This window comes from Nocardia sp. JCM 38205, assembly GCF_058222935.1.
The window spans coordinates 454486-567108 of record NZ_JBYHFL010000004.1 but is presented as its reverse complement, the minus strand read 5'-3'; the positions used below and the strand labels follow the sequence as shown (position 1 = coordinate 567108).

The window sequence follows — 112623 nt, the reverse complement described above, 5'->3', positions numbered from 1 at the left end:
ATGGTCGCGCCGAGCACCCCGGCCACGATCGGAATGGTCGGGCGGATCAGCCGGTCCACGATCAAGAAGGTGAGCCCGGCCGATTCCAGGCCGCCGATGACGAACATCGACGCCATCACCGCCAGATCGTCCTGCTCGGTCACCCTGGCCAGCACGATCGCGGCGATGATCACCCCTGGCAGCCACAGCGCCAGGGCGCGGGTGGTGATGGCGATCGGCAGCCGCAGCAGCCGCCTGGCCTCGTCCGGCGTGGGTTTGCGGGTCTGGTCGAGCCAGGCGAAATAGACGGTGCGGTCGCGGATGGCCAAGGCGATGCCGACCAGGAAACCGATGGCCGGGTAGATCGCGACGACGGCGAGCGCGCGCAGGATGTCGGGTCCGAGCCGGTCGAAGAACCCGCCAAGCCACAGCTGGGTGACGATGACGGCGAGACCACTGAGATTGCAGGTGATCACCACCGCGGCCAAGCCCCAGCGCGCCCGGAGCGCCCAGACCACCAGACGGGCGATCATGGCGTGCGCTCGGGCTGCGCGATGCTCATTGCGGCAGCGACTGACACGAACGAGCAGCATAGAACGCCGGAGGCGGTCAGCGCAGCAGCACCAGCCAAACCGCAACGTAGTGCGCAAGGGCCGCGAGCACCGTCGCGGCGTGGAAGAACTCGTGGTGACCGAACACCTCCGGCCACGGATTCGGCCATTTGGTGGCGTAGAGGATGGCGCCGCCGCTGTAGATGAGGCCACCGATCAGCAGCAGGATCAGCGGGGCGAGGCCGACATTGTCGTAGAGCTCGCCCGCCACTGGCACGATCGCCCAGCCGAGCAGCAGATACAGCGGAACGCCGACCCAGCGCGGCGCGGTCGGCCACAGCAGTTTCAACGCGACGCCGGCCAGCGCGCCGGCCCACACCACGATCAGCAGCGTACGGCCGGTGGCGCCGGGCAGGCCGAGCAGCGCGAACGGGGTGTAGCTGCCGGCGATGAACAGGAAGATCATCGAATGGTCGGCGCGTTTCATGCGGATGCGGGCGCGCACCGTCTGCCAGGTGACGCGGTGATACACCGCGCTGACGCCGAACAACAGGCACACGGTGAGGCCGTAGACCAGTGTCGACCACACCGCCGTCGCCGACACCGTGCTCGCCGCTCCGACCAGGGCGATGACCGCGATCGCCGCGATCCCCACGGCCCAGGTGTGGATCCAGCCGCGCATGCTCGGTTTGACCAGTGCGGCGAGCGCCTCGGCGGGATTGATGGCGTCGTCGGCGGCGTCGTCGGCCGCGGTGCTGTCGTGCAGGCGGGGCGTGCCGGTGGCATCGACCGGGTCGGTCACGAACTACCTCCTGAGTTAACTCGCGAGTAACCTACGGAACCGTAGGTTGCCGGTCCGATCGTCACTGTACCGGGAAACGCGGCCGATGCCGCCGACAACGTGACGAGGCGTACTGTTGGACGCCGTGGAGTTTCCGAGTCGGGTGCGTGGCTTTCCGTATCGCGTCTACGAGGCCCGGCTGGCCAAGCAGCTGGCAGGCAAGCAGCATCCCCGCCACGTTGCGGTGATGTGCGACGGCAATCGGCGCTGGGCCAGGGAAAACGGCTTCACCGACGTCAGCCACGGGCACCGGGTGGGTGCGCTCAAGATCGCCGAACTGGTGGGCTGGTGCGAGGCCGCGGGCATCGAGATGGTCACCGTCTACCTGCTGTCCACCGAGAACCTGCGCCGCGATCCCGAAGAGCTGGAGACGCTGTTCGAAGTGATCACCGACGTGGTCGAGGAACTGTCGGCGCCGGACCAGAACTGGAGTGTGCGACTGGTCGGCTCGCTCGACGGATTCCCCGAGCTGATCGCCAAGCGCTTGCGCACCGCCGCCGAACGCACCAGCGGGCGTAACGGGGTGCACGTCAACGTGGCCGTCGGCTACGGCGGCAGGCAGGAGATCACCGACGCGGTGCGCTCGCTGGTCCGCCAGGAGATCGCGGCCGGGGAGACCGGCGAGGATCTGGTGCAGTCGATCACCGTCAACGCCATCGGCCAGCACCTCTACACCTCCGGCCAGCCCGACCCCGATCTCGTCATCCGCACCTCCGGTGAGCAACGGTTGTCCGGGTTTCTGCTGTGGCAGAGCGCGTATTCGGAGATCTGGTTCACCGAGGCGTACTGGCCGGAGTTCCGGCGGGTGGATTTCCTGCGGGCACTGCGTGATTTCGCGGCGCGGCACCGGCGATTCGGAGTCTGAGCAGCGCCGGTTCCGCGCTGCGGCACCGCTCACAATTTCCGCAACCGCAGCCGATTGATCGTGTGGTCGGAGTCTTTGCGTAACACCAGCGTCGCCCGCGGGCGGGTGGGCAGGATGTTCTCCACCAGATTCGGCCGGTTGGTCGAGTTCCAGATGTCCTTGGCCGCCGCCGTCGCCTCCTCGTCGGTGAAGCGTGCGTAATGGTGGAAATGCGCCTTCGGATCGGCGAACCCGGTCTTGCGCAGGCTGAGAAACCTTTGCACATACCAGTTCTCGATGTCCTCGATGCGGGCGTCGACATAGATGGAGAAGTCGAACAGATCCGACACCATCAACCGCGGCCCGGTCTGCAGGACATTGAGGCCCTCGACGATGAGGATGTCGGGTTGACGCACGCAATGGAACTCGCCGGGCACGATGTCGTAGGAGATATGCGAATACATCGGCGCGCACACTTCCGGCGCACCGGATTTCACCTCGGTGACGAAACGCAGCAGTTTGCGGCGGTCGTAGCTCTCCGGGAATCCCTTGCGATGCATGATGCCGCGGCGGGTGAGTTCGGCAGTGGGGTAGAGGAACCCGTCGGTTGTGACCAAATCCACTCGCGGATGGTGATCCCAGCGCGCCAGCAAGGCCTGCAGCACGCGCGCGGTGGTGGATTTACCCACCGCGACACTGCCAGCCACACCGATCACGAATGGCACCTGCTGGTCCGGATGCTTTTCCCCGAGGAAGGTCGCGGTGGCCGCGAACAGCCGCTGACGTGCGGCGACCTGCAAATGAATGAGCCGGGCGAGCGGAAGATAGACCTCGGCGACCTCTTCCAGATCGATCTGTTCACCGAGACCGCGCAGGCCGCGTAGTTCTTCCTCGGTGAGCACCAGTGGAGTCGATTTCCGCAGTGTGCGCCACTGTTTCCGATCGAATTCCACATAGGGGCTCGGCTCGCTCATCCGTGCCACTTACCCGACGCTCCATTCCGGCAAACACGCACACATATCGCACCGGCGCTGTGAGATTCGGACTATCTGTGGCCGCATGGCTGAATTCTGCGCCTCGCCGCCGCACACCGGGAAAAGGGGGTCGCCTACCGGCCGGTAACTCTCGGCGTCGCGCTGGTGGACCGGCTATCGTCGGCTGCCATGGAAGCGCATCCGCTCGTGACCGATTACCTGCGGCTCGGCCTGGCCTTCGACCGGCTCGAAGCGGGTTTCGTCGACGCGTTCACCGGCGATCCCGCACTGCGCCGGGAGGTCGAGAACGGGCCCGCGCCGCAGCCGCGCGAACTCGCGCGACGAGCCGCGGCCCTGCGCGCCGAACTGCCGGGGGCGGGGCTGGCGCCCGAACGTACCGAGTTTCTCGATGTGCACCTGCGCGCACTGGAATGCTCGGCGCGCAAGTTCGCCGGTGACGACATCGGTTTCATCGACGAGGTACGCGCCTACTTCGATGTCGACATCGCGCCCGGCGATGAGGCCGACTACCGCGACGCACACCGCAAGATGGACGAGGTGCTGGCCGGCGACGGACCGCTGGCCGAACGCGTCGCCGCGCACCGCCAAGCCGACGAGATCCCGCCGGAGCGGCTGGCCGCCTGCGTGGAGGCGTTCTCCAGCGCGCTGCGCGAGCTGGTGCGTGAGCGCTATCCGCTGCCCGACCATGAGCACGTCACCTACGAGATCGTCGGCGACAAGCCGTGGTCCGGCTTCAACTACTACCTCGGCAATTTCCACTCCACGGTCGCGATCAACTCCGACCTGCGTCAGCACATGGCCAACCTGCCGCGGCTCATCGCGCACGAGGCCTACCCGGGCCATCACACCGAGCACTGCCGCAAGGAGGCCGGGCTGGTGGCCGCCGGGCAGGCCGAGCAGACGCTGTTCCTGGTCAACACCCCGCAGTGCCTGATGGCCGAGGGCCTGGCGGATCTGGCGCTGGAGGCCATCGTCGGGCCGGGCTGGGGCCGCTGGGCGCAGGAGATCTACGCCGATCTCGGCCTGCGCTTCGATGGCGAACGCGCCGAACGGCTGTCGCAGGCTTCGGCGCAGCTGCTCGGGGTGCGCCAGGACGCGGCGCTGCTGCTGCACGATCGCGGCCGCGACGCCGACGAGGTGGCCGAGTTCCTGCAACGCTGGAACCTGACGACGCCGGAACGGGCTCGCCAGTCACTGCGCTTCCTGTCCTCGCCGCTGTGGCGGGCCTACATCAGCACCTACGTCGAGGGCTACCGGCTGCTCGGCGGCTGGCTGGACGGCGCAGCGGGCGCCGATGAGCGCGCCGACCGGTTCCGCCGGTTGCTCGACGAACCGCTCACGCCGGGGGCGGTGCGGGCGATGCAGCCGGCCTGAACTGCCGGAGTTGCGCGCCCACGGCCGGGCATGCGGGGATCTGCCGAACCACCGAGCGCACGTCGCTGGGTCCGCCTGATCCGGCCAGGCGCCATCAGATCGAACGCGGCCGGGCGGAGTTCGGATGAAACCGGTCCCGATGTTCCGCGGCGGAATCGGCGCGGAAGGGCGCGCGATGTGCTATCAGACCCCGTGCCCGTCCGGGCCGCGGGAGCCAATAGACTGTCCGGGTGACGCAGACGACCGCTTCTGTCAATACCCAGTCTCTCGGTGAACTCGATCCCGAGGTCGCTGCCGCGATGGCAGGAGAGCTCGCCCGCGAGCGCGACACCCTCGAGATGATCGCCTCGGAGAACTTCGTGCCGCGCGCGGTTCTGCAGGCGCAGGGCAGCGTGCTCACCAACAAGTACGCCGAGGGCTACCCGGGCCGTCGCTACTACGGCGGCTGCGAGCACGTCGACGTCGTGGAGAACCTGGCCCGCGAACGCGCCAAGGAACTGTTCGGCGCCGAGTTCGCCAACGTCCAGCCGCATTCGGGCGCCCAGGCCAATGCCGCGGTGCTGATGTCGCTGATGAACCCCGGCGAGAAGCTGCTCGGGCTGGACCTGGCCCACGGCGGCCATCTCACCCACGGCATGCGGCTGAACTTCTCCGGCAAGCTGTACGAGGTCCACTCCTACGGCGTCAGCAAGGAAGATCACCGCGTCGACATGGACGAGGTGCGCAAGATCGCCCTGGAGGCGCGGCCGAAGGTGATCGTCGCGGGCTGGTCGGCCTACCCGCGGCATCAGGATTTCGCCGCCTTCCGGGAGATCGCCGACGAGGTCGGCGCCTACCTGTGGGTCGATATGGCGCACTTCGCCGGTCTGGTCGCGGCCGGGCTGCACCCCTCGCCGGTGCCCTACGCCGACGTGGTCTCCTCCACCGTGCACAAGACCCTCGGCGGCCCGCGCTCCGGCCTGATCCTGGCCAAGCAGGAGTTCGCCAAGAAGCTCAACAGCTCGGTGTTCCCAGGCCAGCAGGGCGGGCCGCTGATGCATGCCATCGCCGCCAAGGCCGTCGCGTTCAAGATCGCGGCCACCGCCGAGTTCGCCGAGCGGCAGCAGCGCACCCTGTCCGGCGCCAAGATCCTGGCCGAGCGCCTGAGTGCCGCCGACGTCGCGGGCAAGGGCATCAGCGTGCTCACCGGCGGCACCGACGTGCACCTGGTGCTGGTGGACCTGCGCAACTCCCAGCTCGACGGTCAGCAGGGCGAGGATCTGCTGCACGAGATCGGTATCACGGTCAACCGCAACGCCGTTCCGTTCGATCCGCGCCCGCCGATGGTCACCTCCGGTCTGCGCATCGGCACCGCCGCCCTGGCCACCCGTGGCTTCGGCGATACCGAGTTCACGGAGGTCGCCGACATCATCGGCACCGCACTGGCCGGTGGTTCGGATGTCGAGACGCTGCGCGGCCGGGTCCGCAAGCTGGCCAACGACCTGCCGCTGTACCAGGGTCTCGAGGACTGGCGCCTGCTGGGCTGAGATCCCGCCACGTTTTCCGGACGCCGCGCCCGCGATCGGCACCTGCCGAATCGTGGGCGCGGCGCCGTTTCCGGGCGGCGATGTGCCCACGGGGTCCTGCGCCCGCGCGGACCATCGGGTGCTCATCCCGCTCGTGGCCCGGTCGCGTCCGATCGACCGCATCCGCACTACCGCTCGGCCGAATCCGCACCGGCGGCGACCAGGGCCGGGTAATCGCGCAGTTCGATATCGTTGGCGCCCTTGTCGCCGAGCTTCACCATCAGCCCGAACAGCGGCGAGTTCAGGAACCAGTCGCGCGCCCGGGTGCCGAAGGCGGTCTTGGGGGCCAGGAAGCGGCCAGGATTGCTGGAACCCGCGATCTTGTTGTAGCGCCGCATGATCTCGTCGTAGCGCGGGAAGGCCGCGGTGTGATCGCCGCCGGCGACGGCGAGTTCGCCCGCGAGCACATAGGCGCCGACGACGGCGAGCCCGGTCCCGAACCCCGCGAGGGTGTTGCCGTAGCCGGCGTCACCGACCAGCGCGACCCGCCCGCGCACACACGAGGTCATCTCGACCACGCTCAGCGAATCCAGGTAGACGTTCGCCGCCTCGTCCAGTTCGGCGAGCATCCGCGGCACCTCCCAGCCGACGCCGGCGAAGGCCTGCTTCAGGATCCGGCGCTGCGCCTGCTCGTCGTCGCGAGCGTAATCGAGTTCGGGGGAGGCGAACATGTACATCTGCTCGGCCTTCGGTCCGCCGCTGACGGCGAGTTTGCCCGGCGCGTTATGGGCGTAGGCGACCTCGCGGCGCGGCTCGCCGGTGCGCCGGGACCCGATGCCCGAATTGGCGAGGGCGTAGTAGTAGCCGCGGTGACGGACGTAGTCGCGTTCGGGTCCGAAGGTGAGCGCACGGACCCGTGAGTGCACACCGTCGGCCCCGAAGACCAGATCGAAGGTGCGGGCCGGTGCGTGTTCGAACTCCACCCGCACACCGTCGGCGGTCTCGGTGAGTGCGCTGATCGAATCGCCGAAGAGGTAGGTGCACCGCTGACTGGTGCGCTCGTACATGAGCGCGGCCAGATCGCCGCGCAGAATCTCGAGGTCACCGCCGGTGAAATCGCCGGAGATGACCGAGCGGCGCTTGCCCGCCGCGTCCACCAGCACCATGTCGGCGCCGCCGGTGCGGCGTGCACGCACGGCGTCGAGCAGGCCCATGCGCTCGAGCACCGTCAGATGGGTGGCGCCCTTGAAATCGACGGCCTGGCCGCCGGGGCGCAGCTCGGCAGCGCGTTCGACCACGGTGACGTAGAAACCGTAGCGATCCAGCCAGTAGGCGAGGGCCGGCCCGGCGATGCTCGCGCCGGAGATGAGGACGGTCTTGTTACGCATGATGGCTCCTTCAACGAATAGCGTCCATCGGAAACTGTTTCCTGCGGACGCGGATGAGCGTATGGTAGACACAGTTTCTGGTCAACTCCTTTCCGGAAAGGACATCGCGATGCCGGCTCCGACCGTGGTCGAACTGCTCTGGGGCACCGGGCGGCAGGCCAAGCGCGGCCCGAAACCGTCGCTGTCGCTGGAGGCCATCGTCGGCGCGGCCATCGAACTGGCCGACGCCGAAGGGATGGCGGGGGTCTCCATGCAGCGGGTCGCCGAACGGCTCGGCTACACGAAGATGTCGCTGTACCGCTATGTGCCGGGCAAGGCCGAACTGGCGGCGTTGATGCTCGAGCAGGCCCTCGGCGCACCCCCGGATATCGCTACGGCCCAGGCGCTTTCCGAGGAGGCGCCGTGGCGGGCCGGGCTACGCCGCTGGACCGAGGAGATCTTCCGGCGTTACCGGGCGCACCCGTGGTCGCTGGAGTTGTCCGCCGGGATCCGGCCGATGGGGCCGAACGAACTCGGCTGGCTCGAGGCCGCCCTGTCGGTGATGGCGGGAATCGGCCTGACCGGCCCGGAGCGGCTGGACACCGTCGTCGTGCTCAACGGTCATGTGCGCAGCCTCGCCCTGCAGAACGGTGACACCGCCGCCGACGGGATGGAGGAGCAGTTGATGCGGCAGATGGCGGAGGTGATGGAGGCGGCGGGAGACCGATATCCCGAGGTCGCCGCGGCCATGGGTGAGCAAGCGGGCGGCGCGTCGGCGCGCGACGACGCCTTGAACTTCGGCATCGACCGCATCCTCGACGGACTGCAAGCGCTCATCGACCGCCGAGCGGATCGGGTTTCCGGCCACGCGAGTCGGCCGAGCCGCCGTCCGGATCGAACGCGGCCTTCGTGACGAGCCTGCCCCTCACGTCCCGGGCAGCTGAATGCCCTTCTCCGCGGCCAGCTTGGTCAGCTTTTCCATCTCGTCGATCGCCACCGCGACATAAGCGTGCGGGCCGTCGTCGTCGCGGCGCAGCAGGTATTCGTAGTCGCCGTCGGTGAGCAGCTCGTCGGCGTCGTCGTAGAAATGCCAGCGCACGTGCACACGGGCGATGCTCGCCGTCAGATCGACGTGGTCGAGCAGCGTGTGGCCGACGCGCGCCAGGCCGAGCTGCTGGTAGAAGGGATAGGCCTGGGACAGCGCCTGTGCCAGCTCCGCGCGCGAATGCAGCGCGCCGACGAAGCCGTCGCTGACGATGGTGGCGGGCATGCCCCACAACGAGGCCGACCGTTCGGCATCGTAGGCCGACAGCGCGGCCTGATACTCATCCAGAAACGACTCGATCTCATCCCGAGTGGTCATAGCCCCAACGTATCGCCGGTGGGCCGAATCCGGAGGCGGAATGGGCCGCCTCCGGCGCGGGCACCGCCTACCCTCGATCCATGAGCGAAATCGAGCTGGAGCAGGACTCGATCACCACGGTGCGCGAATTCTTCGCCGCGCTGGAAATCGGCGCGGTGAGCGAGGCGCTGGAACTGCTGCATCCCGACATCGTCTGGAAGAACACCTCGCTACCGGACGTGCGTGGCGAACGCCGGGTGGCGCAGGTGCTGCGGGGGCTGAGCCGGGATCAGTTCGGTTTCGCCGCCATCATGCACCACATCGCCGCCGACGGCCCTATCGTGCTCACCGACCGCACCGACATCTTGCGCTTCGGTCCGGTGCGGATCTCCTTCTGGGTGGCGGGTACCTTCGAACTGCGCGACGGGCGAATCATCCTGTGGCACGACCACTTCAGCTGGGAGAACTTCCTGCGCGGAGTGGTCGCGGGGGTGTTCAAGGCCGTGTTCTCGCGCGGTTGAGACAGGGCACCGGGCGGGGTGTGGCGCCGGCGAAATCACCTCGTAGCGCCGCTGCCGAGGGCGAGGAAGCCGGTGCCCGGCGAGCGGTCGGCTTCGACAGCCTGTCAGCCGAGGCCGGTTCCCGCCGCGGCCAGCGCCCGAACGCCCGGGCTGGTGGAGCGCCGGACGAAGGCGCACTCGGCCAGCCGGTCGACGTCACCGAGGGTCAGGGTGAGCGTCACCGACGGCTCGAGCCGGTAAGGCCTGCTCTCGATGATCGAGCCGAGCACCCGCCGCAGCCGCGACAGTTCCGCCCGCACGGCCACCGCATGATCGGGATCGCCGTAGAGGGCGTGACTCAGATCGGCGACCGACATCCCGCGCCGCCCACGCAGATGCAGCAGCAGCAGGATCTCCGCATGCCGCACCGATAATGAACTGCGCCAATCGGATTCGCCGCCCACCGCGCTGACGACCGGCGTACCGGACAGGTCGAGGTTCATCCGGATCCCGGCATGCGCACCCGCCCCGAGCGGCCGCACCAGCCAACCGCCGCGCAACGGCTCCGCCGAGCAGACGCCGAGCCCCGGGACCTGCACCGCGCGTTCGGCATTCGGGATGGCGATGCGCTGCGGGGTGGCGATGCCGGTGGCGTGGGCCACCCAGCCGTGCTCGTCCACCAGCAGGGCGGGACCGTTCAGCGTGGACAGTGTGGGCATCGCGGTGCTGCGCAACCGTTCCAGCCGATCCTGCTGCAGCCGCGCGATCCGGCCCTCCGCCAGCCGTGCGCCCGCGCCGACCAGTGCGGTGAGCGCGGGATGCAGGGTCAGCGCGGGCCCGCTGACGTCGACCACACCCAGCAGTTCGCCGGTGCGCGGATCATGAATCGGCGCCGCTGTGCAGTACCACGGGTGCTGGGACTGCTCGAAATGCTCACCCGAGAACAGTTGCACCGGACTGGCTTCGGCGAGTGCGGTGCCGATGGCATTGGTGCCGACCACCGATTCGGTCCAGGTGGCGCCCTCCTGGAAACCCAGGCCATCGGCACGGTTGCGGACCCGCGGTGAGCCGGCGCGCCACAACACCACGCCGTCGGCATCGGTGACCACCATGATCAGCTGCGACGCATCCGCGACCCCGGCGATCACCTGCATCAACTCGCTGATCACGCCCGCCAGCGGCGACATCCGGCGGCGTCGCTCGACCTCGTCGAGCCCGAGCACGGTGCGGGCGTTGGGTTGGTCGGGTACCAGCCCCGCGGCCAGGACGCGCGACCACGAGCGCGCCACCAGGGTGCGCGGCCGCAACGGCGAACGTCCGCCGCTGATCACCGCGTCGTGCATGCGCACCAGGTCGCGGGCGTACCGGGGCAGGTCCGTCCCCGGTTCGATCGCGCCGAATTCGCCCACGACATCCATCCTGATCTGCTCGGTGCGCGCGGCCGGGCGAGGCTCGCGCGCCTCGCCGCGTGCGCACACCGATGTTGCAACGCCTTGCAACGATTGTGACACCGGATCCGGTGACGTGTGCTGTAGCTCACAGATCCGCTGGAGAAGGAGAATCCGATGACCCGGACACTGGAGCCGACGCCCGATACGCAGACACCGCAGCAGCGGGTGGATGCCTGGCTGCGGGACTTCGAGAGGGCGCTGGCGGACCGCGATGTGGAGGCCGCGGCCGCGATGTTCGCCCTCGACGGTTTCTGGCGCGACCTGGTGGCCTTCACCTGGAACATCAAGACCCTCGAAGGCCGCGAGGATATCGCCGACATGCTGCGCGCGCGGCTGAACGGCACCGATCCGGGCAACTTCCACACCACCGAAGAGCCCACCGAGGACGGTGGGGTGATCACGGCGTGGATCGGCTTCGAGACCGCCGCCGGCCGCGCGGTCGGGCACCTGCGGCTCAAGGATGAAGGCGCGTGGACGCTGCTCACCAGCCTGCGCGAACTCAAAGGGCACGAGGAGAGCAAGGGCCCGCGCCGGCCGCGTGGTGTGGTGCACGGCGCCGACCCGGACCGGGTGACCTGGTCCGAGCGCCGCGCTGAGGAGGAACGGGAACTCGGGCGCAGCCGTCAGCCCTATGTGCTGGTGGTCGGCGGCGGGCAGGGCGGGATCGCGCTGGGCGCGCGGTTACGTCAGCTCGGGGTGCCCGCGCTGGTCGTCGACAAGCACGAACGTCCCGGCGACCAGTGGCGCAAACGGTACAAGTCGCTGTGCCTGCACGATCCGGTCTGGTACGACCACCTGCCGTATCTGCCGTTCCCGGACAACTGGCCGGTGTTCACCCCCAAGGACAAGATCGGCGACTGGCTCGAGATGTACACCCGGGTGATGGAGGTGCCGTACTGGTCGAAGACCACCTGCACCTCGGCCACCTACGACGAGATCGCGGGTGAATGGGAAGTCGACGTCCTGCGCGACGGCGAGGCCATCGAACTGCGGCCGACCCAGTTGGTGCTCGCCACCGGCATGTCGGGTAAGCCGAATATCCCGAATTTCCCTGGGATGGACCGTTTCCGGGGCGAACAGCATCATTCGAGCAAGCATCCGGGCCCGGACGCCTACGCGGGCAAGCGCGCGGTGGTCATCGGCTCCAACAACTCCGCCCACGACATCTGCGCGGCGCTGTGGGAGGTGGGCGCCGAGGTGACGATGGTGCAGCGCAGCTCGACCCACATCGTGCGCTCGGATTCGCTGATGGAGCTCGGCCTCGGCGATCTGTACTCCGAACGCGCCCTCGCGGCGGGCATGACCACCGACAAGGCCGATCTGACCTTCGCCTCGCTGCCGTACCGGATCATGCCGCAGTTCCAGATCCCGGTGTACCAGGCCATCCGGGAGCGCGACGCCGAGTTCTACGACCGGCTCGAGCGCGCCGGTTTCCAACTCGACTGGGGCGACGACGGTTCGGGCCTGTTCATGAAGTATCTGCGCCGCGGCTCCGGGTACTACATCGACGTCGGCGCCTCGGAACTGATCGCCGACGGCAAGATCGCACTGGCCCATGGCGAGGTCCGCGAGCTCACCGAGGACGCCGTCGTCCTCGAGGACGGCACCGAACTGCCCGCCGATCTGGTCGTCTACGCCACCGGCTACGGCTCGATGAACGGCTGGGCCGCCGATCTGATCGGCCAGGACGTCGCCGACAAGGTGGGCAAATGCTGGGGCTATGGTTCCGGCACCACCAAGGACCCGGGCCCGTGGGAAGGCGAGCTGCGCAATATGTGGAAGCCGACCAGGCAGGAGGGGCTGTGGTTCCACGGCGGCAACCTGCACCAATCCCGGCACTACTCGCTGTATCTGGCGCTGCAACTCAAAGCGCGCTACGAGGGCATCCCGACACCGGTCTACGGGATGGGCCCGGTGCACCATCTGAGCTGATTTTCCGTCGACTGCCGCACCGATCCCCGGATCGGTGCGGCATGATGGAAGTAGTCGAAGATGTGACCAGGAAGACATAGATGGCGGCACACAGCACGCTCGCCGAGCAGCGAGCCGCGCTGGAAAAGGAATGGTCCCGCTGGGTTCCCGGCAGGTCGCATCCCGTGCTGCCCCGAGTCGCCGGATCCGGCCTGCGCAGCGAGGTCGCGCAATCCTGGATGCGTTCGGTGCGCACCGTCGACCCGGCCACCGCGAGCGCACCCGCCGTGGATTCCGCCGACGTCGGTGCCCGCTGGGCCGAGTCCCCGCTACGCGAACCGGTCACCCAGCTCGCCGACCAGCTGCACAATGTCGCCCACGACGCCGGCTATGTCGCCGCGGTCACCGACGAGAGCGGCACCATCCTGTGGTCCTTCGGCGGGCCGGTGATGCGCCGCCGCGCCGAACAGGTCAATTTCGCGCCCGGTGGCCGCTGGGACGAAGAACATATGGGCACCAACGCACTGTCGCTTGCCATGCAGACCGGCAAACCCAGCACCGTGTTCTCCGCCGAACATCTGGTCGCGGCCCTGCACGGCTGGGTGTGTTACTGCGCGCCGATCCACGCCCCCGACGGGCGCAGGCTCGGCGTGCTCGATCTCTCCTCGACGTGGGACCGTTCGCATCCGCTGGCCATGTCGACGGTGCAGTCGCTGGTCACCGCGGTGGAGGCGCGGCTGCACGCGGCGGCCGCCACCCGCCCGGGCGTCCGGCTGACCTGCCTCGGCGGCTCCCGCCTGGTGCGCGACGGGCACCCGGTGCGGTTGCGGCCGCGCCAACTTGAGATCCTCACGCTGCTCGCGCTCGAACCCGACGGGTTCACCCCGGAACGATTGCACTACGCCATCTACGGCGACCGGCCCGCCACCTCGAGCACGCTCAAGGCCGATGTCTCACACCTGCGCCGGGCCACCGGCGGTGAGATCGCCAACCGCGTCTACCAGCTCACCACCCCGCTGTCCTGCGACGCCGTGGATCTGCTCGGCGCACTCGAAGCCGGTGACACGGCCACCGCGGTGCGGATGTATCGCGGGCCGCTGCTGCCCGGTTCGCAGACGCCGGGGATCGTGGAGTGGCGCGATCACCTCGAGGTCGCGGTGCGCACGGCGGTGCTGTCCGACGACGAGCCCGACCACGCGCTGCGCTACGGCGAGCGGGCGCCCGACGATATCGAGATCCACGAACACGCACTGCGATTGCTGCCGCCCAACGACGGGCGCCGGGCCGTCGCCGCGGCCCGGCTGCACACCGCCCTCCGTTCCTGATCCACCCGGATGACCTGCGGGTTCGTCGTGTCACCTCGGTAGTCAACCTTCTGCCAACCCAAGATCGCGATAGTGGTCTGCGTCACGAACGGTTGCTCGTGCTATCCGCCGACTCGATGAGGAGCATGCGACATGACCTACGCGAAACCAGGTGCCGAGGGCAGCATCGTCAGCTACGCCGCCCGCTACGACAATTTCATCGGCGGCGACTGGACGGCTCCGGTCGAGGGGCAGTACTTCGAGAATCCGTCACCGGTGGACGGGCAGACCTTTACCGAGGTAGCGCGCTCGACCGCCGCCGACGTCGAACTGGCCCTCGATGCCGCGCACACCGCCGCCGACGGCTGGGGCGCCACCTCCGTCGCCGAGCGCGCCAATATCCTCAACAAGATCGCCGATCGGATCGAGGAGAATCTCGAAGCCCTCGCGGTCGCCGAGACCTGGGAGAACGGCAAACCGGTCCGCGAAACCAAGGCCGCCGACCTGCCGCTGGCCATCGACCACTTCCGCTACTTCGCCGGCGCCATCCGCGCCCAGGAGGGCGGGATCAGCGAAATCGACGGCGACACCATCGCCTACCACTTCCACGAACCGCTGGGCGTGGTCGGTCAGATCATCCCGTGGAACTTCCCGATCCTGATGGCCACCTGGAAGCTGGCGCCCGCGCTGGCGGCGGGTAACGCGGTGGTGCTCAAGCCCGCCGAGCAGACCCCGGCCTCGATCCTGAAGGTGGTCGAGCTGATCGCGGATCTGCTGCCGCCGGGAGTTCTCAACGTGGTCAACGGTTTCGGTGTGGAAACCGGCAAGCCGCTGGCGTCGAGCCCGCGGGTGGCCAAGGTGGCGTTCACCGGTGAGACCACCACCGGACGGCTCATCATGCAGTACGCCAGCGAGAACATCATTCCGGTGACGCTGGAGCTCGGCGGCAAGAGCCCCAACATCTTCCTGCCCGACATCATGGCCGCCGACGACGAGTTCCTGGACAAGGCCGTCGAGGGTTTCGTGATGTTCGCGCTGAACCAGGGCGAGGTGTGCACCTGTCCCTCGCGTGCGCTGATCCACTCCTCGATCTATGACGAGTTCATGGCGCGGTGCGTGGAACGCACCAAGGCCATCGTCAGCGGCAACCCGCTCGACGACGCCACCATGATCGGCGCGCAGGCCAGCAACGACCAGTACGAGAAGATCCTGTCCTACATCGACATCGGCCGTCAGGAAGGCGCCGAGGTGCTCACCGGCGGCGGGCCGCGCAAGGTCGAGGAGTTCCCCGGCGGCTACTACATCGAGCCGACGGTGTTCAAGGGCAGCAACGATATGCGGATCTTCCAGGAGGAGATCTTCGGCCCGGTCGTCTCGGTGACCACCTTCGACTCCACCGATGAGGCGTTGAAGCTGGCCAACGACACCCTCTACGGTCTCGGCGCGGGCGTGTGGACCCGGGATATGAACACCGCCTACCGGCTCGGTCGCGGAATCAAGGCGGGACGGGTGTGGACCAACTGCTACCACGCCTACCCGGCGCACGCGGCGTTCGGCGGATACAAGAAGTCCGGCATCGGGCGCGAGAACCACTCGATGATGCTCGATCACTACCAGCAGACCAAGAACCTGCTGGTCAGCTACGCGCCGAATAAGCTCGGATTCTTCTGATGGCCGAGGACGTGACCCGCGTCGAGATCACCGAACAGGCCGAGCAGCTGCTCGAGGGTCTGATCCGGCGGCACGGCGCGGTCATGTTCCACCAGTCCGGCGGATGCTGCGACGGCAGCTCGCCGATGTGTTACCCGCGCGGGGAGTTCCGTGTGGGTGCCTCGGATGTGCTGCTCGGGACGGTCGCCGCGGATACGCCGTTCTGGATGAGCGCCGATCAGTACGAGTACTGGAAGCACACCCACCTCACCGTGGATGTGGTTCCCGGCCGTGGCAGCGGATTCTCGTTGGAAGCGCCCGAAGGCGTGCGCTTCCTCATCCGCTCCCGGCTGCTCACCGATGACGAGTTCACCCGGCTCGAGGCCGCGCCTGCGCCCCGCACCGGCGCCGAACTCGAATAGCCCTGCGCGGCAGTGGGGTTCGCCCGCCCGCCCGCGCATCGGAAAGATCTGCCCACCGGCTGTGCCGCGCCGGTGGGCAGATCTGCTTTCTGTCGCAGCCGTTCAGTACGGGATCGGCGCGTTTGCCTGCGCCCACGCCTTCTCGGCATCGCTGCCTGCCTGCGGTGGGAACTGGCCGGCGATCTTCCACAGATCGCGCGGGGATTCGTAGGTGTGGAATTCCCAGTGCAAGCCGCGGTCGCGGGTGTAGGGGACCATGATCGAATCGAGTCTGTCGGTGGAGCGGCGACGCATATCGGGATCGTCCAGATGACGGGCGAGGTGTTCCACCACGATCCGGACGGTGTCGGCCGCCGGTTTACCGCCGACATAGAAGTCCGGTTCGGCGGTTTCCTTGAACAGCACGACCACGTAGAACGCCGGCAGGCCGAAGCTGGTGTACAGGTCGGTGATGTCCCGGGCGAAATCCTGTTTGTCCTTGTCGGAGTAGGTGTTCGCGGGGTGATAGATGTGCCACAGCGGCATGGCTGGTCCTTTCGGGTTCGGCGGTCTCAGCGGCCGATGGCCACGGCGAGATCTTCGACGGGGCCGGACAGCGCTGCCTTCATCCGGCGCGAGACCTCATCGACGAGCACTTCGATCTCACCTTTCTCGACGCCGTCGAAAACCGCCGCCGCCACTGCGGCGGGGGCGATCTTGTCGACCGGGAGTTGGGCGACCATCTCGGTATCGGCGAAGCCCAGATGCACCCCGACGACCTGGGTGCGCTGTGCGGCGAGCTCGAGCCGCAGGGAATTGGTCATCGACCAGAACGCGGCCTTCGAGGCGCCATAGGCCGCGGCACCGGAGCCCCAGGACAGCACCGAATGGATATCGACCAGCGCGCCACCACCGTGGGCCGCCAGAATCGGCGCGAAGGCCTGCGCGACCCGGAGTGGGCCGAACACATTCGTATCGAAAGTGGCCTGCACGTCGGTTATTTCGGCTGTCAGCAGGGGTGCGGGGAGTAGCGCGCCCGCATTGTTGACGACGATGTCGACATCTCCCGCAGCGAGCGCCGCAGCGGTGACGGAATCGGGATCGGTCACATCCAGCGCGAGCGGTACCACGCGCGGATCGTCGCTCGGAGCCGGTGTCCGGGCCGTCGCGTAGACCTTCGCGGCCCCGCGCCGCAGCAGTTCGTCCACGAACGCGCGCCCGAGTCCGCGCTGTCCGCCGGTCACCAGCGCGACCGAGCCTTCGATTCTGGTCATCTTCGCCTCTTTCGAGTCATCCCCGCCGATCCGGACGTCCCTGGTCGGCTCGGGGAGGGAGCGTCACCACTCGACCGATTTAGATTATGATCATCATCTATACGGATGCGCAAGACTGTCCTGACCGACCGCGCCCTCCGTGCGCGCCGAACGATGGAAGGAGCCGATGTGCCGCGAGCATCCCGCGAACAGGCGCAAGCGCACCGCAGGCAGGTCCTCGACGCGGCCGCCGCGCAGGTCCGCGAACATGGGGCGGCCGCGATGACCGTCCCCGAGCTGATGGCCGCCGCCGGACTGACCCACGGCGGTTTCTACCGGCACTTCCGGTCCAAGGAAGACCTGGTCACGCAGGCCTGCACGGCTGCGTACGCGGAGAAGATCGACGAAATGGACCGTATCCGCGCCGCGAGCGCGGACGGCGCGGCGGCCCGGCGCACCTTCATCCAGCGCTATCTGTCCACCGCCCACCGCGACACCCCCGCCAACGGGTGCGGCATCGCGGCGACCGCGGCCGACGTCGCCAGAGCGCCCGCCGACAGTCCGCTGCGCCAGGCCTACCTCGACGGCATCCAGAACATGATCGGCAAACTCGCCGAGTTCGACGACCGCTCGACCACCGACCCGGACCTGCTGGTCGAACTGTCGACCATGGCCGGAGCGCTGATGCTCGCGCGCGCCACCGGCGACGCCGAGCTCTCCCGCCGGATCCTCGAAGCCGCCCGCGATCACCTGGTCGGCGACCCCGAGTAGCGGCCGGTGCGGCGCCGTTTTCGGCCCGGTCGAAAAAATTCTCCGAAATTCTTCGCCGGGGATGTCGAGAATGTAGGGCGGGCTCCGTCCCAGGGGTACGAGCAGCCGATAACGGCTCGCTCGACGGCACCGACACAGGAGCGCATCGATGGAACAGCACCAGATCACCGACATTCTCGAACGCCCGCTCAGCCGGGAGCTGCTCGCTCGCGATCTGACCAGGCTGGCCTATGTGGCACTCGACGGCACCCCGCGCAATATCCCGATCGGGTTCACCTGGAACGGCGCGCAGGTCGTGCTGTGCACCACCACGAACGCTCCGAAACTGCCCGCCCTGCGGCGCAACCCGCAGGTGGCGCTGACCATCGACACCGAGGTGCATCCGCCCAAGCTGCTGCTGATCCGGGGCCGGGCCGAGCTGGACGAGGTCGAGGGCATCCCGGAGGAGTATCTGCAGATGAACGGCAGCTACCAGATGACTCCGGAGCAGCGGACGGTGTGGGAAGCCGAGGTGCGTTCGCTCTACGAGCGGATGGTCCGCATCGTCATCACCCCGACGTGGGTGAAGCTCATCGACTTCGAGACCACCCTGCCCTCGCCGGTCGAGGAGTTGATCCGGCAACGCGACGAACGTCAGCGCGCCTGACCCCAGACCGACATCCCGAGGAGAAGACAATGGCCAAGTACCTGCTGCTCAAGCACTACCGCGGCGCCCCGGCGCCCACCAACGACGTGCCGATGGACCAGTGGACCCCGGACGAAGTCACCGCCCACATTCAGTACATGGAAGATTTCGCCGCCCGGCTCCGATCCACCGGCGAATACGTCGACAGTCAGGCGCTCGCACCCCAGGGCACCTTCGTCCGCTCCGACGGCGAGGGTCGCCCGCCGGTCACCGACGGTCCCTTCGCCGAGACCAAGGACCTGATCGCCGGCTGGATGATGATCGACGTCGACACCTACGAGCGCGCTCTCGAGCTTGCGGCGGAACTGTCGGCGGCGCCCGGCGCCGGCGGCAAACCGATCCAGGAATGGCTCGAGCTGCGGCCGTTGTTCGCCGCGGCGCCCACCGTCACCGAGTGAACGAGTCACTGCTGCGGGAGCTGGTGCCCGCGGTGATCGGCGTCCTCGTCCGGCGCGGAGCGGATTTCGGCTCGGCCGAGGACGCCGTGCAGGAGGCGTTGATCCGCGCGCTGGAGAGCTGGCCGCAGGACCCACCGCGCGATCCGAAGGGCTGGCTGGTCGCCGCGGCGTGGCGCAAGTTCCTCGACGCCGCCCGCGCCGAATCCGCGCGGCGGGGAAGAGAACTCGCGGTCGAGTCGGAGCCGCCGCGCGGGCCGGTGCCCGATGCCGACGACTCGCTGTGGCTGTATTTCCTGTGCGCGCACCCGTCGTTGTCGCCGAGTTCGGCCGTCGCGTTGACGTTGCGCGCGGTCGGCGGCCTGACCACCAGGCAGATCGCGAACGCGTATCTGGTGCCCGAAGCGACCATGGCGCAACGGATCAGCCGCGCCAAACGGCGCATCGCCGAGCTGCCGTTGGACCGGCCGGGCGATCCGGCGACCGTGCTGCGGGTGCTGTACCTGGTCTTCAACGAGGGCTACAGCGGTGAACTGGACCTGGCGGCCGAAGCGATCCGCCTCACCCGTCAGCTGGCGGCCACGACCGACGACCCGGAAGTCGCCGGCCTGCTCGCGCTGATGCTGCTGCACCAGGCCCGCCGGGCCTCACGCACCGGGCCGGGCGGGCGGTTGATCCCGCTGGCCGAGCAGGACCGGACCCGTTGGGACACCGGCCTTATCGCCGAAGGCGTGGCGATCCTGCAGGCGGCGCTGGCCCGCGACCGGCTCGGTGAATACCAAGCGCAAGCCGCGATCGCCGCCCTGCACGCGGATGCCCCGAGCGCCGCCGAGACCGACTGGGTGCAGATCGTGGAGTGGTACGACGAGTTGCTGAAGCTCACCGGCAGCCCGGTGGTGCGGCTCAACCGCGCGGTCGCGGTCGGCGAGGCCGACGGAGCGCGCGCCGGTCTTGCGGAATTGCAGCAGGTGGATCCGGACCTGCCCCGCTACCGCGCGGTTCGCGCCTATCTGCTCGAGCGGGCCGGCGATCTCGAGCAGGCCGCCGAGCTGTACGCGGCAGCCGCCCTGGTGGCCTCCAGCGCGCCCGAGCGCGACCATCTGACCCGCGAGGCGGCGCGGGTGCGGCAGTCGCTGCGCTCGTAACCCCGCAGCGCTGGGCGGGTGTGTCCGCTCGACCGTCTCCGTGCCGACTTCGCTGGCGGCCGGTCCCCGGCGTCGTTGGCGGGGCGGGAAAGTTCGGTGGTCTTCCACACGGGCGGGTCGAGTGTTCAGTTATCGATGGCCCATCGTGTGGACGTCGACATCGAGTATCGACCGGGAGGGTTGGCGCCAGGTTGGGTGCGTCCCGGTGAGTGGTATGCGAGCCGCGCGCAGGTCAGGAATGCTTGGCGAGGTAATCGAGGTAGAACGGGCGCAGCGCCTCGGCCAGCTCGCCGTCGCCTGCGTGCACGTAGTCATCGATCAACGGCAGCACCCAGGTGATGTCTGCTTCGCTCTCGCCTGCCTTGCCCGCGGTGGCCTCGGCGGCGGGGATGCGGGTGAGCAGGTTCCACAAGAATTTGATGTCGCCGCGGCGCACGGCCAGCTTGACCGCGCGGTCGTGCAGTTCCTTGGACGACAGCTGCTGGAGATCGTCGGTACCGGCCATAACGCGACTCTAATCCGCCGGCGCGGGAGTGGGGACCCGCGTGTCGAATCCGGCGATCGAGCAACCAGCCCGCAGCCGGCCGCCGAGATCGTGCCGACGGCGGCGCCACCACCGGAAACGCAGTCCGACCAGCGGTGATAGCTGCCATCGGCGGTGCGTTAACGACGAATTCACCGACACGCCTGCCGTTCCCCGAGCGCGCAACCACCGACAGCCGGTAGCGTCGTGGATGCGAGTCGCGTCGTTGTGGCTCGCGCGGGAGGTCCTGACCGTGACTGAGCCATTCAGTACGAGGGGGCCGGCACCCGGCCCTCGTGGCATCTGACGCCAGCGTCGGATCCCTCAGGACGGACCGGTCCAGCGAGATTGTCTGATGCGGGTGCCGCGCAGACACAAAGGAGCCCACCGTGACTACAACACGCTCCGTTTCCGCCCCATCGGCGAACTCTCGCACCGTGAAGAAAGGCACCAAAACCTTTGTCGTCGACACCTCGGTTCTGCTATCGGATCCCTGGTCGGTCACCCGCTTCGGCGAGCATCACGTGGTGCTGCCGCTGGTGGTGATCAGCGAACTCGAAGGCAAACGGCACCACCACGAGCTCGGCTGGTTCGCCCGTGAGGCGCTGCGCATGCTCGACGATCTGCGGGTGCAGCACGGCAGGCTCGACGAGCCGCTGCCGATCGGCACCGAGGGCGGAACGCTGCAGGTGGAGCTGAACCACACCGATCCGACGGTGCTGCCGGTCGGGTTCCGCACCGACACCAACGATTCCCGCATCCTGGCCTGCGCGCTCAATCTCGCCGCTGACGGCCACACCGTGGTGCTGGTGTCCAAGGACATTCCGTTGCGGGTCAAGGCGAGTTCGGTGGGTCTGCAGGCCGATGAGTACCACGCGCAGGACGTGGTCACCTCGGGCTGGTCGGGCATGGTGGAACTCGATGTCACCACCGACCGGGTGGACGAGCTCTACAGCGAAGGCTCCATCGACCTCGACGAGGCGCGGGAACTGCCCTGCCACACCGGGATCCGGCTGCTCGGTTCCAGCTCCAGCGCACTCGGCCGGGTCACGCCGGACAAGCGGGTGCAGCTGGTGCGTGAGCGTGAGGCGTTCGGCTTGCACGGGCGCTCGGCCGAACAGCGCATCGCCCTGGACCTGCTGCTGGACGAGAGCGTCGGGATCGTCTCGCTCGGTGGGCGAGCGGGCACCGGCAAGTCGGCGCTGGCGCTGACGGCCGGACTGGAAGCGGTGCTGGAGCGGCGCACCCAGCGCAAGGTGGTGGTGTTCCGTCCGCTGTACGCGGTCGGCGGCCAGGATCTGGGCTATCTGCCCGGCACCGAGAGCGAGAAGATGGGGCCGTGGGCCCAGGCCGTCTTCGACACTCTCGACGGGCTGGCCAGCCGCGAGGTCATGGAGGAGGTGCTCAGCCGCGACATGCTGGAAGTGTTGCCGCTCACCCACATTCGTGGGCGCTCGCTGCACGATTCGTTCGTGATCGTCGACGAGGCGCAATCGCTGGAACGCAATGTGCTGCTGACGGTGCTGAGCCGGCTCGGCACCGGGTCGCGGGTGGTGCTCACCCACGACGTCGCCCAGCGCGACAATCTGCGCGTCGGCCGCCACGACGGCGTCGCCGCGGTGATCGAGAAGCTGAAGGGGCATCCGCTGTTCGCGCACGTCACGCTCACCCGCAGTGAGCGTTCGCCGATCGCGGCACTGGTGACGGAGATGCTGGAGGAATACGGGCCCAACGCCTGACGGAGATAGCGACAGACCCCCGGGCCCGCGTGGTCCGGGGGTCTGCCATTTCCGGCCGCGGCTATTCCCGTCCCCCGGGCGTCGAGCCCTGTGAGATAAGCGTCAGGCGTGGCGTCCCCACGTGCGGCGGGTGCGGCATATGGTCGGACTATGAGTGAGCGAAGCGACCAGACCGAGTACCGCATCGAACACGACACCATGGGTGAGGTCCGCGTTCCGGTGGACGCCCTGTGGCGGGCGCAGACCCAGCGGGCCGTGCAGAACTTCCCGATCAGCGGCCGCGGCCTGGAGCGCGCGCAGATCCGTGCGCTGGGGCTGCTCAAGGCCGCGTGCGCGAAGGTGAACCGGGACCTCGGCCTGCTCGAGGCCACCAAGGCCGACGCCATCATCGCCGCCGCCACCGAGATCGCCGAGGGCCGTCACGACGATCAGTTCCCGATCGACGTGTTCCAGACCGGCTCGGGCACCAGCTCCAATATGAACGCCAACGAGGTCATCGCCTCCATCGCCAAGGCGCGCGGGGTCGAGGTGCATCCCAACGACGACGTGAACATGTCGCAGTCGTCCAACGACACCTTCCCGACCGCAACCCATCTGGCCGCGACCGAGGCCGTCATCGCCGATCTGGTGCCCGCCCTGGACCACCTGCGGCTGGCGCTGCTCGACAAGTCCACCGCGTGGAAGACGGTGGTCAAATCGGGGCGCACCCATCTGATGGACGCCGTCCCGGTGACCCTCGGTCAGGAGTTCGGCGGCTACACCCGCCAGGTCGCGGCCGGTATCGACCGGATCATGGCGACGCTGCCCCGGCTGGGTGAGCTGCCCATCGGCGGTACCGCCGTCGGCACCGGGCTCAACGCACCGCAGGGATTCGGCGGGCTGGTCGTCGCGGAACTGGTGCGCAGCACCGGCATCGACGCGCTACGCGAAGCCGAGGACCACTTCGAGGCACAGGCCGCGCGGGACGGTCTGGTGGAGGCCTCGGGCGCGCTGCGCACCATCGCCGTCAGCTTGACCAAGATCGCCAACGATATCCGCTGGATGGGGTCGGGCCCGCTCACCGGCCTGGCCGAGCTGCAACTGCCCGACCTGCAGCCGGGCAGTTCGATCATGCCTGGCAAGGTGAATCCGGTACTGCCCGAAGCGGTGACCCAGGTCGCCGCGCAGGTGATCGGCAACGATGCCGCCGTCGCGTTCAGCGGGGCGAACGGGCACTTCGAGTTGAACGTCTACATCCCGGTGATGGCCCGCAATCTGCTCGAGTCGATTCGCTTGCTGGCCAACGTGTCCCGGCTGTTCGCCGATCGCTGTGTGAGCGGACTGGTCGCCAACGAGGAGCATCTGCGCACGCTGGCCGAATCCTCGCCGTCGATCGTCACGCCGTTGAATTCGGCGATCGGCTACGAGGAAGCGGCCGCGGTCGCCAAGGAAGCGCTGAAGGAGAAGAAGACGATCCGGCAGACGGTGATCGACCGCGGACTCATCGGCGACGAACTCACCGTGGAGGAACTGGATCGCCGCCTGGATGTGCTGGCGATGGCGAAGGTCGACGAGAAGAAGTAGCGCGAGCGGATCCGAAAACGGCCCGTTCGATGACATCGAACGGGCCGTTGCCGTCAATCGGCGGAGATCGTGATGACGTCGCTGACGAAGCTGAGAATTGCTGCTACCAGATCGAGGATCACTGCTCTCACCTTCTTCCGGTTGTGCGGATGTGCGTCGAACCGGTCAACGATATCCGGAATTACCGCTGATCAGCGGGCGAAACGCAGATCGTCAGCCGCGCAGGTGAGCGAGCTCGGCGCGGGCCGCCTCGCCGGCTTCGCCCAGATCGGTGCGGGTGAAGACATTCCAGCGCCGCAGCAGGGGAGCGAAGACCAGCTCGCCCTCCTTGGCCGGGTCGTAGATGCCCGCCTCGGCCAGCACCTCGTCGCTGCTGCGACCGTCGGGCAGGGTGACCGTGGGCACGTGGAAGGCGGCGATGCGATCGGCGACGGCGCGCATGGTCTGATCGGGCACCTGGCTGAAGGCGGCGTCGATCAGGTTGGCGAAGAACACCGACTGCAGTTCGTCATCGACGGCGATGCGCTCGCTGATGGCGGTGACGATCGGGTTCTCGTTCAACGCGGCGGTATTGCGGTGCCGCACCGCCGACGCGGCTTCCTCGAAGGCGCCGTTGGCCAGCACGTCCAGCAGATGCAGCGGCTCACGGCGGAAGCCCTTGGTCATGTGATCCATGCGCAGCCGCTCCAGCTCCACCGGATCGACGGCACGGGTGACCATCAGGTAGTTGCGGATCATGATCTCGTGCCGGTTCTCCTCGGCCGTCCACCGGCCGACCCAGCGCCACCACGCACCCGTGCGCAGGTACTTACCGATCTCCCGGTGGTAGGAGGGCAGATTGTCGGCGATGAGCACGCTGACGGTGAGCGCCAGCTTGGCCACCTCGCTGAGCTCGGACTGGTCCGGCTCCCAGTCGGTGCCGCCGAGGAAGCCGAAGTTGCGCCCGTCGTCCCACGGCACGTAATCGTGCGGCTGCCAGCCGTCGGCCGCCTCGATGTGGCGGCGAAGGTTCAGTTCCACCTCCACCGCGAGCGACTCGAGCAGTTCGCGATCGGTCAAGAGAGTTTGCACCGCACCAACCTAGCCGTTGTGTGGATCACGTGGGGCACTGTGGGGGTATCGCAGTGCGGCCGATCGACGCATTGGTCGAAAAACGTCCCGGCCGGGCGCGCCCGGACAACGCCTGCGCACCCGGCCGAGGTCGATGACTACTTCTCGGTGACGGTGGTCTCGCCGTTCATCCAGGTGATGGTGCCGCCGGTGAACTCGCTCTTCTTGCTGCCGTCGGGCAGGGTTTCCTCATCGGTGACGGGGTAGCCGAGTTTGCCGTTGGCGCCGCCGTTCTCCTCCCAGGTCTCCCGGATGTCACCCCACACGATGTGGGCGCCGGAATCCTGGCTCCAGTAGATGGTGCCGCCCTCGAAGTCCTGGTAACGGCCGCCGTTCGGGCCGGTCTCCTCGGGGTCTTCCGGCATGCCGAGCGGGCTGTTCTGGCCGCCGGATTCGAGGTACTTGGAGTAGATGACACCGGAGACGGTGACCTCGCCGTCCGGGGTGTTGAACTTCGTCTCGCCCGCCGCGCCCGGGGTCTCGGCGCCGGTGGCGGTGGCGGTGCCGCCGGGGGTTTCGCCCGCGGTGCCACCGGGAGTTCCGGTGGCGTCGTGTTCGCCGGGCGCATGGGTGGCGGTCGCGGTGCCCTCGCCCATCTGGGCGGTGACACTGCCGATCTTGCTGCCGATCTGGTCGCTGGTATCGGAGTCGTCGCCGCAACCGGCCACGAGCAGTCCCGAAGCGGCGATCGCCATGGTGAATCCGGCGGTACGTCGAGCGAAGTGGTGCATGTCCATCCTCTCGAGAGTGGCCACGCGGGCTCCCGCAACGCTGCGGTGAAGCCACACGCGAACCGGAGCCGACGCTCAGCAAGGGCTCGGCGAACGTGGCAACTGTTCGCTTGACCATTACTGAGCTGGTGTCCGCGTGAATATTACCCGGGAGAATGTGAACCAAACGACATGCTGAACAATTGCTGGGCAATGAGTTTCAGGCACGGCAGTGCCAGAACAATGCCGCGGCGCCGCCTTCGGGCGGCGTCGCGGCATCTGTTTCAGGGCGTCATCACGGCAGGGGCGGGTTGGCGTCGTCGTCGCCGTGGAAGTCGACCGAGGAGTACTCGCGCAGCTTCGTCAGGCGGTGGTAGGCGTCGATCATGCGGACGGTGCCGGACTTCGACCGCATGACGATCGACTGGGTGGAGGCGCCGCCGCCGTAGTAGCGCACGCCGCGCAGCAGATCGCCGTCGGTGACGCCGGTGGCGCAGAAGAAGACGTTCTCGCCGGAGACGAGGTCTTCGGTGCTGAGCACGCGGTCCAGATCGTGGCCCGCGTCGATGGCCTTCTGGCGCTCTTCGTCGTCCTTGGGGGCGAGCATGCCCTGCAGTTCGCCGCCCATACAACGCATGGCGGCGGCGGCGATGATGCCTTCGGGGGTGCCGCCGATGCCGACCAGGATGTCGGTGCCCGAATCGGGACGGGCAGCGGCGATGGCGCCGGCGACGTCACCGTCGGAGATGAGGCGGATGCGGGCGCCGGCATCGCGCACCTGCTGGATGAGCTCGGCGTGACGCGGGCGATCCAGGATGCACACGGTGAGATCGGAGACCGACGAGCTCTTGGCCTTGGCGACCTTGCGGATGTTGTCGGCGATGGGGGCGGTGATGTCGATCACGCCCGCGGCATCGGGGCCGACGGCGATCTTGTGCATGTAGAACACCGCCGACGGGTCGAACATCGCGCCGCGTTCGGCCACCGCGAGCACCGAGATGGCGCCGGGGGAGCCCTTCGACATCAGCGTGGTGCCGTCGATGGGGTCGACGGCGAAGTCGACCTCGGGGCCGTCGCCGTTGCCGACCAGCTCACCGTTGTAGAGCATGGGCGCTTCGTCCTTCTCGCCCTCGCCGATGACCACGGTGCCCTTCATCGACACCGAGCTGACCAGCTGGCGCATGGCATCGACGGCCGCGCCGTCGCCGCCTTCCTTGTCACCGCGGCCGACCCAGCGGCCCGCGGCCATGGCACCTGCCTCGGTGACCCGGACCAGTTCCAGTGCGAGGTTGCGGTCGGGCGCCTCGCGGCGGCTCGGGGCGGGCGAAGATGCCGTCATAGCGGTGTGCCTCCTTGGCTCGTACTTACGCGGACAATTGTCTCATTCCGCAGGCAGGCGTCCGTGCACACCTGGGCAGGGGCGGGGCCGTACCGGTGTGATCGGCGTCGCGAGTGGATACTGGGAACGTGCCGAACCAAAAGCCACGCATCATGAACGACTACCGGGATCTGGTCTGGTCGCTGATCCCGTTGGCGCTGATCGCCGTGGTTTTCGCCGGGCTGACCAGTCAATGCAGCTTCGCCGGCGACGGCCCGACGCAGGGCCAGATCCCCAGCTTCGACGCCAAGGCGGCCCTGCAGTCCGACGCCGACAACCTGACCTTCCCGATCCGTGAACCGGCCCTGCCGCAGGGCTGGACGCCGAATTCGGGCAGCCGCGACACCATCACCGAGGAGGGCGGCGGCACCGTCAGCACCATCGGCTACATCACGCCCGAGGGCACCTACATGGAGCTGAACCAGAGCAACGCCACCGAGGTCGCGCTCGCCCGGCACATCCTCGGCTCCCGGTACGCCAGCGGCACCCGGGATATCGGCGCCCAGAAATGGGTGGTCTACGACGAGCCCGGCGAGGAGTCGGCCTGGATCGCCGATTTCGGCCAGAGCAGGGTGCTGATCCGCGGGGCGGGTGACGACGCCGCGTTCACCACGTTGGCCGAAGCGGTCAGCACGGCGCAGCCGATGCCGAAGAAGCGGTAACCGGCCGCACCGAGCCACACGCGTCGGCCGAAGGGCAGCGCGCCCGCGCGGCGATCAGCTGTCCTCGCGATGCGTGACGACGTTGACGACGGTGCCGCTGGGATCGCGCACGAAGAACCGGCGCACACCCCACGGTTCGTCGCGCAGCGCGTAGACGATGTCCGCGCCCGCGGCGAGCAGCTGTGCGTGCACGGCGTCGACATCGTCCACCTCGACGCTCATATCCGGTTGTGGCCCTTCGGCTTCCGGGCCCACGAGCACGACCTGCGTGGTCGGATTCGACGGCGAGGCCATGATCACGGCCCAGCCGAGGTCCATCGCCTCGGTGAAGCCGAGTCCCCGGTAGAACGCCCGGCTCGCCGCCATGTCTGCGGTGCGGATATCGGGGGTGGCGCGGCGGATGCTCACTGCTGTTCGCCGTCCACTTCGGCCCGCGAGAGGGCGTCCTCGACGCGTTTGCGGGCACCGGCCAGGTGCTCTTCGCAGCGGTTGGCCAGCGCCTCGCCGCGCTCCCACAGGGCCAGGGATTCGTCGAGGTCCAGGCCGCCCTGTTCGAGCATCTTGACGACGTTGACCAGCTCGTCGCGGGCGCGTTCGTAGCCGAAGGTGGCGATCTCGGCCAGATCGTCGGTCGGCTGATCGGCGGCGGAGTCGGGCAAGGTCGGTCCTCTCGGTGGGTCGGTGGTTCGCGGTGGGCGGGGCCGGGTCCGGCGGTTCGGTCAGCGACCCGGTCCGGACTCGGTGTCCGCGCTGCGGCCGGACTCGGGCGGGACAGCCCTGGTGCCGAGCGCGGTGGTGCCGAGGGCGGCGGCCGAGATGGCGCCGTCGGCGACGCGGATGCGCAGCTGGGTGCCGGCCGGCGCGTCGTCGATGCTGTGCACCACATGCCGTTCGCGGCCGGTGACGCGCTGGACGACGGCGTAGCCGCGGGCCATGGTCGCGGCCGGGCCGACCGCGGTCAGCTTCTCGCGCAGGTGCCGGGTGGCGGTGGATTCGGTGCTGATGAGGTGTTCGGCGCAGCGCCGGGCGGAGGTGCGCAGCCGCTCCACCTCGTCGACCCGATGGCGCAGTTCGCGCAGCGGATCGGCCAGCACGGGCCGGGAACGCAGTTGATCGAGGGCGCGGGTTTCGCGGTCCACCCAGCCCCGAAGGGCGGCGGCCGAGCGGGCGCGCAGCTCACGCACCCCGGCCAGTTCGGCGGCGGCGTCGGGCACGATCCGTTTGGCGGCGTCGGTGGGGGTGGCGGCGCGCACGTCGGCGACGAGATCGCTGAGTGGGTTGTCCGGTTCGTGCCCGATCGCGCTGACGATCGGCGTGGTCGCGGCGACGATGGCCCGGCACAGCGCCTCGTCGGAGAACGGCAGCAGATCCTCCACGCTGCCGCCGCCACGGGCGAGCACGATCACCTCGACCGCGGGATCACGGTCCAGGTCGCTGAGCGCGGCCATGATCTGCGGCACCGCCGTCGGCCCCTGCACCGCGGTATTGCGGATCTCGAATCGCACGGCGGGCCACCGGGTGCGCGCGACGGTCAGCACATCGTGTTCGGCGGCGCTGGCGCGGCCGGTGATGAGCCCGACGGTGCTGGGCAGGAACGGAATCGGGCGTTTCAGCCGCGGATCGAACAGGCCCTCGGCGGCCAGCAGCGCCTTCAACCGTTCGATCCTGGCCAGCAGTTCACCCACCCCGACCGCGCGGATCTCGGTGACCCGCAACGACAGCGTGCCGCGGCCGGTGAAGAAGGAGAGCTTGCCGTACACCACCACCCGGCTGCCCTCGTGCAGCGGCAGCGGGGAGTTACGGATCAGTGCCGGATCGCAGGTCACCGACAACGACATGTCGGCCGACGGATCGCGCAGCACCAGGAAGGCGGTCCGGGTACCCGGCCGCAGCGAGATCTGGGTGATCTGGCCCTCCACCCAGACGCTGCCGAGCCGCTCGATCCACTGCGCGACCTTGATCGAGACCGAACGCACCGGCCACGGGTTGTCGGCGGAATTGGCGGGCGCGGCGCGTTCGGGCCGGCCGGTGGCGTCCCGGCCGGCCGTCGTCGGCGAGGAGGGTTCGGTCACTGGGCCCGCACGGTGGCGATCCGGTTCGTCAGCATGGTGACGAACGGCGCCCGGGCGCGGGTGCGCTGCTCGTAGTCGAGCAGGGCGGTCAGATCGTCGATGGTCAGCATGCGCAGCCGGGCCCGCAGCTGGGCCAGCGTCATGGTGTCGTAGTCGTAGCGGGTGGCGACCTCCGGTGCGACGACCTCGGCCTGCTCGGCCTCCGGCTGGGTGCTCTCCGCGACCGCCGTGGTCTCACCGGTGGCTTCGGCCTCGCCGGCGGGCGCTTCGGCCTCGCGCGGTTCCTCGGCTTCGCGCTGCACCCCGGTGGCCGACTCGCGCAGCGGGCTGACCGTGGCCGCATGTCCGTTGCGTCCGGCCTTCGCACCCGCCAGCGTCTCGGTGATGAGGAACTCGGCCAGCTCGGCATCGCTGCCGAAGCTGTCGAAACTGCTGGTCCTGGCCCGGCCGAAGGCGGTGCCGGAGGGCTGGGCCTCATCCTCGTCGAAGGTGGCCCAGGCGGGCTGCTCGACGGCGCGGTTGGACAGGCGATCGAAGACGGCGTCGCCCTTGAGCGCCAGACTGGTGACGAACTGCTGGACGTGCATGGTGGTCTGCAGCAGCTGACTGATCGCGGTGATCGGGAAATTCACCGCCGCCGTCGGCAGCCGTCGAGTCTCCTCGATGGCGTAGACGGCGGCACCAGCGGCTACGCGGGCCAGAAACGGTGGTCGGAACATGGTCCTAGCCTGCCCGAAATGGCGGGATGTGCAAAAGGGGGCCGGGTGTTCGCGTGTTATCTCGCTCGCATCCGAGCGGGTGATCGCCATAGCGCGCACGTATCCTGTGGGCATGTCCTCGGCAATACCGTTGAATGTCGGAATCGCCCGCTCTGTCCGCTCCGACGGCGTGGGAGGTGCCGACGGCGACAAGCGCGTGCTGCTGGCCGAGCCCCGCGGTTACTGCGCCGGTGTGGATCGCGCGGTGGAAACCGTGGAAAAGGCGCTCGACAAGCATGGCGCCCCCATTTACGTCCGCAAGGAGATCGTGCACAACCGGCACGTGGTGGAGACCCTGCGCGAGCGCGGGGTCATCTTCGTGGACGAGACCGACGAAGTGCCCGAAGGCGCGCTGCTGGTGTTCTCCGCGCACGGCGTCTCCCCGGCGGTGCACAGCTCCGCCGCCGCCCGCAATCTGCGCACCATCGACGCCACCTGCCCGCTGGTCACCAAGGTGCATCAGGAAGCCAAGCGCTTCGCCCGCGACGACTACGACATCCTGCTGATCGGTCACGAAGGCCACGAAGAGGTCGAGGGCACCGCCGGTGAGGCGCCCGACCACGTGCAGCTGGTCGACGGGCCCGACGCGGTCGACAAGGTCAGCGTGCGCGACGAGTCCAAGGTGATCTGGCTGTCGCAGACCACGCTGAGCGTCGACGAGACCATGGAGACGGTGTCGCGGCTGCGTGAGCGTTTCCCCGGCTTGCAGGATCCGCCAAGCGACGACATCTGCTACGCCACCCAGAACCGTCAGGTGGCGGTCAAGGCGATGGCCCCGGAATGCGATCTGGTGATCGTGGTCGGCTCCCGCAATTCGTCGAACTCGGTGCGGCTGGTCGAGGTCGCGCTCGGCGCCGGCGCCAAGGCCGCCTACCTGGTGGATTACGCGCGTGAGGTGGATCCGGCCTGGCTGGAGGGTGTGCGGACGATCGGCATCACCTCCGGCGCCTCGGTGCCCGAGATCCTGGTGCGCGGGGTGCTCGACATGCTGGAAGAGCACGGCTTCGCCGATGTGCAGCCGGTGACCACGGCCAACGAGACGCTGGTGTTCGCCCTGCCGCGGGAGTTGCGCGAGTCGCGTCGCTGAATCAGGGCGAGAGCGTCGCTGTCAGCCGTGCAAGTTGACACTTACCCGGGGTAAGTGAGGAAGCTCTTTCGGTGGGAGGAGCTCCACCCGTGGCGGGGTGGTCGCCGCGCTGGGCCTTGCCTGCGGGGCTTGGCCTGCCGTCGGGGCTCAGCGGCTGTCTGGTCCCCGGCGTTCGATACGGCCCGATTCCCGATCCCGGTAGCGCACCGTCGGCTGGGGCAGCGGTGGGGGTTCGGTGCGCCGCCGGGCGGCACCGCGGACGGGTTCCATATCCGGACGCGGCGCCGGTGCAGGCCGGGCCGCGTCACGCGGGCGGCCTTCCCGCGAGCGGGCGGCGGCCGCGAGCCGGGGCGGGTTCTCGGCCACCGGCGGCGGACGGCGCTTGCCCTGCCGCCGCGGACGCGAGGCGGGCTCGGGGGCATCGTTGTAGTCGTCGGTGGCGCGCCTGCCGCGATTGCGCGCCGCGCCCGCCAGTGACTGCGAACCCTTCTTCGGCTGGGCGCTCTTCCTGCCGCCGCGCGGCCGCTCCTGCACGGCGCTGCGTCCCCAACTGGTGCCACGCCGGGCCTGCGACTCGGCCGCCGTGGCGCGTTCGGCGCGATTCAGCGCGATCCGCGCGCCGCCGACACACAGCACGATCACCGTGGCCAGCACCATGGTGGGGAAGCGGTGCACCAGCGGCATGGCCAGGTTGAGCAGGATGTCCTTGATCGAGGTCGAGGGCTTTCCGAGTAGCTGCTGATAGGCCAGCGGCACCGCGACGAACAGCAGCAGCGGTGGCAGCACCATGGTGGTGAACAGGCCGCGGAACCGCACCGCGAGCACGGCCGCGACGCAACCGATGACGTAGAACACGGTGAACGAGCCGGTCAGCTCGGTGCCGTCACCGAGGGCATCGATCAGGAAGCCCAGAAACGTGCAGGCAACCGCGATCAGGACCGCCGCACCGGCCGGGACGCCCGGCACCGACGGCAGGATCGAACGTTGCGGCGCGGGCACCCGGGTACGCACTCGTTGGGAAGCAGCCACGTAGAGAACACTATCTGCCGACGCGCCGGTCGGTGTCATGGCAGGGCCGGTCGGGTGATGCCGGTTGCACCCGTCGGCACCCGCCCGGGCCGCCGTCTTCGTGGCGACCGTCACATTCGCGCCGGTCGCGCGCCCGGCGGGTATCCGACACTCGGCGCCCTCTGATTGAAGTGTGTCGGTGGGTTGCCATACGGTTCGCGGCATGCGAATCCTGCACACGTCGGACTGGCATATCGGCCGTACCTTTCACGGGGTCGATCTGCTCGGCGATCAGGAGTACGCGCTGAGCGCCGTCGCGGAGCTGGTGGCGGAGGAATCGGTCGATGTCGTCGTGGTCCCCGGTGACGTCTACGACCGCTCCATTCCCAGCGCGGACGCGATCGCGGTGTGCAATCGCGGATTCGAAGCCATCCGGGCCGCGGGCGCGCGCATCGTCGCCACCTCGGGCAATCACGATTCCCCGGCCCGGCTCGGTGCCGGTGCCAGTTTCGCGGCGGCCGGCGGGCTGTACCTGCGCACCACCGTCGCCGACGCGCACCGGCCGGTGCTGTTGCCGGATGAGCACGGCGAGGTCGCCTTCTACGGCATCCCGTATCTGGAGCCGGAGATCACTCGCGCCGAACTGGGTGTGCCGCAGGCGCGTTCGCATGCCGAGATCCTGGCTGCGGCGATGGGGCGCATCCGCGACGATATCGCGGCCAGGCCGGCAGCACGCACGGTCGTGCTCGCGCACGCGTTCGTCGTCGGCGGCGAGGCCACCGGGTCGGAGCGGTCGATTTCGGTGGGCGGGGTGGAGACGGTGCCGCTGGGCGAGTTCGACGGCATCGACTATGTGGCGCTCGGTCATCTGCATTCGCCGCAGACGCTGTCGGAGTCGGTGCGCTATTCCGGTTCGCCGCTGCCGTACTCGTTCGGGGAGAGCTCGCATCGTAAAGCGGTCTGGATCGTCGACCTGGACGCGCACGGGCTCAGTGCGGTGCGCCGGCGGGAGATGCCGGTGGTGCGCGGGCTGAGCCGGCTGGTCGGCACTCTCGACGAATTGCTGAACGGCGCCGAATTCGGCCGGGCCCGCGAGGACTACGTGTCGGCCACCCTCACCGATCACGCGCGCCCCATCGACGCCATGCGCAAGCTGCGCGAGCGGTTCCCGTACGCGGTGCACGTGGAATGGGAGCGCCCACAGGGCGATCCGCAACTGCGTTACCGCGAACGCGTGCACGGCCGTCGCGACACCGAGGTGGCGCGCAGTTTCCTCACCGATGTACGTGGCACACCCACCGACTCCGAGATGCGGTGGCTGGAACGGGCCATCGCGGCGGCCACCAGGGAACCGGAGGCGGAGACGGCCGTTGCCGCGGGCACGCAGGGCGCCACGGAACTCACGGCATGAGGCTGCACCGGCTCGAGATCACCGCGTTCGGCCCGTTCGCCGACACCACCGTCGTCGACTTCGACACTCTCGGCGCGGACGGCCTGTTCCTGTTGCACGGGCATACCGGTGCCGGAAAAACCACCGTGCTGGACGCCATCGCCTTCGCGCTCTACGGCCGGGTGCCGGGCGCCCGCAATGACAGCAAACGCCTGCATTCCGATCACGCCTCACCGCAGACCCCGCCGAAGGTGTTGCTGGAAGCCACGCTGGGCGGGCGGCGGGTGCGGCTGATCCGCAGCCCCGAATTCGAGCGGCCCAAACGGCGCGGCACCGGAACCTCGATCGAGAAGGCCAAGGCCACCCTGGAATGGCTGGACGGCCTCGGCGCCAACCTGTCTCGCATCCCCGATATCGGCGAGGAGGTCAAACGGCTGCTCGGGATGAGCGCCGAACAGTTCTTCCAGGTGGTGCTGCTGCCGCAGGGTGACTTCGCGCGGTTCCTGCGCGCGGAGAACGAAGAGCGGGAAAAGCTGCTCGAGAAGCTCTTCGACACCGAACGATTCGGCACCGCCGAACACTGGCTGGCCGAACGCCGACGCGCCTCCGACGCCGAACTCGCCGCCCGCACCCGCGGGGTGGACAACCTGATCGTGCAGGTCGGCGTCACCGCCGGGATCAGTGCCACCGAAACCGTCGGCCCGCTCGAGGCCGTCGACTGGGCCGAGGATCTGCTCGACACCGCCCGCGCCGAACTGGCCACCGCCACCACCGAACTCGAACGCAGGCGCGAGGAACACGCGCACGCCGATGCGGCCGCCCAACACCAACGCAGGCTCGCCGACACCCACCGCCGCCTGCTGGCCGCCCGCCGCCAACTCGACGACTACGCCGCCACCGCCGAAGACCGCGCCGCCCGCCGCGCCGAGCTGGAAGCCGCGCGCCGCGCCGAACCCGTCGCCGCGGCGTTGGACGATGCCCGCACGGCCGTGACGCGCGCACGGCGATATGACGATGAAACCGACCGGGCCGCAATGCGATTGGCGCAGTTGCTCGGTGAGCCGGGAAGCGCTGGTCTGCCAGGTCGGGAGCTGCTCAGTGGGCTGGTTGGTGGGTCGGGTAGTACGGGCCTACCGGATGCGGAGCTGCGCGGCGACGGTGGAACAGGCGCTTCGGGGTTCGCGGCCGACCCGGCCGTGGCAGGACAGGCCCGCCTCGGCGACGTCGATGGTGCGATTCGGCAGTGGAGTGCGCGGATCGGTGTGCTGGACGAGGTGGGTTCGTCCGCGGCGGCGGCCGAGCAGCTGACGGGGGAGATCGCCGCGCTGCGAGCCGAGGAGGCCGAACTGGCGCGGCGGCTCGTGCGGATCACCGAGCGGCGGGAAGCGATTCCGGGGGCGATCACGGCGGCGCAGGCGCGGGCCAGGGAGTCTGCCGACGCGGCCGCCATGCTGCCCGCGCTGGCCGCCGATTGCGAGCGGTTGCAGGGCGCCGCGACCGCCGCGGTCGCGCTGGCCGAGCGGCGGCGGGATCTCGATCGCGCGCGGGTGGATGCCGAGACCGCCCGCGCCGCGCACAATGACGCCAAGGAACGCGTCCTGGATCTGCGCGAACGGCGGCTCGCGGGGATGGCGGCCGAACTGGCCGGGCAGCTCACCGACGGACACCCGTGCGCGGTCTGCGGTTCGGTCGAACATCCGGACCCGGCGCAACCGGCCGAGAGCGCGGTATCCAAGGACGCAGAAGAGGCGGCGAGCGCCGAGGAACGCGCGGCCGAAGCAGCCCGGGACAAGGTGCTGGCCCGGATCGCCGAGCTGGAACGTGAGATCGAGGGCCTGACCGCCCGCGGCGGTGACGCCGACCCGGTCGAGCTCGCCGCCGCCCTGCGCACCGCCACCCTGCGCTACGAAGATGCCGGCGAACTCGCCGACCAGAGCGCCACTGCCACCGCGGAACTCGACCGGCTGCGCGCGGAGGAAGCCGACCTGCACGATCAACTCCGGGCGGCCGAAACCCGCCGCGGCACCATCACCTCGACCATCGCCGCCGCCGAAGCCCGCCTCTCCGAACTCAGCGCACGCGTGCGCGAGGCCGCGGGCGCCGATACCACCATCGACCGCCGCCGCGCCAGGCTCGACTCCCTGATCGCCGCGGCCACCGCCTACCGCGCCGCCGAAACGGCGGCCGCCAGCGCCTGGCAACAGGTCCGGGCGATCGCGGAGCGGGTGGAAAACCTGGCGCGGTCGGCAGGATTCGCGCTCGAGCCGGGCGAGACACCGGGCGAAGCTACGGCCACCGCGACGCCTACGCCCACCGTGCGTGATTCCGGCAGTTCCGAGCCGCCGCCGAACCCGGCACCCGATGCGCCGCTGCGGGCTCGGCGCTCCGACCCTGATGGAGTCGACTTCGATCCCGAGCCGGTACCGCCACCGGCATCGTGTGTTCCACAGGTGGTCGGCAGCGCCCCGACAGGTGCAGGGCACGATGCCGAGCCCGCATTGTTCGACCTTCCAGCAGCTGCCGCAGTGGTTCCGGACGCATCCGAGCCGACCTTGTTCGATCTGCCGCCAATTGCTCCGGAAACCGGTGGCGCCGTGGATTCGAGCGGCAGCGACGGCCCGCGCACGGGCGGCGACAGTGATCCGCAGACCACCGCACCGGACCCTGCCCCCGAACCGATGACGCCGGCGCAGCTCATCGCACTGCTCACCGCGTACGCGCGCCGAATCGAACACGTGATTCTCCAGCCGCGCCGCCAACAGGAGATCGAGCAGCAGCTCGAATCCGCTGAGCGGGCGAAGGCAGCGGCCGAGGCGGTGCTGGCCGAACCCGAAGTGCGCGCCGCAGCCGATACCGAACCCGGCGATCCGACCGCACTGGACGCGGCGGTGGCCGAGGCGCGCCGCGCGCTCGAAATAGCTGTCGCCGCACACTCCGCGGCGAGCACCCGCGTCGCCAAGCTCGAGGAACTCAGCGGCCAGCTCTGGGCGGCGGTCGACCACATCGCTCCCGCCCAGCGCGCGCACGAGGAACTGTCCGCGCTCGCCGATGTAGTGGCCGGGCGCGGCGCCAACAACCGGCGAATGTCGTTGCGCTCCTACGTACTCGCCGCACGGCTGGAGGAGGTGGCGCTGGCGGGTTCGGCCCGGTTGCGCCGGATGTCGGGCGGCCGTTACGAATTCGTGCACACCGACCGGGCCGGCACACATGGTCGCCGCGGCGGTCTCGGCCTCGATATCCGCGACGACTACACCGGCGCCATCCGCCCGGCCAAAACCCTCTCCGGCGGTGAAACCTTCATGGCCTCACTGGCCCTCGCCCTCGGCCTGGCCGACACCGTAGCGGCCGAAACCGGCGGCATCGTCTTGGACACCCTGTTCATCGACGAAGGTTTCGGCAGCCTGGACGCCGACACCCTGGATGCGGTGATGGGCGTCCTCGACGATCTGCGCGCGGGCGGCCGAGTGGTCGGCCTGGTCAGCCACGTCGACGAGATGCGCCAGCGCATCCCCAGCCGCCTGCACGTCATCCGCGGCCGCGCGGGTTCCCGATTGCAGGCGACGGTGGCGTGAGCCGCTCATCCGTCCCGAAGCCCGAGCCGATCGTGCAGTCGGCGTAACGGTCGTGGCGCCCACCAATTCCACCGGCCGAGCAAGCGCATGACCGCCGGCGTGAGCAGCCCGCGGACCAGCGTGGCGTCGACGAGAACAGCCAGCGCGAGACCCGCTCCGAGCAGTTTGAGCAGGCTCAGCTGCGAGGTGGCCATCGCCGCAAGCACCACCGCCACGATGAGGGCGGCGGTGGAGATCAGCGCGCCGGTGCGCTGCATCCCGAACGCCACCGCCTCGGTGTTGTCGCCGGTGCGCAGGAATTCTTCGCGGATTCGGGAGAGCAGGAACAGGCTGTAATCCATCGCGAGCCCGAACGCGATGCAGAACATCAGGATCGGGACGGTCACTTCCAGCCGTCCGGTGTGGACGAAATCGCCGACCAGCCATTTCAGATGCCCGTCCTGGAACACGTACACCATGGCGCCGAAGGACGCGGTCAAGCTGAGTGCGTTCAGCACGATCTGCTTCACCGGCAGCACCACGCTGCCGGTGAACAGGAACACCAGCACCAGCATGCTCGCCACGATGACCAATGCCGCGCGGGGGATTCGGCTGATCAGCATGTCCTGCGTATCGGCAAGCATGGCGGCATCACCGCCGATCAGCGCGGTGCCCGGCGCGTCGACGGCCCGCAGGGCCCGGACATGGTCGGCGCCGGCCGAGGAGTTCGGCTCGACACCGGCCGTCACCGACAACCAGTTCGCGCCCTCGGACCGATAGATCGCCGCCAATGGTCCTGGCCCCGCGATCGCGGCGCCATCGACGAACGATCCCACCGCGCTGTCGACGCGGGCAGAACCGGGTACCGCCGACAGTGTGCGTGCGTACTCGGCCACGGCGTGTGCTTCGCCGGTGGCGTCCACCTCGGGCAGCACGATCGAGATCGGCGCCGAGGTCGTCGCCGCGAAGTGCTGACGCACTGTCTCGCCCGCCAGCACGACCGGGTTCTCCGGCGGCAGGACGCGATCGTCGAGCAGCGCGAAACTCGCTCCTGCGAACGGAAACGCGGCCACCAGAAGCGCGGCCGTCACCGTGGTCGCGACCGAGATCGGCCGCCGCATCACCCGATGCGAAAGCCGATGCCAGACCCGCGACCCGGCTGCCTTCGCGCGCAGCCCGCGCAGCGGATCCCACCGGTCGATGCGCGGGCCGAGCACCGTGAGCAGCGGCGGCACCAGCAGCAGTGAGGTCAGCGCCGACAGGCCGACGACCGCCATCCCCGCGTAGGCCAGCGACCGCAGGAAATAGATCGGGAACACCAGTAGCGCGGCGAACGACAGCAACACCGTCACCGCGGAGAACACGACGGTGCGGCCCGCCGAGCGCACCATGGCGACGATCGCCGCCGACGGTGTCCGGCCCGCGCGCAGTTCCTCGCGAAACCGGGTCACCAGGAACAGGCTGTAGTCGACCGCGAGCCCGAAGCCCAATGCCGTGGTGATGTTCAACGCGAAAATCGATACCGGGGTCGCTTCGGCGATCAGCCGCAGCACCGCCAGGCTCGTCACCACCGCGACCCCGCCGACGAGCACCGGCAGCACGGCCGCGGTGAACGATCCGAACGCGAACAGCAGGATCAACAGCGTCAGGGGAGCCGCGATGAGCTCGGCGCGGGTGAGGTCGGCCGCGGATTGTCGCTCGACCGCGTCGTTGACCGGCGCCAGGCCGGTGGCGCGCACGCGCAGTGGTTCCTCGTCGGTGACGAATTCCGGTATGAGCTGGTGCGCGGTCCGGTTGACGGTGTCCTCATCGCCCGCCAGCCGCACCAGCACCAGGGCGACGCTGCCGTCGGGTGAGCGCAGCGGCGGCTCCGCCGCGTCGCCGAGCGTCCAATAGGACAGGGCGTAGACGACTTCCGGTCGTTCGGCGAGCCGCTGGGTCAGCGCGCGACCGGCCGCGGTCGCCGCGGCGCTGCCTACCCCGCCCTCGGCCTCGGCTACCAGTATCAGGTTGGGCGATCCGGCACCGAAGCGATCGGCGAGTATCGCGTCGGCGCGCACCGATTCGAAGCTGTCGTCGACATAGCCGCCGGTGGAGAGCCGATCGGTGACGCCGGCCCCGGCGAGCGCGGCGAGCAGGGTGATCAGCCCGACCGCGGCCAGGGTGAGCCGATGCCTGGCGATCAGAGTTTGGGCCAGCGCGGCGAGCGGGCCGCGCGGGGAGTCGTCCTCGGCGGCAGGTGAGCGTTCTGTCCGTGCGGTTGTGGTCACGGTGGTCCTCGGGACGTAGTGGTGGTTGGGGTGCCCGGCGGATCTCAGGACGCCGAGACCGCGGTGCCGGTGTGTTGCACGAGCCGTGGTTTCGCCCGCAACAGCGCGACGGTGAGCACCGCGCCGAATGCCGCCAGTGCCGCCGCGACGGTGAAGGCGGCGGCCAGGCCGGTGCGGTAGGCGTGTTCGGGCCCGGCCGCCGACTGCTCGGTCACCACCTGGCCGAGCAGGAGCAGCACCGTGACGCCGAGCCCGGAACCGACCCGCTGCGCGGTGTTGACGATGCCGGCGGTGATGCCGGCGTCGACCTGGTCGACCGAGGTCACGGCGGGTGCGGTGACGCCGACAAATGCGGCGGGCAGGCCGATGCCCAGCAGAATCGCGCCGGGCAGGACATCGATCGGGTAGGTCGCGTGTTCGGGTACGCGAGCGAACAACGCCATCGCCACGGCCTGTAAAGCCAAGCCTCCGGCCAGAACCCGCCAGGCGCCGAGGCGATCGAGCGCGATCGGGATGAGCGTGCGGGAGATGAGGATATTCACCACCGCCACCGGAAGCACCGCGAGTCCCGATGCGGTGGGGCTGTAGCCCTGGCTGTTCTGTAGGTACAGCGCGAGGAGCGCGAAGGTCGGCACATGCGACGCGCCGACGAGAACGTTCACCAGTGCCGAGCCACGCACGTGCCGAACCTCGAACAACCGCAACGGCATCAGCGGGTGCGGACTGCGCGCTTCGATCCAGAGGAAGCAGGCCAGCAGCACCGCACCGGCGACCAGCAGCCCGCAGGCCGAGACGCGAGCGCCGGGATCGGCGAGCGCCCCTATCGCATAGCCGATGAGCAGCAGGGCCGCCGTGCCGGTGACCGCTCCGGGAAGGTCCAGCCGTCGGCCGGTGCCACCCGGTGCGGTGTCGGCAGGCAATACCGCGAGGAGCCCGAGGGCCAGCAGGCCGATCGGGAGGTTGATCAGGAAGATCGACGGCCAGCCGAACCAGTCGGTGAGTGGTCCACCGATGGCTGTCCCGAGGGCAGCGCCCGCGGCCCCCATCGCGCTCCAGACCCCGAATGCGCGATTACGGGCCGACGGCTCGGTGAACGTCGCGGTCAGCAAGGCCAATTGCGCGGGAATCACCACCGCCGCACCGATTCCCTGCAACGCGCGGGCGGCGATGAGCAGTGCCGGAGTGCCCGCGAACCCGGCCAGCGCCGAGGCGGCGGTGAACACCGCCAGGCCGCAGGCGAACATCCGGCGCGGCCCGAGCAGATCCGCGGCTCGCCCGCCGAGCAGCATGCATCCGCCGAAGGCGAGCAGATAGGCATTGGTCACCCAGCCGAGCCCGGCCTCGTCGAGGCCGAGGTCGTTGCCGATGCTCGGCAGCGCGACATTGAGGACCGTTGTGTCGAGGAAGACCACCAGTTCGACGGCGGTGATGAGCAGCAGGATCAGTCGATCTCGTGCGCCGAGCGCTGTCCGGGACATGAGCCCCTCCATTTCACTAGAGCGATACTCTAGTGAGAATCCACTGGAGTGCCGCTCTAGTCAAGTAGGATCGAGCGATGACCGCGAAAACGACACGTGCCGCGAAGACGACGGCGAACCGGGCGAAAATGCTCGACGCGGCGCGGGAGCTGTTCACCACGCGTGGCTACACGGCCACGACGATGAAGGCCATCGCCGAACAGGCGGGCATGGCGGTGCAGACGCTCTACTTCACCTTTGCCACCAAACGCGCGATTCTGTCCGAGTTGCTCGATCGTGAGATCGCCGGCGATGCCGAGCCGGTCGCCACACTCGATCGGCCCTGGTTCGCCGAGGCGGTCGCCGCCGAGCCCGCCGATCAGATACATCGTCAAGTGGCCGCGGCGGCAGCGATTCTCGAACGCGTCAGCCCGCTACTGGAGGTGATTCGCTCGGCCGCGGCGACCGATGCCGAACTGGCCGAACTCTGGCAGACCAATATCGACCAGCGGCATACGGTGCAGCTGCGCCTCGCCGAGGCGTTGGCAGCCAAAACCCCTCTGCGCAACGGTATTTCCGCTGAGCGGGCCGCCGATGTGGCGCTGGCCGTGCTGTCGCCGGAGACCTATCACCTGCTCGTTCACGAACGGTCATGGACCTCGGCCGAATGGCGGACCTGGGCCACCGACGCCCTGTTTCGACAGTTGCTCCCGTAACCGCGACGGCGGTGGCAGTGCAGCCTTCGAGCCGGTGCTCGACACCGCTGTCGACCGCTCGGCGCGATTACCGTGCACCTGAACGCCCAGCGGTGCATCCCGGCGGTGGGCGGTTCAGAATCGCCCGGCGCAGGACCCTGGTGCTGCGACGTAGGGCGGGAGACGGCGCCCGAGCCGTCGGCTCAGGCGTTCGCCTCGTGATCGAGCAACCAGCGCTTGGCGGGCAGTCCCCAGCGGAACCCGCCGAGCGTGCCGTCGGTGCGCAGGATGCGGTGGCAGGGGACGAACAGTGCCGCGGCGTTGCGGGCGCAGGCGTTGGCGGCGGCGCGGGTGGCGGCCGGGCGGCCGGAGCGGGCGGCGAAGGCGGTGTAGGTGAGCGGGTTTCCGGCGGGGACGGTGCGCAAGATCTGCCAGGCGTGCATGAGGAATTCGCCGGACCGCTGGCGGACCTCGACGGCGTCGATGACGGTGAGATCGCCACGGTGGTAGGCGATGACGGCGTCGGTGACGGCGCCGAGTTCCGTGCGTTCGCGCAGTGCGGCGGGCCGCAGACCGGAGTGGATGAGGCCGCGCAGGTTCTCCGCGTCCGCGGTCCAGCCGGAGGCGAGCACGGCGCCGTCACTGTCGATCAGTGTGGTGAACGGGCCGATCGGTGTCGTGACTGTAGCGAAATCGGCTGTGCGTACGGTGGTTTCGGTGGCGGCGCCGGGGGTGAGGACGGCTGCGGTCATGAGTCGGTACTCGCTTTCGTTCGGGCGGCGCGGGCCGCCGGTACAGTGCGGGCGGCCAGGGCGCTGTGCCACAACTGCATGCACAGGTAGGAGCGCCACGGGGCGAACCGCGCGGTGTCGGTGAGGTCGATGGCGTGCAGGGCGGCGCCTTGCCGCACCACCAGGTCGGTGTCGAGCAGGATGTCGGGATCGGCGAGCAGGCGCATGGTCACGTAGTCGGCGGTCCACGGGCCGATCCCTTCCAACGCCAGCAGATCGCGCCGCAGATCGGCGGCGGTGCGGCCCTGGTGCAGGGCCAGTTCGCCGGAGGCCAGCGCGGCAGCCGCGTTGACGATCGAGCGGATCCGCCGGGCCGGGCCGGTCAATACCTCGGCGCCGCGTTCGGCGATCACCGCGGGATCGGGGAACAGCCGCGGTGTCGGCCCGTCGATGGGATCGCCGAGCGCGGAGACCAGCCGGGCGGTGTGCGTGGCCGCCGCCTGCACCGAGATCTGCTGCCCGATCATGGTGCGCAGCAGCAACTCCGCCCCGTCGAGGCATCCGGGCACCCGGATGCCCGGGACGAACCGTGGTCGCCCCTCCGGACGTTGCGCGTGCTCGGCCACCCCGAGCGCCTCATCGATGCCGATCGGATCGGCGTCCAGATCGAGCAGATGCCGCAGCCGCGCCACGGTCGGCGCGAGATCGCGCATATCGTGCAGGGCGAGTTCGGCGCGTACATGATCGCGCTGAAACCCGAGCCGGATCGAGGCGTGCCCGTGCGGGGTACGCAGATTGCGCAGGTAACTGCGGTCCTCCCATAGTTCCAGCCCCGGCACCGCGTGCGCGGACAAGAACCATTCCAGCCAGCCGCGGTCCAGCGGTTCGCGGTAGGGCAACCGCAGGGTGAGCGTGCCGTTGGTGCTCGGCACGGCCCGTCCGTTGGCCCGCTGCGCTTCGGTGCGCATGGTGGTGGGGCTGACCGCGAACACTTCCCGCACGGTGTCGTTGAACTGCCGGATGCTGGCGAATCCGGCAGCGAACGCGATATCCGACATCGGCATGTTCGTGGTCTGGATCAGCAGCCGCGCGGTGTGCGCGCGGTGCGCCCTGGCCAACGCGAGCGGGCCCGCCCCCAGTTCGGTGGTGAGCACGCGGGTGAGCTGACGCTGCGAATAGCCCAGCGTCGCCGCCAGCGCGGGCACCCCGCCGCGCTCGATCACGCCGTCACCGATCAGCCGCATGGCCCGGGCCGCCAGGTCTGCCCTGGTGTTCCACAGCGGCGAACCGGGTGCGGCGTCGGGTAGGCAGCGACGGCAGGCGCGATAGCCCGCCTGCTGCGCGGCGGCCGCGGTCGGTAGGAAGCTGACATTGGCGCGTTTCGGAGTGATCGCCGGACATGATGGGCGGCAATAGATTCCGGTGGTCCGCACGGCGGTGAAGAACTGCCCGTCGAAGCGGGAGTCCCGGGTGGAGACCGCTCGGTAACAGCGTTCGAAGTCCAGAGCCGTGATCGTCACGTCAACCACAATGACAGCAACCGGCGACCGCTGCTAGCGGAAATCGGTCATTACCCCGGTGGGCCCGGCAGGCCGCGCGCGACACGCCACGCGACTCGCCGGGCGGAGCGTGCGGCCGGGTCAGCAGCAGCGGTTGGCCGGATTGCGATCGGCCTCGGCGTGCCGCTCCCGCCAATACTCCCGCTCGGACGGAATCCGGCACCCGGGATGCTTGCGCCGCAGGTGCGCGACATAGCGCTGATAGTCCTGCCCGCCGAGCACCGAGTTGAACCACCACAGCACACCGCGAACGAGGCGGAGCACGGTACGACCAGGCCCGTTCGCCGGCCCGCCCCGGAGCCGCTCCCCGGCCGCCGCCTCGATCCTCAGTGCGCTTTCGAGTGCGCCGCGCCGGGCTCCTTCGCCGCGCCCTTCTCGATCAGTTCGTCCCATTCGCGCTGCACCTCCTTCTCGGCCGCGGTCGGGATGAATCCGCTCGGAGCGAAAATGCGCGAGGGTTGCTCCGGCGATTCGGTGGTCTCGGCCGTACCCGCTCGCCACGCGCGGTAGCAGACGATGGCGCCGACCACCGTCACGATCAGCACCAGCACCGCGAACACGATGGACAGCGTGCCCTGGATGAAGGTGTTGCGCACCACCGCGTCCACGTCTTCCGGCGTCTTCGCGGTCAGGCACAGCTTGCCCGCCTGCTGCGCGTTCTGGCAGATCTCGTGCTGCTTCCAGTAGCCGACCTTCGGGTCCGCCGAGAAGATCTTCTGCCAGGACGCGGTCATGGTGACGATGAGGTCCCACACCAGCGGAATCCCTGGAATCCAGGCCCATTTCGTCAGGCCCTTCTTCACCAGAATGGTGAGCACCACCATCAGCGCGATGGCGGCCAGCAGCTGGTTGGCGATACCGAACAGCGGGAACAGCGCGTTGATGCCGCCGAGTGGATCGGTGACGCCCATCAGCAGGATCGAACCCCATGCCGCGACCACGATCGCCGAGCACAGCCACGCGCCCACCCGCCAGGACGGATCCTTGAATTTGCGTGCGGGACCGGCGAAGTTGCCAAGCGCGTCGGAGAGCATGAAGCGCGCCACGCGGGTGCCGGCGTCGATGGTGGTGAGGATGAACAGCGCCTCGAACATGATCGCGAAGTGGTACCAGAACGACTTCATGCTCGACCCGCCGAGGAACTGGTGGAACACCTCGGAGATGCCGATGGCCAGCGTCGGCGCGCCACCGGTGCGGGAGATGATCGATTCCTCACCGACCTCGCTCGCGGCATTGCTGAACGTCTCGGGTGTGGCCGGCGGGCCGGACAGTCCGAGCGAGTTGGTGTAGGCGGCCGCCGATTCGGGGGTGCCGCCGGTCGCGCCGAGCGGGGCGTTCATACCGAAGTAGATGTGCTGGTCGATGATCGAGGCGGTGATGATCGCCATCACCGCGACGAACGACTCCATCAGCATGCCGCCGTAGCCGATCATCCGGCTGTGCGATTCCTTCTCCAGCAGCTTCGGTGTGGTGCCCGAGGACACCAGCGCGTGGAATCCGGACAGCGCACCGCAGGCGATCGTGATGAACAGGAACGGGAACAGGCTGCCCGCGAAGGCCGGCCCGGCGCCGGTGTGCGCGAACTCCGAGACCGCGGGCGCCTTCAAGGTCGGCAGGGTGATCAGGATGCCGAGCGCGAGCAGGCCGATGGTGCCGATCTTCATGAACGTCGACAGGTAGTCGCGCGGCGCCAGCAGCAACCACACCGGCAGCACCGAGGCGAAGAAGCCGTAGCCGATCAGCATCCAGGAGATGGTCACCGGGTGGAAGGTGAACCAGCTCGCCCAGGTGTCGTTCTCCGAGACCCAGCCACCGGCGATGATCGCCAGGATCAGCAGCGCGAACCCGATCAGCGACACCTCACCGACCGCGCCCGGCCGCAGGAACCGCAGGTACACGCCCATGAACAGGGCGATCGGGATGGTCATGCTGATGGAGAACACACCCCACGGGCTGTGCGCGAGAGCATTGACGACGACCAGCGCCAGCACCGCGAGCAGGATCATCATGATGACGAGAATTCCGATGATGGCCGCCCAGCCGCCGAACCAGCCGAGCTCGTCGCGGGCCATCTGCCCGAGGCTGCGCCCGCGTCGCTTGGTCGACACCCACAGCACCAGGTAGTCCTGCACCGCGCCGGCGAACACCACGCCGACGATGATCCAGATGGTGCCGGGCAGATACCCCATCTGCGCCGCGAGCACCGGGCCCACCAGCGGGCCGGCACCGGCGATGGCGGCGAAGTGGTGGCCGAACAGCACCCGCCGGTCCATCGGCAGGTAGTCCTTGCCGTTTTCCAGGATCTCGGCCGGAGTCGCCACGTCGTCGCGCGGTGTGACGACCTTGTATTCGATCAGTCGCGCGTAGAAGCGGTAGGCGATGATGTAGGTGCACACCGCCGCGATCACGATCCACACCGCGTTCACCGACTCGCCACGGGCGATGGCCAGGATCGTCCAGGCAGCGGCGCCGAGTATCGCGATGCCCGCGAATATCGCCTTCTTGGCCGGAGTCATCGGGGACCGGTCGATCACGCCGACGGGCGGCAGATCGGGGTCGGTCCGCAGATATTCGATGGTCGCCATCTGCCTACTCTCCTGTGAAACGCGCAGGATGATGCTGAAACACGTGCCAAGGTAGCCGATCGGCGCGGCGCGGCGCGGCGGTTCTATCGCGTCGTGATCGCGGTCGATCGGATCGTTGTCGTGTGTCGGCGGCCACCCTCTTCAGTTGCCGCCAGTATGCTGCCATGCGGTCTGATTTGCTCCACATCCGCCCTGAGGAGGCCGGAGCTGGCATCCGTCCTGTCGAGCACACCCGTGCGGCGGCGTACGCTGCTCGGCTCCGCGCTGGCCGCCCCGTTGCTGGCCGGTGGGTGCGGCGCCGATGACGACGCGCTCACCTTCTTCTTCGGCGCCCGCCCCGAGGAGGCGCGGGTGCGGCGCCGGATCATCGACGAGTTCGGCAAGCGGCACCCCGAGATCCGCATCCGCACGGTGGTCTCCGGCCCGGACGCGCTGCAGCAGATGCTCACCTACTGCGCGGGCGGTGCGTGTCCCGACATCATGATGGCGTGGGAGCTGCTGTACGCCGGGCTGGCCGAGCGCGGCGTGCTGTTGGACCTGAACACCCTGCTCGACCGCGATCCGCAGTACGCGGATGCGTTGCGGCGCGATAGTTTTCCCGCGCTGTACGACACCTTCCGTTACAAGGGTGGCCAGTACGCGCTGCCCGAACAATGGTCGGGGGTGTTCCTGTACTACAACCGGGAACTGTTCGCCGAGGCCGGGGTCCGGGCCCCGAGGAACTGGGACGAGGCTTGGAGCTTCGAGGAGTTTCTCGACGCGGCCAAGGCGGTGACGTCACGGGAAGGTGAGGGGCGCTGGGGTTTCGCCGACGCCTGGGTGCCGTATTTCTCGGCCGCGTGCTTCGGGATGAACAACGGGGTCGACTGGTTCACGCCGTCGGTCGCGCCGACGCGCACCAATCTCGGTGATCCCCGATTCGCCGAGGGCTTCCAGTTCTATGCCGATCTCGCGGTGCGGCACAAGGTCGCACCCCGCGTGGCCGATCAGCAGTCGGTCTCGGCACCGGATCTGTTCCGGCGTGGTCGAGCGGGCATGGTGATGGGCGGGCACTGGCTGTATTCGGAATTCGCCGGCCACGACGATCTCGATATCGACCTGACCGTGCTGCCGGTGGGGCCGCACGGCGGACCTGGCGCGATCACCGATGTGGGCTGCACCGGGCTGGCGATCGCCGCCGACAGCCCACGCATCGAACAGGCCTGGGAATTCGTCAAATTCGCGACCGGGCCGGTGGGGCAGGCGATCATCGCCGAGTCCGGGCTGTTCGTTCCGGTACTGACATCGGTGCTGGCCTCCGATGAGTTCGCGGGCGCGCATCGCGATGTCACCAATCTGGGCGTGCTCACCGACGGCCCGAGTCACTCGCGTGCCCTGCCGGTCACGCCCGCGTGGGGAAAGGTCCAGGCGCTGGTCGAGCGCGGCGCCAACCGTGTGCTGCGTGGCGCCGCGTCCGCCGCCTCGTTGCATCCAGACCTCACCCGGCCGGTCGATTCGCTGCTCGAGCAGGAGCACACGCGATGAATGCGCAGGGGTCGCCCGCCGGCGGCTCGCCGGCGGGCAGGGCCGAGGCGGCACAACCGACAGCAGGCCCGACGAGTGCCCGACGATCCCCGCTGAACGCACTGCGCCGGCGCAGGGTCGGCGACCATGCGCATGCGTTGCGGCGCATCGATGGAGGGCGGTCCGAACCGCTCGGGCAGCTGGCGCGGCGCCGAGCGCGGGCGGGGCGCTGGTTCGTGACGGCGAACGTAGCCGGGGTCGGAGTGTTCCTGGTGGGACCGTTGGTGGTTTCGCTGTATCTGAGCTTCTTCTCGTGGGACTTGTTCAGTGCACCGCGATTCGTCGGCCTGGCGAACTATCGCCGGTTGTTCACCGCGGACCCGCTGTTCCTGATCGCGGTGCGCAATACGGTGGTCTTCACCCTGCTCACGCTGCTGCCGACGGTCGTGATCGGCCTGGTCGTCGCCGCATTGCTCAATCGGACGATTGCCGGGATCGGATTCTTCCGTACCGCCGCCTTCCTGCCGCTGGTCGCCTCGACGGTGGCGATGGCGGTGGTGTGGCGGTTCATCTTCACCACCGACGACGGCCTGCTCAACCTGCTGCTGGGCTGGTTCGGCATCGACCCGGTGCCCTGGCTGATCGACCCGGATCTCGCACTGGTGTCGCTGAGCATCGTCACGGTGTGGAAGAGCGTGCCGTTCGCCACCGTCATCCTGCTGGCCGCCATGCAAGGGGTTCCGGAGCAGCTCTACGAGGCCGCGCGGATCGACGGGGCCGGTGCGGTGCGACGGTTCTGGTCCATCACGATTCCGCTGATCCGTGGACCGCTGTCGTTCGTCTTCGTCATCACCGTCATCAACTCGGTGCAGGCCTTCGACCAGGCCTATGCGCTCACCGGTGGGAGCGGTGGGCCGGAAACCGGTACGTACCTGCTCGGAATCATGCTGTTCCAGCACGCATTCGCGTTCTACGAGGTGGGATACGCGTCGGCGCTCGCGTGGGTGATGTTCGCGGGGTTGTTCGTGCTGACGATGCTGCAACTGCGGTATGCCCGGCGCGGGGAGGTGGCGGGATGATCGCGGGCCGACGGCCCGGCTTTCGGGGGCCGCCGACCGCGAAGCGCACCGGCCGATCCGATGGCACGGCGGTAGCTCGTGCCGCCCGGCCTCGGGCGCACGGGGGCGTGGGTGACGGCGAGGTCGGTGGTGACGATGTAGGCGCCGGCGACGGCGTGTGCGGCGTCGGGGCAGGAGGTGAGGTCGCGAGGGCCGTGACCGCGGTGCGTTCCGAGGTCGAGGTGCGCGGTGTGCGGCCTCGGCGTGAACGGGGCGGGGTGCGGGTGGACCGTGCCGTGATGCGCAGATTGATGTCCGGAGCCGGGGTGTACGCGGCGCTCGTGATCGTCGCGTGGGCGGCGTTGACGCCGATCCTGTGGGCATTGTCGGGGTCGCTGAAAAGCGAAGGCGCCGTCACCGACCCCGCACCCATCCCTGCCGATCCGCAGTGGTCGAACTACACCGAAGTATTCGATCTGCTCCCGCTCGGCCGCATGTTGCTCAACACCACTGTCTACGCGACGTGCGTGACCGCCGGACAAGTCTTCTTCTGCTCGCTGGCGGGATATGCCTTCGCGCGCTTGCCGTTTCGCGGCCGCGACGCCTTGTTCCTCGCCTACCTGGCGACGCTCATGGTGCCGCTCACCGTCACCCTCATCCCGCAGTTCCTGCTCATGCGCGCCTTCGGCTGGGTGGACACGCCGTGGGCGATGATCGTGCCCGGCGTCTTCGGCAGCGCCTTCGGCACCTATCTGATGCGGCAGTTCTTCCTGACGCTGCCCGCCGAACTCGAGGAAGCCGCCATCCTCGACGGCTGCACCACCTGGCAGATCTACTGGCGCGTGCTGCTGCCCCAGGTGCGGCCCGCGCTCATGGTGCTCGCGGTGCTCACCTGGATCACCGTATGGAACGATTTCCTGTGGCCGCTGGTGATGATCCAGCGCGACGAGATAGCCACCGCGACACTGGGTCTGGTGCGTGTGCAAGGGCAGTATCACACCAAGTGGCCGATCCTCATGGCGACGTCGATGCTGATCCTGCTGCCGCTGTTGCTGCTGTATGCCGTCGCGCAACGCGCCTTCATCCGCGGTGTCGCGCTGTCGGGGCTCGGTGGGCGTTGAGTTGCCGTCGCGCGGCTGCCGGCCGCGGTCGGGTCGCACAGACGACAGCGGCCCCGTCGCCGAACTGCGACGGGGCCGAGCGGAGGTCCGCTCAGAGCGTCGTGATGACGTCCTTCGCCTCGAACCGCGGGCTGCGCGGGAACCAGGCGTCCGGACCCGGCTTGCCGATATTGATGGCGACCAGCGCGTGGTGGCCGCCCTCGGGGAAGAATTCCTTCTCCACGGCCTCGTGGTCGAAACCGTTCATCGGTCCGGCGGCCAGGCCCGCGGCGCGGATGCCGATGATGAAGTAGGCGATCTGCAGAGCGGCGTTCAGCTTGGCCGAGTGCTCGCGGTAGGCGTCGTCGGCGAAGAAGTCCTTGGCGCCCTCGAAATGCGGGAACACCGTGGGCAGGTGCTCGTGGAAGTTGTTGTCGGCGAACAGCACCACGGTCAGCGGGGCCTTGGTGGTCTTGTCCTTGTTGCCGTCGCCCATATGCTGCACCAGCCGCTGGCGGGCCTCGGGCGAGCGCAGCACCACCGCGCGCAGCGGCTGCTGGTTCATCGAGGTGGGACCCCACTTGATCAGGTCGTAGATGGCCTGGATCTGTTCGTCGGCGACCGGCTCGTCGGTGAAGGTGTTGGCGGTGCGCGCCTCGCGGAACAGCAGGTCCTGGGCGGCGGCGTCGAGCTCGAGCAGGTCGGTCGGCTGGGTGGTGGTCATCGAGTCTCCTGTGCGTTCGAAAAGATCCTTGCGGAAGCGGAAAGGATCGCTCGCTTCGGAGACCGAGATTAACCAATCAAGCGGACTGCGGTCCACTTAATCCGGGCGGGTGTAGGAACTCGCACATCGGGAATAGAAAGCGACCCGCGCGGCGGCGGGTCGCCGCATGGTCATTCGCCTGCGTAGGTGCCGAAACTCCAGAGGTTGCCCTCCGGGTCGGCGGCGCTGAAACCGCGTGAACCGTAGTCCTCATCGCGCAGTTCACGCACGATGCGCGCGCCCGCCTTGGTGGCGCGTTCGTAGAGCGCGTCCGGGTCGTCGCACACGAGATACAGCGAGGCCGCGCCCGCGGGCCGCTGCCCGAACTCGCTGTCGTTGCGGCCGATGGAGCCGAACATGATGCCGCCGCCCGCGGGCCAGCGCATCTCGGCGTGCTCGACGACCGACGGATCGTCCTCGCGGGCATATAGCGCCGTCAGTTCGAAACCGAAGGCGTCGGTCAGGAACTTCGCCGTCGCACGGGCATCGCGGAAGGCGAGACAGGGCCAGACATGAGTGGTGGTGGAAGTTGGCGTAGTCATGGCTTCAGCCTCACTCGCCGGGCGGCTCCGGGTCTTGGACAGATGGAATCTCCTCGGCCAGCCAGGCGGTCGGACTGCATCCGGCCAACTCCGCGAAATCCCGGTTCAGATGCGCCTGATCGTAATAACCGCAGGTCGCCGCGATCTGGGCGATGCTGACGAACGACGGGGTGCGCGCCAGCATCGCCTTCGCGCGATCGAAACGGGCGATGCGCGCGGCCAGTTTCGGGCTCAACCCGAACTCGGCCCCGAACCGTCGGGTCAGGTGCTGCCTGCTCCAGCCGATCCGCTCGGCCAGCGGGCCCACCGGCAACGTCCCGCCGGAACCGACCACCGCTCGCCATGCCCAGCTCAACTCCGGTGCCACCACCCGATCCGGATGGGCGAGTGTGGTGAGTACGCGATCGCAGGCCTGGAACCGCTGCGGCCACTGCGCATGCAGATGCAATTCCTCGGCCAGCTGCTGCGCCACCGGGCCCGTCACATCCGACAACTCCACCGAGAGGTTCCACAGTTCGCCCGCAGGCATACCGAACAGCACCCGGCTACCCAGCGGCGTCAGCTCGATCGCCACGCCCTCCTGATTCCCGTTGTGCGCGATCGCCGCCGGTCCCGGCTGCAATCCGCTCAGCACGCAGCGGTAGTCGGCCGGCGCCTGCTTCGCATCGGTCTGCGTGACGACGTCGATGGTCGGTCCGATCGCCACGATGAACGTCATATGCCGCGAGGGCAGGCCGCGATGCAGACCGGGCGGATATCCCGTCATCCGGTAGCCGATATAGCGGTCGATGAACGTCGCCAGTCCCGGCGCCGGCCGCGCCATCACCACCTCCGAGATCGGAGCCATGGCATCGACGCTACGACGCAACGGCAGCGCCCGCTAGCGTGCACGAGGTGGAACGGCGCGATATCGAGATCTTTCTGACGCTGGCCGAGGAGCTGCATTTCGCGCGCACGGCCGAACGGCTCGGCGTCAGCGGTGCCCGGATCAGTCAGACGATCAAACAACTGGAGCGCCGGTTCGGGGTGGCGCTGTTTCATCGCACCAGTCGGCAGGTGGCGATCACTCCCGTCGGGCAGGCGCTGCGGGACGATCTGGAAGCCGGCTACCGGCGCATTCAGGACGGCATCGCCAAGGCGATGGCCGCAGGGTGCGCCCGGATACCTGCTGGAGGGGATCATTCCGGCGCATGCGCCCAGCGGGCGGCCCATCCGGCGCACACCGGCCCTGACCTCGCGGCAGGAACTGCTCACGCTGGTCAGCAGCGGAGCCGGGGTGGCCGTCGTGGGCAGCCAAGCCATGCGGTACCACGCCCGGCCCGACATTTCCTATGTGCCGATCGCCGGCCTGGCCGCCATCGAGTACGGACCGGTCTGGCTCGATGGCGGTCAGACCCAACCCCATCTCCGAGGAATACAAGGGCGGCGTTCCCTACCTGAACGTCCACGACGCCGCGGCGGCCCTCGACTTCTACCGGAAAGCCTTCGGTGCCGAGGTCAGCGTCGAGATTCCGCGACAGGGCGACAAGATCGCGCACGCGGAGTTCCGGATCGAATCAGCGGTTTTCATGCTGCGCGACGAATACCCCGAGTACAACTTCCGAAGCCCGCGGACAATCGGCGGCACGCCGATCAACCTCATGGTCTTCGTGCCGGATGTCGAGGCGTTGGCCGAGCAGGCGATCGCCGCGGGAGCGCGCGTCATCCGGCCGGTGGAGATGCAGTTCCACGGCGATATGCAGGTCGAGCTGGAGGATCCGTTCGGGCACTCGTGGTTCTTCACCACCCGCGTCGCCGAGATGGGCGCACAGCAGTTGAAGGACACCGCGGCGGCGGTGAACCTCTGAACTTGTCCGGCGGGCACACTGGGACGACACGCGCGACACGCCGGAACCTCCGGTGACGTGCCTCTCTACCGGCGCGCACCAGGCGTGAGATGCCGCACTCGCGGGTAGCTGGGTATGTGAGGTGGAGCCGGTATGTGGTTACCGTTACCGCTCCTGAACCAAGCCTGGAGGTGTGATGCGGCGGGTGCAATACCAGCACAGCGGGGGTCCCGAGGTGCTCGAGATCGTCTCGGTCGATGTGCCGACGCCCGGTCCGGGCGAACTGCTCGTCCGTGTCGAAGCCATCGGAGTGACGCTGCCGGTGGTGCGCAAGGTGCGTGAGCAGCCCGAGCCGATCGCACTCGGCGGCGAGATCGCCGGTGAAGTGGTCGCCGTCGGCGAAGGGGTGGAAAGTTTCGCCCCCGGATATCGGGTGACCGGTCTGGTCTTCGGCCACGGCTACGCCGACTACGCGGTGGTTTCGGCGGCGATGGCTTCGCCGATTCCCGACGGCGCGTCCGCGGTCGATGCGGTGGCGCTGGTGCGCAGCGGTCTGGTGGCGTTGGGTGCGCTCGACGCGGCCAACCCGGCCGAGGGTGAATCGGCGCTGGTCACCGCGGCCGCGTCCGGGGTCGGGCACCTCGCCGTGCAGCTCGCGCGGATTCGGGGCGCGGCGCGGGTGGTCGGTGCGGTCTCCGATCCCGCCAAGGCCGATTTCGTGCGCGGACTCGGCGCCGACGAGGTCGTCGCGTACGAGGACGAGTCGTGGGGCGCTGCCGTCGACTACGCCCTCGACGCTGTCGGTGGTGAACTGCTCGCACCCGCCCTCGCCGCCGTGCGCACCGGCGGACGCCTGGTCGCCTACAGCTCCGGTGGCGGCACCGTGGAAGCCTTCGATCTGCTGTCCGGCGCGAAATCGATGATCGGTTTCCAAATCGCCCGCATTGCGCGCGAACAGCCCGACGTCTACGAGCACTGGCGTCAGGAACTGTGGCAGTACTTCGCCTCCGGGTTGCTGCATCCGGCGGTGCACGAGGAGTTCGCGTTGGAAGACGTGGCCGCCGCGCACACCGTCATCGAGAAGCGGGCCAACCTCGGCAAGGTCGTGCTGATCCCCTGAGCGGTCTCGGGGGTGGGGCAACCGCGTAGACTCTTCTTCTCGTGAGTCTCACCCTCGGAATCGTCGGCCTGCCCAACGTCGGAAAGTCGACGCTGTTCAACGCGCTGACCCGCAACGACGTGCTGGCCGCGAACTACCCGTTCGCGACCATCGAGCCGAACGTCGGGGTGGTCCCGCTGCCCGATCCGCGGCTGGACAAGCTCGCCGAGATCTTCGGCTCCGAGCGCATCGTGCCCGCCACCGTGTCGTTCGTCGACATCGCGGGCATCGTGAAGGGCGCCTCCGAGGGCGCGGGCCTCGGCAACAAGTTCCTCGCCAACATCCGCGAAGCCGACGCCATCTGCCAGGTGGTGCGCGTGTTCGCCGATGACGATGTGGTGCACGTCGACGGCCGCGTCGACCCGTCTGCCGATATCGAGGTCATCGAAACCGAGCTCATCCTCGCCGACCTGCAAACCCTGGAGAAGGCCGTCGTCCGACTGGACAAGGAAGCCAAGGTCAAGAAGGACCGCAAGCCCGTCGCCGACGCCGCCAAGGCCGCCCAGGAGATCCTCAACAGCGGCACCACCCTGTTCGCTGCCGCCGGCAAGGTCGACACCGAGCTCCTCAAAGAACTCTCCCTGCTGACCACCAAGCCCTTCCTCTACGTCTTCAACGCCGACGAATCCGTCCTCACCGACGACGCCAAAATCGCTGAACTGAAGGCCTCCGTAGCCCCCGCCGACGCCGTCTTCCTCGACGCCAAGGTCGAAGCCGAACTCCTCGAACTCGACGAGGAATCCGCCGCCGAACTCCTCGAGTCCATCGGCCAGCACGAACCCGGTCTGCACTCCCTGGCCCGCGCCGGCTTCCACACCCTCGGCCTGCAGACCTACCTGACGGCCGGCCCGAAGGAAGCCCGCGCCTGGACCATCCACCAGGGCGACACCGCCCCCAAGGCCGCCGGCGTCATCCACACCGACTTCGAACGCGGATTCATCAAGGCCGAGGTCGTCGCCTACGACGATCTGGTCGAAGCCGGATCGATGGCGGCTGCCAAGGCGGCGGGCAAGGTGCGGATGGAGGGGAAGGACTACGTCATGGCGGACGGTGACGTGGTGGAGTTCCGCTTCAACGTGTGATCGACAGTGTTCTGATCGCGGGCCTCGTCCGCGAATCGGGCCGCGGCTGCCTCGCTGACCGGGGTGAAAAAGTTGATCAGGTGGCCGTCCGGATCCCTGACGAGAAGCGAACGGTTGCCCCACGGCATATCCGTCGGCTCCCTGACGAACACTTCGACGACATCCTGAAGAGCCCGGTAGGTCGCGTCGACATCGTCGACGAGGAAGTCCACGATCACGCTGCGATCAGCGCCCGCCTCGGCGGCGTCGACTCCGAGCAACGGCATGGTGGCTACGTCGGCGAAGGCCAGCGTGCCGGATGGTGTGCGGAGCTCGGCGAACATGGGGTGAATCCGCTCGGCGGCGATCCCGGTGGCCTTTTCGTAGAACGTGACGAGTGCGTCGACCTCGCCGGTGATGATGCGGGTGGCTGCCAACTGCATTGCCGTTTCCTCCAAGTGTGAGCGTGAACGTGGCCGAACATGGCCGCGGGCATGACGGTACGGCCGATACCGGGCGAGAACTGCCCGGTATCTCGGCGATGATGGGCCGCATGGCCGACACCACCGCGCGCGCGTTGCAGCTGCTCGAGCTGCTGCAATCCGCGCACCTGCGCACGGTCGCCGAACTGGCGGACCGCCTCGGGGTCGACGAAAGGACAGTTCGGCGCGATGTGGCGCGACTGATCGACCTGGGATTGCCCGTCGAGACGTTGCGAGGACGGTATGGCGGCTATCGGCTCGCACCGGGCCGTCGTGTCCTCCCGCTCATGTTCAGCACCGAGGAGGTGGTCGCGGCCTTTCTCGGGCTTTTCCGTGCGCAGGCGGCAACGCGCGAGCCGGGGATCGCCGCACAGACTGCCCTGGCCAAGATCAAACGAGCGTTGCCGGCCGCTGATGCGGGGCGGATCGACGCCCTTCTCGGGGTGATGACGCGTACGCCGCAGCCTGGAAAAGTAGATCCCGACCCCGCCGTGATGCTGACCCTGGCCGCGGCCGTGGACCACCGACACGTCCTCGACCTGCGCTATGTCAACAGCGACGACGTTCCGTCCCGGCGCACGATCCACCCCTACGGTCTGGTCGCACACTCGGACCGGTGGTATCTCGTCGCCTTCGACACCGCAGGCCAGGAGGAACGCACCTTCCGGGTCGACCGGATTCGATCGGCCCGTCCGACCGGTGGAAGCTTCGCGCCGCCGCCGCGATCCGCCGTGCAGAATCGTCTGCTCGACCTCTTCGCCGATGCGAACTACCGGTGGGAAGTCGTGATGCGCATTCGAGAGACCGAGGAGCACATCAGGCGTCAGCTGCCGCGGAGCGTGGCTCGACTGGAAAGGCTCGACGATGGGGCGCCAGGGCGCGAAGGTGCCCGGAGCTGGTATCGGGCAGTGATCCGCGCCGTCGACCTCGATTGGCTCCCGCCCGTCATCGTGGCTCTCGACTGCGAAGTGGTGATCGATCGTCCGGACGAACTTCGTCACCGAGTGCGGGTTGCGGCGACACGGATGCTCCGTGCGGCCGGCGACGACCACTGACCTGCGTCGGCTGCCCCGCGCTGATGAATGCCGATAACAGCAGCGATGAGTACCCACCTAGGTGGTGTTCTGCGCACCCTCCGGGGGAGTGAACCCACTACTCGGGCCCCTGCTGATGGCGGCCGGATCGGCGCAGAGTTGACCCTGTCACCGCAGGCGAACCCCGGAGGCTCCGATGTCGATCACCAGCACCATGGTCTACTCCGCAGAGCGCCATGCCACGGTTTCGACCGTTGATGGGGTTGCGCTGGCGGTTCGTGAATACGGCCCGAGGCATGCGGGTCTCACCGTTGTCCTGGTGCACGGGCACTGCCTGCGTGGCGAGTCGTGGACCGATGTTCGCGACGCGTTGCTGCGGGAGAACCCGGGTGTGCGGGTCGTGTGCTACGACCATCGCGGTCACGGGGGCTCGGCGGTGGCGTCGAGCCATACCTACCACCTCGATCGGCTCGGCCGCGATCTGCGCACTGTGCTCGACGCGGTCGCTCCCACCGGGCCGGTCGTTCTGGTGGGTCATTCGATGGGCGGCATGACCGTACTGACCTACGCCTCCCAGAACCCGCACGAGATCGGCAACCGCATCGTCGGCGTCGGGCTCATCGCCACCGCCGCGAGCGGGCTCGCCGACGCGGGTTTCGGCCGGCTGCTGCGGCACCCGATCATTGCCGCCTTCCAAGCAGCTGTCCGCCGCGCACCGCGCCTGATGCAGCGGGCCAAGCGGGTGGCCTGCAAGATCTTCGCACCCGTCATCCGCATCGCCGAATTCGGCGATCGTCAGGTCAGCCCGCGCGTGCTGGCGCTGGCGTACGCGATGCACAACGAGACGCCGATCGTGACGATGGCGAGCTTCCTGAGCTCCTTCATGACCTACGACCGCACCGACGTACTGCCGGTCCTGTCGAAGATCCCCACCTTGATCCTCTGCGGCTCCGCCGACCTCATGACCCCGCCCTCGCATTCGGTCGCCATGGCGGCCGCAATCGATTACGCGGATCTCGTGATGGTCGAAGGCGCCGGGCACTCGGTGATCCTGGAGCAGCCGGTGGAGGTTGCCGAAGGTATCGGCCGGTTGCTCGCGCGAGCGGAGGGCCCCGGTCGAGCCGTGACCGCCGACCTTGTGCTGGCCGCCTAGCACTCGTCGTCGACGCGGTGGAATCGCCGATCCAGCCGGTGGCCGGGACGCGTGGTGGTGCGGGATGGGATCCGATGTGCGTTCTGCTTGTCTTGCACGGCAAGGGTGGCGGTATAACGAAGGCTCGCGGTGCACACCCCGGGCAGAAGGCGGGTGGTGGCGTCAGAGTTGTGCGCGGCGCAGGCGCGGTGACTCGACGGGGCGCTGAGAGCGACGAGCACGGGTGCGAAACATCGAGTGCGGCAAGGCCGATGCTCTTGGCATGCAAACTGAACCGGCGGCTGCCCTGTCGTCATGCGATATCGGATTGGGTTCGTTCACGGTCGTCGATGTCGAGACCTCAGGCCTTCGAGCCACCGCTGATCGTGTGTTATCCGTGGCCGCCCTGACGTTGGATCGGGATGGTCGGGTGGCTCACGAGTTCCATACCCTGGTCGATCCGGGTTGTGATCCGGGCCCGGTGCACGTGCATGGGTTGACGCGCGAGTTGCTGGCCGGGGCACCGCGTTTCGAGCATATCTCGCAGCAGCTGTCGCAGTTGCTGGCCGGGCGAATCATGGTTGCGCACAATGCTGGATTCGACTATGGATTCCTTGCCGGTGAGTTCGGCCGAGTGGGCGGGTCGCTGCCCGTCGAGCGACGCTTGTGCACGTTGGCGCTCGCTCGTCGTGTGGAGCCGCCGACCCCGGACTATCGGCTGTCCACGCTCGCAACATATTACGGGGTCAGGCAGAGCCGCGCTCACGACGCGCTCGATGATGCCAGGGTGCTCGCCGGCGTTGTGCGGTCGTTGATCGCCGACGCGGCGCGCGTGGGTGTCGCGCCACCGTTGCTGACCTGTTCGCAGGCCAACGCCCGCGATGTCCGGAACAAGCAAGCATGGCCTGCCAGTCCACCGAAGGTCGTGTGCGAGTTCACCTATCCAGGTCGCCTCGGTGACGGGCGCAGGTTGACGCAGGGAATGAAGGTCGCCTTCACCGGCGCGACGAGGTTGGAGCGTTCGGATCTGATCGGCCGCGCCGTGGCCGCAGGGCTGGACGTCACCGGTGCGGTCAGCAAGCGTACAAGCCTGTTGGTGACGAACACGCCGGCAGCCGGTTCCGCCAAGTCGCGATCGGCCATCGCCCACGAGACTCCGACTGCGACCGAATCCCAGTTCCTCGACATGCTCGCCACGATTCAGCCGGGAACACCGAAGGGTCGAGCGAGCGTGGCCGTGCGGGCGGAGGCGAGTGTGCCGCCGAGCGGGCCGCTTGCCGGGCGGCGCGTGCTGGTCCTGGGCGGCCCACACCAGGATGCAGCCGATGTGAGGACGAAGATTGTAGAACTGGGCGGGTCCGCGGCCGTGAACATGTCCGCCACGGTGTCGGACGTCCTCGCGTTGGCTGCAGCGGAGACGGACCCACGATTCGAGAAGGCGCGTCAGCGCGGGCTCCCGATTCACGGAACGGAACTTTTCGAGACGGCCTCGGTGCAGATCAGTCCCCCGGAGCAGACGCCTGTAATGCCGGAGCCGTGTACTTTGAGCCGGGGTCAGGTGATAGACCTCCCGATCGCCACGCAGGGAGATGACTGGTCGGTGCGTACGTCCTGGACACAGGATGACTCTTACGAGGTCGACGTCGTCGCGTTTGCCCTCGGTATCAACGAAAAGGTTTCTACAGACGATGATTTCGTGTTCTACAACCAGCCCGAGGCGGCCGGGATTCGCCTGATCTCGGATGGACCGAACGAGCAATCGGTGGAGATCACGCTCGACCTGCTCGCCGAACAGTGCTCTCGCATCGTGATCGCCGCAGCTATCGACGGGACCGATGTGACATTCGGTACGGTCGGCGCCATCGAGGTACAGGCCGCCGCCGGCAACGAAGCAGGTGCCTTCGCCCGCGCAACGCTCGACGCGGCCACCGAGGAGCGCACTCTCATTCTGGCCGAGGTCTACCGGCGCGGTGATTGCTGGCGGCTGCGCGCTGTCGGGCAGGGCTATCCAACCGGACTGGGCGACCTCGCCCTCGGGTACGGAGTCGACGTGGCCGGGGGAGGTCAGTGATGCTTTCCCGGTTGGAATGGCCTCCCGGGCATCGCTTTACGAACAGTCCCCGGGCTCGCCGATTTTGACGACGGACAGCACGGCTTCCCCTTCGCCGACAGGTTCGCCCGGCCCCGGAGCCTGGGAAACGACTACCCAGTTTCGATCCATCACCTGCATCCGGCCGGCCCCGGTAGCGTCCTCACTACGAGAGAAGAACACGCCGGCAGCCTGGATCTGATCCTGTGCTGCCTGCAGATTCATGCAGACGACGCTCGGCAACGGAACTTTCTTCGGCGCCGCGGATGCGGTCGGAACAGCCGGTGCCCCAGAAGATTCCGAAGGCGTTGCTGGTATCGGCGCTGTCGAGTTCGGTGTCGCCGGGACGACGACGGTCTTGGTTTCGGCTGTCCGTGTTTCTGTCGAACCGCAGGCCATGGTTGTGGCGGAAGCGGCTACCGCGATCAGCAGAAAGGTTGCGGTGGTCTTCATCTATGTCCTGTCGTCCGGTGCTGTGTCCTGGATCACCAATGCATCGGGGTGCTCGACAGGGCGTTACACGGGCGGGGCGCGTCGACTCGCGGGGAACCGCATATCCTTCTGGGTCGGGGGGAGGGTTTTTGATTCGGCAGGATGTCGACGGCCGGGTCGCCTCCGGCGGACGGCGTCTGGAACACTCGTTCGCCGGAAAGGTTCAATGCTGATGCTCCGTCGTTTCACGACCCAGGCGCCCACGACGGCGCCGCCGGTGGATGACTTGATGGCCGGTGCGTTGCCGGACCGCGTGCAGATTGCGCATGAGCGGCTGGCGCACCAGGACGATCCGGCGCTGCTGGACGCGCTATCGGAGCGCGAGCTCGCCGCGGCACGCGAGTTGGCCGAGCTCGTGCGCGATTACGAACGCCATGAACAGCGGGCGCGGATCCAGGCGGCGGCCGATGCGGCGGAGCGGGTGCGGCGGACGGCGGCCGAGTTGGCCGAGCGGGAGGCCGCGGATCTGCTGCGGGCGGCGCAGGCGATCGGGGAGCAGCGGCACAGCAGCAGTCCGCACGCGAAGGTGGCTCGATTGCATCAGCGCAAGCCGCGGGTGCTCGGGCTGCTGGCCGGGGTGGTGGCCTTCTCGATGCTGTTCTCCGCGGTGACGGTGCAGCAGAACATCGCGCCCACCGGTGGCGTGACCAACCCGATGTTCTGGCTCTCCTACGGGTTGGAAGCGCTGATCAGCGCGGTACTCGTCGCGTTGATGCTCTCCACCGCCGATACCGCCGAATGGGGCGTGATCGAGCGGTTGTGGCAGGTCTACACGGTCGAGGGGGTGTTGCTGACGGCGAGCATCGCGCTGAATACCTTCCCCTACTTCAAAGCGGGCGACCTCACGGGCATCGGCATCCACGCCATCGCGCCGATCATGATCGGCGTCGCACTCGTGACGCACCGGTTGGTCGCGGAACGATATGGGCGCGCGATCGAGCAGGCGACGGCCGCGGTGCCCGACAAGGAAGATCTCCAGGAGCGGCTGGTCGCGCTCACCAAGGTCGGCGGCGCGGGTAACCAGATCCTGCCGAGCATCCTCGAGGTGGCGCCGACCGCTCGCGGTGAGCGTCAGGCGGGTGAGCCGGAGGAGCCCGACGATGCCGAGAAGCCGCATCCGGCCGACGGCGAGTCCGAGCAGGCTGGTACCGCCCACGAAACACACGCCACCACCGCCCCCGGAACAGAGGCACACTCCGGAACGGGGCAGCCCGCCGCGCGGGAAAGCACCGAGGGTTCCGCGGCCGACCCCACCCCGCCCGTGCCCGCCGCACCGTTCACCGAGCTGTGGCTGGCCACGACACCGCTGCCGGCCGAGCAGCCCGCCGCAGCGCACGACCAGCCCGCCGCAGCGCACGACCAGGGCGCCGCAGCGCACGACCAGGGCGCCGCAGCGCACGACCAGGCAGACCCGGCCGAGGCCGAGCTGGACGCGCGACTCGCAGACGCCGTGCGAAAGACCTTGCAGCGGCTCAGGACCGGCCAGCAGGGCCAGCCGGTGACGGTAGCGCGCCCGGCGGAACCCGCTCCTCCCGCGACGGCTGAACAGACCGCCGAGCAACCCTCGGGTGCCGAACATCCCGCGATCTCTGCGGAGCCTGCCGAGGAGAACACCGGGGACCTCACGCTTGAGCAGACGGACTCCGTCGGCACGCAGGCCGCGGAGGACGCGCCGAATACGGCCGGCGCCGACGCGCCACGCGCGATCCAGGCGAGCCAGGTCGCGTCCGGGCCGCAGGACGCCGGAGACGATCTGGCACAGATAGCGCAGCTCATGCCCAACGAACGCGAGCTCACCGCCCGGTGAGCGCGTGTCGGCAGTGGCCGAGGCCGGGGCTTGTAGCTCGTGACCCGTGCCGACCGACCGTTGGCCGCCGAATGTGATCGTTTCCGAACGGCCGACATCACTGCCGGCGAGCAGTCGAATTCCGGTGCGACAGGTATCTGCTGGACACGAGTTCCACCGTGTCGCGAGTGGGACCCAACGCATCACGTCCCGCTCCGGTCGGTGACGGATCCGAGGTCGACACGCCCGTTGCGCGGCGAGGCGCGCACGGAAATCCGCTGGTCGAGCGTACGGTCGGTGCACCATATGCCGCTCGATGAGGTGGAATCATGTCCAGCTTGTTGTCGGGTTCACGAATATCGTCGATCGCCGGTTGTGCCGTGCTCGCCGCGGCGTGGAGCGTCGCACTCACGCCGCCGGCGCAGGCCCAGCCGCCGACCAGTCAGCGCTTCGAATGCGACGGCGACAGCGCACAGACGTACCAGGTTCCCGAGGGCGTGCGGGAGATATCGGTGCTGGCCAAGGGCGGTTCGGGCCAGCAGAACGTCGGCGAGGGCACGCGAGGCGGATTCGGCGGTGTGACGACCGGGACGATCTCGGTGCAACCGCATGAGGTACTCACCATCTATGTGGGCTGCGAGGGCGGCGCGGACGGCGGGCGGTCCGGTTACGGACGTGGCGGTGCCCGTGGCGTGCAGCCCGCGCCGAATGCCGGCGACGGCGGTGGCGGCGGCGGTGCTACCGCGGTGATGTCGGGACAGACCCCGCTGGTCGTCGCCGGTGGCGGCGGCGGGGGTGGTGGTTCCTCGCATGAAGGCAATGGCGGACGCGGCGGCGAGGGCGGCAATGGCGGGAACCCGGCCCAGCCCGGCGCGGTGGGCGGCAACAGTTCGGGGCCGGAAACCTGCGGCGGCTGCCTGGACACCACACACGGTGAAGCGGGCGCGTCCGGCGGAAGCACGCCGCCCTACGCGCCAGGTGGAGCCGGTGGTGGTGGCGGCGGTGGCTATCGCGCGGGCAAGGGCGGCAAACTCGGCAGCGGGCAGAACCTGAATGGTGGTGGCGACGGCGGTGGCGGCGGGCTGTCCTACGTCGACGACGCCCGAGTGCGCGACCACGTTTTCAGCAGCAGCACCCAGTCGGGCAACGGATCGGTGGTCCTCACCACCGGCCAGATCGGGTACCAGACCTTCGAATTCCGCGGGCATACCGAGTTCTTCTGTGTGCCGGCAGGAGTCACCTCGGTGACGGTCGACGCCGTCGGCGGCGGCGGAGGGCATTTCGGCGATACCGGCATCGGTGGCGCCGGTGGCGGCGTGACCGCGACGGTCGACGTCAGCCCGGGCACCGAGCTGGCCGTGACGGTCGGTCAATGGGGCCACGACAACGGCGGATTCGGCGACGGGCACGGCGGCAGGCACGGGACAGCGCCGGGCTCGGGTGGTGCCTCCGGGGGCGGCGGCGGTGGCTCGACCGCGGTCGAATCGACGATGAGTCCGTGCGGTGTGCACGCGCCGGTCGGCAAGAGCTATCTGGTCGTCGCGGGTGGTGGCGGCGGCGCGGGTGGCAACAGCGGCGCGGGCGAGGGGGCGGGCGGCGACGGTGGGGCCGGCGGGAACCCGGCTCACGACGGCAACAGCGGCGACGGCAACAGCGATATCGGCGATGGTGGCTCCGGTGGTTGTGGTGGACGTCCGCCCGGCGGTGGATGCAACAACTCCAAGCACGGCGGTCATGGCACCGACGCTCCGGCGGGCAGCTCCCAAGGTGGTGCGGGCGGTGGCGGTGGCGGCGGCTACAACGGCGGCGGACGGGGACACGGAGCGAGCGTGGCCAGTGATTCCGGCGGCGGAGGTGGCGGTGGCGGAGGGCGCTCCTATGCCACCGCCGATGCGACGGACGTGCGCTTCTACCAAGGGACTTCGGGGACCGGGAAGTCGAACGGCGTGGTCCACCTGTCCTGGGAGACGGCGCCCGGTGCGGAGCCGCCGCCGTGCACGGGTTCGTTCTGCCCGCGATGAGCTGTCGGCGATAGCAACGGCCGATGTACTCGTCGTGGAGGTCGTAGGGCTGCGCTGGCACTGGTCTTGCGTCATCCTCGGCGGCGCGGGCGCGGTCGGCGCCGAAGACGTCCTCGGCCGGCGCGCGCGTTCGACAACCGAAGCGCGACAACGGTCGTGGTCGGCATCCGGCCGCGGACTGCCCCGCCGCGGTCGAATGCGTCTCAGAACTGCCGGTCGGTAGTGAGAAGGACCGCAGAGTCGGCGATGCCCGAGTGTGACAGGATCACTGCGTTCGGTGATCGGTGCGCAGGAGGGCTTGCAGGTGGTTCTGCGGTTGGGAACCAAGAGTTCTCGCTGGGTTCGAGTCGTGGTGTGTGCGCTGGTCACCGGTGCTGGGGTGCTGGGTGTACCTGGCCCCGCATCGGCGGTGGAGCGGGTGGATCCGTATATCGATGGGCTGGCCGAGGGCGCGGCGACGCCGGTGCTGCACTGGGCCGAGTGCGGCGACGGGTTCGAATGTTCTTCTGCGCGGGTTCCATTGGATTACCACCGGCCGGGCGGTGAGCAGATCGATCTCGCGGTGATCAAACTTCCTGCGGCGGACCCGGATCGGCGGATCGGGACGTTGTTCGTCAACTTCGGCGGTCCCGGCCCTTCGGGGGTCGAGCGGTTGCGCGAGCGGGGACGGTGGGAGTGGCTGTTCTCGGCGGAGCTGCGCGCTCGGTTCGATGTCGTGTCCTGGGATCCGCGCGGGGTGGGCCGGAGCGCGCCGGTGAATTGCTTCGCCGGGACCGATGAGCAATTGACGTTTCTCGGTTCGATGCCGGAGATGCCCGCCACGAGCGCGGAGGAGCCCGCGTTCTTCGGCTGGTCGAAGGAGTTCGCTGATCGGTGCAGGCAGCAGGCGGGCCCGATTCTCGATCATGTGTCGACCGCGAACACGGCGCGTGATCTCGAGCTTCTGCGCCGAGCGGTGGGCGATCCGCAGCTGACCTATCACGGCATTTCCTACGGCACGCAGGTCGGCGCGGTGTACGCGAATATGTTCCCGAGCCGGGTGCGGGCGATGGCGTTCGACGGGTCGATGGATTTCCAGGGGAATGCCGATGGGCATGGCGGGCAAGGGTCTTCGGTGCCATTGGATGTCCGTCAGAACGTCGCAGCGGGGATCGCGGCGACCTTCGACGCGTTTCTGCGGCAATGCGCCGAGGCCGGCCCGCGGTGCGCGTTCTCGGCGGGCGATCCGAAACTGAAATGGATTGCGCTGGCCGAGCGGGCGCGGCTGGCGCCGATCCGGCTCGACGGCGCGGCCTGGGCCTATCCGGCGGTCATCGGTGCCGCGGCGAGTCTGTCGCAATCGTCGAATTACCCGGACCTCGCCGTGTTGTTGCAGCGGCTGTTCGACGCGGGCACCACCATCCCCGGAGTGCTGCCCGTCGCACGCGATACGTCCTACGCGGGCAACCGGACCGAGGCGTTCCACGCGATCCAATGCAGTGACAGCATCGTCCCGACCGATCCCGCCGCCTACAGTCGTGCCGCGGTCTCGGAAGATCAGCGCGTCCCGTATTTCGGACGGGTCGCGGTATTCAGCAGCGTTGCCTGCGCGTTCTGGCAGGGCCACGACGCCGATCGGTACGCCGGCCCCTGGGATCGGCGCACCGCGGCGCCGATCCTGGTGCTCAACACCAGGTTCGACCCCGCCACGCCACTGGCCGGTGCGCCGGCGCCGCCCAACTCGCCGACGCGCAGGTGGTGGTGATCGAAGGCGCGGGGCACAGCAGCATGTACGCGCCGAGCAGTTGCGCCGAACGCGTCAAGCGGGAGTACCTGTTCACGGGCCGGCTACCGCCGAAGAACACCGGGTGCGGCATCGATAGGTCGCCGTTCGACTGAGTGACGGCGAGAGCCGGCCGGAACGCTCACTCGAGTCGGCCCTGTCGTGCCGCTCACCAGGATCGATGCTCTGTTCGGCTGGCGAATGCCTGCGCTCACCTTCGGCTCGACCGGCGAGCCGCCCAGCCGGGTCCGGTGGGGGCTGAAGAGCGCTCGCCGAGCGGGTACCACGCTCACCCCAGCACAGCGCTCAAATCCAGACCGGCGAGCCGTTCGCGGTCGGACAGGATGTCGATCGCGGTGATGCGGTCACCGACGACGGTGAAGCTCATGATCGAGAAGGGCTCGCCGTCCATGGTGTTGACCAGCCCGGCGCCGCCGTTGATGACGGCAGGATGGGTCACGCACAGGGTGGCCATGCGGTGGAACGTCTCGGCCTGTGCGCCCACGAGGGTGCGGCCGCGCAGCACGCGCAGATCGCCGGCGTCGGCTCGCAGCACCACGTCGGGATCGAGGATGCGCACCAGTTCCTCGAACTCTCCGTCGCGGGCGGCGGCGAGGAACGCGTCCACCACGCGGCGCTGCCGGGGGAGGTCGGTATCGGGAGCCGGCGCCTCGCCCTGGATGCGGCGGCGGGCCTGACTGGCGAGCTTCTTGGCCGTCTGCGGCGTGCGATCGACGATCGGCGCGATCTGCTCGTACGGCACGGCGAACATATCGTGCAGCACGAAGGCCAGCCGTTCGGCTGGGCTCAGCGATTCCAGCACCACCAGCAGCGCCAGCCCCACCGAATCGGCGAGCATCGCTTCATGTTCCGGGCTCTGCCCGGAAGCCGCGGTGACCACGGGGTCGGGCAGATTCTCCAGCGGCTCTTCCTGACGGACCTTCCGCGACCGCAACATATCGAGGCAGACCCGGCCGACGACCGTGGTCAACCAGCCGCCGAGATTGCCCACATCGGCGGTGTCGGTGCGGGCCAGGCGCAGCCACGCCTCCTGCACCGCGTCGTCGGCATCGCTGACCGAGCCGAGCATCCGGTAGGCGACCGAACGCAGATGCGTGCGGTGCTCCTCGAACCGGTCGGCCAGGAATTGCGCGTCGTTCACAGGGTCCTCCTTGTGCGGTCCTTCCTACCGATGACGAACCGGCGGCCGAAAAGGTGACCGTAGCGGTTCGCGCACCCCTCGTCTGCCGCCCTCGGTCGGTGACCGCTGTCCGAGAAGCACCGACTGTCACTGGCCGCGGCTGATGCTGCCGATCGCCGGCCGGTTGTGCCGGCCACTGGTGTCGGCACATGGGTGCTGGCTGGCGGTTGATGCTCGCGGACCGCCTGTTCGAGTGCGGCCGCTGTCCTGGACGCGACCCAGCGGGGCTGCCGGCCGCCGCTGGTTTTATTGCGGTGCTCGTGCCGCCCGCCGCCTACCACCGCCGCCCGCCGGGCACTGGCCGACAAACCGAACTCGCACCACCCCGACCTGCGATTTCCCCCCAGCGGTCACCTTTCGCTCCCCCCGTACGTCAGTGCAGCAGAAACGATCCGCGGCGGCGCCGGAGCGGGCGGACCGGCCGCATCGAAGGGAGAGCATCATGAGCACGATCGAGATCCACGGCACTGTTGCCGAAGGGTTCGAACAGGTACGCGAGGAGTTCCGCGCTGTTGTCGAGGAGGAGGACGGGCAGTCCGGCGCGCAGTTGGCCGCCTATCTGCGTGGCCGCCAGGTGGTCGATCTGTGGGCCGGGCCCGAGGTCACCGGCACCACGCTGACCGGCCTGCACTCCTCGAGCAAGGGCGCGGCGGGCCTGGTGGTGGCCATGCTGCTGCAGGACGGTGTGCTCGACCTCGACCGGCCCGTCGCCCATTACTGGCCGCGTTTCGGCACCGCGGGCAAGGACGACATCACCGTGCGCGATGTGCTGGTGCATCGGTCGGGAGTGATCGGGGTCGGTGGCGGTTTCACCGTCGGCGAGCTCGCGGACGAGCGCGTCATCGCCGAGCGGTTGGTCGGTCAGCGCCCGTACTTCGCGCCGCGAACCGCGCACGGTTACGGCGGGTTCGTCATGTACGCGATCATCGGCGAAGTGGTGCGGGCGGTCACCGGAAGCACCGTGCAGCAATTGTTCGAGCAGCGGATCCGGGCACCGTACGGGCTGGATGTGTATCTCGGCCTGCCCGCGGAGCTGGATCACCGTTACCTGCCGGTCCTGCCGTGGCGAGCGACCGCGGAGATGGAGGCCGCGTTCACCGCGAATTCCCCCAACCCGCATGGAATCGCCGGCATTTCCTACAACCTCAATGCCAGAGGCTTCACAGCCGCTGACGTGATGGCCCTGCCGAATGATGCGCAACTGCGCAGGCTCGGTCAGGCCTCGGCTGGTGGTGTCGGCAGTGCGCGCGGCTTGGCGCGGATGTACGCGGCGGCGGTCTCCGGGGTGGACGGCCGGCCACCGCTGCTGTCGCTCGACACCATAGAGATCATCTCCGAAATCCATTCCGGTGGCGCCGATCTGGTGCGTGGGCAAGCACCGTACACGCTCGGCTTCGAGGCCAAGGGGTTGCTGTACCCATTCCTCGGCGTGCACGCGTTCGGACACGCAGGGTCGGCAGGCTCGGACGGATTCGTCGATCCGCACAGCGGTCTCACCTACGGATACACCCGCCGCCGTGCCGCTTTCGCGTTCAACGCACCGGAGAACGCGCGCTTGGCGGCAGCCCTGCACCGCGCGGCCACCGACGACGGCCACGCGCGCGCCGCTTGACCGAACAAGGCTACGACCAGGAGTGACACCATGAATACACGCGCCTCGAAGGCCCTGAAACTCGCCCGCTGGATTCCGGTGGCGGCTGTACTGACCGAAACCGCCGTCGGATCGTATTGGGATCTGGCCCGGATCTCCTATGTCCGGGAAGCCTTCGACCACCTCGGCTACCCCATGTACTTCGCGACGGTGCTCGGCACCGCCAAGGCCGCCGCGCTCGCCGCGATCCTCACCCCGGGCCATCCGCGGACGAAGGAGTGGGCCTATGCCGGACTCGTCTTCGTCTACGGCGGTGCCGCCGCCTCCCACCTCGCGGTCGGCGACGGCCCGGACAAGTGGGCCATGCCCGCCATGTTCGCCGCGTGCACGCTCGCTGCCCGCGCCTGGTTGCCGCAGGACGACGTCGTCGCCCCGCTGCGCAACCGCACGTTCGGACGCCGCCTCCAGCACGTCTGATCAACCCACTCGGAAAGGAACACCATCATGCAGGACCATTCGACGGCCACCCGGGTTCGCGCCGAATCCCGGTTGCGCAACCCGCAGCAACTCGTCCCGGCGCTCGCCGAAGTCGGTGCGGCGCTGTTCAAAGCCACCGGAAACGGCGCCATCGCGCGGACCACGATCGGCCTGGTGCAGCTGCGGATCGGCCAGATCGTCGGCAGCACGTACCTGGTCATGTTGCACACCGGCAACCTCAGGTCGGCCGGGGAATCCGAGGAACGCATCGCCGCGGTGGCCACCTGGCAGGACGCTCCGTACTTCACGGGTGCCGAACGTGCCGCCCTCGCCCTCGCCGAGGCTATCGCGCAGCCCTCGCCGCACGGCGAACGAGTCTCCGACGAGCTCTACGCCCACGTCGCCGAGTTCTACGACGAGAAAGCCGTGGCCACCCTCGCAATGGCCATTGGGCAGGTGAATTTCTTCGTGGCGCTGGCCGTCATCGGCAAGCCGGTCCCCGGTGTGCCACCGCAGGAGCAGTGGACGCCGGTGGCGGACTGATCCTCGCGAGACCCGCGGCCGCGGCCACAGTTCACCACTGTGGTCGCGGCCGCGGCGGTAGTCTGACGCGGTGACTCTCCCGGATGGGGTATCGCTGCGCAAGATCGTGCCGGCCGACCGTGACGTCGTGGCGACCCTGCTGCGGCGCGAGTGGGGTGATACTCGCGTGGTGTCGCTGTCCTTGGGCGGGCTGGTCGACGCAGGCGCCTTGCCCGGGCTGCTCGCCGAACGGGACGGGCAGGTGGTCGGAATGCTCATGTACCGCGTCGCCGGTGGCGTGGCCGATATCGTCACCATCAACGCGTTCGAGTCCGGCGGGGTGGGTGCGGCGCTGATCAGAGCCCTGGTCGAGGAGGTGCGCACCGCCGATGTCCGGCGGGTGCGGGTCTCGACAACCAATGACAACACCCGGGCGTTGCGGTTCTACCAGCGCGCCGGTTTCCATCTGACCGCCCTGCACACCGACGCCGTCACGGCCTCGCGGCGCACCAAACCGCAGATCCCCGAATACGGTCAGGACGGTATTCCGATCCGCGACGAACTCGAGCTCGAGTTGCCGATCGTGCCGAGAGACCGGCGATGACGACGCGGGCCCAGGTGCGAAAAGCGGCACTCGCCCTGCCGGAAGTTGAGGAGGGCACGCATTTCGGGGCGGTGGCGTATCGAGTTCGCGGCAAGAGCTTCGCCTCGCTCAGCCGCGCGGACGAGCTGCAGGTGCAGCTGGCCGATGACGAGATCGACGGCGTGCTGGCGGACCACCCCAGCGCCGAAGTCATCGAACGCGCGGGCAAACGGATCGGACTCCGGATCGCCTTGGCCGACATCAACGGACAGATGTCGAACTATCTGGTCCGGCGCGCATGGTTCGCACGGGCACCGAAACGGCTCGCGGCCGCCCTGAACGCCGCCGACACCGCGACCCCGGGAGCAGCCGGCGACCTGCCGGCCTCGATCGGCACGCCGGCCACCCGGGCCCTGCACGGCGCGGGCATCACCACCCTGGATGCACTCAGCACACGGACCCGCGCGGAACTGCTGGCCCTGCACGGTTTCGGCCCGAAGGCCGCGCGGATTCTCGCCGAAGCGCTCGAGGAGCGCGGGCTGTCGTTCGCGGGGGAGTGACGGCGCGGGCAGCTCGGTTCGAGCACATTGCCGTCTTCATGGCGTCTGGCATCGCGCAGGTTCGGTGTGGGCCACGGTGTTCTAGCGGAAACTCCGCGTTCCAGCAGAAACTCCGCGACATGCCGCCGATCGGTATCAGCCGCCCTCAGGCCGGCAGTTCGAGCCCGCGCGCGATCACCGGCCAGGAGTTGATCAGGGCATCACGCCAGTAACCCCACGAATGCGTGCCGACGGGCGGGAAATCCACGGTCGCGGGGATGTTCAACTCGTCGAGCCGGGCGGCGAGATTGTGTGAGCAGTAGTTGGTGGCCGCTTCGATGATGCCGCCGATCACCACCTGGTTGGCCAGACCATAGGCGCCGGGCAGGGCGTACGGGCCGTTGAGGGTGTCGTGGGGACCGGGTAGGCCGCTGCCGGAGGAGATGAACAGTTCCAGGCCGCGCAGGCCTTCGGCATTGACGTACGGATCGTTCTGCACCCACAGCGGGTCGTTCGGCGGACCGTACATGTTCTCCACGTCGCCGCCGCCCCACACCTCAACGCTCAGCCGCACGGCCTCCCGCCCGAACGGGTCGCTGGTCTGCGCGCAGCCGCTGTACGCGGCGGCGGCCTGGAACAGGCCGGGCGCGGCGATGGGCAGATTCAGCACGGACGTTCCCGAGGTGGACAGGCCCGCGATGGCATTGAGCCCGTTGGTGCCGAATGCCCCGTCGATCAGCGGCGGGAGTTCCTGGGTGAGGAAGGTCTTCCACTTGTTGACGCCGAGCACGGGGTCGGGCGCGCGCCAGTCGGTGTAGTAGCTCCACGCGCCGCCGATCGGCTGCACGACGTTGACGTCCTTTTCGCCGAGGAATGCCAGCGCGTCCGGTGCCCGGCTCACCCAATTGGCGGTGCCCTCGCCACCGTCGGCGCCGTTGAGCAGGTACAGCACCGGGCGCGGCTGGGACGCATCGCGCGGGCGCTGTACCGAGACCGAGATATCGCGGCCCATGGCCGTGGAGAACACCTGCAACTTCACATTGCGGTCGTCGGCGATGCGGACGTCGGTGATCCGTGACCCGTTCGGGGCGACGGGCCTGGCGAGCAGATCGCCCGAGGCGATGATCGGGTCGTCGGACGGTGTGGCCTGCGCGCCGACCGGGGCGATGGCCGTCATGGCGGCCAGACAACCGGTGACGACGATGGTGCGGATTCGTAGCTTCACTGATATCCCGCCTGTTCGTGGTCGGTGCATCCGTGGTGCTCGGTTGTTCCTGCAGGGCGACGTTACCCAACCTGTCCCGTTCGACGCAGCGAGATCGGCTCACTTCGCGGCGGCGGCGAAATAGGCGGTGCGCACATCCACCATGGTGGGCGCCGGGAAATCGGGTGAGCCGGCGCCGAGCTCGCCCATCGCCACCTGCCAGGTATCCGACGATGTATCGATCGCGGTGCGGGCATCGGCGGCCTGGAGCACGACCTCGGAGCCGCCGGTGCACGAATACGCGCCCACCATGCCGTCGGAGCGGCCGCCCCACGCGCCACCGATCCGGATCCGGCACTGGCGGCCGTCGGCGAGTTCGAGCGCCCACGGCTCGGGGGATTCGGTGGCGGCGATGGGTTCGAGCGGCGGATCGACGGTGTATCGGCGCAGTTCCCGGTCCCACGGGTCGTCGGCGCAGAGCAGTTCGGTGCGCGCGGGCGTCGGCCAGCAGACGTCGGCGGCGTCGGCGGAGGCACCGCAGTGATAGATGCCCGCGGTGGTCGCGGAGTGACTGGGTGCGGCGTTACGGCAGTTCAGGGTGCCGTAGGGGTCGGGTTCGATGACGGTGAATCCGTCGGCGGGCCTGCCCGCGGCGTCGACGGCGGTGAGCGAGACGACCTCGGTGGGCTCGGCCGCGCCGGTGGTCGCGGTGGGTTGCGATGGGCTCGCGGGTGGGTCCTCGGCCGCCGGGCCTGCCTGGGTGGTGGTGGACAACTGGGTGGCGGGGCCGGAGTCGTCGTCGGATCCGCAGCCGGTGAGCGTCAGCGCGAGCGCTGCGCCGACCACCGATATCGACCTCGCGAACGCCATGAGCTACCGCCTCATCAGTGGATACCCGTGCCGCTCGAGTGTAGCCAGCGGAGTTCCTGGTCCAGGCGTTTTCGCGGGGCCGGCGCACCCGGGGCGGCGCCCCGCAGACGAATGTCGGCCACCCGGCGAACAGGGCCCATCCGGTGTGAAAATCGGTTGTCCGCCGCAGAGCGGTCCCCTAACGTCTCTTCGGTTTTGTCCATCAACAACCGAAGGGAACACCACTGTGCAACCCGTTAGCGAACGCGACATCAGGTCGTCGTTCATCAACTGCTCCAAAGGAGACGCCAAGCGATTACCGGTCCCGCGCGACCTGGATCAGCGCCCTTGGGAAGACCTGGATTTCCTCGGCTGGAGCGATCCGTCGTTTCCCGGCCGCTGCTATCTCGTCGCGCCGGGCGACGATCGCCTCATCGGTGTCGCGTTCCGGTACGAAACCGGCGGTTCCGGTCGCGCGCAGATGTGCACGATCTGCCTCACCACACACACCGGCGGCGGGGTGTCGTTGCTGACCGCGCACAAGGCCGGCGAATCCGGGCGGCGCGGCAACTCGGTCGGCACCTACATGTGCACCGACCTGGCCTGCTCGCTGTACGCGCGCGGCAAGAAGCGGCCGGCCATGGGCAGCCGCTACCGCGAGGACCTCGGCCTCGAGGAGAAGATCGAACGCGTGCGGGAGAACCTGACCGCGTTCATCGACCGGCTCTACAGCTGATCCGGCCATGACCACGACGACACCGAAGGAGGTAGATGCCATGGGCCGACACCAGAGAACCAACCCGCTGCATCCCGAGTCCTGTTAGCTCAGCACAGGACTCGGGGTGCGCAGCTTTCTCTTCGATCGAGAGGGGCCGTGCGGACGGACCTTGTCGTTGGTGGGGAAACTGTTGGAGGTAGCGGGCCCACTGATATACAGCGCGGTATGGCGCGCGGCTCGAACCTGCTCGGCCGTTACTTCCGGACAGCCTCCGTGCTGCCGAGCCGCGTGCTGTCAGAGAGGCGCTGCACCGGTTCCCTTCTTGCTCAGGACAATTCGGCGACGCTCTCGGCCCAGCGCGTGAGCTGACCGGGATCAGCGGGGCGGCCCGGCCCCGCATTCCACGTGGCGGCGAGGATGCGATGACCGAGCCGGCGGACGCGCTCGTGGTGCACCCACTGTGCGCGCGCCCACGTGGGTTCGTTATGCGCGGCATCGATTTCGGCCAGCGTCGAGCCCATCAGCTCGAACTCCAGTTCCTTGCGGATCATCGGAACCCGGCCGGGATCCGCCCGCAGGGCGAGCAACAGTGTGTCGAGCGATTCGAGGACGCGGCGGTCATTGCGCAGCAGTACCCGGCGGTGCGAATGGCGATCGACCAACCACAGCACGCCGAGCCCGATCACCACCCCGATGACGCTCTCGAGGAACCGATCGAACGCCACCGGCAGCGGATCGCCGTAGTGCCCGCCGCCACCCATCAGCAGTGCCAGCGGAGTGATGAAGACGACCGCCAGACCGTAGTTGCGGGCGACGAACAATTCGATCGAGAACTGCAGCGCCATCAGGATGAGTACCAAGGCGACGCCGCGCGGTTCGAACGCGTAGATGAGGGTGAACACGGCGAGCCCGAGCACCGTACCGCCCACCCGGTGGATGCCGCGGTAGGTGCCGCGCACCCGGTCCGGGCCTTGATGCAGCAGCACGGCGACCGTCATCACCGCCCAGTCGGGGCGGCCGATGGACAACGCGACGGTCAACGATCCGGCGAGAATCGCCGCGAGTCCGATGCGATGGGCGGCGACGGCGGCGTGACTGTCCGGCGACAGCGAGCGGGCCAGGCGGAAACGTAGCGATGGGTACGGGGTCGGCGCGGGGCGCCCGGTATCGAACAGGGCATCGGCATCGTCGACGCCGTTGCGATGCAGGGCGTCCGCGAAACGCGACTGGGCGTCGGCCAGGGTGCGCGAGGGCGGATGGCCGAGCTCGGTGCGGCGGGCGTCGTCCAGCATGGTCCACGCGGTTTGGATCTTCATGCCCGCGGTGTAGCGGGCGGCGGCGAGATCGGGGGAGTCGCGTGTCAGGCCGTCGTAGGCGCGCACCGCCTCCACCGCGGCCGCGACCGCGTTCTCCTCCGGGGCATGCGGATACCGCAGCGCGCCCGACATGCCGACGATCAACGCGCTCACCGCGCCCGCCGAGGCCCACAGCGCGACCGCGCCCGGCGACACCCCGGCGCCGGTCACCGTCGCACCGATCCCGACGGCGAGCACGAAGAAGAACCCGCCCGGCGGGCCCAACCGCAACGCGGAGTTCACGAACGTGCTTATCACCGCCACCACAGCCATCAGCCCGACCAGCACAAGTAGCCACGCATGCGCACCACCCGCGGCGGTATGCCGATGAATCGCCGCCCCCGTGAATCCACCGGCGCACGCCGCCGCGATCAATCCGAGCCCCGCCCAGCCGATCGCCCGCCACCGCTGCCGGTACACCCGACCCTCACCGAAGATCACCGCAAACGAACCGAGCGCCGCGATGAGCCCCTGCTGCTCATGCCCCAGCAGCGCGGCGATCAGCGCGGGCACACCGAACGCGAGCGCGGTACGGGCCGCACCGGGCAGCCGCCGGCCCGCCGGCGGCACCCCGAACAGCACGGCCCGTGCCGGCGCGGGCGACGGGAGATGCGGACCGTTCGCCTCGGGCCGTGCGAGGTCCTGTTCCGGTGACGGAGAATTCGGGCCGTCCGGTTCGGGCACGTGTCAGCTCCTTGCCGGTCCGGGCAGGCCGACCGGGCGGCAGCCTGCGGTGATCATTCCCGGCGAGCGTATCGCCGAGGCTCGGCGACTCGGGCGCGAGCAGACGGGAAGCGGCGGCGGACGTCCCGGGACCGCGCCCGCGAACGATCGGCGGGAGCCCGGTGGTCCTGCCGCATCACGGCGTTTCCAGATTGACGATCATGCGGTGCAGGACGTCCATCAGCTCCGAGAACTCCTGTGAGCTGACGCCCTCGGTCATCCGCTCGCGCAGGCTTCCGACCTCGGCCGCCGCGGCTCGGTGCGCCGACCGGCCGGACGCGGTCAGGGTGTAGCGTCCGTCGCCGTCGCGGTCGACCCAGCCGCGGGCGGTCACACCGCCGACCACATCGGAGACGCTCTCACCGTTGGCGTCCCAGAACGGACGCAGCGCATCGATGAGCTGTGCTTCGTCGACCAGACCGCGACTGATCGTGTTCAGCGTCTGCCATTCCCGGCGGTTCAGGCCGGCATTGCCGAGCAAGCGGTCGAAGGTGGTCTCGATCAGCTGATCGAGCCGCTTCAGCCGGAACCCGATCATGCGGTCCTGATCGGAGCCGGACGTCGCGCCAGGCCGAGAGTCGGAGCCGGAGGTGGAGCCGGGGGGCGGGCGTCGAGCCGGAGCCGGAGTCCGACCCGGAACCCGAGCCCGACCCCGAGGTCGGGCCGGAGCCGGAGGCAGGCAAGTGGATTTCGGACGAGGCGGGTTCGGGTGGCGGGGCTGCGCAGGCCGTCACTGTGAGTACGGCAAGGGCGCAGAGCAAGTAGCGCATACGGGGTCCTCTCGACTGGCATTTAGTTGTAATAGTACAACTAGATGTCCGGCGCTACCATTCCCTCATGAACGACGTCGAGCGAGTCGAACGTGCCATGGTGGAGATCCGCCGCCGGCAGACCCGGCGCACCCTGGCGCCCGAGGGTGAGCCCGCGGGCCAGGCCTTCGACGTTCTCGACATAGTCGCCGCCACGGCGGAACCGACCGTCTCCACCGTCGCCGATGCCCTCGCCGTGGACCGCCCGCGAGCCAGCCGTCTGGTGGCCGCCGCTGTCGACGCCGGCTATATCGAGCGCATCGCCGACCAATCCGACGGCCGCCGTTCCCTGTTGGCGGTCACGCCGGCGGGCCGGGCCGCGCTCCGCTCGGCTCATCAGCGCCGCATCGACGCCTTCGCCTCGGCCATGCGCGACTGGACCGATACCGAACGACACCGATTCGCGGACCTGCTCACGCGTTTCGTCGCCGGAATGCCGAACCGAGGCGCGCCCGATACTCACCCGGAGTGACAGCCGTGCCCGGCCCGGTGCACTCGGTCGGACAACGATGTGTGTCCGCCGTGATGAGCCGACAGAGGCGGCTCGAGTTGGCAGGCCGTCACCCTTCGGTGACGAACCCTTCGGCTACCAACCAGTCCCGTGCGACTTCGGGCGGCTCGCGTCCGTCCACATCCACCTGCCGGTTGAGTTCGGTGATGGTTTCGTTGGTGAGGAGCGCCGAGATGGGCTCCAGCACGGTGATGACCTCGGGGTGGGCTTCGGCGAAATCGCGGCGCATGACCAGGGCGGCGTTGTATTTCGGGAAGAAGCGCTGGTCGTCTTCGAGCAGGAGGAGGCCGAGGGAGGGGATGCGGCCGTCGGTGGCGGCGACGGAACCGAAGCTGCATTGGCGGCCGTCGGCGACGGAGGTGTAGACGAGTGCGTCCTGCACCAGGCGTTTCTGCACCGCGCCCTCGTCGATGCCGTATTTGGCTGCCATGCCGGGGAATCCGTCGCGCCGGACATTGAATTCGGTGCCGACGCAGGTGGCGGCTCGGGCTGGATCGGTGGCGATCAGGCGGGCGTAGTCGGACAGGGTGCGCACGCCCGTTTCGGCGGCGGTGGCGGGATTGGTGACCAGGGCATAGGTGTTGTTCATCGGTGCCATGGCGGCCCAGACCATGTCGTGGGCGGCCAGGTCGGCGTCGCGGACGGCCTCGAACTGGCCGCGCTCGTCCGGGATGGGGGTCTCGTTGCCGAGGTAGTTCATCCAGCCGGTGCCGGTGTAGTCGTAGGCGATGTCGATCTGGCCGTGCAGTTGGGCGTCGCGCAAGCTGTTGGAACCCTGGATATTGGTCAGGTCGCGGACCTCGGCGCCGGCCGCCACCATGGCGAACTCGATGATGTAGCCGAGGATGTTCTGCTCGGTGAAATCCTTGGAGCCCACCGTGATCGGTACGCCGGCCAGCTCGGGAACCGGCCGGATGCTGCCCGGCCCCACCCGCAGCGGGACAGCGCTACCGGCTTCCAATCCGCAGCCGGTGAGCAGCAGCAGGCCCGCGAGAACCAGCAGGAGCGCCCTGCCCGGCTTCCGGCGGGAACGGGACCGGGCGCGCCGCCGGCAACTCTCCGACCCGGTGAGCAGCGCAGTCACCGCCGAGCGCCGGTAATCCGCGCGTTCGGTGGCTGCGCGCGCCGAGTTCATGTCAACCCCCGCGGCCCGAGGAACTCTTCGGCCAGCGCGCCCAGCCAGTCGACCAGCAGCGCCAGCGCGACGGCGAGGACGGCGCCGACGACGAGAGTCACGTTGTCCCGCAACTTGTATCCGGTGTCGATGAGGATACCGAGCCCGCCCGCGCTCACCAGGAACGACAGAGTGGCCGTCCCCACCGCGAGCACCAGCGAGGTGCGCAGACCGGCCAGAATGTAGGGCACGGCGAGCGGGAACTCGATGCGCCGCAACACCGTCGAGGCCGACATGCCCTGCCCGCGACCGGCGTCGATGAGCGTCCGGTCCACTTGCTGATAGCCGAGGATCGTATTGCGCAGCACGGGTAGCAGCGAATAGAAGGCGATCGGCGCGACACCGATCCAGAAACCCGTGGTCTTGGTGACCAGATAGAACAGCACGATCAGGCCGATGGCGGGTGCGGCGGCTCCGATATTGGCGATGCCGACGAAAAACGGCGCTAGCCTGCGCAAGCGCGGCCGCGACAACAGCGTCCCGAGCGGGACCGCGAGCGTGACCACGATCAGCACAACGGTCACGGTGATCAGCACATGCTGCCAGGTGACCTTCGCGATATTGGACGCGTTCAAACTCGCCTGCTGCGTCACCGTCAGGTCGCGATCGAACGCCCAGATCAGCACACCGGCGGCAAGGATCAGCACCAGCGCGGGCTGGACGAGCAGGCGCAGCCGTTCGGCCCGGCGCGCGGTGGCGGGGGCGGCGGTGCGTGCGGTGGGAGCCGTTGTCGCGGTCATAGCCGGCTCCCGGTGCGCGTCGCGTCCGTCGGCGACGCTGCGCGGATCCCACCGGACGGCGGTCGGTTCATCATGGCGTGCCGCCCTTTTCCGCCGCCCCGCCCGCGATACCCCCGAGCTCCGCGTCCTCGCCTGCCGCCGGCGCACCGATCCGTGCCGGCGAATCACTACCGTTTCCCGCGTGTTCGGCACGCAGCGCCGACAAGTGCCCGACCAGGGTGTCGATGGTGATCAGCCCGGCGTACTCGCCTCGCTGCCCGGTGACCACCGCCGTCGCGGTGCTCTCGGCCAGGAGCGCCTCCAACGCGTCCTGCAAGGTCGATTGCAGCGAAACCACTTCGCCCACCGGGCGTCCCACGTTCGTCAGCGTCCCAGCATGTGCGAGTTGCGGCGCCGAGACCCAACGCAGCGGCCGCTGTCTGCTGTCGAGGATCAATGCCCACGGCCAGTCGAGGCCGTCGAGCGCTTGTCGTACCCGCTCGACCGGCTCGTCTTCCGTGGCGGTCGGGCAACTGCCCAGCTCCACATCGCGCACCCGGGTAAGTGTGAGCTGCTTGAGCGAAGCGTCGGCGCCGACGAATCCGGCCACTGTCTCGTCGGCCGGATCGGCGAGGATCGCGGCCGGAGTGTCGTATTGCAGAATGCGGGACCGATTGCCCAGCACCGCGATTCGATCGCCGAGCTTGACCGCCTCGTTGAAATCGTGGGTGACGAACACGATGGTTTTGCGCAGCTCCGCCTGCAATCGCATCAGTTCGTCTTGGAGCAGCCCGCGGGTGATCGGGTCGACGGCGCCGAACGGCTCGTCCATCAGCAGCACCGGCGGGTCCGCCGCCAGCGCCCGCGCCACCCCGACGCGCTGCTGCTGCCCGCCGGAGAGCTGGCGTGGGTACCGGTGCCGATAGGTATCGGGGTCGAGGCCGACCAGTTCGAGCATCTCGTCGGTGCGCGCCGCGATGCGTTTGCGGTCCCAGCCGATCAGCCCCGGCACCGTCGCGACGTTCTTGGCGACGGTCATATGCGGGAACAGGCCGGCCTGCTGGATGGAATAGCCGATGCCGCGGCGCAACTCGTCGGGGTCGATCGACAGTGCGTCCTTGCCGCCGATGGTGATGGTGCCCGAGGTCGGTTCGATCAACCGGTTGATCATCCGCATCGTGGTGGTCTTGCCGCAGCCGGACGGCCCGACAAGGACCACGATCTCACCGGCCGGAATCGTCAGGCTGACGTCGTCGACCGCCGGTTGCTGCTGGTCGCCATAGCGTTTGGTGACCGAGTCGAGGACGATCTCGACGCCGGACACGGGTTCGGAGTCAGACACGGATCCCTTTCGACGTGGTGAATCGGCCGAGGAGCAGCAGCAGTCCGTCCAGCGTGAGCGCGAGAACGACGATCAGCACGGTGCCGGTCAAGGCCTGCGGCACGGCATTCGGAGTACCCAGCCTGGTGAGGCCGGTGAGGATCAGGTTGCCGAGCCCGGGCCCCTTGGCGTAGGCGGCGATGGCGAGGATGCCCATCAGCATCTGGGTGCTGATCCGGATACCGGTCAGGATCGCGGGCCAGGCCAGCGGGAGTTCGATCCGCGCCAGCACCCGCAGCCGGTTCATGCCGACGCCGCGCGCAGCGTCGGTGATCGCCGGATCGACGGCAGCCAGCCCGACGATGGTGTTGCGCAGGATCGGCAGGAGTGCGTACAGCACCATCGCGGTGATGGTGGGGGCGACGCCGAGGCCGAGCAGTGGAATCAGCAAGCCGAGCAGGGCGAATGACGGAATGGTGAGAATGGTGCTCGCCGCGGCGGTGGCCACCGAGGAGCCGAGCGGACTGCGGTAGACCAGTACGCCGATGGCCACGGCGACCAGGGCGCCGAGTACCACCGATTGCACGACCGCCGACACGTGCAGATAGGAGTCGGTGAGCAGTTGGTGGCGCCGGTTCACGACGAAAGTCCACAGCGTATCCAGAGTTTCCGCCTCCCCGATCCCTCGCCCGTCGCGGGTCAGTGTATCGAGCCGACGGCGTCGCGCACGGGATTCGGCGGTCTCGGTGGGTGATTCGGCGGGCTCTCAGCTGCCGGGCCGCGGCCAGGGGTTGCCCTCGAGCCGTTCGACCGACTGGTTGAACTTCGTGATGAGCCGGTGCAGCTGTTCGACGTCCTCGGCGGGCCAATCGGCGACGACGCGGCCGATCCCGTCGCGGCCGACGGTGCGGTCGGCGGCGAGCAGCTCCATTCCCTTGTTGCTGGGACGGACCTTGCGCGCGAGCCCGCCCTCCGGATCGGGGACCCGCTCCACCAAGCCCTGATCGAGCATCGCCCCGACCTGGCGGTTGACCGTCGAGATGTCCAGCCGCAGCGCTTCGGCCAGTTCCCGCAGGCTCAACGGCGATCCGACGTCGAGCCGGGTGAGGATCAGGTACGCCGAACGGTCCAGCTGAAAACGGGGATGACGACTGGATGCGGGGGTATGGCGGGACAGCAGCGTGAGCTCGAACGACAGCCGTGACAGCGGCTTCTCGGCCGCCGAACCGAAATCACCCGAATCGGACATGGCCATCACTATGTCGCGCACGTCACTCGAAATCCAAATTGTGCACCATACACATGATATGTATCGTACACATTCATGACCGCTGTAGCCGACGTGTCCTCGAACACGACCGACAACCGGCGCACACCCGCGCCCGCCGTTCTCATCGCAACGCTCTCGACGGTGGGTGTCGTCGTCTCGCTGATGCAGACGCTGGTCATCCCGATCATTCCGTCGCTGCCCGGCTACCTGAACACCTCCGCGTCCAACGCCGCCTGGGTGGTCACCGCCACGCTGCTGGCCGGTGCGGTGTCCACCCCGATCAGCGGCAGGCTCGGCGATATGTTCGGCAAGCGGCGGGTGCTGCTGGTGAACCTGGGCGCGATGATCGCGGGCTCGGTGATCTGCGCGCTGTCCACCGCGCTGCTGCCCGCGATCGTCGGCCGCTCGCTACAGGGCATGGCGGTCGGGGCGATCCCGCTGGGCATCAGCATCATTCGCGACGAGCTGCCGCCCGAGCGGGTGGGTGCGGCCATGGCGACGATCAGCGCGACCCTCGGCGTTGGCGGTGCGATCGGCATGCCGTTCGCCGCCTTCATCGCGCAGAACGCCGACTGGCACATGCTGTTCTGGATCTCGGGCGGGCTCGGCCTGCTCTGCCTGCTGGCCGTGGTCACGTTCGTCCCGGAATCGCCGGTGCGCACGCCCGGCCGCTTCGACTTCGGCGGTGCGGTCGGCCTCTCGATCGCATTGCTCGCACTGCTGATCGCGATCAGCAAGGGCGCGGACTGGGGATGGGGGAGCGCGTCGATCCTGACCCTGTTCGCCGTCTCGGTGCTGACGTTCCTCGGCTGGGGCTACTTCGAATTGCGGCAGCGTTCGCCGCTGGTGGATCTGCGGGTGTCGGCGCGGCCGCGCGTGCTGTTCACCAATATCGCTTCGGTGGCCGTCGGTTTCGCGCTCTACGGCATGTCGCTGACCTTCCCGCAGCTGCTCATGGCCCCTGAGGCGACGGGCTACGGCTTCGGATTGTCCATGGTGCAGGCCGGTCTGGTGATGGCGCCGGGCGGACTGGTGATGATGCTGCTCTCGCCGGTATCGGCGCGGTTGTCCGCGGCACGCGGGCCCAAGTTCACCCTCGCGGTCGGCTCCGGCGTGATCGCCATCGGCTACCTGTGCGCGCTGGTGTTGATGAACAGCGTCTGGCAGATCGGGCTGGCCGGCGTGATCGTCGCCGGCGGTGTCGGCCTGGCCTATGCCGCGATGCCCGCGCTGATCATGGGCGCGGTGCCGCTGAGTGAGACGGCGGCGGCCAACGGCCTCAACTCGCTGATGCGCTCCATCGGCACGTCCACCTCGGCGGCGGTGATGAGCGTTGTGCTCGCGCATATGACCATCTCGCTGGCCGGGCACGCGCTGCCCTCCCGCGACGGCTTCCACACCGCCTTCCTCATCTCGGTGGCCGCGGCGGTCGTGGCGATCGTGCTCACCAGCCTGATTCCGATGGGGAAGAAGGAGCCCGCGGCTGTATCCGACTGAGGCGGGAACCACTCGGCCGTGCCGAACGTCCAATGAGGTAGGGCAACGCGGGTAGCCCCTGGATGAACGGAGCCGGGATGACGCAGCGGGGAGCCGCATCGACGACGATGCGAGCGGAGGGGCGCGGTGCCGGTGGATGGTTGATCGCGGGACTGCTGATCGTCGCGATGGTCGTCGCGGGCGTGGCCGGTGTGCGCTGGTGGCAGGAGCGCGACACCCATTCGGCCGTCGTGGGTGAATCACTGCGACAGTTCCCGGAGATCGACGCCGCCGCGCTCAGCTCCGAACAGGCGGCGATCGTTGCCGTGCTGGAGCGGGAATTCGCCGATCCGGGCGAGGGGCCGAAGTACGCGGAGGGTGTCACCGAGCCGTGGTGCGCCGACTTCGTCAGCTGGGTCATGCGCGAGGCCGGCCTGCCGCTGTCGAACCCCAACTCGGGATCATGGCGGATCCCCGGCGTGTACACCCTGCAGGAGTACTACGAATCCGCCGGGCGGTTCGTGCCGATCGGCGCCGGTTACCAGCCGCGCACCGGAGATGTGCTGCTCTACAGCGACAGCAGTCCGTTCACCCAGCACACCAACGTCGTGCTCGGTGCCGAGAACGGCACCGTCACCACGATCGGCGGCAACGAATTCGGCACGGTGCGGATCCATCGGTTCGCCCTCGCCGAGGTGCCCGGCATTGTCGGGTTCGGCCGGATCTGAACCACGCCCGACGAGGTGAATGTTCCGGCGAGCGAACAAAGGGCTCGTCGGACGGGATATCGACGCCTAGCATGTACTTCGGAGGCGCCCGGCAGCGCCGCCACCGATCCCTGTCCTGCTGTCCCCTCATCGGCAGGACGGGGATCACTCTTTTCATGACATGACATGGCCGTCACCGCCATGCGGTCTGATCGACACCCGAATCGCGTACCGTGTCGAACAGTCCGTTGGAGGTGAGGGTCTCGGAACGTCTGATGCAGCCGATAGAGCAAGCGCACAACGATCCGCAATGGATCGAATACGCCGAGTTCGGCGAACGTTTCGTCACCCACGCGGTGACGACCGACCGGATCGAGGCGGCGGTCGCCGGAATCGCGGGCAAGGGCATGAAGTTCGGCCCCTTCTCGGTGGGGCCTGCCGGATTGGCCGGGCTGGTGGCCGAGGGCAAGGTGGGCCGGCCGGTGGTGGTCCGCAGCGGCCCGCACGTCACCTTCGAGATGCGGGTTCCGGTCTCGCTGTCGGTGAAAGTGCTGCTCGGCGGCAAGAAATTGCGGCTGGAGACGGTCGTCGCCATCGATATGACGCTGCACGCGCGCACCGCCGCGCCGCTGCTCATCGTCATCGACATCCCGCCGATCAAACCCGCCGACGTCAGCGTCGTGCTGCGCGCGCAGGCCGTGGACACCGCAGGGGAATGGCTGCTGGATCCGGTGGCCGGGGTGGTGCAACGCGAGGTCGCCCAGCGGGTGAACACGATGCTCGCCGATCCGCAGGCACGCCGTTCGCGGGTCTTCGACGTGGCGGCGATGGTCGCGGGCACGCCGTCCCCGCATCGCGACGACAGCGAGTTCGACTGGATCGGCTACGACGAGTTCGGCCATCGGTTCTTTCCGCTGATCGTCACCAGGGACCGGGTCTTCGAGGTGGTCAAAGGGCTCGCCGGCCGGGCGATCGAGGTGGGTCCGTTCCGCACCGGCCCGCGTGAATCGGCGACGGTGACGGTGCGCGGGGCGGTCCGGCTGCCCGAACTCACCGAACGCCCGCGCCCCGATCCCCGCCATTCGGACGTCGGCTTCGATCTGCTGTTGCCGGTCTGGCTGGACATCACCGTCGACGTCCTCAAGGCCAACCATTACCGCGCCGACGTCCGCATACCGCTGTTGCTCACCGCGCGGGCCGCGGATCCGCTGCTGATCGTCATCGACGTGCCGCCGCCGGACCGCGAGGACATCCGGCTCGAGTTCAGCGCGGTCGGCCTGCGGGCCGCCACCCTCGGCGCGCTCGCGGGCATTCGCAAACAGGTGATCGCGCAGGTCGCGCAGGTGGTGCGCAAGGAACTGGCCGACCCGGCCGGGCGCACCATCGACGTGGGCGCCCGCATCGATGGGACGGTGTGAACACCCCGCTGTGGCATGAGTGATCAGAGTGCCCAGTGGGTCTGGCGGTTCCCATGTGAATGTGGTGGAATGAGTTCACGTTCGAGGCTCCCGGCGCACGAGTGACACTTGGGGAAGGTGCGCCGGGCCGCTGCTCAGTGGTCGGTGTCGTCGGGGGTGGCGAAGGAGTCCAGTGATGCGTTCGTCTCTGTCCCGGCGTGAGCTGTTCGGCTACGCGGCTGCCGCGGCCGTGGTCGGCTCGATCGGCGCCACCGCGAGCCTGCCGCGTGCGCGCGCCGAATCGCTCGGCACCCTCGTCGATTACGCCGCCGGAGTACCGTCGGCGGCCGCCATCCGCGACGCCGGCCATACCGGCGTCATCCGCTACGTCTCCGACCGCCGTCCCGGCGCCGAATGGATGGCGGGCAAACCACTGCTCGCCGCGGAGGTCGAAGATCTCAACGCGGCCGGGCTGACGATCGTGTCGTGCTACCAGTTCGGCAAGGGCCCGACCGCCGACTGGCGCGGTGGTCTGGAAGCCGGCAAGCGGCACGCCGAACGCGGCCTGGAACTGCATCTGGCGGCCGGCGGACCGGAAGGTGTGCCGATCTACGCCTCGATCGACGACAACCCCTCCGCCGCCGATTTCGCCACCATGATCGCGCCCTACCTGCTCGGCTGGCACGCTGTGCTCGGCCGGGAGAACACCGGCGTCTACGCGAACTCGCCCACCATTGATCTCGCCGTCGCCGCGGGCCTGGGATCCTGGTACTGGCAGCACGATTGGGGCACGCCGGAGGGTTATGTGAACCCGGCGGCGCATCTGCATCAGTTCGAGATCGACGACCGCGCCATCGACGGCGTCGGCGTCGATCTCAACAACATCCTCACCGCCGAATACGGAGCCTGGTAGGCCTCAGGTCTGGCAGTGGCAGGCCGGGTCGACCCGCAGATCCGGCTCGTCATCGGGGACCACCCGCAGCATCGGCCTGGACTCCGGGGCCTCATGGTTGCCCATCCAAGACAGCAGCGACCACCGCGACAGCCCCGACAGCGCCGAACCGAGGCTGGCGAAGGATCCCGAGGAGATCACCGAGGCGAACGATCCCACCGAGCCGATCGACAGGATCGATCCCACACTGCCGATGGACAGGATCGAATACGCCGAGCCGATGGACAGGATCGAACCTTCGGAGCGGATGGACAGAATCGACCGGCGCGAACGCCGGCTGCGGACCGAATCGCGGGACTTCATCGAACGTTCGACAGTCGCCATGGGTTCGGTCTACCACAGCGGCGCGGCGCTGCGGGGGAGAACACCAGCGTGATTTCGCGAATGGCATCACAGCGAACCAGTTGTTCCGCTTGCTTACGCAACAACTGAATTCGCGAGATGCGGGTAACTCACCGGGTACGCCCAAAACTTGGTGCGTACCAACCGGCGGCCCGGTGAGTTACCAGCCCGGCTCCCAACTCCCGGCAAAAACGGGGAGAGGCGGATCAGCCGACGGTGAAGAAGCCAAGCGTCGGCAGGAAGTTGCAGGTGCGCGGCGCTGCGTCGGCGGCCTGCGTGGTCAGCGAACCGCCGATCACCGCGACGATGCGGCCGGAGCCGGTGTTCGCGATGGCCGACAGGGTGGCCGGGCCGTCCGGGTTGATCTTGGCCTCGTTGGTCAGCGCCTGGACACCGGACTGGCGGGTGTCGAGGTTGAGCCACTGCACCGTCATCGGCGGGTTCTGCACATCGGTCGGCGACTTGGTGCCGAGCGCGGTGAACACGAACCCGGTCTGGCCTGCCGCAGGCCCGGGCGGGGGCAGCTGGGCCGGGCCGGGCACCGCGAGCGCGGTGCCGACCGAGTCGGCGGAATCGGAGATGCAGCCCTTACCGATGGTCGGGTACAGGAACTGCGCGATGGCCGGGCCCTGCTCCGGTAGGTCGGGGCCACCGCCGCCGCTGCCGTCGAGGAACTTGATGATGCGTTCCAGCGTCGACTTGATCTGCGGCGGCAGATTCAGGGTGGCCAGCAGGGCTTTGGCCTGCTCCAGCAGGGCGGCCTGGGGGCTCGCGGTCTCGGCGGCCGCGATCTGGCCCACGATGGCAGGCGTCAGGGCGGCGAGCGCGTCCACCGGAACGCCCTCGGGAACCATCGGGACGCTGTTCGGCGCCGCGGCGGGCGCCGGGGCCGCGACGGTTGTCGCGGGCGCGGCGAGCATGGCGCTCGCCGCAATGGCGAGCGCGGACAAGGCGATCCGCGATCCTCGGGTGCGAAGCACTGGTCTTGCCGTCCTTACCTCGGGTACATCTGGTCGACGCTGAAAAGCCGTCGTTTCGGGGGTCACTCTAAGGACAACGCCGCATGTTGTACAGCAGCGGTGCCGGAAATGCGCACCGTGGACGAACGTGTTATCAGAAGGTAGCGCCGTTCAGTGTTACTGGTGTGAAAGTTGATGCAAATGTTACTTGTGGTTCGGGGGATGTGTATGCCAGGGCAGCGTGGTCACCGCCCGCACTGCGGTTAATGTAGTCGGAGCCTTCCATTCCAGGCCGCCGAATCGCCCGAACGACGCGATCCGGCCGGCCCCGGCCCGAATCGAAAGTCCCGCATTTGAACCAGCAGAGCGCTCGGACGGACGCATGCCCGCCGGTCGTGCCCGCCCGATCGGCCGCACCGCATCGCTGGGCCACCCACACCCGCTGGGCCGTGGCCGCGCTGGCCGCCAGCGTGCTCGCCCGGCTGCTGTGGATGCTGTTCGCGCCGAACGGCATGAACCTGGTGGACCTGCACGTCTACGTCGACGGCTCGGCGGCCCTGCTCACCGACAAGCTCTACGACTTCACCTACGCGGAGAAGACCCCGGATTTCCCGCTGCCGTTCACCTATCCGCCGTTCGCCGCCGTCGTGTTCTTCCCGCTGCACTATCTGCCCTTCACGGTGGTCGCGATCGCCTGGCTGCTGGCCATCGCGGCAGCGCTGTACGCCATCGTGCGTATCGCGCTGGAACTGATTCTCGGCGCCGAGACCGCGCAGCAGCCGGGCTGGCGCACGGCGTCGATCACCTGGACCGCGATCGGACTCTGGCTGGAGCCGGTGCGAACCACCATGGACTACGGACAGGTCAACGTCTTCCTGGTGCTCGCGGTGATGCTCGCGGTGCGCAGTGCGCGGTGGTGGATCTCCGGCACGCTGGTCGGCGTGGTGGCGGGTATCAAGCTGACGCCCGCGATCAGCGGCCTGTATTTTCTCGCGCGCAGGCGCTGGGCGACGGTGGCGTGGTCGGCGGCGGTCTTCGGCGCGACGGTCGGGCTCAGCTTCCTCATCTCCGCGGGCGAGACCCGGCGCTACTTCGGCACCCTGCTCGGTGACGCCGACCGAATCGGGCCGGTGGGATCGGTGTGGAACCAGTCGCTGCGTGGCGCGCTGAGCCGGCTGCTCGGCTACGACGTGGAGACGGGTCCGTGGTGGGTGGCCTCGGTCGTGCTCGTCGCGGTGCTGGCGCTGCTGGCCTGGCGCACGCTCGGGCCCGACGACCGGCTCGGCACCCTGCTGATGGTGCAGCTGTTCGGATTGCTCATCTCGCCGATCTCGTGGTCACACCATTGGGTCTGGCTGCTGCCGACCGTGCTGTGGCTGCTGTACGGGCCGCTGCGCGAGGTGCCGGGCGCGCGCGTCTTCGCCGGCTACTGGCTGGTGACCGCGCTGGTCGGCGCGCCGTGGGTGCTGTCGTTCTTCCAGGACTCGATCTGGACCATTCCCCGGCCGTGGGTGCTCTCCTGGCTGGGGACGGTCGACGTCGCCGGCGTGCTCGCGATGCTGGTGTGGATCATCTGCGCGCCGCGGCTGCTCACTCGGACTGCGCGGCCAGCCGATCTATCTCGTGCGCCAGCGCCACATCCGACGCGGTGAGCCCGCCCTCGCTGTGCGTGGACAGGGTGAAGGTGACATTGCGCCAGCGGATATCGATATCGGGATGATGGTTGGCGGCCTCGGCCGCGACGGCGACCCGGCGCACCAATTCGATCCCGGCGGGGAACGTCGCGGCTTTGATCGTGCGGCTGATCGAATCCCCTTCGCGGGACCATTCGGGCAGTGAGGTCAAGGCCGCCGATATCTCGTCGTCGGACAGTAATGGGGTAGTGGTCATTGTCTCGTTGTACCCCGGTTGCGCATGATCATGAGCGCAGTCCACGAAACCTCGCAGGATCAGGCGGTGTTCGATTTCGCCTGCTCCGGAGGCCCTGCATGGTGACGCTCCGCTGCCGCTTCCGGCCTTGACCGGATCAGGCGGTGTTCGATTTCGCCTGCTCCGGAGGCCCTGCATGGTGACGCTCCGCTGCCGCTTCCGGGCCCTTGACGGATCAGGCGGCGCGCGCCTTCTTCAGGCCCTTCTTCAGCTCTTTCCCCGTCACACCCGCCGCTTCCAGGCGTTTCATCCGCATGATGACCACAGGGCACTTGATGCACCGCGTCTTCTTGCGGCAGCACTTCTTCTTCGGCTTGAGGCTCGAAACCTTCTTTGCCTTGACCTTGCCCATGGCGAGTAAGCCTACCCTTAGTCGAATGTGGAGTCCCAGGTGCACCTGGGTGCCGGTAGGGTGTATCTGGCCGCGATGCCCGGTGAGTTCCATTCTCCACCTGTTTTGTACAGGGAGCCCCGGCGCGAGGGTCAGGACCCGTAGGCGGCAGCTTGCGTAACCACGTAGGGTCCCGCTCGCGCCGGCATCGAGTACAGCGCGAGCGTCAGGAACCTTGGGGCGCCGGACAGTGAGCACCGTCGCCACCATCTACCGAACAGCAGGAGGAACAAGCGTGTCGTCTGCACGCGATTTTCGCAACGTCGCCATCGTGGCCCACGTCGACCACGGTAAAACGACGTTGGTCGACGCCATGCTGCGCCAATCCGGCGCCTTCGCCGAACGGGCCGAGCTGGTCGACCGGGTCATGGACTCCGGCGACCTGGAACGCGAGAAGGGCATCACCATTCTCGCCAAGAACACCGCGGTGCACCGGCACAACGCCGACGGCTCCGTGACCGTCATCAACGTCATCGATACGCCCGGCCACGCCGACTTCGGCGGTGAGGTCGAGCGCGGCCTGTCCATGGTCGACGGCGTCGTGCTGCTGGTCGACGCCTCCGAGGGTCCGCTGCCCCAGACCCGTTTCGTGCTGCGTAAGGCGCTGGCCGCCTCGCTGCCGGTGATCCTGGTCGTCAACAAGACCGACCGCCCCGACGCCCGGATCGCCGAGGTCGTCGAGGAGAGCCACGATCTGCTGCTCGACCTCGCCTCCGACCTGGACGACGACGCCGCCGAGGCCGCCGAACTCGCCCTCGATCTGCCCGTGCTCTACGCCTCCGGCCGAGAGGGCAAGGCGTCGAAGGTGGCCCCCGAGAACGGGCAGGCCCCCGACGCGGAGAACCTCGACGCCCTGTTCGAGGTGCTGCTCGAGAACATCCCGGCGCCCAAGGGCGATCCGACCGCGCCGCTGCAGGCGCACGTCACCAACCTCGACGCCTCGGCCTTCCTGGGCCGGCTCGCGCTGGTGCGCATCCACAACGGCGAGCTGCGCAAGGGCCAGAACGTGGCCTGGATGCACGCCGACGGCGTCAAGAACGTCAAGATCACCGAGCTGCTGCAGACCATCGGCGTCGAGCGTCAGCCGGGCGAGGTGGCCGTGGCCGGCGATATCGTCGCCGTCGCGGGCATCCCGGACATCATGATCGGCGACACCCTGGCCGACCCGGACAACCCGGTGGCGCTGCCGCGCATCAGCGTCGACGAGCCCGCCATCTCGGTGACCATCGGCACCAACACCTCGCCGCTGGTCGGCCGGGTGCAGGGGCACAAGCTCACCGCGCGCATGGTCAAGTCGCGGCTGGATCAGGAACTGGTCGGCAACGTCTCGCTGCGAGTGCTCGACATCGGCCGCCCCGACGCCTGGGAGGTGCAGGGCCGTGGTGAGCTGGCGCTGGCCATCCTGGTCGAGCAGATGCGCCGCGAGGGCTTCGAGCTGACCGTCGGCAAGCCGCAGGTGGTCACCAAGACCGTCGACGGCAAGGTGCACGAGCCGTACGAAGAGCTCACCATCGACTGCCCCGACGAGTACCTCGGCGCCATCACCCAGCTGCTGGCCGCCCGCAAGGGCAAGATGGTCCAGATGAACAACCACGCCGCGGGCTGGGTGCGGATGGAGTTCATCGTGCCCTCGCGTGGCCTGATCGGTTTCCGCACCGATTTCCTCACCGAGACCCGCGGCACCGGCATCGCCAACGCCGTCTTCCACGGCTACGCGCCGTGGGCCGGTGAGATCCGCGCGCGCCACACCGGTTCGCTGGTCTCCGACCGTGCGGGCACCGTCACCCCGTTCGCCATGATCCAGCTCGCCGACCGCGGCCAGTTCTTCGTGGAGCCGGGTGCGGACACCTACGAGGGCATGGTCGTCGGCATCAACCCGCGCGCCGAGGATCTCGACATCAATGTCACCAGGGAGAAGAAGCTCACCAACATGCGCTCCTCCACCGCCGACGTGATGGAGACCCTGGCCAAGCCGCTGCAGCTCGACCTCGAAGGCGCCATGGAGTTCTGCGCCGCCGACGAATGCGTCGAGGTCACCCCCGAGGTGGTACGGGTGCGCAAGGTGACCCTGTCCGCCACCGACCGGGCCAGGGAGACCTCCCGGCGCAAGGCCCGCGACCGCGCGGCCGCGCAGTAGGCCGACGACCAGGCGAGATCCCACGCCGTGCCGCGAAACCGCCGGGCCCCGTGCTCGGCGGTTTCGCGTACACGGCCGAGCACGACATGGCGAGGTAGAGTGCCGAGGGTGAATTCGGGGGCGCGACGGCGCGCGATGTGGCGCGCGATGCTGGTTGTGATGACGGCGTTGCTGCCGGTGGTCGCCGGGTGCACCGCGAACCCGCCGCCGCCGATCGAGAGCACCGACAGTCCGAAGACGACGCCGGCCGAGCCGGGCAAGAACACCGTCGTGGTGGCCATCGACGACATCGGCATCGGCTTCAATCCGCATCTGCGCTCGGATCAGTCGCCTGCGACGGCGGCGGTCAGCTCGATGGTGCTGCCGAGCCCGTTCCGTCCGGTGCCCGATCCCGCGGTGCCCGGCGGCACGCAGTGGGTGCCCGATTCGGCGCTGGTCGAGCAGGCCGAGGTGACCTCGCACGAACCGTTCACCATCACCTACAAGCTGCGCAATCAGGCCAACTGGTCCGACGGTGCGCCGATCGCCGCCGAGGATTTCCGGTTCCTGTGGCGGCAGATGATCACCCAGCCCGGCGTGGTGGATCCGGCGGGCTACCGGTTGATCTCCGACGTCGCGTCGACGGCGGGCGGTAAGACCGTCACCGTCACCATGGCGGCACCGTATCCGGCGTGGCGGCAGTTGTTCGCGAATCTGCTGCCCTCACATCTGGTGAAGGATTCGCCGGGCGGTTTCCAGCGCACGCTGACCGAGGGCATCGCGGTGTCCGGCGGCAGCTTCAAGATCAAATCCGCCGATCAGGGCCGGGACGAGATCCTGCTCGAACGCAACGACCGGTACTGGGGCAAGCCCGCGGTGCCGGATCAGATCCTGTTGCGCCGCGGCGGAACTCCCGCGCAGGTGGCGGATTCGCTGCGCACCGGCGACGCGCAGATGGCGCTGGTGCACGGCGGCGTGGCGACCCAGGCGCAGCTGGCGGCCATCCCGTCGGTGCGCACGGCGATCATGCCGCAGGCGCGGGAACTGCAATTCGTGTTGAACGGCCGCAGCGGCGATCTGGTGGACCCGCGGGTGCGCACGGCGGTGCTCGCCCTGCTCGATCCGGCGCTGCTGGCCACCGTCGGCGCGCAGACCGGCGGCTGGGTGGAACCGGTGCGCGCGCAGGTGCTCTCGCCGTCGGATCCCGGCTATGTGCCGACCGCGCCGCCGCGCCCGAGTCAGGACGAGGCCTTCGCCCTGCTCGCCGAATCCGGGTACGGGCGGGCCCCGGAACCACCGCCCGTGGTCTCGGCCACCTCGCCCGCGCCGCGCCCGCGCCCGGTGGCCAAGGACGGCAAATCGCTGACCATTCGGATCGGCGCCGTCGCCAACGACCCCACCGCGCTCGCCGTCGCCCATACCGCCGCCGACCAGCTGCGCAGCGCGGGTATCGACGCCAGCGTGCGCAGCGTCGCCGGTGACGAGCTGTACGGCAAGGAGCTGGTCGAGGGCACCATCGACGCCATCGTCGGCTGGGAGGTGGCGGGTTCGGACCCGGCCACCGTGCTGGCCTCCCGGTACGGCTGCCCGCCGGTGACACCGCCCGGCCCGGACGGCGATCCCGACCCCGATGCCGAAGTGGTCCGGCTGGCGCCGAGCAACCTGTCGGGCATCTGCGATCCGGGCGCCCAGCCCGCCGTCGACGGTGCGCTGGTGGGCATCGAGACCGCCCGGGTGCTCGCCGAGGCCGAACCACGCCTGTGGGCGGCGGCGACGGTACTGCCGATCGTGCAGGACAACGTGGTCGCGGCCTCGGGGCCGTCCGTGGACGGCGCCTCGCTCAGCGGCGCCATCCAGGTCGGCATCTTCGGCGACGCGGCGAACTGGCGGCGGGTCGGATGAGCGGGCCTGCCACCGGTACCGGCGGCCTGCTGCTGGTGCACGCGCACCCGGACGACGAATCGATCACCACCGGCGGCACCATCGCCCACTATCGCCGTCGGGGGATCCCGGTCACCGTGGTCACCTGCACCCTCGGTGAAGAGGGCGAGGTGATCGGTGCGCAGTGGGCGCAGCTGAGCGCCGAGCACGCCGATCAGCTCGGCGGCTACCGCATCCTCGAACTCACCAGGGCGCTGGCCGCGCTCGACGCCGCGCCGCCGCGTTTCCTCGGCGGCGCCGGACGCTGGCGGGATTCCGGGATGGCGGGCACCCCGAGCGCCGAGCATCCGCGCGCGTTCGTCCGGTCGGGCCGGGAAGCGGTCGACGCGCTGACCGAGATCGTGCTCGAACTGCGGCCAAGGGTGGTGGTGGGCTACGACCCGGAGGGCGGTTACGGCCATCCCGACCATGTGCGGGCCCATCAGATCACCACCGAAGCGGTGCATGCGGCGGCCGAACGTGGCTGGGACACACCGAAGTTCTACTGGACGGTGACCGACGCCGACCTGCTGGCACTGCACACCGAGGCGTTGGCCCGCCGGACGGTGGACGGACTGCCCGGTGCGCTGCCCGCCGGGTGGCGCCTGCCCGCCGAAGGCGAGCTGGCCTGCGTGCCGAGCAGCACCGTCACCACCACCGTCGACGTCTCGGACGTGTTGGCGGCCAAGCGGGAAGCCTTGCGCGCGCACGCCACGCAGGTGACGGTGGCGCCGTCCGGGAGCGAGTTCGCGCTGTCGAACAACATCGCCCAGCCGGTGCTGCCGGAGGAACATTTCGTGCTGGTCCGCGGCGTCCGCGGGCCGCTCGGCCCGGATGGGCGTGAGCACGATCTGTTCGCCGCGCCCGCCTAAACTCGATCGCATGTACAACTGGGAGCTCCAGAACGCCATCGTGGCATTCGTGGAAAGCCTGCGTCCCGGCGCGCAACAGCAGCACGAGCTCTACATGTCGGTGCTGTACGCGTTCGCCGATATGCAGAGCCATCTGCTGACGCTGCTCGGCTACCCGCCGGTCGCGTGACGGCCACCGTGGACGACCAGGCGGGCAAGCCGGCCCCGTCGCGGTCCCGCCTGCGCCTGCCCCGGCCCGTGTACGCCGCACTCGGCGCGCTGATTATGCTCGCGCTGGTCGTCGACGCGGTGATCACGCTGATTCTGGAGGTGCTCTATCTGCCGCTGTATCTGGGCAGCGTCGCCTTCCCGATCGCGGCTCCCATCGCCGGTGTGGTGAACGTACTGCTGGTGCTCGGCGCCCGCACCGTCTCCCCGCGCCCGATCGTCATGCTCATCCCCATCGTCGCGTGGACGCTGTCGTTCCTCGCCGCCGCGAGCTCCGGCCCGGGAGGTGACGTCCCCCTCGGCAGCGACGCCCGCACCCTCCTGCTGATGCTGTTCGGCCTGGCCCCACCCCTGATCTATGTCTATCTGCAGACGAATCGGCCCCGAACGTCACCGTCGAGGTGACGACCGCGCACAGTCGGTACCCGACCCGGGCTCCAGAATCAGAGGCTCTCGGGAATCGTCACCGGCGGGCCGCCCGAGCTACCAGCCTGCCGCTCGTGTTCAGCAGCCCATGTGGTGTTGGTGTCGGATACGAGACTCTCCACCCGCGCCGCGAGGACTGCCCGAGCGTCGGGACCCGCATATGGTCCGGTACTCGCGAGGTAGAGGAACTTCTCGTGTTTCAGTGCTTCGGCAGTGGACCGATATAGCATCCAGTTGGTGTGCCACTGGAACAGCTGCTGCGCGCCCTCGGCGACGACGACGGTCACCGCGACCGCCGCGGTGACCGTCGCCGGGGCCGATAGCGCCGCGAGGACCGGCACGGTCGAGCCCACGACGATCTGGCCGAACTTCACCCGACGGTAGGCGCGCTGAGCCTGCGAGCTCCTCGTGCTGTACCAGCTGATCTGATCGGTCAGCCTTGCCCATACCGGATCGTCGGCTGCGCTCATGGTTCCCCGACCCGGACGTTGCCGGCGTTCAGCCATTCGGCCAGCTCCGCGCGCCCGGGAATGCCGTCGTTGCCGAAAACCGCGCACTTGCGCCCCGCCGACCACGCCGCAATCCGCAATGTCCACTCGATATCCGCGCCCGCGCCGACCGCCCATGCGAACGCGCCATGGAAAGTGTCGCCCGCGCCGCAGGTATCGACAGGATCGACCGCCAGCGCGTCGTATTCGGCGGTGCCCCTGCCATCCAGGTACACACCGCCCGCCGCCCCGCGAGTCGATACCAGCGCTTTCGGCTGGAAATCAGCGAACGCCTTGGCCATACTGCTCTGGAGATCGAGGTCGGGATGCCTGCGCGTGAAGAACTTCTCGGGCGAGACGATGTAGTCCACGTCGGCGAGGAATTCCTCGCTGGACTCTTTGTACCCGCCGGTGTCGATCACAGTGGGAATGCCGAGCGCGCGGCACGTTGAAATCGCGGACTTGCTCAGAACCGGATCGGTGCAGTCCAGCAGGACGACATCGGCGCCGACGAACAGGCCGGGTAGTGAGGCCAGCATGGCCGCATCGGCCCGCGGCTGCGCGGTCCAAATGGTCGTCCGGCTACCGGTGTCCGCGGCCAGGATTACGCTTGAATGCTGACTGGGCTGCTCGGTTTCGTGAAAGGTGGTATCAATCGGCTCCTCCGCCAATTGTTGCCGCAATACTTCAGCGTGCACGCCCACACCACACATGGCACTGAGCTGGACGTTGCCCATGCCGAGGCGTGCAGCCGCGATGGCGCCCCGCCCGGCCGGTCCGCCGACGACTACCGAGTGTCGTCGCACCGGATTCTCGGTGTCTTCGAGTGGATGACTGTCCAGCACGTAGAGGTAATCGATGGTGGCCATGCCGGCGACCACTATTCGGGGGGACGCTTTCAGTTGAAGCTGCCGAGAATCCATTCACTACCTTCTTCCGCCGATGTCGGGGTCCGGAAATCCCGTATTGCTGCTGCCTCGGCGATCGATCGTGTGGTCACGATCGCCGCGGTTGTGTTGCGGCGCAATAGAGTTGCGGGCACACCCGCTGTTTCCGGGTGATGTGTCATCTGATGCAGGATTCTGGCCTTGCTCATGTCCAGTGCCAGCACCATCAGCCCGGGACATTCCAGTGCCGCCGCGAGTCCGATCGTCAATACGGATCTGGAGGGTTGGTTGGGATCGATATACCTACGCCCGTGTTCGGTCAGTTCGACGATGCGGCACCCGTCACCGACGATGTGCTCGGGATCGGTGTACATCCCGACCTCGTACCCGAGTACTTCACCGGCCGGCGATATCGAGAGGGCGTGGACAGCCGGTGGCCACACCCGAATCACCCGCTGCGCCTGGACCAGCGGATCGCGGTCGGTGATCTGTCCGGACAGTAGATGCAGCTGCTCCGGGCGCGGCCCGAGCCCACGTTCGGTGAGTGGTTCGATCAACGTCTCCAGTACATGCCTGGTACGCGAGGTGTGATGGCGTTCGAAGACACCGAATGTCTCCGTGTCGGTGATGATTCTCGCCTCGCCGAAGGGATCCGGTGCATACTGCTGTGCCGTCCGGTGCATTGCGCGGAAGAGCTGTGTGGCGGTTCGGCCGGTTGGCAGGACAAGGCTTCGGTCCGGTGAATCCTGTGCGATCCGGAAGTAGACGTGTGCTGCGGCTTCAGCAGCCAGCCGATCGTTGTCGAAGGCAATCGTGGTCGCAGGCCATGGGTTGACAGTCTCGTTCTCGTGGGGGGTGGCTCCCCGTTTCGGTTCGAGGGCACGGCCTTCCACCGACGGACGTTTGAGGTCGCCGACGAGGGCGTCGAGGGTGCTGTCACGTTGATCGAGCCAGTCGACCCACTGGGTCGGGGCCAAGTAGTACCCGAGTCGTTCGGGCTGCACCTTCTCCAACCGGACCCAGTAGATCGGGATCTTGGCCTTGTCGGCCAGATGGATCTCCCGCTTGACGTGAACACTGGAATCGGCGGAGGCGCAGAACAACAGAACAAGTGCGGTGGACTCTCGGATTGCGTGTGAAATAGCCTCATCCCAGCTCGAACCGGGCGGAACATCGCGCGGCGCGTACCAGGTGGAGATGTCGTGGCGGGCAAAGTAGTTCGCCATATGTTCGACGACAGCGCGCTTGCTGCTGTGATAGCTGATGAAAACAGCCACTGCCCCTCCGGTGTGCTGTGTCGACCCTCACATCGTATCGGGGACTCAGGTGGGTCGGCTACTCCGCACGGTAGCGCGATTATGTTGAGTCTCGGGCTATTTCGTTCCCAGCCGGCCCGGTGTCACCGTCTCGATGAGAGCCCATGCCTGATCGAGCGGTAGGTCGATGACGTGGTAGCGCTTTTTGCCTGCGGCGGTGGCGGCGGTGACGGTGGCCAGGCCGGCGCGGCGTTGCCAGAACGTCTGGCGGACGGTCCAGCCGATGATGCCGGGCGCTTCCAGGCAGTCGCGGTCGCGGTCGAGGGAACCGGAGCGGGTGATCAGCCAGGTGGGGGCGGTCGCGGTGGCGGGGAGGACGGCGTGTCCGAGGCCGCGGTAGCGATCCTCGGCCAGGGCCGCGGTGAGCGGGATCAGGGCGGCCGGAAGCAGCCACCACCACGGGGAGATCGATGCACCGGTCAGAGCGGAGAGCAGCAGCACGGCGGCGACCACGGGGACCGGCCACATGGCGTGGGTGTAGCGGCGGCGCCGCGCGGCCGGGCCGTGCGGGGTGAGCTCCACCCGCGCGGGTGCCGCGGCCGCGACGATCGCGGGAGCGCTCATCCCGGCGGCGCGGGCGTGGGAGGTCCCGGCCGGATACTTCGCCGCATGCGGGCTCAGCAGGTGCGCGAGAGTGTGGTCGACGGCGGCACGCGGCGCCTGCGGCAGGATCTTCTGACGCGGGTTCTGCCCGGTCATGATGGCCTCGAGCGCGGCACCGCCGGCCAGGCGCAGCAGCAGCGGCTCGTTGACGGTGGCACCGCGGAACCGCGCGAGATCGAGGGTGACCTGCCTGGTGGTGAACAGGCCGTAACGCAGATGCAGGGTGGTGCCGTTATCGGTGACCCGTAGGCCGAAATAGGTCGCGAGGTAGTGCGCGCAGGCGGCCAGGCTCGTCACCAGGACGACGGCGATCAGCAGTCCGAGTCCGAACAGGATCAGCAGCAGCGTGCCGCGACCCTCGACCGAATGCACCGCGTCCGAGCGGAACACCACTTCGCCGAGGCCGTACTGGAACCCGACGCCGACGATCGGCGCGACGATGGCGAAACCGGTCAGCGACAGCGGCGCGTAGCGCACCCAGGCCGCGCGCCAGTGCCCGATCTCGCGGCCACGATCCACCCGGGCGGCGTCGGTGGTGAGCCCGGTGGCGTCGAGTTCGGCCTGCGGCGGTGGACCTTCGGGCCGGTCGGCGTCGACGTGTGGATCCCTGGTGTGCGCGAGCAGTTCGGTGCGCAGCGCGGGCACCACGTCCGCGTCCAGGGCGTCGAGCTGGAATTTCTCCCCGGATTCGGCGTGCCGGCCGGTGCCGATGGCCAGTACCGCGAGCCCGAGGATCCGGTGCAGCAGGTCGGCCTCGATATCCACCGACCGGATCCGGGAACGCGGCACCGCCAGTTTCTTGCGCTGGAGTAAGCCGGTGCGCAGTTCGACGTGGGTCGGCCCGACCCGGTAGGTGGTGGTGAACCAGCGGGTGAGCGCGTAGCCGACGATAGCGACGAACGGGATGACGCTCCACCCGTGGTTGCCGCTGCTGGTGCCGAGGATCAGCGTGCCGAGCAGCACCGGGATGAACCGGACGACTTCGTCGACCGGATGCACCAGCAGCATCCGCTTGTCCAGCCGCAGCCAGGGCAGCTCGGCCTGCGGCCCCGAGAGCTCGGCCTGCGGCCCAGATAGCTCGGCCTGCGGCTCCGGTCGCTCGGCCTGCGGCCCCGACTGGTCGGCGCCGGGCCCACCGCCGGGTGCTGCGCTCATGTCGCGTCTCCGCGGTGCAGCGCCGCGATCTCGGTCAGCCGGGTCACCGTCTGCTCGGCCACCGGCTGTTCCAGCCCGCTGATCTCCACCGCGCCCGCCGAGGACGCCGTGGTGACGGTGACCGTCGCCAGCCCCAGCAGACGCTCCAGTGGCCCGCGTTCGGTGTCGACGGTCTGGATGCGCGAGATCGGCGCGACCCGGCTCTCCTGGGTCAGCCAGCCGACCCGCGTGTACACCGCCTGATCGGTGACTTCCCAGCGATGCACCCGGTAGCGCCACCACGGCACCACGGCGATGCTGATCGCCGCGATCACGAGGACGAGCACGGTGGCCGTGCCCTGCAGCGAACGATGAGCCGAGTCGAAGGCCGCCCAGACCAGCAGCGCCACCAGCGGGATGAGCCAGGCCAGTACCGATTGCAGGGTCCAGAGCAGTTTCGCTGTGGGACTCGGACGCCAGGCCGGCTCGGCCATGATCGTGCGCGGCTGCGACATGATTGCCATCGTGGCACGCCGTGGCTGGAATAGCCCGCGAGGCCGGGGAGTTGTCAACGCTCACAAGCCTGGAGGGAGACAGTTCCGGATGTGTGGCGCATGATCGAGGGCGTGATCGACCTACCCGAGCCGACCGTTCCGTCCCCACCGCCGAGCTCATCGGCCATGCGCCGGGCCCTGCGCCGGGCCCGCGACGGGGTGACCCTGAATGTCGACGAGGCCACGGTCTTGCTGCACGCCACCGGCGACGACCTCGCCGATCTGTGCCGCAGCGCGGCCAGGGTGCGTGATGCAGGCCTGGAATCGGCGGGCAGGCCCCGGACGATCACCTATTCGCGCAATGTCTTCATCCCGCTCACCCACCTGTGCCGGGACAAATGCCACTACTGCACCTTCGTCACCGTGCCCGGCAAGCTGCGCGCCGAGGGCCGGGGGATGTTCCTGGAGCCGGATGAGGTGCTCGACATCGCGCGGCGCGGGGCGGAGCTGGGCTGCAAGGAGGCGCTGTTCACCCTCGGTGATCGGCCGGAGGACCGCTGGCCGGAGGCCGCCCAGTGGCTCGATGAACGCGGCTACGACTCCACCCTCGACTATCTGCGCGCGGTCTCGATCCTGGTGCTGGAGGAGACCGGCCTGCTACCGCACCTGAACCCAGGGGTCATGAGCTGGGAGGAGATCTCGCGGCTCAAGCCGGTGGCCCAGTCCATGGGCATGATGCTGGAAACCACCGCGACCAGGTTGTTCACCGAGAAGGGCAACTGCCATTACGGCAGTCCCGACAAGGATCCGGCGGTGCGGCTGCGCGCCATCACCGACGCGGGCCGGCTCTCGGTGCCCTACACCACCGGCATCCTGGTCGGCATCGGTGAGACGATGGCCGAGCGGGCCGAGTCGATCATGGCGATCCGCAAGCAGCACAAGGCATTCGGGCATATCCAGGAAGTCATCGTGCAGAACTTCCGCGCCAAAGACGACACCGCCATGCGCGACGCCCCCGACGCGAACATCGACGAATTCCTGGCCACCATCGCGGTGACCAGGCTGCTGCTCGGCCCCGACGTCCCCGTGCAGGCCCCGCCGAACCTGGTCTCGCAGGCCGAGTGCACCGCGCTGCTCGGCGCGGGCATCGACGACTGGGGCGGGGTTTCGCCGGTGACACCCGATCACGTCAACCCCGAACGCCCCTGGCCCAACCTCGACACCCTCGCCGAACTCACCGCCGCCGCCGGATTCGAGCTGGTCGAACGCACCTCCGCGCATCCGAAGTACGTGCTCGCGGGCAACCCGTGGGTGGATCCGCGCATCGGGGCGCACGTGGCCGCGCTGACCGATCCGGAAACCGGCCTGGCCAGGCCGGACACCATGCCGGTCGGACTGCCCTGGCAGGAACCCGACGAATCCTGGGAGTCGGCCGGGCGCGTCGACCTCAACACCGCCATCGACACCGACGGCCGCAATACCGATACCCGCAGCGATCTGGGCAGCGCCTTCGGCGATTGGGACACCGTGCGCGAACAGGCCCGCGACCTGGCCGCGACCCCAGAACGCCTCGACGCCGACGTGCTCGACGCGCTGCGCGCCGCCGAACGCGATCCGGCCGGCCTGTCCGACGCGCAGTACCTGGCGCTGGCCACCGCCGACGGCGCCGACCTGGAAGCGGTCGCCGCACTCGCGGACGGCCTGCGCCGCGAGGTCTGCGGCGACGAGGTCACCTACGTGGTGAACCGCAATATCAACTTCACCAATATCTGCTACACCGGCTGCCGGTTCTGCGCGTTCGCCCAGCGCAAGGGCGACGCCGACGCGTTCACCCTGAGCACCGACGAGGTCGCCGACCGGGCCTGGGAGGCGCATGTCGACGGCGCCACCGAGGTGTGTATGCAGGGCGGCATCGATCCGGATCTGCCGGTCACCGGGTACGCGGACCTGGTGCGGGCGGTGAAGGCGCGGGTGCCGTCGATGCATGTGCACGCCTTCTCGCCGATGGAGATCGTCAACGGCGCCTCGCGCGGCGGGCAGAGCGTGCGCGACTGGCTGGTGGCGCTGCAGGAAGCCGGGCTCGACACCATTCCGGGAACCGCCGCGGAAATCCTCGACGACGAGGTGCGCTGGGTGCTCACCAAGGGCAAACTGCCCGCCTCGGCCTGGATCGACGTCATCACCACCGCGCACGAGGTCGGGATCCGGTCGAGTTCGACGATGATGTACGGCCACGTCGACAACCCGAAGCATTGGGTCGGGCACCTGCGGGTGCTGCGCGATATCCAGGATCGCACCGGCGGTTTCACCGAGTTCGTGCCGCTGCCGTTCGTGCATCAGAGTGCCCCGCTGTATCTGGCGGGCGCGGCGCGGCCGGGGCCGACCAACCGGGACAATCGGGCGGTGCACGCGCTGGCCAGGATCATGCTGCACGGGCGCATCGACAACATCCAGACCAGCTGGGTGAAACTGGGCACCACCGGCACCAGGGTGATGCTGGAGAGCGGGGCCAACGATCTCGGTGGCACGCTGATGGAGGAGACCATCTCCCGCATGGCCGGCTCGCAACACGGGTCGGCCAAGACCGTGGCCGAACTCGCCGAGATCGCCGCGGGCATCGGCCGCCCGGTCCGCGAACGCACCACCACCTATGGTGTTCCGGCGGGTCGTGGGCCCGTGGCGGGACTCGAACTATCCATCCACTGAGCCACCGCTCGAAGTTAGGGCAGGCTGACCGAGGGTAACGTGTGAGGCGCCAGGGATACTTGTGCCGGGCGCAGTACCCCCGAGGTGAGGACAGACTAGGAGAACGGCAGTGCCGTACATCATCGCTGAACCGTGCGTTGACGTGAAGGACAAGGCGTGCATCGAGGAATGCCCCGTGGATTGCATCTACGAGGGCGCTCGCATGCTGTACATCCAACCCGACGAGTGCGTGGACTGTGGTGCGTGTGAGCCGGTTTGCCCCGTCGAGGCGATCTTCTACGAAGACGACACCCCGGATCAGTGGAGCGGCTACATCAACGCCAACGTGGACTTCTTCGACGAGCTGGGTTCGCCCGGCGGCGCGACCAAGGTGGGCAAGGTCGATTACGACCCGCCGTTCATCAAGGAACTGCCGCCCATGGCTGCTGAGTGAGCGCTGGGTTGTCGAGTACCGGTCACGCGGCCCGGGTGCGGGTCAGTTCGCTGCTTCCCGATTTCCCGTGGGACACCATCGCGGGCGCCAAGGCGAAAGCCGCCGCGCATCCGGGTGGGATCGTCGACCTCTCGGTCGGTACGCCGGTCGATCCGGTCGATCCGCTGATCCGCGCGGCGCTGAATTCGGTCGCCGAGGTTCCCGGCTATCCGACCACGCACGGCACCCCCGCGCTGCGTGCGGCCGCGGTGGCGGCGTTGCGGCGGCGGTACGGGATCAGCGGGATCGATCCGGCGGCCGTACTTCCGGTGATCGGCACCAAAGAGCTGATCGCCGGACTGCCGCGGCTGCTCGGCCTCGGCGCCGACGACCTGGTGGTGATCCCCGAGGTCGCCTACCCGACTTATGAGGTCGGCGCCCTGCTGGCCGGTACTCGGATCGCCCGCGCGGATGGGCTGACCCAGCTCGGCCCGCAGTCACCCGCGCTGATCTACCTCAACTCGCCGTCGAACCCGACCGGCAAGGTGCTCGGGGTCGAGCATCTGCGCAAGGTCGTCGCGTTCGCCCGCGAACGCGGGGCCATCGTCGCCTCCGACGAGTGCTACCTGGGTTTGAGCTGGGAAGGCCGGGCCGTGTCGGTGCTCGATCCCGAGGTCTGCGACGGCGACCACACCGGTCTGCTCGCGGTGCACTCGCTGTCGAAGACGTCGAACCTGGCCAGCTACCGTGCGGGTTTCGTGACCGGCGACGCCGCACTCATCGCCGAACTGCTCGAGGTGCGCAAGCACTCCGGGATGATGGTGCCGTTCCCGATCCAGGCCGCGATGACGGCCGCGCTCGGCGACGACACCCACGAGAACCAGCAGCGTGAGCGGTACCGCGCCCGCCGCGACACGCTGCGCACCGCACTGCTGGCCGCGGGGTTCCGCATCGACCATTCCGAGGCCGGCCTGTACCTGTGGTCCAGCCGTGACGAACCCTGCCGCGACACCCTCGACTGGCTGGCCGAACGCGGCATCCTCGCCGCCCCCGGCGATTTCTACGGTCCGGCCGGCGCCGAGCATGTGCGCATCGCGCTGACCGCCACCGACGAGCGGATCGCCGAAGCGGCCACCCGGCTCGCCGCGGGCTGAGCGCCGGGCCCGGCCGCATCGCCGCGCGCCTGCCGCACCCGTCCCTGCTCCCCGCACCACCGGCAAACTGCTTCGGTGCAGGTGGGCGTGGTTTCTGCGCCACGCGCCACACCGGAGTTAGCCTGGGTTATGGACGCTGTCACGGTTGTCCCTGCCCCTGCGAACGAGCCGGTGCACAGCTACGCACCGGGCAGTCCCGAGCGGGAGCGGCTGGCGAGCAAGCTGGCCGCCATCTCCGCCGAGAGAGTCGAGATACCGCTGGTGATCGGCGGTAAGCACCGGCCGGGCGTCGGCGCGAGGCACGAGATCGTCGCCCCGCACCGGCACCGCCAGATCCTGGGCACCTACACCGATACCACCCATTCCGAAGCGAGCGGCGCCATCGATGCCGCCATCGCCGCCGCACCCGGCTGGCGCGCGCTGCCGTTCGACGAACGCGCGGCGGTGCTGCTGCGCGCGGCCGATCTGCTGTCCGGGCCGTGGCGGGAAACCATCGCCGCCGCCACCATGCTCGGCCAGTCGAAATCGGTGCAGCAGGCCGAGATCGATGCCCCGTGCGAGCTGATCGATTTCTGGCGGTTCAACGTCGCCTTCGCGCGCGAGATCCTCGAACAGCAACCCCGATCCAGCGCGGGTGTGTGGAACCGGATGGACTACCGGCCGCTCGAGGGTTTCGTCTACGCCATCACCCCGTTCAACTTCACCGCCATCGCGGGCAATCTGCCTACCGCGCCGGCGCTCATGGGCAATACCGTGGTGTGGAAGCCGTCGCCCACCCAGACGCTGGCCGCGTATTACACGATGCGGTTGCTGGAAGCGGCGGGTCTGCCGCCCGGGGTGATCAATATGGTCACCGGCGACGGCGTCGATCTGTCGGAGGTGGCGCTGGCCGACCCGCGGCTGGCCGGCATCCACTTCACGGGCTCCACCACGACCTTCCAGTTCCTGTGGCGTCAGGTCGGCGCGAATATCGGCAAGTACCACGGCTATCCGCGGTTGGTGGGGGAGACCGGCGGTAAGGATTTCATCGTCGCGCATGCCTCGGCCGATCCCGCGGCCCTGACCACCGCGCTCGTCCGCGGGGCCTACGAATATCAGGGCCAGAAGTGTTCGGCGGCCTCCCGCGCCTATCTGCCCCGTTCCCTGTGGCGGCAGATGGGCGACGACTTCCTGGATCTGACCCGGAACCTCGCCTACGGTGACGTCGCCGATCTGTCCAATTTCGGTGGCGCGCTGATCGATCGGCGCGCCTACGACAAGAGCGTGGCCGCCATCGAACGCGCCCGCTCGGCCGGGCTGAGCATCCCGGTCGGCGGCGGCTACGACGATAGTGAGGGCTGGTTCGTCCGGCCGACGGTGCTGCTGGCCGACGATCCGCGCGATGAGGCCTTCACCACAGAGTATTTCGGCCCGATCCTGTCGGTGCACGTCTACGACGACGGCGAGCCCGGCGCCTATTCGTCGATCCTGTCGGAGGTGGAGTCGGCGGCGCCCTACGCGCTGACCGGCGCGGTGTTCGCCCAGGACCGGCATGCCATCGAGCAGGCGTCGGCGGCGTTGCGGTTCGCGGCGGGCAACTTCTACGTCAACGACAAGCCCACCGGCGCGGTCGTCGGGCAGCAGCCCTTCGGCGGGGCGCGCGCCTCCGGCACCGACGACAAGGCCGGCTCGCCGCTGAACCTGCTGCGCTGGGTCGCGCCGCGAGTGATCAAGGAGACCTTCGTCCCACCCGACGATCACCGGTACCCGCATATGGGACAGCAGGCGTGAATCCGCTACGGCCCGCCATCCTCGCCGCTGCCGGGTCGCCGCGGCTGAAACGGCTGGTCACCGGCACGCCGGTGACCGCGGACATCGTGCGGCGATTCGTGGCGGGGGAGACCAGGGCCGAGCTGATCCCGGTGGCCAGGCAGCTGCTCGCGAGCGGGCGCGCGGTGAGCGTGGACTATCTCGGCGAGAACACCACCGACCGCGCGCAGGCCGACGCGGCGGTCGCGGAGTATCTGTCGCTGCTCAACGACCTGTCCGCACTGGATGTTTCGCTCGGTCCCACGGGTGCGGCGCCGCTCGAGGTATCGGTGAAACTGTCGGCGCTGGGGCAGGCGCTGCCCGATGACGGACCAGCCATTGCCACCGAGAATCTGCGGACGTTGTGCACCAAAGCGGTGCAGTCGGGCATCTGGGTCACCGTCGACGCCGAGGACCACACCACCACCGATGCCACCCTGGCGACCGTGTCCGAACTGCGCGAGGAGTTCCCGTGGCTCGGCACGGTATTGCAGGCCTATCTGCGCCGCACCGAGGCCGACTGCCGGGATTTCGCCGGCCCCGGTTCGCGGATCCGGTTGTGCAAGGGTGCCTATCGAGAACCGGAAGAGGTGGCCTATCAGCACCGCGACGAGGTCGACGCCTCCTATCGGCGCTGCCTCGATGTGCTCATGCGCGGCGAGGGCTATCCGATGGTGGCCTCGCACGATCCGGAGATGATCGCCGCCGCCGACTGGCTGCTGGCCGACACCGGGCGCGGTGCGGGTGATGTCGAATATCAGATGCTCTACGGCATCCGCGAGGACGAACAGGCCAGGATCGCCGCCGCCGGGAACACCATGCGGGTGTACGTGCCCTACGGCGACCAGTGGTATGGCTATCTCATGCGCAGGCTGGCCGAGCGGCCGGCCAACCTCGGCTTCTTCCTGCGCGCCCTGGCCGGACGCTGACCGGCCGGCGACACGGGCCGCTCACACCAGCGGCAGGCCCTTGCGCATGCGGCGGCGTAGATCCCAGAGATAGAAGTTCAACGGGAACATCCTGGCGGGCTCGGGCAGCCGGGTGACGATCGCGCCGATGAGCCGCATCAGCCGATCGAAACGCCGCTGGTCCCGCGCCGACCAGCGCATGCCCATCTCCCGGCGCAGATGCCACGGCAGCACACCGGTGACCACGAAACGCTGGAACCGCGCGAACAGCACCTGCACCACCCGCGGCATCATCTTCAGGTCGATCAGATCGTTGAAATAGTCGCGCACCACCGGGTCGATCGCGGTGGCGGCCAGGTTGGTCTCCCAGTATTCGGCGAAGGCCGCGCGATCGGCGGGCCACATCTCCGGACGCATCTGGAGGGTGGCGCCCAGGCGCACGCTGTGCTGATAGAAGGCGTCCGCGGCGTCCTCGTCGATGCCGCCGCGCAGTTTGTCGAGCATGTCGGCGAAGCCCCAGTACAGGCAGGCCGCCACCCACAGTTGCAGGTTCGGGTCGAAGGCGTTGTACTTCACCGGGCTCGACGGCTTGGACCGGATGCTGCGGTGCGAGCCGTTGACGGCCTCGCGGTAGGCGGCGCGTTCGGCCTCGCTGCCCATCATCGCGACCGCGAGGTAGGTGAGCGTGGTGCGCAGCCGCTTGAGCGGATGCACCATCACCTTGCCGCTGTCGACATCGCTTTCCAGCACGCCGTAGGCGACCGGGCGCAGGCCCAGCTGCATGATGACGTTGGCGGTGCCGCCGAGGAAGGCGGAGACGCCGTCGATGTAGTCCTCGACGACGAAGTCCGCCGGTGGCGCCGGGACGGGTCCGCCGGTGGTGGCGGGCGCGACAGCGGTCATCGTTGACCTCACTTCCGATGAGAAGGTTACGCGGAAACCTTCTCACTCGCTCACCTTATGTGTCAATCGACGATGAAACTGTGCAATGCTTGGTCAGTCATTGTTTCGCCGACTCTCGCGGAGGTGCCGATATGGCGGCGCTGGCCGATCTGCTGCCGCTGGTGCGTACCCAGCGCAAGGATCAGGATCAAACCGTGCTGTCCGCGGCCCTGCTGGCGTTCCTGGACTTCGGCATCAAACGCACCAGCATGGGTGAGGTGGCGCGGCGCGGCGGACTGTCGCTGGCGACGCTGTACCGGCGGTTCGCGGGCAAGACCGACCTCATCCAAGCCGTCGGGTTACAGCAGACGCGCGAATTCATCGACGGCGTCGACGCCGCGGTGCAGCGCCAGATCGAGCGCGCCGCCGGCGCCGAGGATCAGATCGTCGAGCTGTTCGTGGCCTTTCTCGCCGGCCTGCGCAGCAACAAGCTGCTGGATCGGCTGTTGCAGACCGAACCCGAGATCGTGTTGCCGTACCTGACGGTGAAGGGTGCGCCGGTGATCGAACTCGGCCGCGATTACGTCGCGGAGTTCATCACCCGATTGCAGCGTGAAGGCAAACTGCCCGACTACGACCCGCTACCGCTGGCGGAGATGATCGCCAGAACCGCGCTGTCGCTGGCGCTCACTCCGCAGACGGTGATCCCGCTCGATGACGATGCGGCGGCGCGGGAATTCGCCCGCGACCACGTGGTGGTGTCGTTCCGAATTCCCTGAACGCTCAGACCAGCGGCCTCCCCAGGCGGCGGCGCAGCCGCATATCGGCCAGAAAAGCGTTGACCGGGAACGTCTTCACCGCCACCGGAAGCCGGGCTTCGATCGCGCCGACCCCGCGCAGGAAACGGCCGAGCCTGCGCTCATCCTGCTCGCTCCAGCACATGCCCATCTGTTCGCGCAGATGCGGCGGCAGCAGCCCGGCGGTGACGAAGCGGTGGAAGCGCAGCACCGCGGGCAACCGCATCGGCCGCGGGAACATCTTCAGGTCGACGATGGCGTTCAACATCGCACGCACCGGCGGATCGATGGAGGTGGCGGCCAGGTTCTCGGTCCAGTACCGCTCGAAGGCGGCGCGATCGGGCGGCCACAGGTGTTCCGGCATCTGGAGGGTGGTGCCGAACCGGGCGGCGTGGCGGTAGAAGGCGTCGGCGGCGGCGTCGTCCATCGGGCCGTGCAGACGGTCGTGCAGATCGCGCCCGCCCCAGTACAGGCAGGCTGCCACCCACAGTTGCAGGCGCGGATCGAAGGCGTTGTACTGCACGGGACTGGACTTGGTCGAGCGCACCGGGCGATGTGAGCCGTTGACGGCCGCGCGGTAGGCGGCGCGTTCGTCCTCGCTACCCAGCATCGCCACGGCCAGATAGGTGAGCGTGGTGCGCGTTCGCTTGACCGGATGAAGCAGGATCTTGCCGCTGTCCACCGGGCTCTCCAGCACGCCGTAACCGACGGCCGGGTGGCTCAGCTGCATGATGACGTTGGCGGCGGCGCCGAAGAGCGCGGCGGAACCGTCGATATGGCGGCGGATATCGAATTCGCCGGTGCGCGAGTCGATGCTCGCGCGCGAAGTGCTGGTCATCGTGGACCCCGTCTCGCCGTTGAGAAGGTTGTACAACTACTTTCTCACCGCGTCATCGGGGGTGTCAACGGTGCCCGGCCCATCGCGGGATCGGGTTGGCAACGCTTCGCCGCCCGCTGTGGTGACGCTCCGCCGGCTTCTGCCGCCCGCCGCGCACGCGGGCGTCGCTCCCGATGCCTTGCTGGGCGAGCTGCCTGCTCCGGACCCGTGGGTTCGGGCGGCCCTCCCGGTGCATCGGTGCTGACGCCGACCTCCTCCGGGCGCGTCGCTCGGACCGGGCGCGGTAGCGTGAGCGGATGCCCTACGGTCCGCCGCTGCTGCTCCGCTCCCTGGACCCGCTCGCCGTCGCCGCGGGCGCGGATATCCCGGATGCCGTCACCATCGACGGCGTCACCCTCTCGCGCAGCGATCTGCTCGGCGCCGCGACGTCGGTGGCCGAGCGCATCGCCCGCGCCGACCGGGTGGCGGTGCTGGCCCGGCCCACCGCGACCACCGTGCTGGCGGTGGTCGGCTGCCTGATCGCCGGCGTGACGGTCGTGCCGGTGCCACCGGATGCCGGCGCCGCCGAATCCGCCCATATCCTGGCCGATTCCGGTGCGCAGGCCTGGCTCGGCGAAGCGCCGGAGGGTACCGACCTTCCGGTGGTCCCGGTCCGGTTGCATGCCAGGTCGTGGCACACCTATCCCGAACCCGACCCGGCGGCAACGGCTTTCGTGCTCTACACCTCCGGCACCACCGGCCTGCCCAAGGGTGTGATGCTCAGTCGCGGCGCCATCGCCGCGGGTCTGGACGCCCTCGCCGAAGCCTGGTCGTGGACCGCCGACGACGTTCTGGTGCACGGACTTCCGCTGTTTCACGTGCACGGGCTCATCCTCGGTGTGCTCGGCGCGCTCCGGGTCGGCAGCCCGCTCGTCCACACCGGCAAGCCGACGCCGGAGGCCTACGCCGCCGCTCGCGGCACCCTGTACTTCGGGGTGCCGACGGTGTGGTCACGCATCGCGGAAAACCCGGACGCGGCGAAGCAATTGGCCGACGCGCGGCTGCTGGTCTCCGGCAGCGCACCGCTGCCCGTGCCGGTCTTCGAACGCCTCGCCGAACTCACCGGCCACGCGCCCGTCGAGCGCTACGGCATGAGCGAAACCATGATCACCCTGTCCACCCGCGCCGACGGCGAACGCCGCCCCGGCTGGGTCGGCCTGCCCGTGCGCGGTGTGGAAACCCGGCTGCGCGACGAATCCGGCGCCCCCGTCCCACACGACGGTGAAAGCATCGGCGGACTCCAGGTCCGCGGGCCGATGCTGTTCGACGGTTACCTCAACCGGCCGGACGCGACGTCCGGCTGTTGGACAGAAGACGGCTGGTTCCGCACGGGCGACGTCGCCGTCATCGCCCCGGATGGCTTCCACCGCATCGTCGGCCGCGAATCGGTCGACCTCATCAAATCCGGCGGCTTCCGCATCGGCGCCGGCGAAGTCGAGACCACCCTCCTCGGCCACCCCGCCGTCGCCGAAGCCGCCGTCGTCGGCCTCCCCGACCCCGACCTCGGCCAACGCATCGTCGCCTTCGTCGTGCCTCGCGCCGGTATGGAAGCACCGGCCGAACCCGACCTCATCGACCACGTCGCCCAGCAACTCTCCATCCACAAACGCCCCCGCGAAATCCGCATCGTGGACACGTTGCCGCGGAACGCGATGGGCAAGGTGCAGAAGAAGCTGCTCGGCTGATGCGGCGCCGCGCCGAACGAGCGCGGTTACCGACTTGGCCAGCAGCGCGCTGTCGGCCGCCTGGTGGGGCACATCGATGGTGTCGCCCCAGGGACTCACGGCCGACAGGACCTGCCGCGAGTGCCCCGGCGGCTACCGCGCGACCGCGGTCAGTCGTTGGCGTGCAGGTCCGCGTTGAGTTCGATGCCGGTGCCCTTGCGGTGCACGACCTCGACGGCGCCGGTGACGGAGTTGCGGCGGAACAGTAGGTTGTTCTGGCCGCTGAGCTGGGCGGCTTTGACGGTGGTCCCGTCGGGGGTGGTGACCTTGG

The 112623-nt window shown here is 68.7% G+C and carries 108 protein-coding genes (2 of these 108 cut by a window edge); 58 read left to right on the top strand and 50 right to left on the bottom strand.

Going from position 1 to position 112623, the window contains the following annotated elements:
- Together AC4HOU_RS18180 and trhA are read right to left on the bottom strand one after the other, a co-directional pair.
- Positions 1–512, bottom strand: the 5' end (the start) of a protein-coding gene (locus tag AC4HOU_RS18180; protein ID WP_490724808.1) for an adenylate/guanylate cyclase domain-containing protein. Its footprint begins 1072 nt before the window's first position; the window shows 512 of its 1584 coding nt (coding positions 1–512); it begins with the start codon at positions 510–512; its stop codon lies off the left edge, out of view.
- A gap of 76 nt (positions 513–588) precedes the next feature.
- The gene (trhA, locus tag AC4HOU_RS18175) at positions 589–1212 is read right to left on the bottom strand and encodes a PAQR family membrane homeostasis protein TrhA (RefSeq protein WP_163815195.1); all 624 of its coding nucleotides are present in this window, start codon (positions 1210–1212) and stop codon (positions 589–591) included.
- A 235-nt stretch (positions 1213–1447) separates the two neighbouring features.
- Between trhA and AC4HOU_RS18170 the strand changes: the two genes are divergently transcribed.
- Entirely contained in the window at positions 1448–2236 is a 789-nt protein-coding gene (locus AC4HOU_RS18170) for an isoprenyl transferase (RefSeq protein WP_081597448.1), read from the top strand.
- Between the two features lie 29 nt (positions 2237–2265).
- Here AC4HOU_RS18170 and coaA read toward each other — a convergent pair whose 3' ends face one another.
- Positions 2266–3198 carry a type I pantothenate kinase gene (gene coaA, locus AC4HOU_RS18165; protein ID WP_163815099.1) on the bottom strand — a complete coding sequence of 311 codons (933 nt, stop codon included), beginning with the start codon at positions 3196–3198 and terminating at the stop codon, positions 2266–2268.
- Between the two features lie 180 nt (positions 3199–3378).
- Here coaA and AC4HOU_RS18160 point away from each other — a divergent pair, with 180 nt between their 5' ends.
- The gene (locus AC4HOU_RS18160; RefSeq protein WP_195019990.1) at positions 3379–4584 is read left to right on the top strand and encodes a DUF885 domain-containing protein; all 1206 of its coding nucleotides are present in this window, start codon (positions 3379–3381) and stop codon (positions 4582–4584) included.
- 230 nt (positions 4585–4814) lie between these two features.
- Positions 4815–6110 (top strand): serine hydroxymethyltransferase, encoded by a 1296-nt coding sequence (glyA, locus tag AC4HOU_RS18155; protein WP_163815102.1) that lies wholly within the window; start codon positions 4815–4817, stop codon positions 6108–6110.
- Positions 6111–6277: 167 nt separating this feature from the next.
- Here the strand turns inward: glyA and AC4HOU_RS18150 are convergent, their stop codons facing one another.
- A complete protein-coding gene (locus tag AC4HOU_RS18150) occupies positions 6278–7477 on the bottom strand; it encodes an FAD-dependent monooxygenase (protein ID WP_195019989.1) in 1200 nt (399 codons plus the stop codon).
- 109 nt (positions 7478–7586) lie between these two features.
- Between AC4HOU_RS18150 and AC4HOU_RS18145 the strand changes: the two genes are divergently transcribed.
- On the top strand, positions 7587–8369 hold the full coding sequence (locus AC4HOU_RS18145; protein ID WP_195019988.1) for a TetR/AcrR family transcriptional regulator: 783 nt from the start codon (positions 7587–7589) through the stop codon (positions 8367–8369).
- Between the two features lie 12 nt (positions 8370–8381).
- On the opposite strand, the gene AC4HOU_RS18140 is transcribed toward AC4HOU_RS18145, so the two are convergent.
- Complete coding sequence (locus tag AC4HOU_RS18140; RefSeq protein WP_194992014.1) at positions 8382–8819, bottom strand: DUF6841 family protein; 438 nt, start codon at positions 8817–8819, stop codon at positions 8382–8384.
- A gap of 80 nt (positions 8820–8899) precedes the next feature.
- On the opposite strand from AC4HOU_RS18140, the gene AC4HOU_RS18135 reads away from it, so the two are divergent.
- A complete protein-coding gene (locus AC4HOU_RS18135) occupies positions 8900–9319 on the top strand; it encodes a limonene-1,2-epoxide hydrolase family protein (protein WP_194992013.1) in 420 nt (139 codons plus the stop codon).
- A gap of 104 nt (positions 9320–9423) precedes the next feature.
- Here the strand turns inward: AC4HOU_RS18135 and AC4HOU_RS18130 are convergent, their stop codons facing one another.
- On the bottom strand, positions 9424–10707 hold the full coding sequence (locus tag AC4HOU_RS18130; protein ID WP_194992017.1) for a GAF domain-containing protein: 1284 nt from the start codon (positions 10705–10707) through the stop codon (positions 9424–9426).
- A 156-nt stretch (positions 10708–10863) separates the two neighbouring features.
- Between AC4HOU_RS18130 and AC4HOU_RS18125 the strand changes: the two genes are divergently transcribed.
- From AC4HOU_RS18125 to AC4HOU_RS18110, 4 genes are all read left to right on the top strand, one after another.
- Entirely contained in the window at positions 10864–12681 is a 1818-nt protein-coding gene (locus tag AC4HOU_RS18125; protein ID WP_195019987.1) for an NAD(P)/FAD-dependent oxidoreductase, read from the top strand.
- Positions 12682–12761: 80 nt separating this feature from the next.
- Positions 12762–13985, top strand: a complete 1224-nt coding sequence (locus tag AC4HOU_RS18120) for a helix-turn-helix domain-containing protein (protein ID WP_195019986.1) — start codon at positions 12762–12764, stop codon at positions 13983–13985.
- 132 nt (positions 13986–14117) lie between these two features.
- Positions 14118–15635 carry an aldehyde dehydrogenase gene (gene adh, locus AC4HOU_RS18115; RefSeq protein ID WP_163815116.1) on the top strand — a complete coding sequence of 506 codons (1518 nt, stop codon included), beginning with the start codon at positions 14118–14120 and terminating at the stop codon, positions 15633–15635.
- Positions 15635–16036 (top strand): DUF779 domain-containing protein, encoded by a 402-nt coding sequence (locus tag AC4HOU_RS18110; protein WP_163815119.1) that lies wholly within the window; start codon positions 15635–15637, stop codon positions 16034–16036. Before adh ends, AC4HOU_RS18110 begins: the two co-directional genes overlap by 1 nt.
- Positions 16037–16138: 102 nt before the next feature.
- Here the strand turns inward: AC4HOU_RS18110 and AC4HOU_RS18105 are convergent, their stop codons facing one another.
- Both AC4HOU_RS18105 and AC4HOU_RS18100 read right to left on the bottom strand, forming a co-directional pair.
- Positions 16139–16561, bottom strand: coding sequence for a tautomerase family protein (locus AC4HOU_RS18105; RefSeq protein WP_163815121.1), 423 nt, complete (start codon positions 16559–16561; stop codon positions 16139–16141).
- Between the two features lie 26 nt (positions 16562–16587).
- Positions 16588–17289 carry an SDR family oxidoreductase gene (locus AC4HOU_RS18100; RefSeq protein WP_195019984.1) on the bottom strand — a complete coding sequence of 234 codons (702 nt, stop codon included), beginning with the start codon at positions 17287–17289 and terminating at the stop codon, positions 16588–16590.
- 168 nt (positions 17290–17457) lie between these two features.
- Between AC4HOU_RS18100 and AC4HOU_RS18095 the strand changes: the two genes are divergently transcribed.
- The 4 genes from AC4HOU_RS18095 (at position 17458) to AC4HOU_RS18080 (ending at position 20264) form a co-directional block, all read left to right on the top strand.
- Entirely contained in the window at positions 17458–18039 is a 582-nt protein-coding gene (locus tag AC4HOU_RS18095) for a TetR family transcriptional regulator (protein WP_163815125.1), read from the top strand.
- A gap of 148 nt (positions 18040–18187) precedes the next feature.
- On the top strand, positions 18188–18685 hold the full coding sequence (locus tag AC4HOU_RS18090) for a pyridoxamine 5'-phosphate oxidase family protein (RefSeq protein ID WP_490724807.1): 498 nt from the start codon (positions 18188–18190) through the stop codon (positions 18683–18685).
- Positions 18686–18714: 29 nt separating this feature from the next.
- The gene (locus AC4HOU_RS18085) at positions 18715–19122 is read left to right on the top strand and encodes a YciI family protein (protein ID WP_163815136.1); all 408 of its coding nucleotides are present in this window, start codon (positions 18715–18717) and stop codon (positions 19120–19122) included.
- The gene (locus AC4HOU_RS18080; RefSeq protein WP_163815138.1) at positions 19119–20264 is read left to right on the top strand and encodes an RNA polymerase sigma factor; all 1146 of its coding nucleotides are present in this window, start codon (positions 19119–19121) and stop codon (positions 20262–20264) included. Before AC4HOU_RS18085 ends, AC4HOU_RS18080 begins: the two co-directional genes overlap by 4 nt.
- Positions 20265–20496: 232 nt before the next feature.
- On the opposite strand, the gene AC4HOU_RS18075 is transcribed toward AC4HOU_RS18080, so the two are convergent.
- Positions 20497–20769 carry a hypothetical protein gene (locus AC4HOU_RS18075; protein WP_163815140.1) on the bottom strand — a complete coding sequence of 91 codons (273 nt, stop codon included), beginning with the start codon at positions 20767–20769 and terminating at the stop codon, positions 20497–20499.
- A gap of 407 nt (positions 20770–21176) precedes the next feature.
- Between AC4HOU_RS18075 and phoH2 the strand changes: the two genes are divergently transcribed.
- Complete coding sequence (gene phoH2 / locus AC4HOU_RS18070) at positions 21177–22526, top strand: RNA 5'-3' helicase PhoH2 (RefSeq protein WP_195019982.1); 1350 nt, start codon at positions 21177–21179, stop codon at positions 22524–22526.
- Between the two features lie 150 nt (positions 22527–22676).
- Complete coding sequence (locus AC4HOU_RS18065) at positions 22677–24089, top strand: class II fumarate hydratase (protein ID WP_163815144.1); 1413 nt, start codon at positions 22677–22679, stop codon at positions 24087–24089.
- 213 nt (positions 24090–24302) lie between these two features.
- Here the strand turns inward: AC4HOU_RS18065 and AC4HOU_RS18060 are convergent, their stop codons facing one another.
- The 3 genes from AC4HOU_RS18060 to glpX all read right to left on the bottom strand — a co-directional run bounded on the left by AC4HOU_RS18060 (position 24303) and on the right by glpX (position 27248).
- Positions 24303–25160: an acyl-ACP desaturase gene (locus tag AC4HOU_RS18060; RefSeq protein WP_195019981.1), complete on the bottom strand. Its 858-nt coding sequence runs from the start codon at positions 25158–25160 to the stop codon at positions 24303–24305.
- Positions 25161–25297: 137 nt separating this feature from the next.
- The gene (locus AC4HOU_RS18055) at positions 25298–25954 is read right to left on the bottom strand and encodes an LGFP repeat-containing protein (RefSeq protein ID WP_280498794.1); all 657 of its coding nucleotides are present in this window, start codon (positions 25952–25954) and stop codon (positions 25298–25300) included.
- A gap of 250 nt (positions 25955–26204) precedes the next feature.
- Entirely contained in the window at positions 26205–27248 is a 1044-nt protein-coding gene (glpX, locus tag AC4HOU_RS18050) for a class II fructose-bisphosphatase (RefSeq protein WP_163815148.1), read from the bottom strand.
- 128 nt (positions 27249–27376) lie between these two features.
- Between glpX and AC4HOU_RS18045 the strand changes: the two genes are divergently transcribed.
- On the top strand, positions 27377–27949 hold the full coding sequence (locus AC4HOU_RS18045; RefSeq protein ID WP_175585964.1) for a DUF4245 domain-containing protein: 573 nt from the start codon (positions 27377–27379) through the stop codon (positions 27947–27949).
- A gap of 54 nt (positions 27950–28003) precedes the next feature.
- Here AC4HOU_RS18045 and AC4HOU_RS18040 read toward each other — a convergent pair whose 3' ends face one another.
- The 4 genes from AC4HOU_RS18040 to AC4HOU_RS18025 are packed head-to-tail and all read right to left on the bottom strand — an operon-like array spanning position 28004 to position 30740.
- The gene (locus AC4HOU_RS18040; RefSeq protein WP_163815150.1) at positions 28004–28357 is read right to left on the bottom strand and encodes a VOC family protein; all 354 of its coding nucleotides are present in this window, start codon (positions 28355–28357) and stop codon (positions 28004–28006) included.
- A complete protein-coding gene (locus AC4HOU_RS18035) occupies positions 28354–28608 on the bottom strand; it encodes an exodeoxyribonuclease VII small subunit (protein ID WP_138457264.1) in 255 nt (84 codons plus the stop codon). Before AC4HOU_RS18035 ends, AC4HOU_RS18040 begins: the two co-directional genes overlap by 4 nt.
- A 60-nt stretch (positions 28609–28668) precedes the next feature.
- Positions 28669–30021, bottom strand: a complete 1353-nt coding sequence (gene xseA, locus AC4HOU_RS18030) for an exodeoxyribonuclease VII large subunit (protein ID WP_490724806.1) — start codon at positions 30019–30021, stop codon at positions 28669–28671.
- Positions 30018–30740, bottom strand: coding sequence for a lipid droplet-associated protein (locus tag AC4HOU_RS18025; RefSeq protein ID WP_490724805.1), 723 nt, complete (start codon positions 30738–30740; stop codon positions 30018–30020). Before AC4HOU_RS18025 ends, xseA begins: the two co-directional genes overlap by 4 nt.
- A 112-nt stretch (positions 30741–30852) precedes the next feature.
- Here AC4HOU_RS18025 and AC4HOU_RS18020 point away from each other — a divergent pair, with 112 nt between their 5' ends.
- Positions 30853–31866: a 4-hydroxy-3-methylbut-2-enyl diphosphate reductase gene (locus AC4HOU_RS18020; RefSeq protein ID WP_163815156.1), complete on the top strand. Its 1014-nt coding sequence runs from the start codon at positions 30853–30855 to the stop codon at positions 31864–31866.
- Between the two features lie 147 nt (positions 31867–32013).
- Here the strand turns inward: AC4HOU_RS18020 and AC4HOU_RS18015 are convergent, their stop codons facing one another.
- Positions 32014–32895: a DUF6542 domain-containing protein gene (locus AC4HOU_RS18015; protein ID WP_309139020.1), complete on the bottom strand. Its 882-nt coding sequence runs from the start codon at positions 32893–32895 to the stop codon at positions 32014–32016.
- Positions 32896–33097: 202 nt separating this feature from the next.
- Here AC4HOU_RS18015 and AC4HOU_RS18010 point away from each other — a divergent pair, with 202 nt between their 5' ends.
- Both AC4HOU_RS18010 and AC4HOU_RS18005 read left to right on the top strand, forming a co-directional pair.
- Positions 33098–34285, top strand: coding sequence for an exonuclease SbcCD subunit D (locus tag AC4HOU_RS18010; protein ID WP_195006782.1), 1188 nt, complete (start codon positions 33098–33100; stop codon positions 34283–34285).
- Positions 34282–37836, top strand: coding sequence for an AAA family ATPase (locus AC4HOU_RS18005; RefSeq protein WP_490724804.1), 3555 nt, complete (start codon positions 34282–34284; stop codon positions 37834–37836). The genes AC4HOU_RS18010 and AC4HOU_RS18005 overlap by 4 nt, the downstream gene beginning before the upstream one ends.
- A gap of 5 nt (positions 37837–37841) precedes the next feature.
- On the opposite strand, the gene AC4HOU_RS18000 is transcribed toward AC4HOU_RS18005, so the two are convergent.
- Entirely contained in the window at positions 37842–40085 is a 2244-nt protein-coding gene (locus AC4HOU_RS18000) for an MMPL family transporter (protein WP_490724803.1), read from the bottom strand.
- Positions 40086–40129: 44 nt separating this feature from the next.
- Positions 40130–41563 carry an MFS transporter gene (locus AC4HOU_RS17995; protein ID WP_490724802.1) on the bottom strand — a complete coding sequence of 478 codons (1434 nt, stop codon included), beginning with the start codon at positions 41561–41563 and terminating at the stop codon, positions 40130–40132.
- Positions 41564–41640: 77 nt separating this feature from the next.
- On the opposite strand from AC4HOU_RS17995, the gene AC4HOU_RS17990 reads away from it, so the two are divergent.
- Positions 41641–42258, top strand: a complete 618-nt coding sequence (locus tag AC4HOU_RS17990) for a TetR/AcrR family transcriptional regulator (protein WP_490724801.1) — start codon at positions 41641–41643, stop codon at positions 42256–42258.
- A gap of 182 nt (positions 42259–42440) precedes the next feature.
- On the opposite strand, the gene AC4HOU_RS17985 is transcribed toward AC4HOU_RS17990, so the two are convergent.
- The 4 genes from AC4HOU_RS17985 to AC4HOU_RS17970 form a co-directional block, all read right to left on the bottom strand.
- Positions 42441–42989 (bottom strand): methylated-DNA--[protein]-cysteine S-methyltransferase, encoded by a 549-nt coding sequence (locus tag AC4HOU_RS17985; RefSeq protein WP_490724800.1) that lies wholly within the window; start codon positions 42987–42989, stop codon positions 42441–42443.
- Positions 42986–44488 (bottom strand): Ada metal-binding domain-containing protein, encoded by a 1503-nt coding sequence (locus AC4HOU_RS17980; protein WP_462736089.1) that lies wholly within the window; start codon positions 44486–44488, stop codon positions 42986–42988. The genes AC4HOU_RS17985 and AC4HOU_RS17980 overlap by 4 nt, the downstream gene beginning before the upstream one ends.
- A 120-nt stretch (positions 44489–44608) precedes the next feature.
- A complete protein-coding gene (locus AC4HOU_RS17975) occupies positions 44609–44791 on the bottom strand; it encodes a YbdD/YjiX family protein (protein ID WP_462731370.1) in 183 nt (60 codons plus the stop codon).
- Positions 44792–44853: 62 nt separating this feature from the next.
- A complete protein-coding gene (locus tag AC4HOU_RS17970; RefSeq protein WP_490724799.1) occupies positions 44854–47112 on the bottom strand; it encodes a carbon starvation CstA family protein in 2259 nt (752 codons plus the stop codon).
- Between the two features lie 219 nt (positions 47113–47331).
- Here AC4HOU_RS17970 and AC4HOU_RS17965 point away from each other — a divergent pair, with 219 nt between their 5' ends.
- From AC4HOU_RS17965 to AC4HOU_RS17955, 3 genes are all read left to right on the top strand, one after another.
- Positions 47332–48636, top strand: coding sequence for an ABC transporter substrate-binding protein (locus AC4HOU_RS17965; protein ID WP_195020847.1), 1305 nt, complete (start codon positions 47332–47334; stop codon positions 48634–48636).
- A 179-nt stretch (positions 48637–48815) separates the two neighbouring features.
- A complete protein-coding gene (locus AC4HOU_RS17960; protein ID WP_490724853.1) occupies positions 48816–49694 on the top strand; it encodes a carbohydrate ABC transporter permease in 879 nt (292 codons plus the stop codon).
- A gap of 278 nt (positions 49695–49972) precedes the next feature.
- Complete coding sequence (locus tag AC4HOU_RS17955; protein WP_490724852.1) at positions 49973–50794, top strand: carbohydrate ABC transporter permease; 822 nt, start codon at positions 49973–49975, stop codon at positions 50792–50794.
- Between the two features lie 91 nt (positions 50795–50885).
- Here AC4HOU_RS17955 and AC4HOU_RS17950 read toward each other — a convergent pair whose 3' ends face one another.
- The 3 genes from AC4HOU_RS17950 to AC4HOU_RS17940 all read right to left on the bottom strand — a co-directional run bounded on the left by AC4HOU_RS17950 (position 50886) and on the right by AC4HOU_RS17940 (position 52925).
- Positions 50886–51497 carry a malonic semialdehyde reductase gene (locus tag AC4HOU_RS17950; protein ID WP_163815175.1) on the bottom strand — a complete coding sequence of 204 codons (612 nt, stop codon included), beginning with the start codon at positions 51495–51497 and terminating at the stop codon, positions 50886–50888.
- A gap of 170 nt (positions 51498–51667) precedes the next feature.
- Positions 51668–52078: a VOC family protein gene (locus AC4HOU_RS17945; protein WP_163815177.1), complete on the bottom strand. Its 411-nt coding sequence runs from the start codon at positions 52076–52078 to the stop codon at positions 51668–51670.
- Positions 52079–52088: 10 nt separating this feature from the next.
- Complete coding sequence (locus AC4HOU_RS17940) at positions 52089–52925, bottom strand: AraC family transcriptional regulator (protein ID WP_163815179.1); 837 nt, start codon at positions 52923–52925, stop codon at positions 52089–52091.
- A 38-nt stretch (positions 52926–52963) separates the two neighbouring features.
- Here AC4HOU_RS17940 and AC4HOU_RS17935 point away from each other — a divergent pair, with 38 nt between their 5' ends.
- The 4 genes from AC4HOU_RS17935 to ychF all read left to right on the top strand — a co-directional run bounded on the left by AC4HOU_RS17935 (position 52964) and on the right by ychF (position 56145).
- Complete coding sequence (locus tag AC4HOU_RS17935; protein WP_490724798.1) at positions 52964–53518, top strand: LysR family transcriptional regulator; 555 nt, start codon at positions 52964–52966, stop codon at positions 53516–53518.
- A complete protein-coding gene (locus tag AC4HOU_RS17930) occupies positions 53461–53925 on the top strand; it encodes a VOC family protein (protein WP_490724797.1) in 465 nt (154 codons plus the stop codon). Before AC4HOU_RS17935 ends, AC4HOU_RS17930 begins: the two co-directional genes overlap by 58 nt.
- A 175-nt stretch (positions 53926–54100) precedes the next feature.
- Complete coding sequence (locus tag AC4HOU_RS17925; RefSeq protein ID WP_195019968.1) at positions 54101–55024, top strand: quinone oxidoreductase family protein; 924 nt, start codon at positions 54101–54103, stop codon at positions 55022–55024.
- A gap of 41 nt (positions 55025–55065) precedes the next feature.
- Positions 55066–56145: a redox-regulated ATPase YchF gene (gene ychF, locus AC4HOU_RS17920; protein ID WP_163815186.1), complete on the top strand. Its 1080-nt coding sequence runs from the start codon at positions 55066–55068 to the stop codon at positions 56143–56145.
- On the opposite strand, the gene AC4HOU_RS17915 is transcribed toward ychF, so the two are convergent.
- Positions 56097–56567, bottom strand: coding sequence for a VOC family protein (locus tag AC4HOU_RS17915; RefSeq protein ID WP_163815214.1), 471 nt, complete (start codon positions 56565–56567; stop codon positions 56097–56099). The genes ychF and AC4HOU_RS17915 overlap by 49 nt on opposite strands.
- A 23-nt stretch (positions 56568–56590) precedes the next feature.
- Between AC4HOU_RS17915 and AC4HOU_RS17910 the strand changes: the two genes are divergently transcribed.
- The 3 genes from AC4HOU_RS17910 (at position 56591) to AC4HOU_RS17900 (ending at position 60843) form a co-directional block, all read left to right on the top strand.
- The gene (locus AC4HOU_RS17910) at positions 56591–57661 is read left to right on the top strand and encodes a helix-turn-helix transcriptional regulator (RefSeq protein ID WP_490724796.1); all 1071 of its coding nucleotides are present in this window, start codon (positions 56591–56593) and stop codon (positions 57659–57661) included.
- A 175-nt stretch (positions 57662–57836) separates the two neighbouring features.
- The gene (locus tag AC4HOU_RS17905) at positions 57837–58793 is read left to right on the top strand and encodes an alpha/beta fold hydrolase (protein ID WP_490724795.1); all 957 of its coding nucleotides are present in this window, start codon (positions 57837–57839) and stop codon (positions 58791–58793) included.
- Positions 58794–59016: 223 nt separating this feature from the next.
- On the top strand, positions 59017–60843 hold the full coding sequence (locus tag AC4HOU_RS17900; RefSeq protein ID WP_490724794.1) for a TerD family protein: 1827 nt from the start codon (positions 59017–59019) through the stop codon (positions 60841–60843).
- A 36-nt stretch (positions 60844–60879) separates the two neighbouring features.
- Here AC4HOU_RS17900 and AC4HOU_RS17895 read toward each other — a convergent pair whose 3' ends face one another.
- Complete coding sequence (locus AC4HOU_RS17895; RefSeq protein WP_228815145.1) at positions 60880–61086, bottom strand: calcium-binding protein; 207 nt, start codon at positions 61084–61086, stop codon at positions 60880–60882.
- Here AC4HOU_RS17895 and AC4HOU_RS17890 point away from each other — a divergent pair.
- The 4 genes from AC4HOU_RS17890 to AC4HOU_RS17875 all read left to right on the top strand — a co-directional run bounded on the left by AC4HOU_RS17890 (position 61085) and on the right by AC4HOU_RS17875 (position 67038).
- Complete coding sequence (locus tag AC4HOU_RS17890) at positions 61085–63160, top strand: hypothetical protein (protein ID WP_490724793.1); 2076 nt, start codon at positions 61085–61087, stop codon at positions 63158–63160. The genes AC4HOU_RS17895 and AC4HOU_RS17890 overlap by 2 nt on opposite strands.
- Positions 63161–63468: 308 nt before the next feature.
- Positions 63469–65160 carry a glycine-rich protein gene (locus tag AC4HOU_RS17885; RefSeq protein WP_490724792.1) on the top strand — a complete coding sequence of 564 codons (1692 nt, stop codon included), beginning with the start codon at positions 63469–63471 and terminating at the stop codon, positions 65158–65160.
- Positions 65161–65416: 256 nt separating this feature from the next.
- Positions 65417–66904, top strand: a complete 1488-nt coding sequence (locus AC4HOU_RS17880) for an alpha/beta fold hydrolase (RefSeq protein ID WP_490724791.1) — start codon at positions 65417–65419, stop codon at positions 66902–66904.
- 23 nt (positions 66905–66927) lie between these two features.
- Positions 66928–67038, top strand: coding sequence for a hypothetical protein (locus tag AC4HOU_RS17875; RefSeq protein ID WP_490724851.1), 111 nt, complete (start codon positions 66928–66930; stop codon positions 67036–67038).
- Positions 67039–67211: 173 nt separating this feature from the next.
- On the opposite strand, the gene AC4HOU_RS17870 is transcribed toward AC4HOU_RS17875, so the two are convergent.
- A complete protein-coding gene (locus AC4HOU_RS17870) occupies positions 67212–68084 on the bottom strand; it encodes a sigma-70 family RNA polymerase sigma factor (RefSeq protein WP_163809117.1) in 873 nt (290 codons plus the stop codon).
- Positions 68085–68565: 481 nt separating this feature from the next.
- On the opposite strand from AC4HOU_RS17870, the gene AC4HOU_RS17865 reads away from it, so the two are divergent.
- From AC4HOU_RS17865 to AC4HOU_RS17845, 5 genes are all read left to right on the top strand, one after another.
- Positions 68566–69735, top strand: a complete 1170-nt coding sequence (locus AC4HOU_RS17865; protein ID WP_490724790.1) for a serine hydrolase domain-containing protein — start codon at positions 68566–68568, stop codon at positions 69733–69735.
- 30 nt (positions 69736–69765) lie between these two features.
- Positions 69766–70191 carry a DoxX family protein gene (locus AC4HOU_RS17860; protein WP_490724789.1) on the top strand — a complete coding sequence of 142 codons (426 nt, stop codon included), beginning with the start codon at positions 69766–69768 and terminating at the stop codon, positions 70189–70191.
- Positions 70192–70218: 27 nt separating this feature from the next.
- Complete coding sequence (locus tag AC4HOU_RS17855) at positions 70219–70734, top strand: carboxymuconolactone decarboxylase family protein (RefSeq protein WP_490724788.1); 516 nt, start codon at positions 70219–70221, stop codon at positions 70732–70734.
- 70 nt (positions 70735–70804) lie between these two features.
- Positions 70805–71317 carry a GNAT family N-acetyltransferase gene (locus tag AC4HOU_RS17850; RefSeq protein ID WP_490724787.1) on the top strand — a complete coding sequence of 171 codons (513 nt, stop codon included), beginning with the start codon at positions 70805–70807 and terminating at the stop codon, positions 71315–71317.
- Positions 71314–71856, top strand: coding sequence for an MmcQ/YjbR family DNA-binding protein (locus AC4HOU_RS17845; RefSeq protein WP_490724786.1), 543 nt, complete (start codon positions 71314–71316; stop codon positions 71854–71856). Before AC4HOU_RS17850 ends, AC4HOU_RS17845 begins: the two co-directional genes overlap by 4 nt.
- Before the next feature lie 145 nt (positions 71857–72001).
- Here AC4HOU_RS17845 and AC4HOU_RS17840 read toward each other — a convergent pair whose 3' ends face one another.
- On the bottom strand, positions 72002–73012 hold the full coding sequence (locus AC4HOU_RS17840; RefSeq protein ID WP_195020843.1) for an alpha/beta hydrolase: 1011 nt from the start codon (positions 73010–73012) through the stop codon (positions 72002–72004).
- A 147-nt stretch (positions 73013–73159) separates the two neighbouring features.
- On the bottom strand, positions 73160–73909 hold the full coding sequence (locus tag AC4HOU_RS17835) for a hypothetical protein (protein WP_490724785.1): 750 nt from the start codon (positions 73907–73909) through the stop codon (positions 73160–73162).
- Positions 73910–74135: 226 nt separating this feature from the next.
- Here AC4HOU_RS17835 and AC4HOU_RS17830 point away from each other — a divergent pair, with 226 nt between their 5' ends.
- The gene (locus tag AC4HOU_RS17830; RefSeq protein ID WP_490724784.1) at positions 74136–74624 is read left to right on the top strand and encodes an FBP domain-containing protein; all 489 of its coding nucleotides are present in this window, start codon (positions 74136–74138) and stop codon (positions 74622–74624) included.
- 308 nt (positions 74625–74932) lie between these two features.
- Here the strand turns inward: AC4HOU_RS17830 and AC4HOU_RS17825 are convergent, their stop codons facing one another.
- Together AC4HOU_RS17825 and AC4HOU_RS17820 are read right to left on the bottom strand one after the other, a co-directional pair.
- A complete protein-coding gene (locus tag AC4HOU_RS17825; protein WP_490724783.1) occupies positions 74933–76645 on the bottom strand; it encodes an FUSC family protein in 1713 nt (570 codons plus the stop codon).
- A 175-nt stretch (positions 76646–76820) separates the two neighbouring features.
- Positions 76821–77222 (bottom strand): winged helix DNA-binding protein, encoded by a 402-nt coding sequence (locus AC4HOU_RS17820; protein WP_194991505.1) that lies wholly within the window; start codon positions 77220–77222, stop codon positions 76821–76823.
- Positions 77223–77521: 299 nt separating this feature from the next.
- On the opposite strand from AC4HOU_RS17820, the gene AC4HOU_RS17815 reads away from it, so the two are divergent.
- A complete protein-coding gene (locus AC4HOU_RS17815) occupies positions 77522–77965 on the top strand; it encodes a MarR family winged helix-turn-helix transcriptional regulator (protein WP_163809135.1) in 444 nt (147 codons plus the stop codon).
- 88 nt (positions 77966–78053) lie between these two features.
- Here AC4HOU_RS17815 and AC4HOU_RS17810 read toward each other — a convergent pair whose 3' ends face one another.
- The 5 genes from AC4HOU_RS17810 to AC4HOU_RS17790 all read right to left on the bottom strand — a co-directional run bounded on the left by AC4HOU_RS17810 (position 78054) and on the right by AC4HOU_RS17790 (position 82473).
- Positions 78054–79139, bottom strand: a complete 1086-nt coding sequence (locus AC4HOU_RS17810; protein ID WP_490724782.1) for a glycine betaine ABC transporter substrate-binding protein — start codon at positions 79137–79139, stop codon at positions 78054–78056.
- The gene (locus AC4HOU_RS17805) at positions 79136–79918 is read right to left on the bottom strand and encodes an ABC transporter permease (protein ID WP_490724781.1); all 783 of its coding nucleotides are present in this window, start codon (positions 79916–79918) and stop codon (positions 79136–79138) included. The genes AC4HOU_RS17810 and AC4HOU_RS17805 overlap by 4 nt, the downstream gene beginning before the upstream one ends.
- A gap of 70 nt (positions 79919–79988) precedes the next feature.
- Positions 79989–81239: an ABC transporter ATP-binding protein gene (locus AC4HOU_RS17800; protein WP_490724780.1), complete on the bottom strand. Its 1251-nt coding sequence runs from the start codon at positions 81237–81239 to the stop codon at positions 79989–79991.
- Entirely contained in the window at positions 81232–81882 is a 651-nt protein-coding gene (locus AC4HOU_RS17795; protein WP_163809881.1) for an ABC transporter permease, read from the bottom strand. The genes AC4HOU_RS17800 and AC4HOU_RS17795 overlap by 8 nt, the downstream gene beginning before the upstream one ends.
- Positions 81883–81984: 102 nt before the next feature.
- On the bottom strand, positions 81985–82473 hold the full coding sequence (locus tag AC4HOU_RS17790) for a MarR family winged helix-turn-helix transcriptional regulator (protein WP_375139359.1): 489 nt from the start codon (positions 82471–82473) through the stop codon (positions 81985–81987).
- 69 nt (positions 82474–82542) lie between these two features.
- Here AC4HOU_RS17790 and AC4HOU_RS17785 point away from each other — a divergent pair, with 69 nt between their 5' ends.
- From AC4HOU_RS17785 to AC4HOU_RS17770, 4 genes are all read left to right on the top strand, one after another.
- Positions 82543–83985, top strand: a complete 1443-nt coding sequence (locus tag AC4HOU_RS17785; protein ID WP_163809141.1) for an MFS transporter — start codon at positions 82543–82545, stop codon at positions 83983–83985.
- Positions 83986–84062: 77 nt separating this feature from the next.
- Complete coding sequence (locus AC4HOU_RS17780) at positions 84063–84692, top strand: CHAP domain-containing protein (RefSeq protein ID WP_194991502.1); 630 nt, start codon at positions 84063–84065, stop codon at positions 84690–84692.
- 254 nt (positions 84693–84946) lie between these two features.
- On the top strand, positions 84947–86089 hold the full coding sequence (locus AC4HOU_RS17775) for a hypothetical protein (RefSeq protein WP_194991503.1): 1143 nt from the start codon (positions 84947–84949) through the stop codon (positions 86087–86089).
- A 175-nt stretch (positions 86090–86264) separates the two neighbouring features.
- Complete coding sequence (locus tag AC4HOU_RS17770) at positions 86265–86981, top strand: DUF1906 domain-containing protein (protein ID WP_163809147.1); 717 nt, start codon at positions 86265–86267, stop codon at positions 86979–86981.
- A gap of 3 nt (positions 86982–86984) precedes the next feature.
- Here the strand turns inward: AC4HOU_RS17770 and AC4HOU_RS17765 are convergent, their stop codons facing one another.
- Positions 86985–87344 (bottom strand): hypothetical protein, encoded by a 360-nt coding sequence (locus tag AC4HOU_RS17765; protein ID WP_163809149.1) that lies wholly within the window; start codon positions 87342–87344, stop codon positions 86985–86987.
- 224 nt (positions 87345–87568) lie between these two features.
- Positions 87569–88342: an Rv1157c family protein gene (locus AC4HOU_RS17760; protein ID WP_490724779.1), complete on the bottom strand. Its 774-nt coding sequence runs from the start codon at positions 88340–88342 to the stop codon at positions 87569–87571.
- Positions 88343–88716: 374 nt separating this feature from the next.
- Here AC4HOU_RS17760 and AC4HOU_RS17755 point away from each other — a divergent pair, with 374 nt between their 5' ends.
- A complete protein-coding gene (locus tag AC4HOU_RS17755; protein WP_163809153.1) occupies positions 88717–89973 on the top strand; it encodes a mannosyltransferase in 1257 nt (418 codons plus the stop codon).
- On the opposite strand, the gene AC4HOU_RS17750 is transcribed toward AC4HOU_RS17755, so the two are convergent.
- Entirely contained in the window at positions 89912–90211 is a 300-nt protein-coding gene (locus AC4HOU_RS17750; protein WP_194990327.1) for a 4a-hydroxytetrahydrobiopterin dehydratase, read from the bottom strand. The two genes, AC4HOU_RS17755 and AC4HOU_RS17750, sit on opposite strands and share 62 nt — an antisense overlap.
- A gap of 214 nt (positions 90212–90425) precedes the next feature.
- Complete coding sequence (locus AC4HOU_RS17745; protein ID WP_085996247.1) at positions 90426–90602, bottom strand: hypothetical protein; 177 nt, start codon at positions 90600–90602, stop codon at positions 90426–90428.
- 274 nt (positions 90603–90876) lie between these two features.
- On the opposite strand from AC4HOU_RS17745, the gene typA reads away from it, so the two are divergent.
- The 5 genes from typA to AC4HOU_RS17720 all read left to right on the top strand — a co-directional run bounded on the left by typA (position 90877) and on the right by AC4HOU_RS17720 (position 96161).
- Positions 90877–92778 (top strand): translational GTPase TypA, encoded by a 1902-nt coding sequence (typA, locus tag AC4HOU_RS17740; RefSeq protein WP_163809158.1) that lies wholly within the window; start codon positions 90877–90879, stop codon positions 92776–92778.
- A 135-nt stretch (positions 92779–92913) separates the two neighbouring features.
- Positions 92914–94659, top strand: coding sequence for an ABC transporter family substrate-binding protein (locus AC4HOU_RS17735; protein ID WP_163809883.1), 1746 nt, complete (start codon positions 92914–92916; stop codon positions 94657–94659).
- Positions 94656–95549, top strand: a complete 894-nt coding sequence (gene mshB / locus AC4HOU_RS17730) for an N-acetyl-1-D-myo-inositol-2-amino-2-deoxy-alpha-D-glucopyranoside deacetylase (RefSeq protein ID WP_490724778.1) — start codon at positions 94656–94658, stop codon at positions 95547–95549. The genes AC4HOU_RS17735 and mshB overlap by 4 nt, the downstream gene beginning before the upstream one ends.
- A 10-nt stretch (positions 95550–95559) precedes the next feature.
- Positions 95560–95718, top strand: coding sequence for a hypothetical protein (locus AC4HOU_RS17725; RefSeq protein WP_014352710.1), 159 nt, complete (start codon positions 95560–95562; stop codon positions 95716–95718).
- Positions 95715–96161 carry a hypothetical protein gene (locus AC4HOU_RS17720; RefSeq protein WP_194990329.1) on the top strand — a complete coding sequence of 149 codons (447 nt, stop codon included), beginning with the start codon at positions 95715–95717 and terminating at the stop codon, positions 96159–96161. The genes AC4HOU_RS17725 and AC4HOU_RS17720 overlap by 4 nt, the downstream gene beginning before the upstream one ends.
- Positions 96162–96199: 38 nt before the next feature.
- Here AC4HOU_RS17720 and AC4HOU_RS17715 read toward each other — a convergent pair whose 3' ends face one another.
- The 5 genes from AC4HOU_RS17715 to AC4HOU_RS17695 form a co-directional block, all read right to left on the bottom strand.
- Positions 96200–96652, bottom strand: a complete 453-nt coding sequence (locus tag AC4HOU_RS17715; protein ID WP_163809163.1) for a DUF4231 domain-containing protein — start codon at positions 96650–96652, stop codon at positions 96200–96202.
- Positions 96649–97593 (bottom strand): PfkB family carbohydrate kinase, encoded by a 945-nt coding sequence (locus AC4HOU_RS17710; protein WP_267469612.1) that lies wholly within the window; start codon positions 97591–97593, stop codon positions 96649–96651. The genes AC4HOU_RS17715 and AC4HOU_RS17710 overlap by 4 nt, the downstream gene beginning before the upstream one ends.
- A complete protein-coding gene (locus AC4HOU_RS17705; RefSeq protein WP_490724777.1) occupies positions 97569–98834 on the bottom strand; it encodes a TIR domain-containing protein in 1266 nt (421 codons plus the stop codon). Before AC4HOU_RS17705 ends, AC4HOU_RS17710 begins: the two co-directional genes overlap by 25 nt.
- Before the next feature lie 96 nt (positions 98835–98930).
- On the bottom strand, positions 98931–100631 hold the full coding sequence (locus AC4HOU_RS17700) for a PH domain-containing protein (protein WP_490724776.1): 1701 nt from the start codon (positions 100629–100631) through the stop codon (positions 98931–98933).
- Complete coding sequence (locus AC4HOU_RS17695; RefSeq protein ID WP_195019943.1) at positions 100628–101125, bottom strand: PH domain-containing protein; 498 nt, start codon at positions 101123–101125, stop codon at positions 100628–100630. Before AC4HOU_RS17695 ends, AC4HOU_RS17700 begins: the two co-directional genes overlap by 4 nt.
- A gap of 99 nt (positions 101126–101224) precedes the next feature.
- Here AC4HOU_RS17695 and AC4HOU_RS17690 point away from each other — a divergent pair, with 99 nt between their 5' ends.
- From AC4HOU_RS17690 to AC4HOU_RS17670, 5 genes are all read left to right on the top strand, one after another.
- Positions 101225–103810: a bifunctional FO biosynthesis protein CofGH gene (locus AC4HOU_RS17690; protein WP_490724775.1), complete on the top strand. Its 2586-nt coding sequence runs from the start codon at positions 101225–101227 to the stop codon at positions 103808–103810.
- Between the two features lie 109 nt (positions 103811–103919).
- Positions 103920–104243 (top strand): ferredoxin, encoded by a 324-nt coding sequence (gene fdxA / locus AC4HOU_RS17685; RefSeq protein WP_014352705.1) that lies wholly within the window; start codon positions 103920–103922, stop codon positions 104241–104243.
- A 35-nt stretch (positions 104244–104278) separates the two neighbouring features.
- Positions 104279–105376 carry a succinyldiaminopimelate transaminase gene (gene dapC, locus AC4HOU_RS17680; protein WP_490724850.1) on the top strand — a complete coding sequence of 366 codons (1098 nt, stop codon included), beginning with the start codon at positions 104279–104281 and terminating at the stop codon, positions 105374–105376.
- Positions 105377–105505: 129 nt separating this feature from the next.
- The gene (gene pruA / locus AC4HOU_RS17675) at positions 105506–107146 is read left to right on the top strand and encodes an L-glutamate gamma-semialdehyde dehydrogenase (RefSeq protein ID WP_490724774.1); all 1641 of its coding nucleotides are present in this window, start codon (positions 105506–105508) and stop codon (positions 107144–107146) included.
- Positions 107143–108093: a proline dehydrogenase family protein gene (locus tag AC4HOU_RS17670; RefSeq protein WP_163809186.1), complete on the top strand. Its 951-nt coding sequence runs from the start codon at positions 107143–107145 to the stop codon at positions 108091–108093. The genes pruA and AC4HOU_RS17670 overlap by 4 nt, the downstream gene beginning before the upstream one ends.
- Before the next feature lie 21 nt (positions 108094–108114).
- Here AC4HOU_RS17670 and AC4HOU_RS17665 read toward each other — a convergent pair whose 3' ends face one another.
- Positions 108115–108975 carry an oxygenase MpaB family protein gene (locus AC4HOU_RS17665; RefSeq protein ID WP_163809187.1) on the bottom strand — a complete coding sequence of 287 codons (861 nt, stop codon included), beginning with the start codon at positions 108973–108975 and terminating at the stop codon, positions 108115–108117.
- Positions 108976–109106: 131 nt separating this feature from the next.
- Between AC4HOU_RS17665 and AC4HOU_RS17660 the strand changes: the two genes are divergently transcribed.
- Positions 109107–109733, top strand: coding sequence for a TetR/AcrR family transcriptional regulator (locus tag AC4HOU_RS17660; protein WP_194990729.1), 627 nt, complete (start codon positions 109107–109109; stop codon positions 109731–109733).
- 4 nt (positions 109734–109737) lie between these two features.
- Here the strand turns inward: AC4HOU_RS17660 and AC4HOU_RS17655 are convergent, their stop codons facing one another.
- Entirely contained in the window at positions 109738–110589 is an 852-nt protein-coding gene (locus AC4HOU_RS17655; protein WP_490724773.1) for an oxygenase MpaB family protein, read from the bottom strand.
- 296 nt (positions 110590–110885) lie between these two features.
- On the opposite strand from AC4HOU_RS17655, the gene AC4HOU_RS17650 reads away from it, so the two are divergent.
- Positions 110886–112313 (top strand): acyl-CoA synthetase, encoded by a 1428-nt coding sequence (locus tag AC4HOU_RS17650; RefSeq protein WP_490724772.1) that lies wholly within the window; start codon positions 110886–110888, stop codon positions 112311–112313.
- Between the two features lie 149 nt (positions 112314–112462).
- Here the strand turns inward: AC4HOU_RS17650 and dapD are convergent, their stop codons facing one another.
- Positions 112463–112623, bottom strand: partial view of a 2,3,4,5-tetrahydropyridine-2,6-dicarboxylate N-succinyltransferase gene (gene dapD, locus AC4HOU_RS17645; RefSeq protein WP_194990734.1) — the 3' portion only. 787 nt of this gene lie beyond the right edge of the window; the window shows 161 of its 948 coding nt (coding positions 788–948); the start codon falls outside the window, past its right edge — the gene reads right to left on this strand; the stop codon is at positions 112463–112465.

What these genes read in the sequence shown, in the direction of transcription:
- AC4HOU_RS17995 (WP_490724802.1), bottom strand. Translation starts at nt 41,563, where the DNA reads ATGTCCCGGACAGCGCTCGGCGCACGAGATCGACTGATCCTGCTGCTC.
- AC4HOU_RS17725 (WP_014352710.1), top strand. Translation starts at nt 95,560, where the DNA reads ATGTACAACTGGGAGCTCCAGAACGCCATCGTGGCATTCGTGGAAAGC.
- AC4HOU_RS17815 (WP_163809135.1), top strand. Translation starts at nt 77,522, where the DNA reads ATGAACGACGTCGAGCGAGTCGAACGTGCCATGGTGGAGATCCGCCGC.
- AC4HOU_RS18065 (WP_163815144.1), top strand. Translation starts at nt 22,677, where the DNA reads ATGAGTGAGCGAAGCGACCAGACCGAGTACCGCATCGAACACGACACC.
- AC4HOU_RS17745 (WP_085996247.1), bottom strand. Translation starts at nt 90,602, where the DNA reads ATGGGCAAGGTCAAGGCAAAGAAGGTTTCGAGCCTCAAGCCGAAGAAG.
- AC4HOU_RS18160 (WP_195019990.1), top strand. Translation starts at nt 3,379, where the DNA reads ATGGAAGCGCATCCGCTCGTGACCGATTACCTGCGGCTCGGCCTGGCC.
- AC4HOU_RS17695 (WP_195019943.1), bottom strand. Translation starts at nt 101,125, where the DNA reads ATGTCGCAGCCGCGCACGATCATGGCCGAGCCGGCCTGGCGTCCGAGT.
- AC4HOU_RS17970 (WP_490724799.1), bottom strand. Translation starts at nt 47,112, where the DNA reads ATGGCGACCATCGAATATCTGCGGACCGACCCCGATCTGCCGCCCGTC.
- pruA (WP_490724774.1), top strand. Translation starts at nt 105,506, where the DNA reads ATGGACGCTGTCACGGTTGTCCCTGCCCCTGCGAACGAGCCGGTGCAC.
- AC4HOU_RS17735 (WP_163809883.1), top strand. Translation starts at nt 92,914, where the DNA reads ATGTGGCGCGCGATGCTGGTTGTGATGACGGCGTTGCTGCCGGTGGTC.
- AC4HOU_RS17925 (WP_195019968.1), top strand. Translation starts at nt 54,101, where the DNA reads ATGCGGCGGGTGCAATACCAGCACAGCGGGGGTCCCGAGGTGCTCGAG.
- AC4HOU_RS17655 (WP_490724773.1), bottom strand. Translation starts at nt 110,589, where the DNA reads ATGACCAGCACTTCGCGCGCGAGCATCGACTCGCGCACCGGCGAATTC.
- AC4HOU_RS18120 (WP_195019986.1), top strand. Translation starts at nt 12,762, where the DNA reads ATGGCGGCACACAGCACGCTCGCCGAGCAGCGAGCCGCGCTGGAAAAG.
- AC4HOU_RS17765 (WP_163809149.1), bottom strand. Translation starts at nt 87,344, where the DNA reads ATGGCGACTGTCGAACGTTCGATGAAGTCCCGCGATTCGGTCCGCAGC.
- AC4HOU_RS17950 (WP_163815175.1), bottom strand. Translation starts at nt 51,497, where the DNA reads ATGACCACCACCCAGCCGACCGACCTGCTCGAGCTCGACGCCGCCGCC.
- AC4HOU_RS17820 (WP_194991505.1), bottom strand. Translation starts at nt 77,222, where the DNA reads ATGATCGGGTTCCGGCTGAAGCGGCTCGATCAGCTGATCGAGACCACC.
- AC4HOU_RS17985 (WP_490724800.1), bottom strand. Translation starts at nt 42,989, where the DNA reads ATGACCGCAGCCGTCCTCACCCCCGGCGCCGCCACCGAAACCACCGTA.
- AC4HOU_RS17750 (WP_194990327.1), bottom strand. Translation starts at nt 90,211, where the DNA reads ATGACCACTACCCCATTACTGTCCGACGACGAGATATCGGCGGCCTTG.
- AC4HOU_RS18075 (WP_163815140.1), bottom strand. Translation starts at nt 20,769, where the DNA reads ATGGCCGGTACCGACGATCTCCAGCAGCTGTCGTCCAAGGAACTGCAC.
- AC4HOU_RS18005 (WP_490724804.1), top strand. Translation starts at nt 34,282, where the DNA reads ATGAGGCTGCACCGGCTCGAGATCACCGCGTTCGGCCCGTTCGCCGAC.
- AC4HOU_RS17805 (WP_490724781.1), bottom strand. Translation starts at nt 79,918, where the DNA reads ATGACCGCGACAACGGCTCCCACCGCACGCACCGCCGCCCCCGCCACC.
- AC4HOU_RS17715 (WP_163809163.1), bottom strand. Translation starts at nt 96,652, where the DNA reads ATGAGCGCAGCCGACGATCCGGTATGGGCAAGGCTGACCGATCAGATC.
- AC4HOU_RS18010 (WP_195006782.1), top strand. Translation starts at nt 33,098, where the DNA reads ATGCGAATCCTGCACACGTCGGACTGGCATATCGGCCGTACCTTTCAC.
- AC4HOU_RS17895 (WP_228815145.1), bottom strand. Translation starts at nt 61,086, where the DNA reads ATGAATCTGCAGGCAGCACAGGATCAGATCCAGGCTGCCGGCGTGTTC.
- AC4HOU_RS17855 (WP_490724788.1), top strand. Translation starts at nt 70,219, where the DNA reads ATGCAGGACCATTCGACGGCCACCCGGGTTCGCGCCGAATCCCGGTTG.
- AC4HOU_RS17770 (WP_163809147.1), top strand. Translation starts at nt 86,265, where the DNA reads ATGCGTTCGTCTCTGTCCCGGCGTGAGCTGTTCGGCTACGCGGCTGCC.
- AC4HOU_RS17665 (WP_163809187.1), bottom strand. Translation starts at nt 108,975, where the DNA reads ATGACCGCTGTCGCGCCCGCCACCACCGGCGGACCCGTCCCGGCGCCA.
- AC4HOU_RS17945 (WP_163815177.1), bottom strand. Translation starts at nt 52,078, where the DNA reads ATGACTACGCCAACTTCCACCACCACTCATGTCTGGCCCTGTCTCGCC.
- AC4HOU_RS17890 (WP_490724793.1), top strand. Translation starts at nt 61,085, where the DNA reads ATGCAGACGACGCTCGGCAACGGAACTTTCTTCGGCGCCGCGGATGCG.
- AC4HOU_RS17940 (WP_163815179.1), bottom strand. Translation starts at nt 52,925, where the DNA reads ATGGCTCCGATCTCGGAGGTGGTGATGGCGCGGCCGGCGCCGGGACTG.
- AC4HOU_RS17775 (WP_194991503.1), top strand. Translation starts at nt 84,947, where the DNA reads ATGCAGCCGATAGAGCAAGCGCACAACGATCCGCAATGGATCGAATAC.
- trhA (WP_163815195.1), bottom strand. Translation starts at nt 1,212, where the DNA reads ATGCGCGGCTGGATCCACACCTGGGCCGTGGGGATCGCGGCGATCGCG.
- AC4HOU_RS17845 (WP_490724786.1), top strand. Translation starts at nt 71,314, where the DNA reads ATGACGACGCGGGCCCAGGTGCGAAAAGCGGCACTCGCCCTGCCGGAA.
- mshB (WP_490724778.1), top strand. Translation starts at nt 94,656, where the DNA reads ATGAGCGGGCCTGCCACCGGTACCGGCGGCCTGCTGCTGGTGCACGCG.
- AC4HOU_RS17650 (WP_490724772.1), top strand. Translation starts at nt 110,886, where the DNA reads ATGCCCTACGGTCCGCCGCTGCTGCTCCGCTCCCTGGACCCGCTCGCC.
- AC4HOU_RS17700 (WP_490724776.1), bottom strand. Translation starts at nt 100,631, where the DNA reads ATGAGCGCAGCACCCGGCGGTGGGCCCGGCGCCGACCAGTCGGGGCCG.
- glpX (WP_163815148.1), bottom strand. Translation starts at nt 27,248, where the DNA reads ATGACGGCATCTTCGCCCGCCCCGAGCCGCCGCGAGGCGCCCGACCGC.
- AC4HOU_RS17915 (WP_163815214.1), bottom strand. Translation starts at nt 56,567, where the DNA reads ATGCAGTTGGCAGCCACCCGCATCATCACCGGCGAGGTCGACGCACTC.
- AC4HOU_RS18105 (WP_163815121.1), bottom strand. Translation starts at nt 16,561, where the DNA reads ATGCCGCTGTGGCACATCTATCACCCCGCGAACACCTACTCCGACAAG.
- AC4HOU_RS17930 (WP_490724797.1), top strand. Translation starts at nt 53,461, where the DNA reads ATGGCGGTCAGACCCAACCCCATCTCCGAGGAATACAAGGGCGGCGTT.
- AC4HOU_RS17865 (WP_490724790.1), top strand. Translation starts at nt 68,566, where the DNA reads ATGAGCACGATCGAGATCCACGGCACTGTTGCCGAAGGGTTCGAACAG.
- AC4HOU_RS18125 (WP_195019987.1), top strand. Translation starts at nt 10,864, where the DNA reads ATGACCCGGACACTGGAGCCGACGCCCGATACGCAGACACCGCAGCAG.
- AC4HOU_RS18025 (WP_490724805.1), bottom strand. Translation starts at nt 30,740, where the DNA reads ATGTTCCGACCACCGTTTCTGGCCCGCGTAGCCGCTGGTGCCGCCGTC.
- AC4HOU_RS18100 (WP_195019984.1), bottom strand. Translation starts at nt 17,289, where the DNA reads ATGACCAGAATCGAAGGCTCGGTCGCGCTGGTGACCGGCGGACAGCGC.
- AC4HOU_RS17810 (WP_490724782.1), bottom strand. Translation starts at nt 79,139, where the DNA reads ATGAACTCGGCGCGCGCAGCCACCGAACGCGCGGATTACCGGCGCTCG.
- AC4HOU_RS18085 (WP_163815136.1), top strand. Translation starts at nt 18,715, where the DNA reads ATGGCCAAGTACCTGCTGCTCAAGCACTACCGCGGCGCCCCGGCGCCC.
- AC4HOU_RS17835 (WP_490724785.1), bottom strand. Translation starts at nt 73,909, where the DNA reads ATGGCGTTCGCGAGGTCGATATCGGTGGTCGGCGCAGCGCTCGCGCTG.
- AC4HOU_RS17860 (WP_490724789.1), top strand. Translation starts at nt 69,766, where the DNA reads ATGAATACACGCGCCTCGAAGGCCCTGAAACTCGCCCGCTGGATTCCG.
- AC4HOU_RS17790 (WP_375139359.1), bottom strand. Translation starts at nt 82,473, where the DNA reads ATGGCCATGTCCGATTCGGGTGATTTCGGTTCGGCGGCCGAGAAGCCG.
- AC4HOU_RS17690 (WP_490724775.1), top strand. Translation starts at nt 101,225, where the DNA reads ATGATCGAGGGCGTGATCGACCTACCCGAGCCGACCGTTCCGTCCCCA.
- AC4HOU_RS18110 (WP_163815119.1), top strand. Translation starts at nt 15,635, where the DNA reads ATGGCCGAGGACGTGACCCGCGTCGAGATCACCGAACAGGCCGAGCAG.
- AC4HOU_RS17710 (WP_267469612.1), bottom strand. Translation starts at nt 97,593, where the DNA reads ATGGATTCTCGGCAGCTTCAACTGAAAGCGTCCCCCCGAATAGTGGTC.
- AC4HOU_RS18145 (WP_195019988.1), top strand. Translation starts at nt 7,587, where the DNA reads ATGCCGGCTCCGACCGTGGTCGAACTGCTCTGGGGCACCGGGCGGCAG.
- AC4HOU_RS17990 (WP_490724801.1), top strand. Translation starts at nt 41,641, where the DNA reads ATGACCGCGAAAACGACACGTGCCGCGAAGACGACGGCGAACCGGGCG.
- AC4HOU_RS17660 (WP_194990729.1), top strand. Translation starts at nt 109,107, where the DNA reads ATGGCGGCGCTGGCCGATCTGCTGCCGCTGGTGCGTACCCAGCGCAAG.
- AC4HOU_RS17885 (WP_490724792.1), top strand. Translation starts at nt 63,469, where the DNA reads ATGTCCAGCTTGTTGTCGGGTTCACGAATATCGTCGATCGCCGGTTGT.
- AC4HOU_RS18140 (WP_194992014.1), bottom strand. Translation starts at nt 8,819, where the DNA reads ATGACCACTCGGGATGAGATCGAGTCGTTTCTGGATGAGTATCAGGCC.
- adh (WP_163815116.1), top strand. Translation starts at nt 14,118, where the DNA reads ATGACCTACGCGAAACCAGGTGCCGAGGGCAGCATCGTCAGCTACGCC.
- AC4HOU_RS17875 (WP_490724851.1), top strand. Translation starts at nt 66,928, where the DNA reads ATGTACGCGCCGAGCAGTTGCGCCGAACGCGTCAAGCGGGAGTACCTG.
- AC4HOU_RS17840 (WP_195020843.1), bottom strand. Translation starts at nt 73,012, where the DNA reads ATGACGGCCATCGCCCCGGTCGGCGCGCAGGCCACACCGTCCGACGAC.
- AC4HOU_RS18135 (WP_194992013.1), top strand. Translation starts at nt 8,900, where the DNA reads ATGAGCGAAATCGAGCTGGAGCAGGACTCGATCACCACGGTGCGCGAA.
- AC4HOU_RS18150 (WP_195019989.1), bottom strand. Translation starts at nt 7,477, where the DNA reads ATGCGTAACAAGACCGTCCTCATCTCCGGCGCGAGCATCGCCGGGCCG.
- AC4HOU_RS18090 (WP_490724807.1), top strand. Translation starts at nt 18,188, where the DNA reads ATGGAACAGCACCAGATCACCGACATTCTCGAACGCCCGCTCAGCCGG.
- AC4HOU_RS17955 (WP_490724852.1), top strand. Translation starts at nt 49,973, where the DNA reads ATGCGCAGATTGATGTCCGGAGCCGGGGTGTACGCGGCGCTCGTGATC.
- AC4HOU_RS17905 (WP_490724795.1), top strand. Translation starts at nt 57,837, where the DNA reads ATGTCGATCACCAGCACCATGGTCTACTCCGCAGAGCGCCATGCCACG.
- AC4HOU_RS17785 (WP_163809141.1), top strand. Translation starts at nt 82,543, where the DNA reads ATGACCGCTGTAGCCGACGTGTCCTCGAACACGACCGACAACCGGCGC.
- AC4HOU_RS17780 (WP_194991502.1), top strand. Translation starts at nt 84,063, where the DNA reads ATGACGCAGCGGGGAGCCGCATCGACGACGATGCGAGCGGAGGGGCGC.
- AC4HOU_RS18020 (WP_163815156.1), top strand. Translation starts at nt 30,853, where the DNA reads ATGTCCTCGGCAATACCGTTGAATGTCGGAATCGCCCGCTCTGTCCGC.